General features: G+C 40.7%; 102 protein-coding genes and 4 tRNA genes (2 of these 106 cut by a window edge). 62 read left to right on the top strand and 44 right to left on the bottom strand.

All coding sequences use genetic code 11. The features are described 5' to 3' along the window. The 6 genes from ftsH to F887_RS04285 form a co-directional block, all read left to right on the top strand. A protein-coding gene (gene ftsH / locus F887_RS04260) for an ATP-dependent zinc metalloprotease FtsH (RefSeq protein ID WP_005150407.1) crosses the window boundary here: on the top strand, positions 1 to 1,505 show its 3' portion. The gene continues 391 nt to the left of window position 1, outside the view; 1,505 of the gene's 1,896 nt are visible here — the last part of the coding sequence; its start codon lies off the left edge, out of view; it ends in the stop codon at positions 1,503 to 1,505. Positions 1,506 to 1,641: 136 nt separating this feature from the next. Next, on the top strand, positions 1,642 to 2,490 hold the full coding sequence (folP, locus tag F887_RS04265; RefSeq protein WP_005296211.1) for a dihydropteroate synthase: 849 nt from the start codon (positions 1,642 to 1,644) through the stop codon (positions 2,488 to 2,490). A gap of 96 nt (positions 2,491 to 2,586) precedes the next feature. Then, positions 2,587 to 3,345, top strand: coding sequence for an SIMPL domain-containing protein (locus tag F887_RS04270; protein ID WP_005296208.1), 759 nt, complete (start codon positions 2,587 to 2,589; stop codon positions 3,343 to 3,345). Positions 3,346 to 3,480: 135 nt separating this feature from the next. Next, complete coding sequence (locus F887_RS04275) at positions 3,481 to 5,121, top strand: vWA domain-containing protein (RefSeq protein WP_005296206.1); 1,641 nt, start codon at positions 3,481 to 3,483, stop codon at positions 5,119 to 5,121. A 245-nt stretch (positions 5,122 to 5,366) separates the two neighbouring features. Next, a complete protein-coding gene (locus F887_RS04280; RefSeq protein WP_416201968.1) occupies positions 5,367 to 6,287 on the top strand; it encodes a pyridoxal-phosphate dependent enzyme in 921 nt (306 codons plus the stop codon). A 170-nt stretch (positions 6,288 to 6,457) separates the two neighbouring features. Then, entirely contained in the window at positions 6,458 to 6,772 is a 315-nt protein-coding gene (locus F887_RS04285; RefSeq protein WP_005296202.1) for a DUF5713 family protein, read from the top strand. Positions 6,773 to 6,807: 35 nt separating this feature from the next. Here F887_RS04285 and F887_RS04290 read toward each other — a convergent pair whose 3' ends face one another. After that, positions 6,808 to 8,406, bottom strand: a complete 1,599-nt coding sequence (locus F887_RS04290; protein WP_005296199.1) for an alpha/beta hydrolase family protein — start codon at positions 8,404 to 8,406, stop codon at positions 6,808 to 6,810. 123 nt (positions 8,407 to 8,529) lie between these two features. Beyond that, positions 8,530 to 9,480, bottom strand: a complete 951-nt coding sequence (locus tag F887_RS04295) for a DMT family transporter (RefSeq protein WP_005296198.1) — start codon at positions 9,478 to 9,480, stop codon at positions 8,530 to 8,532. A gap of 403 nt (positions 9,481 to 9,883) precedes the next feature. Between F887_RS04295 and pnuC the strand changes: the two genes are divergently transcribed. Further along, positions 9,884 to 10,450, top strand: coding sequence for a nicotinamide riboside transporter PnuC (gene pnuC, locus F887_RS04300; protein ID WP_171067482.1), 567 nt, complete (start codon positions 9,884 to 9,886; stop codon positions 10,448 to 10,450). 48 nt (positions 10,451 to 10,498) lie between these two features. Here the strand turns inward: pnuC and F887_RS04305 are convergent, their stop codons facing one another. Both F887_RS04305 and F887_RS04310 read right to left on the bottom strand, forming a co-directional pair. Beyond that, the gene (locus F887_RS04305) at positions 10,499 to 11,644 is read right to left on the bottom strand and encodes a glycerophosphodiester phosphodiesterase (protein ID WP_005296193.1); all 1,146 of its coding nucleotides are present in this window, start codon (positions 11,642 to 11,644) and stop codon (positions 10,499 to 10,501) included. A 174-nt stretch (positions 11,645 to 11,818) separates the two neighbouring features. Further along, positions 11,819 to 13,435, bottom strand: a complete 1,617-nt coding sequence (locus F887_RS04310; RefSeq protein WP_005296190.1) for a phosphoethanolamine transferase — start codon at positions 13,433 to 13,435, stop codon at positions 11,819 to 11,821. A 328-nt stretch (positions 13,436 to 13,763) separates the two neighbouring features. Here F887_RS04310 and F887_RS04315 point away from each other — a divergent pair, with 328 nt between their 5' ends. The 3 genes from F887_RS04315 (at position 13,764) to F887_RS04325 (ending at position 19,171) form a co-directional block, all read left to right on the top strand. Next, positions 13,764 to 16,874 carry an efflux RND transporter permease subunit gene (locus F887_RS04315; RefSeq protein WP_005296188.1) on the top strand — a complete coding sequence of 1,037 codons (3,111 nt, stop codon included), beginning with the start codon at positions 13,764 to 13,766 and terminating at the stop codon, positions 16,872 to 16,874. Between the two features lie 287 nt (positions 16,875 to 17,161). After that, positions 17,162 to 18,499 carry a magnesium transporter gene (mgtE, locus tag F887_RS04320; protein ID WP_005296185.1) on the top strand — a complete coding sequence of 446 codons (1,338 nt, stop codon included), beginning with the start codon at positions 17,162 to 17,164 and terminating at the stop codon, positions 18,497 to 18,499. Positions 18,500 to 18,577: 78 nt separating this feature from the next. Continuing rightward, complete coding sequence (locus F887_RS04325) at positions 18,578 to 19,171, top strand: DUF4112 domain-containing protein (protein ID WP_005296182.1); 594 nt, start codon at positions 18,578 to 18,580, stop codon at positions 19,169 to 19,171. A 62-nt stretch (positions 19,172 to 19,233) separates the two neighbouring features. Here F887_RS04325 and htpX read toward each other — a convergent pair whose 3' ends face one another. Further along, positions 19,234 to 20,139: a protease HtpX gene (htpX, locus tag F887_RS04330; protein ID WP_005184378.1), complete on the bottom strand. Its 906-nt coding sequence runs from the start codon at positions 20,137 to 20,139 to the stop codon at positions 19,234 to 19,236. Positions 20,140 to 20,356: 217 nt separating this feature from the next. Then, positions 20,357 to 21,217: a lytic transglycosylase domain-containing protein gene (locus F887_RS04335; protein ID WP_005296178.1), complete on the bottom strand. Its 861-nt coding sequence runs from the start codon at positions 21,215 to 21,217 to the stop codon at positions 20,357 to 20,359. Between the two features lie 497 nt (positions 21,218 to 21,714). Here F887_RS04335 and ttcA point away from each other — a divergent pair, with 497 nt between their 5' ends. Together ttcA and F887_RS04345 are read left to right on the top strand one after the other, a co-directional pair. Then, positions 21,715 to 22,620, top strand: coding sequence for a tRNA 2-thiocytidine(32) synthetase TtcA (gene ttcA, locus F887_RS04340; RefSeq protein ID WP_005208106.1), 906 nt, complete (start codon positions 21,715 to 21,717; stop codon positions 22,618 to 22,620). Positions 22,621 to 22,816: 196 nt separating this feature from the next. Continuing rightward, positions 22,817 to 23,200 (top strand): SCP2 sterol-binding domain-containing protein, encoded by a 384-nt coding sequence (locus F887_RS04345; RefSeq protein WP_004801562.1) that lies wholly within the window; start codon positions 22,817 to 22,819, stop codon positions 23,198 to 23,200. A 56-nt stretch (positions 23,201 to 23,256) separates the two neighbouring features. Here the strand turns inward: F887_RS04345 and F887_RS04350 are convergent, their stop codons facing one another. Further along, a complete protein-coding gene (locus F887_RS04350) occupies positions 23,257 to 24,366 on the bottom strand; it encodes an MltF family protein (protein WP_005296176.1) in 1,110 nt (369 codons plus the stop codon). 371 nt (positions 24,367 to 24,737) lie between these two features. On the opposite strand from F887_RS04350, the gene greB reads away from it, so the two are divergent. Together greB and F887_RS04360 are read left to right on the top strand one after the other, a co-directional pair. Further along, positions 24,738 to 25,226: a transcription elongation factor GreB gene (greB, locus tag F887_RS04355; protein ID WP_005296174.1), complete on the top strand. Its 489-nt coding sequence runs from the start codon at positions 24,738 to 24,740 to the stop codon at positions 25,224 to 25,226. Between the two features lie 96 nt (positions 25,227 to 25,322). Continuing rightward, positions 25,323 to 25,412 (top strand) — tRNA-Ser (locus F887_RS04360). Between the two features lie 50 nt (positions 25,413 to 25,462). Here F887_RS04360 and F887_RS04365 read toward each other — a convergent pair. Then, positions 25,463 to 26,059 carry a LysE/ArgO family amino acid transporter gene (locus tag F887_RS04365; RefSeq protein WP_005296172.1) on the bottom strand — a complete coding sequence of 199 codons (597 nt, stop codon included), beginning with the start codon at positions 26,057 to 26,059 and terminating at the stop codon, positions 25,463 to 25,465. Between the two features lie 447 nt (positions 26,060 to 26,506). Between F887_RS04365 and F887_RS04370 the strand changes: the two genes are divergently transcribed. Then, positions 26,507 to 27,670, top strand: coding sequence for an MFS transporter (locus F887_RS04370; RefSeq protein ID WP_005296169.1), 1,164 nt, complete (start codon positions 26,507 to 26,509; stop codon positions 27,668 to 27,670). Between the two features lie 247 nt (positions 27,671 to 27,917). Continuing rightward, positions 27,918 to 28,805, top strand: coding sequence for an ArgP/LysG family DNA-binding transcriptional regulator (locus F887_RS04375; protein WP_005296167.1), 888 nt, complete (start codon positions 27,918 to 27,920; stop codon positions 28,803 to 28,805). Positions 28,806 to 28,978: 173 nt separating this feature from the next. Here F887_RS04375 and F887_RS04380 read toward each other — a convergent pair whose 3' ends face one another. Continuing rightward, positions 28,979 to 29,314, bottom strand: coding sequence for a hypothetical protein (locus tag F887_RS04380; RefSeq protein ID WP_005296164.1), 336 nt, complete (start codon positions 29,312 to 29,314; stop codon positions 28,979 to 28,981). 299 nt (positions 29,315 to 29,613) lie between these two features. Between F887_RS04380 and F887_RS04385 the strand changes: the two genes are divergently transcribed. From F887_RS04385 to F887_RS04395, 3 genes are all read left to right on the top strand, one after another. Further along, positions 29,614 to 30,024, top strand: a complete 411-nt coding sequence (locus F887_RS04385) for a J517_1871 family lipoprotein (RefSeq protein ID WP_005296159.1) — start codon at positions 29,614 to 29,616, stop codon at positions 30,022 to 30,024. Between the two features lie 73 nt (positions 30,025 to 30,097). After that, positions 30,098 to 30,721, top strand: coding sequence for a MarC family protein (locus F887_RS04390; RefSeq protein ID WP_005208116.1), 624 nt, complete (start codon positions 30,098 to 30,100; stop codon positions 30,719 to 30,721). A gap of 217 nt (positions 30,722 to 30,938) precedes the next feature. Further along, positions 30,939 to 31,460: an acyl-CoA thioesterase gene (locus F887_RS04395; RefSeq protein ID WP_004801507.1), complete on the top strand. Its 522-nt coding sequence runs from the start codon at positions 30,939 to 30,941 to the stop codon at positions 31,458 to 31,460. Positions 31,461 to 31,596: 136 nt separating this feature from the next. Here F887_RS04395 and F887_RS04400 read toward each other — a convergent pair whose 3' ends face one another. Then, positions 31,597 to 31,791: a hypothetical protein gene (locus tag F887_RS04400; RefSeq protein ID WP_004801506.1), complete on the bottom strand. Its 195-nt coding sequence runs from the start codon at positions 31,789 to 31,791 to the stop codon at positions 31,597 to 31,599. 478 nt (positions 31,792 to 32,269) lie between these two features. On the opposite strand from F887_RS04400, the gene F887_RS04405 reads away from it, so the two are divergent. The 7 genes from F887_RS04405 (at position 32,270) to pgaD (ending at position 39,011) form a co-directional block, all read left to right on the top strand. After that, on the top strand, positions 32,270 to 33,304 hold the full coding sequence (locus F887_RS04405; protein WP_005296156.1) for a CobW family GTP-binding protein: 1,035 nt from the start codon (positions 32,270 to 32,272) through the stop codon (positions 33,302 to 33,304). A 54-nt stretch (positions 33,305 to 33,358) separates the two neighbouring features. Next, positions 33,359 to 33,889 carry a YaeQ family protein gene (locus tag F887_RS04410; RefSeq protein WP_005296151.1) on the top strand — a complete coding sequence of 177 codons (531 nt, stop codon included), beginning with the start codon at positions 33,359 to 33,361 and terminating at the stop codon, positions 33,887 to 33,889. A 29-nt stretch (positions 33,890 to 33,918) separates the two neighbouring features. Then, entirely contained in the window at positions 33,919 to 34,260 is a 342-nt protein-coding gene (locus tag F887_RS04415) for an FKBP-type peptidyl-prolyl cis-trans isomerase (RefSeq protein ID WP_005144817.1), read from the top strand. Between the two features lie 375 nt (positions 34,261 to 34,635). Further along, positions 34,636 to 35,037, top strand: coding sequence for a hypothetical protein (locus tag F887_RS04420; RefSeq protein WP_005296148.1), 402 nt, complete (start codon positions 34,636 to 34,638; stop codon positions 35,035 to 35,037). A gap of 257 nt (positions 35,038 to 35,294) precedes the next feature. After that, positions 35,295 to 37,292 carry a poly-beta-1,6-N-acetyl-D-glucosamine N-deacetylase PgaB gene (pgaB, locus tag F887_RS04425; RefSeq protein ID WP_005296146.1) on the top strand — a complete coding sequence of 666 codons (1,998 nt, stop codon included), beginning with the start codon at positions 35,295 to 35,297 and terminating at the stop codon, positions 37,290 to 37,292. Positions 37,293 to 37,304: 12 nt separating this feature from the next. Then, positions 37,305 to 38,561 (top strand): poly-beta-1,6-N-acetyl-D-glucosamine synthase, encoded by a 1,257-nt coding sequence (gene pgaC, locus F887_RS04430; protein ID WP_005184274.1) that lies wholly within the window; start codon positions 37,305 to 37,307, stop codon positions 38,559 to 38,561. Positions 38,562 to 38,594: 33 nt separating this feature from the next. Beyond that, a complete protein-coding gene (pgaD, locus tag F887_RS04435; protein WP_005296142.1) occupies positions 38,595 to 39,011 on the top strand; it encodes a poly-beta-1,6-N-acetyl-D-glucosamine biosynthesis protein PgaD in 417 nt (138 codons plus the stop codon). A gap of 143 nt (positions 39,012 to 39,154) precedes the next feature. On the opposite strand, the gene F887_RS04440 is transcribed toward pgaD, so the two are convergent. After that, a tRNA-Leu gene (locus tag F887_RS04440) sits at positions 39,155 to 39,240 on the bottom strand. Positions 39,241 to 39,452: 212 nt separating this feature from the next. Between F887_RS04440 and F887_RS04445 the strand changes: the two genes are divergently transcribed. Beyond that, the gene (locus tag F887_RS04445) at positions 39,453 to 41,228 is read left to right on the top strand and encodes an alkaline phosphatase D family protein (RefSeq protein ID WP_005296140.1); all 1,776 of its coding nucleotides are present in this window, start codon (positions 39,453 to 39,455) and stop codon (positions 41,226 to 41,228) included. 123 nt (positions 41,229 to 41,351) lie between these two features. Here the strand turns inward: F887_RS04445 and F887_RS04450 are convergent. Together F887_RS04450 and F887_RS04455 are read right to left on the bottom strand one after the other, a co-directional pair. After that, positions 41,352 to 41,437 (bottom strand) — tRNA-Leu (locus F887_RS04450). A gap of 8 nt (positions 41,438 to 41,445) precedes the next feature. Next, a tRNA-Cys gene (locus tag F887_RS04455) sits at positions 41,446 to 41,519 on the bottom strand. A gap of 152 nt (positions 41,520 to 41,671) precedes the next feature. Here F887_RS04455 and folD point away from each other — a divergent pair. The 3 genes from folD to F887_RS04470 all read left to right on the top strand — a co-directional run bounded on the left by folD (position 41,672) and on the right by F887_RS04470 (position 43,679). Next, complete coding sequence (folD, locus tag F887_RS04460) at positions 41,672 to 42,520, top strand: bifunctional methylenetetrahydrofolate dehydrogenase/methenyltetrahydrofolate cyclohydrolase FolD (protein ID WP_005184262.1); 849 nt, start codon at positions 41,672 to 41,674, stop codon at positions 42,518 to 42,520. Positions 42,521 to 42,570: 50 nt separating this feature from the next. Further along, on the top strand, positions 42,571 to 43,239 hold the full coding sequence (locus tag F887_RS04465; protein WP_005296136.1) for a class I SAM-dependent methyltransferase: 669 nt from the start codon (positions 42,571 to 42,573) through the stop codon (positions 43,237 to 43,239). Between the two features lie 155 nt (positions 43,240 to 43,394). Beyond that, complete coding sequence (locus F887_RS04470; RefSeq protein WP_005296134.1) at positions 43,395 to 43,679, top strand: GNAT family N-acetyltransferase; 285 nt, start codon at positions 43,395 to 43,397, stop codon at positions 43,677 to 43,679. Positions 43,680 to 43,740: 61 nt separating this feature from the next. Here the strand turns inward: F887_RS04470 and F887_RS04475 are convergent, their stop codons facing one another. After that, a complete protein-coding gene (locus tag F887_RS04475; protein WP_005296131.1) occupies positions 43,741 to 44,163 on the bottom strand; it encodes a hypothetical protein in 423 nt (140 codons plus the stop codon). 290 nt (positions 44,164 to 44,453) lie between these two features. On the opposite strand from F887_RS04475, the gene glpK reads away from it, so the two are divergent. The 3 genes from glpK (at position 44,454) to glpD (ending at position 48,559) form a co-directional block, all read left to right on the top strand. Next, positions 44,454 to 45,968, top strand: a complete 1,515-nt coding sequence (glpK, locus tag F887_RS04480) for a glycerol kinase GlpK (protein ID WP_005296128.1) — start codon at positions 44,454 to 44,456, stop codon at positions 45,966 to 45,968. A 50-nt stretch (positions 45,969 to 46,018) separates the two neighbouring features. After that, entirely contained in the window at positions 46,019 to 46,777 is a 759-nt protein-coding gene (locus F887_RS04485) for a DeoR family transcriptional regulator (RefSeq protein WP_005296125.1), read from the top strand. A gap of 261 nt (positions 46,778 to 47,038) precedes the next feature. Beyond that, a complete protein-coding gene (gene glpD / locus F887_RS04490; protein WP_005296123.1) occupies positions 47,039 to 48,559 on the top strand; it encodes a glycerol-3-phosphate dehydrogenase in 1,521 nt (506 codons plus the stop codon). Between the two features lie 55 nt (positions 48,560 to 48,614). Here the strand turns inward: glpD and F887_RS04495 are convergent, their stop codons facing one another. Together F887_RS04495 and F887_RS04500 are read right to left on the bottom strand one after the other, a co-directional pair. After that, the gene (locus tag F887_RS04495; protein ID WP_005296121.1) at positions 48,615 to 50,807 is read right to left on the bottom strand and encodes a TonB-dependent siderophore receptor; all 2,193 of its coding nucleotides are present in this window, start codon (positions 50,805 to 50,807) and stop codon (positions 48,615 to 48,617) included. A gap of 201 nt (positions 50,808 to 51,008) precedes the next feature. Further along, positions 51,009 to 52,838 carry a phosphoenolpyruvate carboxykinase (GTP) gene (locus F887_RS04500; RefSeq protein ID WP_005296119.1) on the bottom strand — a complete coding sequence of 610 codons (1,830 nt, stop codon included), beginning with the start codon at positions 52,836 to 52,838 and terminating at the stop codon, positions 51,009 to 51,011. Positions 52,839 to 53,235: 397 nt separating this feature from the next. Here F887_RS04500 and F887_RS04505 point away from each other — a divergent pair, with 397 nt between their 5' ends. The 5 genes from F887_RS04505 to F887_RS04525 all read left to right on the top strand — a co-directional run bounded on the left by F887_RS04505 (position 53,236) and on the right by F887_RS04525 (position 57,975). Continuing rightward, on the top strand, positions 53,236 to 54,174 hold the full coding sequence (locus F887_RS04505; RefSeq protein WP_005296117.1) for a diacylglycerol/lipid kinase family protein: 939 nt from the start codon (positions 53,236 to 53,238) through the stop codon (positions 54,172 to 54,174). Continuing rightward, positions 54,155 to 54,922: a metallophosphoesterase family protein gene (locus tag F887_RS04510; RefSeq protein ID WP_005296115.1), complete on the top strand. Its 768-nt coding sequence runs from the start codon at positions 54,155 to 54,157 to the stop codon at positions 54,920 to 54,922. The genes F887_RS04505 and F887_RS04510 overlap by 20 nt, the downstream gene beginning before the upstream one ends. Positions 54,923 to 55,097: 175 nt before the next feature. Then, positions 55,098 to 55,388 (top strand): co-chaperone GroES, encoded by a 291-nt coding sequence (locus F887_RS04515; protein ID WP_004652030.1) that lies wholly within the window; start codon positions 55,098 to 55,100, stop codon positions 55,386 to 55,388. 58 nt (positions 55,389 to 55,446) lie between these two features. Then, a complete protein-coding gene (groL, locus tag F887_RS04520) occupies positions 55,447 to 57,081 on the top strand; it encodes a chaperonin GroEL (RefSeq protein ID WP_005296113.1) in 1,635 nt (544 codons plus the stop codon). A 156-nt stretch (positions 57,082 to 57,237) separates the two neighbouring features. Then, on the top strand, positions 57,238 to 57,975 hold the full coding sequence (locus F887_RS04525; RefSeq protein WP_005296111.1) for a porin family protein: 738 nt from the start codon (positions 57,238 to 57,240) through the stop codon (positions 57,973 to 57,975). A gap of 57 nt (positions 57,976 to 58,032) precedes the next feature. Here F887_RS04525 and F887_RS04530 read toward each other — a convergent pair whose 3' ends face one another. After that, entirely contained in the window at positions 58,033 to 58,407 is a 375-nt protein-coding gene (locus F887_RS04530; RefSeq protein WP_005296109.1) for a diacylglycerol kinase, read from the bottom strand. 190 nt (positions 58,408 to 58,597) lie between these two features. On the opposite strand from F887_RS04530, the gene F887_RS04535 reads away from it, so the two are divergent. Together F887_RS04535 and epmA are read left to right on the top strand one after the other, a co-directional pair. Further along, positions 58,598 to 59,665, top strand: a complete 1,068-nt coding sequence (locus F887_RS04535) for a 4-phosphoerythronate dehydrogenase (protein WP_005296107.1) — start codon at positions 58,598 to 58,600, stop codon at positions 59,663 to 59,665. After that, positions 59,662 to 60,645 carry an EF-P lysine aminoacylase EpmA gene (gene epmA, locus F887_RS04540; RefSeq protein WP_005296105.1) on the top strand — a complete coding sequence of 328 codons (984 nt, stop codon included), beginning with the start codon at positions 59,662 to 59,664 and terminating at the stop codon, positions 60,643 to 60,645. The genes F887_RS04535 and epmA overlap by 4 nt, the downstream gene beginning before the upstream one ends. A 14-nt stretch (positions 60,646 to 60,659) precedes the next feature. Here the strand turns inward: epmA and F887_RS04545 are convergent, their stop codons facing one another. The 5 genes from F887_RS04545 to F887_RS04565 form a co-directional block, all read right to left on the bottom strand. After that, positions 60,660 to 61,787 carry a helix-turn-helix transcriptional regulator gene (locus F887_RS04545; RefSeq protein ID WP_005296103.1) on the bottom strand — a complete coding sequence of 376 codons (1,128 nt, stop codon included), beginning with the start codon at positions 61,785 to 61,787 and terminating at the stop codon, positions 60,660 to 60,662. A gap of 185 nt (positions 61,788 to 61,972) precedes the next feature. Then, positions 61,973 to 62,134 (bottom strand): hypothetical protein, encoded by a 162-nt coding sequence (locus F887_RS18685; RefSeq protein ID WP_005296101.1) that lies wholly within the window; start codon positions 62,132 to 62,134, stop codon positions 61,973 to 61,975. A gap of 95 nt (positions 62,135 to 62,229) precedes the next feature. Beyond that, positions 62,230 to 63,234 carry an SUMF1/EgtB/PvdO family nonheme iron enzyme gene (locus tag F887_RS04555; protein WP_005296099.1) on the bottom strand — a complete coding sequence of 335 codons (1,005 nt, stop codon included), beginning with the start codon at positions 63,232 to 63,234 and terminating at the stop codon, positions 62,230 to 62,232. Continuing rightward, complete coding sequence (locus F887_RS04560) at positions 63,231 to 64,913, bottom strand: arylsulfatase (protein ID WP_005296097.1); 1,683 nt, start codon at positions 64,911 to 64,913, stop codon at positions 63,231 to 63,233. Before F887_RS04560 ends, F887_RS04555 begins: the two co-directional genes overlap by 4 nt. 134 nt (positions 64,914 to 65,047) lie before the next feature. Continuing rightward, on the bottom strand, positions 65,048 to 65,665 hold the full coding sequence (locus tag F887_RS04565; protein WP_005296094.1) for a rhomboid family intramembrane serine protease: 618 nt from the start codon (positions 65,663 to 65,665) through the stop codon (positions 65,048 to 65,050). Between the two features lie 153 nt (positions 65,666 to 65,818). On the opposite strand from F887_RS04565, the gene nfuA reads away from it, so the two are divergent. Both nfuA and F887_RS04575 read left to right on the top strand, forming a co-directional pair. Beyond that, positions 65,819 to 66,457, top strand: a complete 639-nt coding sequence (gene nfuA / locus F887_RS04570) for a Fe-S biogenesis protein NfuA (protein WP_004652044.1) — start codon at positions 65,819 to 65,821, stop codon at positions 66,455 to 66,457. A gap of 225 nt (positions 66,458 to 66,682) precedes the next feature. Then, the gene (locus F887_RS04575; RefSeq protein WP_005296092.1) at positions 66,683 to 68,728 is read left to right on the top strand and encodes a TonB-dependent receptor domain-containing protein; all 2,046 of its coding nucleotides are present in this window, start codon (positions 66,683 to 66,685) and stop codon (positions 68,726 to 68,728) included. 22 nt (positions 68,729 to 68,750) lie between these two features. Here the strand turns inward: F887_RS04575 and F887_RS04580 are convergent, their stop codons facing one another. Next, positions 68,751 to 69,761, bottom strand: coding sequence for a hypothetical protein (locus F887_RS04580; protein ID WP_005296090.1), 1,011 nt, complete (start codon positions 69,759 to 69,761; stop codon positions 68,751 to 68,753). 25 nt (positions 69,762 to 69,786) lie between these two features. Beyond that, a complete protein-coding gene (locus F887_RS04585) occupies positions 69,787 to 70,803 on the bottom strand; it encodes an alpha/beta fold hydrolase (protein ID WP_005296087.1) in 1,017 nt (338 codons plus the stop codon). 233 nt (positions 70,804 to 71,036) lie between these two features. Between F887_RS04585 and F887_RS04590 the strand changes: the two genes are divergently transcribed. Beyond that, entirely contained in the window at positions 71,037 to 71,651 is a 615-nt protein-coding gene (locus tag F887_RS04590) for a carbonic anhydrase (protein ID WP_005145019.1), read from the top strand. 107 nt (positions 71,652 to 71,758) lie between these two features. Beyond that, positions 71,759 to 72,199 carry an aminoglycoside N-acetyltransferase AAC(6')-Iw gene (locus F887_RS04595; protein WP_005296085.1) on the top strand — a complete coding sequence of 147 codons (441 nt, stop codon included), beginning with the start codon at positions 71,759 to 71,761 and terminating at the stop codon, positions 72,197 to 72,199. Positions 72,200 to 72,224: 25 nt separating this feature from the next. Here the strand turns inward: F887_RS04595 and F887_RS04600 are convergent, their stop codons facing one another. Continuing rightward, positions 72,225 to 72,854, bottom strand: coding sequence for an arylesterase (locus tag F887_RS04600; protein WP_005296082.1), 630 nt, complete (start codon positions 72,852 to 72,854; stop codon positions 72,225 to 72,227). Between the two features lie 36 nt (positions 72,855 to 72,890). Between F887_RS04600 and F887_RS04605 the strand changes: the two genes are divergently transcribed. Together F887_RS04605 and F887_RS04610 are read left to right on the top strand one after the other, a co-directional pair. Continuing rightward, the gene (locus tag F887_RS04605) at positions 72,891 to 73,595 is read left to right on the top strand and encodes an ABC transporter ATP-binding protein (protein ID WP_005296080.1); all 705 of its coding nucleotides are present in this window, start codon (positions 72,891 to 72,893) and stop codon (positions 73,593 to 73,595) included. Continuing rightward, complete coding sequence (locus tag F887_RS04610) at positions 73,592 to 76,078, top strand: ABC transporter permease (protein ID WP_005296079.1); 2,487 nt, start codon at positions 73,592 to 73,594, stop codon at positions 76,076 to 76,078. The genes F887_RS04605 and F887_RS04610 overlap by 4 nt, the downstream gene beginning before the upstream one ends. Here the strand turns inward: F887_RS04610 and F887_RS04615 are convergent. Then, on the bottom strand, positions 76,075 to 76,881 hold the full coding sequence (locus F887_RS04615; protein ID WP_005296076.1) for a rhomboid family intramembrane serine protease: 807 nt from the start codon (positions 76,879 to 76,881) through the stop codon (positions 76,075 to 76,077). The genes F887_RS04610 and F887_RS04615 overlap by 4 nt on opposite strands. A gap of 72 nt (positions 76,882 to 76,953) precedes the next feature. Here F887_RS04615 and mtgA point away from each other — a divergent pair, with 72 nt between their 5' ends. Together mtgA and ppk1 are read left to right on the top strand one after the other, a co-directional pair. Then, positions 76,954 to 77,628: a monofunctional biosynthetic peptidoglycan transglycosylase gene (gene mtgA / locus F887_RS04620; RefSeq protein ID WP_005296075.1), complete on the top strand. Its 675-nt coding sequence runs from the start codon at positions 76,954 to 76,956 to the stop codon at positions 77,626 to 77,628. Positions 77,629 to 77,741: 113 nt separating this feature from the next. Continuing rightward, complete coding sequence (ppk1, locus tag F887_RS04625; RefSeq protein ID WP_005296072.1) at positions 77,742 to 79,820, top strand: polyphosphate kinase 1; 2,079 nt, start codon at positions 77,742 to 77,744, stop codon at positions 79,818 to 79,820. A 50-nt stretch (positions 79,821 to 79,870) separates the two neighbouring features. On the opposite strand, the gene F887_RS04630 is transcribed toward ppk1, so the two are convergent. Further along, positions 79,871 to 80,914 carry an NAD(P)H-dependent flavin oxidoreductase gene (locus F887_RS04630; RefSeq protein WP_005296068.1) on the bottom strand — a complete coding sequence of 348 codons (1,044 nt, stop codon included), beginning with the start codon at positions 80,912 to 80,914 and terminating at the stop codon, positions 79,871 to 79,873. A 119-nt stretch (positions 80,915 to 81,033) separates the two neighbouring features. Then, the gene (locus F887_RS04635) at positions 81,034 to 81,735 is read right to left on the bottom strand and encodes a VIT1/CCC1 transporter family protein (RefSeq protein ID WP_005296065.1); all 702 of its coding nucleotides are present in this window, start codon (positions 81,733 to 81,735) and stop codon (positions 81,034 to 81,036) included. Positions 81,736 to 81,965: 230 nt separating this feature from the next. On the opposite strand from F887_RS04635, the gene F887_RS04640 reads away from it, so the two are divergent. Next, positions 81,966 to 83,180: a tetratricopeptide repeat protein gene (locus F887_RS04640; RefSeq protein WP_005296064.1), complete on the top strand. Its 1,215-nt coding sequence runs from the start codon at positions 81,966 to 81,968 to the stop codon at positions 83,178 to 83,180. On the opposite strand, the gene F887_RS04645 is transcribed toward F887_RS04640, so the two are convergent. The 9 genes from F887_RS04645 to F887_RS04685 all read right to left on the bottom strand — a co-directional run bounded on the left by F887_RS04645 (position 83,177) and on the right by F887_RS04685 (position 93,848). Then, positions 83,177 to 84,076 (bottom strand): alpha-amylase family protein, encoded by a 900-nt coding sequence (locus F887_RS04645; RefSeq protein ID WP_005296061.1) that lies wholly within the window; start codon positions 84,074 to 84,076, stop codon positions 83,177 to 83,179. The genes F887_RS04640 and F887_RS04645 overlap by 4 nt on opposite strands. Beyond that, positions 84,054 to 85,901, bottom strand: coding sequence for a hypothetical protein (locus tag F887_RS04650; protein ID WP_005296058.1), 1,848 nt, complete (start codon positions 85,899 to 85,901; stop codon positions 84,054 to 84,056). Before F887_RS04650 ends, F887_RS04645 begins: the two co-directional genes overlap by 23 nt. Continuing rightward, positions 85,902 to 87,152: a glycosyltransferase family 2 protein gene (locus tag F887_RS04655; RefSeq protein ID WP_005296056.1), complete on the bottom strand. Its 1,251-nt coding sequence runs from the start codon at positions 87,150 to 87,152 to the stop codon at positions 85,902 to 85,904. It abuts the gene before it with no gap. Further along, positions 87,139 to 88,044, bottom strand: coding sequence for a hypothetical protein (locus F887_RS04660; RefSeq protein WP_005296053.1), 906 nt, complete (start codon positions 88,042 to 88,044; stop codon positions 87,139 to 87,141). The genes F887_RS04655 and F887_RS04660 overlap by 14 nt, the downstream gene beginning before the upstream one ends. Then, positions 88,044 to 88,793, bottom strand: a complete 750-nt coding sequence (locus F887_RS04665; RefSeq protein WP_005296051.1) for a hypothetical protein — start codon at positions 88,791 to 88,793, stop codon at positions 88,044 to 88,046. Before F887_RS04665 ends, F887_RS04660 begins: the two co-directional genes overlap by 1 nt. 186 nt (positions 88,794 to 88,979) lie before the next feature. Beyond that, on the bottom strand, positions 88,980 to 90,419 hold the full coding sequence (locus F887_RS04670) for a cryptochrome/photolyase family protein (RefSeq protein ID WP_005296048.1): 1,440 nt from the start codon (positions 90,417 to 90,419) through the stop codon (positions 88,980 to 88,982). 119 nt (positions 90,420 to 90,538) lie between these two features. Then, the gene (locus F887_RS04675) at positions 90,539 to 91,021 is read right to left on the bottom strand and encodes an FKBP-type peptidyl-prolyl cis-trans isomerase (RefSeq protein WP_004801387.1); all 483 of its coding nucleotides are present in this window, start codon (positions 91,019 to 91,021) and stop codon (positions 90,539 to 90,541) included. Positions 91,022 to 91,146: 125 nt separating this feature from the next. Further along, complete coding sequence (locus F887_RS04680; protein WP_005296046.1) at positions 91,147 to 92,433, bottom strand: NAD(P)/FAD-dependent oxidoreductase; 1,287 nt, start codon at positions 92,431 to 92,433, stop codon at positions 91,147 to 91,149. Between the two features lie 95 nt (positions 92,434 to 92,528). Then, positions 92,529 to 93,848, bottom strand: a complete 1,320-nt coding sequence (locus F887_RS04685; protein WP_005296044.1) for a D-alanyl-D-alanine carboxypeptidase PBP6B — start codon at positions 93,846 to 93,848, stop codon at positions 92,529 to 92,531. Between the two features lie 170 nt (positions 93,849 to 94,018). On the opposite strand from F887_RS04685, the gene F887_RS04690 reads away from it, so the two are divergent. Beyond that, positions 94,019 to 95,722 (top strand): M61 family metallopeptidase, encoded by a 1,704-nt coding sequence (locus F887_RS04690; RefSeq protein WP_005296040.1) that lies wholly within the window; start codon positions 94,019 to 94,021, stop codon positions 95,720 to 95,722. 36 nt (positions 95,723 to 95,758) lie between these two features. On the opposite strand, the gene uraH is transcribed toward F887_RS04690, so the two are convergent. Beyond that, complete coding sequence (uraH, locus tag F887_RS04695; RefSeq protein WP_005296037.1) at positions 95,759 to 96,160, bottom strand: hydroxyisourate hydrolase; 402 nt, start codon at positions 96,158 to 96,160, stop codon at positions 95,759 to 95,761. Between the two features lie 117 nt (positions 96,161 to 96,277). After that, a complete protein-coding gene (locus tag F887_RS04700; protein ID WP_005296035.1) occupies positions 96,278 to 96,970 on the bottom strand; it encodes an outer membrane protein in 693 nt (230 codons plus the stop codon). Positions 96,971 to 97,120: 150 nt separating this feature from the next. Between F887_RS04700 and F887_RS04705 the strand changes: the two genes are divergently transcribed. The 4 genes from F887_RS04705 to F887_RS18845 all read left to right on the top strand — a co-directional run bounded on the left by F887_RS04705 (position 97,121) and on the right by F887_RS18845 (position 102,280). Next, entirely contained in the window at positions 97,121 to 97,804 is a 684-nt protein-coding gene (locus F887_RS04705; RefSeq protein ID WP_005296033.1) for a heavy metal response regulator transcription factor, read from the top strand. Continuing rightward, entirely contained in the window at positions 97,788 to 99,164 is a 1,377-nt protein-coding gene (locus tag F887_RS04710) for a heavy metal sensor histidine kinase (protein ID WP_005296030.1), read from the top strand. Before F887_RS04705 ends, F887_RS04710 begins: the two co-directional genes overlap by 17 nt. Before the next feature lie 328 nt (positions 99,165 to 99,492). Continuing rightward, positions 99,493 to 101,724, top strand: a complete 2,232-nt coding sequence (locus tag F887_RS04715) for an NADP-dependent isocitrate dehydrogenase (protein ID WP_005296027.1) — start codon at positions 99,493 to 99,495, stop codon at positions 101,722 to 101,724. A gap of 202 nt (positions 101,725 to 101,926) precedes the next feature. Next, positions 101,927 to 102,280, top strand: coding sequence for a hypothetical protein (locus F887_RS18845; RefSeq protein ID WP_005296024.1), 354 nt, complete (start codon positions 101,927 to 101,929; stop codon positions 102,278 to 102,280). Between the two features lie 407 nt (positions 102,281 to 102,687). On the opposite strand, the gene F887_RS04720 is transcribed toward F887_RS18845, so the two are convergent. Beyond that, positions 102,688 to 103,506, bottom strand: a complete 819-nt coding sequence (locus tag F887_RS04720; RefSeq protein ID WP_005296022.1) for an rRNA large subunit pseudouridine synthase E — start codon at positions 103,504 to 103,506, stop codon at positions 102,688 to 102,690. Positions 103,507 to 103,699: 193 nt separating this feature from the next. Between F887_RS04720 and icd the strand changes: the two genes are divergently transcribed. Beyond that, positions 103,700 to 104,953 (top strand): NADP-dependent isocitrate dehydrogenase, encoded by a 1,254-nt coding sequence (gene icd / locus F887_RS04725; protein ID WP_005296019.1) that lies wholly within the window; start codon positions 103,700 to 103,702, stop codon positions 104,951 to 104,953. A gap of 142 nt (positions 104,954 to 105,095) precedes the next feature. Continuing rightward, positions 105,096 to 105,716, top strand: coding sequence for a pentapeptide repeat-containing protein (locus F887_RS04730; protein ID WP_005296018.1), 621 nt, complete (start codon positions 105,096 to 105,098; stop codon positions 105,714 to 105,716). Positions 105,717 to 105,789: 73 nt separating this feature from the next. Here the strand turns inward: F887_RS04730 and F887_RS18355 are convergent, their stop codons facing one another. Together F887_RS18355 and F887_RS04735 are read right to left on the bottom strand one after the other, a co-directional pair. Continuing rightward, a complete protein-coding gene (locus F887_RS18355) occupies positions 105,790 to 105,966 on the bottom strand; it encodes a DUF1427 family protein (protein ID WP_005296016.1) in 177 nt (58 codons plus the stop codon). A gap of 13 nt (positions 105,967 to 105,979) precedes the next feature. Then, positions 105,980 to 106,591, bottom strand: coding sequence for a DJ-1/PfpI family protein (locus tag F887_RS04735; protein ID WP_032863167.1), 612 nt, complete (start codon positions 106,589 to 106,591; stop codon positions 105,980 to 105,982). Between the two features lie 273 nt (positions 106,592 to 106,864). Between F887_RS04735 and F887_RS04740 the strand changes: the two genes are divergently transcribed. Continuing rightward, entirely contained in the window at positions 106,865 to 107,683 is an 819-nt protein-coding gene (locus F887_RS04740) for a PhzF family phenazine biosynthesis protein (RefSeq protein WP_005296012.1), read from the top strand. Positions 107,684 to 107,827: 144 nt separating this feature from the next. Next, positions 107,828 to 110,596, top strand: coding sequence for a M16 family metallopeptidase (locus F887_RS04745; RefSeq protein WP_005296010.1), 2,769 nt, complete (start codon positions 107,828 to 107,830; stop codon positions 110,594 to 110,596). 50 nt (positions 110,597 to 110,646) lie between these two features. On the opposite strand, the gene F887_RS04750 is transcribed toward F887_RS04745, so the two are convergent. Beyond that, the gene (locus F887_RS04750) at positions 110,647 to 111,030 is read right to left on the bottom strand and encodes a DUF3144 domain-containing protein (RefSeq protein WP_005145099.1); all 384 of its coding nucleotides are present in this window, start codon (positions 111,028 to 111,030) and stop codon (positions 110,647 to 110,649) included. A 105-nt stretch (positions 111,031 to 111,135) separates the two neighbouring features. On the opposite strand from F887_RS04750, the gene F887_RS04755 reads away from it, so the two are divergent. Continuing rightward, positions 111,136 to 111,768, top strand: a complete 633-nt coding sequence (locus tag F887_RS04755) for a hypothetical protein (RefSeq protein WP_005296009.1) — start codon at positions 111,136 to 111,138, stop codon at positions 111,766 to 111,768. Between the two features lie 255 nt (positions 111,769 to 112,023). On the opposite strand, the gene F887_RS04760 is transcribed toward F887_RS04755, so the two are convergent. After that, a complete protein-coding gene (locus F887_RS04760) occupies positions 112,024 to 113,478 on the bottom strand; it encodes a CYTH and CHAD domain-containing protein (RefSeq protein ID WP_005296006.1) in 1,455 nt (484 codons plus the stop codon). Positions 113,479 to 113,655: 177 nt separating this feature from the next. On the opposite strand from F887_RS04760, the gene F887_RS04765 reads away from it, so the two are divergent. From F887_RS04765 to hemL, 3 genes are all read left to right on the top strand, one after another. Then, positions 113,656 to 114,027 (top strand): Mpo1-like protein, encoded by a 372-nt coding sequence (locus F887_RS04765; RefSeq protein ID WP_005145109.1) that lies wholly within the window; start codon positions 113,656 to 113,658, stop codon positions 114,025 to 114,027. 153 nt (positions 114,028 to 114,180) lie between these two features. After that, positions 114,181 to 114,792 (top strand): thiamine phosphate synthase, encoded by a 612-nt coding sequence (thiE, locus tag F887_RS04770; RefSeq protein WP_005296003.1) that lies wholly within the window; start codon positions 114,181 to 114,183, stop codon positions 114,790 to 114,792. Between the two features lie 82 nt (positions 114,793 to 114,874). After that, positions 114,875 to 115,343, top strand: partial view of a glutamate-1-semialdehyde 2,1-aminomutase gene (hemL, locus tag F887_RS04775; RefSeq protein ID WP_005296001.1) — the beginning only. Its footprint extends 830 nt past the window's final position; the window shows 469 of its 1,299 coding nt (coding positions 1-469); it begins with the start codon at positions 114,875 to 114,877; its stop codon lies off the right edge, out of view.

The raw sequence follows: 115,343 nt of genomic DNA, 5'->3' as shown, positions 1-115,343 counted from the left end.
GCGGCAAAAACGGTCCTATGAGTTTTGGTAAGTCAAAAGCAAAAATGTTATCTGAAGATCAAATCAAGTTAACATTTAGTGATGTTGCAGGCTGTGACGAAGCAAAACAAGAAGTGGTTGAAATCGTTGATTTCTTAAAAGACCCTGCAAAATTCAAACGCCTTGGTGCAACCATTCCACGTGGTGTACTGATGGTTGGCCCTCCGGGTACAGGTAAAACATTGTTGGCAAAAGCGATTGCTGGTGAAGCTAAAGTTCCATTCTTTAGTATCTCTGGTTCTGACTTCGTTGAAATGTTTGTCGGTGTCGGTGCTTCTCGTGTCCGTGACATGTTCGAACAAGCAAAACGCCATGCGCCATGTATCATCTTTATTGATGAGATTGATGCAGTTGGTCGTCATCGTGGTTCGGGTACAGGTGGTGGTCATGATGAGCGTGAACAGACCCTGAACCAGATGCTTGTCGAAATGGATGGTTTTGAAGGCAATGAAGGCGTGATCGTTATTGCTGCAACCAACCGTGTTGATGTATTGGATAAAGCATTGCTTCGTCCAGGCCGTTTTGACCGTCAAGTGATGGTCGGTTTACCAGACATCCGTGGTCGTGAACAAATTTTAAATGTTCACTTGAAGAAACTTCCTTCTGTTACAGGTGTAGATCTTAAAGTTCTTGCACGTGGTACACCAGGATTCTCAGGTGCGCAACTTGCGAACTTAGTCAATGAAGCTGCATTGTTTGCTGCTCGCCGTAATAAAAATACGGTGGATATGCATGACTTTGAAGATGCTAAAGACAAGATCTACATGGGCCCTGAACGTAAATCGATGGTAATTCGTGAAGAAGAACGTCGTGCAACGGCTTACCATGAAGCGGGTCATGCGATTGTTGCTGAAATCTTACCGGGTACAGACCCAGTGCATAAAGTAACCATCATGCCACGCGGTTGGGCATTAGGTGTCACTTGGCAGCTTCCTGAACAAGATCAAACCAGCCATTATAAAGATAAGATGTTGAATGAACTTTCAATCTTATTTGGTGGTCGTATTGCAGAAGAAGTGTTCATTAACCAAATGTCGACAGGTGCATCTAACGACTTTGAACGTGCAACTAAAATGGCGCGTGCAATGGTGACCAAATATGGTATGTCTGATGCACTTGGTGTAATGGTTTATGAAGATGAAAACCAAAATGGTTTCTTCGGTAATGTAGGTAGTCGTACGATTTCTGAAGCGACTCAACAAAAAGTCGATGAAGAAGTTCGTCGTATCTTGGATCAACAGTATAAAGTTGCACGTGATATCTTGGAAAATAACAAAGATATCGCTCATGCAATGGTGAAAGCGTTGATGGATTGGGAAACAATCGATCGTGATCAAATCCGTGACATCATGGAAGGTCGTGAACCGCAACCACCTAAAGTTTATGTTGCTGAAAATCCAGTGGCTGCATTTGAACCACCGAAAGATGGTCCATCTACACCACCACCATTACCAGCAATGGGCTAAATCAAGATGAAATAAAAAGAGCGGCTTCGGTCGCTCTTTTTTTGTTTGGATTTTAGTCCAAACTGAAAATAAATCAGCAACGTTCTAGAGGCTGTGTTGTTAAAATAAGCCCGTTAAAGTACCAAGAGTCTTGATCATGCAGTTGATGCCATTACCACAATATCAGTTACAGTGCGGTCGTTTTAAATTAGATCTCTCTCAGCCTCATGTAATGGGCATCTTGAATGTCACGCCTGATTCATTTAGTGATGGTGGGCAGCACCATCAAAAAGATCAAGCGATCAAACATGCTTTACAGATGCTTGAAGAGGGTGCAACCATCATCGATATTGGCGGAGAATCGACACGTCCAAATGCATCACCTGTGGCGTTAGCTGAAGAAATTCGTCGAGTGATTCCTGTGGTCGAGGCTCTCTCAAATTATGATGTAATTATGTCGATTGATACCAGTCAGCCAGAAGTGATGCGTGCTGCCATACAAGCTGGCGCACATATCTGGAACGATGTTCGTGCATTAACACGTCCACAGGCCTTGGAAACAGCTGCTGAGTTGAATATTCCTGTGGTGCTGATGCATATGCGTGGTGAACCGACCAATATGAATCAGCTTGATCAATATGATGATGTGACGGAAGATGTGATTTTTGAATTGCAGCAACGCTTGGATCAAGCAATTGCAGTGGGAGTCAGAAAAGAAAATATCATTATCGATCCTGGTTTTGGCTTTGCTAAAAATGCACAGCAAAATTTTCAATTGCTGAATGAGTTTTGGAAGCTCAATCGAATGGGCTACCCAATCTTATCGGGCCTTTCACGTAAACGTTTTATCGGTGAAGCCTTAAATGGTGTACCTGCGCAAGAGCGCGCGGTTGGCAGTGTGACAGGGCATTTATTCAGTATTCAGCAGGGGGCAAGTATCGTTCGTGCCCATGACGTTAAAGCCACTCGCGATGCGATAAAAGTCTGGAACATGATGCAAGCTTAAATTTATTGCGATGTCAGTAGAGCTTGAGGGCTCTATTGACTTGCCTGAATAGATTAAATATAACAAGACTATAAAATAAGATAAGTGATATTAAAAATGGAAAATAAAACAATTACATATAAAAGTTTATGGGTGTTTGCACTCATTCTTAGCCTTGGCTTTATTATTTCTGCTGGTGTGATGGGCTATGCACTGAAACAGTTTAATAGCACCAAAAACTCGATTACAGTCAAAGGATTAGCTGAAAAACCAATTCAAGCCGATTCAGCACGCTGGGAGATTCACTTACAAACCAGCCACACGTCTGACACGATTCCACAAGCTTATCAATTGCTTGATCAACAAATGAAAGAATTACAAAGCTTTTTTGTCGAGCATGGTTTTAAAGCGGTGGATATGCAACTCGGAAATAAAAGTTCCCAACCCTATTATGAAGAAGTGAATATGGGGGAAGGGCGGATCAATCGTGAGTTTAAAGGCTATATGGCATTGCAATCCTTAGTGATTGCGAGTCGCGATATCAAGAAGATTGAACAGGCAGCCAAAGAAGCTTACGTACTGGATGAAAAGGGCATTGCCATTGAACAGAAACCTGAATATCTGGTGTCGAATTTAGAAGAAATCAAAATGTCTTTGATTGCCAATGCAACCAAGAATGCGTATAGCCGTGCCAATGAGTTTGCCAAAGTGGGTGGCGTGAAAGTGGGGATGATGCGCTCTGCTAGCCAAGGTGCATTTTATATCCTGCCTGAAAGCGGTTCGGATGACGACAGTGATTATGGTGGCGCTTATGACAAAGCCACCATTAATAAAATTGCGCGTGTGGTGGTCACCATCAATTATGCGATTGAGTAAAACTTTTGCTGTAGATCATGAATAAGCCATTCTGGAAAGATACATTCGAATACGATGTATTTTTCTTTTTTTGCATACAATTCTCTGTATATCGACTTTATTTGAAAAAACGAAATAGAATTGGGGAACTGAACAATGCATCAATCAACAAAAATATTAACATTAACTGTGCTCAGTTGTATGGTGATGGCTTGTAGCACACCTGTTAAACAATACGATCAGGCTACAATCGAAACCGCAATGCCAGTGTCACCAGCACCGATAACCATGTCAAATCAAGGCTTGGCACAAACTCGCAAGATGATTGCGCCTGCATCTTATATTGCAGTCATGCCAACCATGGAAAGACCGCGTTTAGAACAGAACACTGAAAAATACCAAAAAAATGAGGTCAATCCGGTTCATCGTGTGGCTGATCAAGCCGTTTCAACTTTTAGTATTGATGTCGATACAGGTAGTTATACCAACACACGTCGTTTCTTGAATGATGGTCGTTTACCACCCGTCGATGCAGTCCGTGCCGAGGAGATGATTAATTACTTTGACTATCAGTACCCGCAGCCGAATAGTATTCACCCATTTTCAGTCAGTACTGAAACAGTCGATTCACCGTGGAAAGAAAATGCCAAACTGATCAAAATCGGCATTCAGGCTAAAGATTTAAGTACTAAACAATTGCCACCTGCCAATCTGGTGTTTTTGGTCGATGTCTCTGGCAGTATGGATGCAGCAGACAAACTACCTTTGGTTAAACAAACTTTGCGCTTACTCACTGAGCAACTTCGAGCACAGGATAAAGTCACTATTATTACTTATGCCAGTGGTGAAAAGCTGGTGTTAGAGCCAACTGCTGGTGATCAAAAAGATAAGATATTGGCCGTGATTAATGCATTGCAGGCAAGTGGGGCAACCGCAGGTGAGCAAGCCATTCAACTGGCCTATAAGCAGGCTGAAAAGGTCTTTGTGAAAAATGGCATTAACCGAATTTTACTGGCGACGGACGGTGATTTTAATGTCGGTATTACTGATTTTAGTACCTTAAAAGGCATGGTGGCTGAGAAACGCAAAAGTGGTATTTCTTTAACAACATTGGGCTTTGGTACAGGGAACTACAATGAGCAGTTGATGGAACAACTGGCGGATGCAGGTGATGGCAATTACAGTTATATCGACAATAAAAATGAAGCGAAAAAAGTAGTACAGCGTCAGCTTTCTTCAACACTTGCAACTGTTGCTCAGGATGTCAAAATTCAGGTCGAATTTAACCCTGCGATGGTGAAAGAATATCGCTTGGTTGGCTATGAAAATCGAATGTTGAAACAGGAAGATTTTAATAACGATAAGGTGGATGCAGGAGATATTGGGGCAGGTCATAATGTCACAGCAATTTATGAAATCGTTCCAGTCGGTCAACAGGGTTGGCTCAATGAGTCACGGTATCAAGAATCTACAAAAACAGATACAGAGAAAAAATCTGAATATGCCTTTGTCAACTTGCGCTATAAATTGCCAAATCAACAAAAGAGCATCCTTTTAAACCAAGCTGTAAAAGCTGAAAGTAAGCCCCTTGCTAAAGCCAATAACGATACCCGTTTTGCGATTGCGGTTGCATCGTATGCTCAGCAGTTAAAAGGTGGGCAGTACAATGGCGCATTGGGATGGGATCAAATTATCCAATTGGCACAACAATCAGCGAAACCTGATCCTTATCAGATGCGAGAGGAGTTTGTCGAGTTGGCGAAGATTGCCAAAAGCTTAAGTGCTAAAAAAGATTAAAGTTTGGTTTTTAAAAAAGCGGTCGGAAACATTCAGGTGGCTGACCGCTTATTAGATTGATTTGTTTCATGACGAATTGATATTCATCATATCTCAGCTAAGTGAGCTAAATAATTATAATATTGGTTAAAAATTCTTGTTTAAAATGTCTAGAGAAATGAATCAAACGGTTTAAAAAGCGATTTAAAACGATGTTATATTTACTCGGAAAATCATTATATTAGGAATAAAAATTGACACTCAGTATCAAAATACCACTGATTAAATCGAGCCAATTAAGTGAATTGAATAAGTGTAATGTTTGGTTGAAAATGGAATCTTCACAACCGACAGGTTCATTTAAGCAACGTAGTATTGGCAATGCTTGTCTAAAATATATAGAAAAGGGCGCACAGAAATTCATTAGTTCTTCTGGTGGAAATGCGGGTATTTCAGTGGCGTATATGGGCAATGTGTTGAATATTCCGGTCACTGTTGTTGTACCTAAAACCACCTCGCAACAAGCGATTGATTTGATGTTACAGCAGGGTGCCGAGGTCATTGTTCATGGTGATTCATGGATGGAAGCGAATGAATTGGCACTTTCCTATGTCAATGAAAAGGCTGTTTATATTCATCCTTTCGATGATCAATATCTTTGGGATGGTGTCGCTCATATTATTGATGAAGTCCTTGAGGAAGGCATCCATCCGAATGCAGTTATTTTATCAGTAGGGGGTGGCAGCTTAATTTCTGGTATTCATCAAGGTTTGAGTCAGAATCATTTAGATATTCCAATTTATGCAATTGAAACTCACGGCACTGCTTCTTTAAATAGTTCAATGAAGATCGGTAAACATATAAAGCTAGATGAAGTGACAGGAGTCGCGACAACACTTGCAGCGAAACAAGTCTGTGAAAATGCATTTATGATTTCGCAAAACCATAATGTTCAAGGAATGACAGTATCTGATCAAGAGGCAGTGCTAGCATGTTTGAGGTTCTTGGATGACCATCGCACTTTAGTCGAGCCTGCCTGTGGTGCAACATTATCTATTTTGTACAATCAAAAAATTAACTTTATGCCGCAGGATGACGTTTTAGTGATTGTCTGTGGTGGTGCTTCGATTACCTTTGAACAGCTTTCGAAATATGCTGAGCAATTTGCTGTACCAGTAAGGGCTTAGCCTATTGGTTATGTATCTTCACTTTTCTTATAGCTAGGATTTATTAGCGCGTAGATGATCTAACTAATTTTTAAAATGCGGTCGGAAAAACCGCTTTTTTTATGTCTAAATATCGTGATTTTGGTCGGATTATGTTATAAGCATGGCGTTTTATTGGCATATTATTTTTTATGTTTGAAAATTTACTCCTCCCCATGTTTGATGATGAATATTATCCCGATATTCTCGTCGCTGAAGTGAAGCAACATATCCGTCGCTTTTCAAAAAAGGTCAGCCGTACAGACTTATCTGATACGGAAATTTATCGTTATGCAAATCAGACCCTGATCGAAATTAATGAAATGAAGCCGCAATTTGAAGACTTGGACTCAAGTTTAGATGACACTGCCGCAGATTACATTGCTGAAGCCATGATGATGGTGGTGCAAGATGTCGGTTATTTCGACATTGAAATGGAAGAACTGATTGCCAATCGAGAGTGGTAAAAATCACTCTCGTTGGTTTTTTATAATAAAAAGAACTATTTCGCAGCGGTTTCATCCCAAAGCTTAGGCAAAACAATTTGCCCTGAAATCCATGCTTCAATTTGAGGCTGTTTGATTCGTTGATAATACTGGCTTTGGCTCTTGATCAACAAACCCAAAGTATCACCCTGTTTAAGTTGCCCATAGACACTCGGTAACTCGATGGTTTGTGCTGTTCTCATTTGATCGTTTAAGCCCAATCGAATCTGATCATAACTTCTTTTTTGAGTTGGATTAAATGGTGTAGTCTGATCATTTAAAATTGCATATTTCCCTGTAACTTTTGATTTCACTGCAACTGAAATAAATAACGTCGCATTTGCATATTTAGGTGCTGTTTCCATGTTGAGGGTGAGTCGCGGGGAGCCTGTCATTGAAGTCGGTTGCAAAGCGGTATGGATTGGAACAAATACCGCTTGCGATGTGGTTGGTGCAACCCATGTTTTTTTCAGCTGATATTCAGTCACAGGGCTAAGATCAGTCAGCTGATTCACTGGACTTTGGTCAACACATAATTCAGGTAAAGATTCGGTAGCTGTTTGGTCTTTCAGTTTTTGGTTAAACCAGGTCAAAATGGTTTTTTGAAGATTATATTGCTGCTGACCACAATGGACTGATTTACCGATATACCAAAATGGCGTGTTTCCGAGCGGAGAATGTTGGGTAAAAGGCTGTAAATGCCCCCCTTGTACGCCAATCAAATGTACTTCTCGCTGAGCCTGTTGTAGGCATTGTGCAGCTTTGACACCCTCATTAAAAGGGAATAATACATCCCTGAATCCTTGAATGATCAGTGCATCTGCTTGAGGGGCCTGATGATGGCTACAAAACCAGCTGGCTTGGTGTGTTTTAAGAAAATCGTAGGTGGATTGCCTTAATTGTCCATGTTGCGTATCAAGATAAGCCTGCTTGAGTTCAGGATCAAATTTATTCCAGTTCCACCAATCCCCAATCAGATTGAGGAAACCGATCCAGTTACTTTTAGGAATGCCATTCGGCGCTAGGCTATGCACGATGTCATACCATGTGGTAATTGGTACGATGGCCTGTAAACGTGGATCTAAAGCAGAAGCAAGATATTGCACTCCGCCTGCATAAGATTCACCAATCATACCTGTACGAACACCATGCTGATTTTTTGCCAGTTGAGGCAAATTTTTTTCAGCCCAGTTCATGATGGTGATGACATCTTGTGCTTCCTTTGCAGGATCTGTCAGCCGAATTTTGCCCTGACTGTCACCATGCCCCCGTTGATCATAGCTGATCACCCAGTAGCCATTTTGCCAAGCTGTTTTTGCTATCTGTCCTGTGGGCAACAGAAATCCATACAAGCTGAGCTCAGGTCGTTTCATACGAGAAAGACCAAAGCCATGGGTATGTAAAAGTAATGGGGCAGTCTGATCTGATCTTAAATGAGGTTGATAGACGGTAAAGGCGAGTACAGTCCCATCAGACGCTGTTGTCTTCGCTTGATAATAGCGTTGTTTTAGCTCGGCTGTTTTGCCTGTAACTGAGATCGGTTGTGTTGTTGCGTGGACACAACCCTGCAAAACAAAGATCAGATTGAGGCAAAGCCATAAGACGTAAGAACGCATAGATTATTTCATCCTTGAACAAATCTTTGAGAAGTCACGCGGTGCGTAGACACAGTGTACTTGAGCCAGTGCCTCGATACTATCACTGATAGGTCATGTTGTTTGACCTATCAGTTTTCATGGTTATAACAGACGTGGTTTTTTGCGATAGGCATATAAAAATAAACCTAGACACAGGAACATTAAACCAAATACAAGATGTGAGCTTAAAGGTTCTTGGTTGAGCCATACACCCCAAAAAGTGGCCAATACTGGCGTTAGAATAGTAATTAACATCACCGTTGTTGGGTTTAATTTTTGAATGAGGTGAAAATAAAAAATCATGGCCAATACTGAAGAAAATAATGCGCTATAGAGCAGTGCTAAACTGGTTTGCAGGCTGGGTAACTGATTAGGCATTTCAGACAAGAAAAAAGGCAACAAACACAGATAACCGAACCATGAAACGATAGTTGAACCTGTGGTTTGAATGATTGGGTGAATTTCTGCACCTACTTTTGCAACAACAAACATTGACAGCACGTAAAGTAAAACAGCCATGATTTCATAACACACACCTAGCAAATCGAGTTGAATATGCTCCGCTCCTATACCAAGTGTGAGTGATAAACCAAAAATTGCGAGACTAAGTCCATACCATTGGCGTTTTAAAAAATGTTCCCGTTTTAGGATAAATACTGCAATCAGGCCAGACCATAGCGGAGCAGTGCCATAAATAATCGAGATCATGCCTGATGAAACACGAGTCGCTCCCATATAACAAAAAGTCATTGAACCAAATAAGCCAATCGCACCTGCCGCATAGCTGATGAAGGCTGTATAAGTGAAGTCGAGTTTGAGTCGAAAATAAAGCAAGCACATACAGGCCAAAGGAATGGCCAAACTGAACCGAAAAAATAATCCCCACGCCCAATGAATTTCATGCACCGTCAAGACTGCGGCCAATGGAGTCAATGACCAAATCAGCACGACTGCAATGAATTGACCGACTGTAGCAAGGCGAGGGTTGATAGGGGCTACAGTCGGTTGGATCTGTGTGCTTGGTATAAAATTCTTTTCTGGCAACTGTGTCATGGTCATGTTCCTGTGATAACAACGGTAGGTTGAGTGGTCGTAAATTTAGGCAATAAAAAAGGTCGCTGTTGAGGCGACCTTTGTTTTCATATGATGTTTTTTTAACTTGTTATCGGATGAATATGTTTAAAGTCTCCTCGCATGAACATGCAGACACGTCGCCATGCGGCATTGACAGAAATGCAATGCGAAATGGCAATAAGACGTGCAGAAGAAACCTTGTGGATCAACATATAAAAAATTCTAAATTGGATCAGTTTTTTATAGCACAAGGTTTGGGTAAAAAATAGTCGTTTTCTCAAATAAAGATAAAAATATCAGTAAAGAAAATAAGTCATTTAGCATTGCTTAAATTGCGGATTTTTCCATAATGTTGCTATCAAATCTTGAAAGAAGTCTGCTCTTGTCTGCTTTAGAAATCGTTGCGGTGATTATTAGCCTTATTGGTGTGACATTGACCATCCGACGCAATATGTGGTGCTGGTGGTTTAATTTTCTGGCCTGTGGGTTGTATGCCTATTTTTTCTTTACCATCAAACTGTATGGTGAAACGATTCTGCAATTTTTCTTTATCGTGATGAATGTCTATGGATTCTATTATTGGTTGAAAGGCAAGCGTCAGGATCATGATATTCGGATTGAGCCCATTGCCAAGACTGTTGTGCTGTTCCAAATGTGTTTGTCGGTGGTGTTTGGTCTAATCTTTGGACTGATTCTTAAACACTTTACCGATGCTGCTGTACCCATGCTGGATTCACAGTTGGTGGCGTTTAGTTTACTTGCGACTTATTGGACTAGCCGTAAGCATATTGCAACATGGATCCTCTGGATTTTTGTCAACATTATCTACGTGGGGATGTTTAGTTATAAAGAAGTTTTCCTTACAGCAGGCTTATATGCTGCTTTTGTGGGATTGGCAGCATATGGCTGGTGGCAATGGGAACAGGTCAAGCAGAAACAAATAGCATAATCATAAACAAGGGCAGCTGAGCTGCCCTTGTTTGTTACTGCTCAATGATTATTTAGTTGTGGCTTGATAGTTTTGTACTGCTTGACGACCTAAAGCGGGATCATCGGTAAACAGACCATCAATTCCAGCTTTGAGATAGAGCTGCATTTCTTTGAGCGATCCTGTAGGGCAACGTTCAGCTGCTTTAGCTGGATCAATGCTACATTTAAAGTTGGTTGGTAGATGGTTATTTTCAGGGCGGAAAGTATAAGGGTGTACTTTTAAGTTGAACTTATGTGCATCAGCAACAAAAGTCGTTTTCTTACCGGATGCTACATCTTTGAAAATATAAGCCTTTGATGGACCAACACCATTGGCATAGGCAGCAACATCTTTCAGACCCTGTGCAGTTGCTAGATCAGCATAGGTTTTAGGATTGTTTTGATCGACATAGTCTGCTGGTCTTGCACCTGGAGCATCATAGAGCTGAATTAACTGCGCGTGTTTAACACTCTTATGTAAATCCAGTTGGTTTTTCAAATATTTTAAATTGCCAACTTCGAAAGATTGTAGATAAATTGGTGCAATATCGCGAGTGTATTGATATTTAGACAGCGTTTTAAGTAGCGTGTCTTCCATCGCCAAATTTTGTTTTTGGAAATAGGTTGGATGTTTGGTTTCAATATAAAGACCAATGATTTTGCCAGTTTTTTTATAATGCGCATCAGCAAGTTCAATGATCTGCTCTAAAGTCGGAACAGGATAGAGATCATTGTATTTTTGATTGTCTGGTCGAAACTGCGGAATACGTTCACGTGCTTTCAGTTGTTGTAATTCGTTTAAAGTAAAGTCTTCCGTAAACCAACCGTTATCAAAACGTGTCCCATCAATCACTTTGTTTTTTTTACGATCCGCAAATTGAGGTAGGGTCGAAACATTGGTGGTGCCGCCAATTTCATTTTCATGACGGGCAACTAAGACACCATCACTGGTTGAAACAAGATCAGGTTCAATAAAATCAGCACCATCATCAATCGCTTTTTGGTAAGAGGCAAGTGTATGTTCTGGGCGCAACGCACTTGCACCGCGATGTCCAACCACTAAAATTTTTGGAAGTTGATATTCTGGTTGGGTGGTATTGTTTTGATGATCATTGTCATCATTACAACCTGCTAGGCTAATGAGACCGAGACAAAGAACTGCTTTTTTAAACATGGATAAGCTCATTGGTTTTTATATTCAAACAGCAAGTTTGAAAGCCAAAGTTATCAAATCAATGACAGTTGTATGATGGTTTGATGAAAATATGAAGAATTCTAAAGTTGAGACCTGACCATAAAAAAACGCCAGTTTAGATTAAGGACTAAACTGGCGTTTTTTTATTCGCCATTATGAAGACTTATGCTTCCAATATGGCCAATTGATTTCTGGTGTAAATTGATAGTTTTCATCTTGCCAATAAGACTGTCGTGGTGATGATTTATCTTTAAGTCCCATGATCTGCATGAGGTTATTATCCAGTTCAGCAGTATTTAAGGTCTTGTCTTTATCCACCCCTGTACTTTGTAATTTATCAGACCACATAATCACAGGCACTTGATAACCAGCCTTGGTATTTGGACTATGCCCTGCATAATCAATTTCATGTCCAACTTCATTGCCATGATCGGATACAACCGTGAACGATCTAAAGTCTGGCACAGCATCTGCTCTCAGATCATCTAGAAATTTTGCTAACAGAAAGTCTTCGTATAACACTGCATTATCGTAATCATTACGCAGTGAGCGAATCCATGGATCAATATCTCGATTTTTAAGTTCCATTTCAACTTGATCATTACTGGTGCTGGTAAATTTATTAAATGTAGCTGGATAACGCTCTTTATAATTTGGATGAGCACCAATCAGATGAAGAATAATTAACTTTTTCGGCTCGGGGTCTGCCAGAGCTTGTTGATAATCTGGGATTAAGTTTTCATCCAAAGAGGTACTACTACGTCCTGAACGGTTATTTTTATATACGGCTTTATCCGCATAGGAGCCAAACAGAGAGGATAAATAGGTATCGTCTTGATTGCTGAGCCAGTAAATCTTATAACCAGCAGCTCGCGCATAGGCCAGTACACTTTCCGATGAATATTTATCATGTTCTGCGGCTGGGCTTTCGGTCAATAAAACACGTAGCGCATTGATGGTAGACGGTGCTGGAGAAAAGGCATTACAAAACACTTTAATCTCAGCGAGCCGCTTTGCTAGTTCAGGCGTAGTATCCCGTGGATAATCACAGACACCTAAGTTTAGACTGGTAAGACTTTCTGACAGGACCAAGACATGAGTTTGTTTGCCTTTGGCTTGGTCAGTCAAGACTAAATTACTTTTTGCACTCATGTCCCATTGATGATGCACATCTTTATGCTGCTTAATTCTATCTTTAAAATCCTGAATTTTAGTTTGGAACTCAGACCAAAATATAACAGGATGCACCTTGCGAGAAGGTTTCATTAAATAGCTGGTGATGGTGAGTAGAATCAGTAGGATAAGGCAACTACGATAAACACGACTCTGCCAAAGGCGGCTGAAATGAATCGGTTTAACCAGTTTGAATACAGCAAAGCTATACAGTGTGAGCACACTGAGTAAACCAAACACCACAGCAGCAATGGTGACCAGATGAAGCTGGATAAATCCCCAAGTTTCGTGTTGATTGGTATTGGCAATTGCTTCGATAATAAAATAGGCTTCATTATCACTATTGAATAAAAACCATGTACTGGAACGCAGAAGGGCATCGAGCCATGCGATGAACCACCAGGCAATGGTCAGGACATACCAATATATTTTTTGTCGCGTAATCGCAAGATAGATAAAAATAATGCCAGGTAAAGATAAAAAGCCAAGCCTTAAACCATCAGACAAATTACCTACGCTGATCAGCAAGCCTCCAGTAATGAACGCTGGAAGCAGAACAAGCAGCAAGATATTAAAGTTTTTTAAGCTGGCCTTCATATATGCCTAATAAAATGGGGGAGAGTAATCAAGCGTGCTAATATCGTTTTAAGTCGGGGATGTGTCAATTCCAAATTAAGAAGTATTTGATTGCACAGCAAATAAAATTGATTAAACAGCTTAACTGTTTACTTGGTAACAAGGGGTAATTCTTGGTTTATGCAAGCATCGCAAAATCCATTATTTCTCCTCAATTCTTGCTTTTTGAAATGATATGTTAATAGGGATGGTGTTTGCGCTAAAGCTCGGTAATGATCGTAGACTGAAAGCACCAAAATTTATCTATCTTTTTGAAAAATTGACTGTTTCACGAATGGAATGAACAGCCATGTTATCTAAGTTTTTTATTCATCGTCCCATTTTTGCTGGTGTACTGGCAATCATTGTCATGGCTGTTGGCCTCTTCTCCATTTTAAATTTACCCGTTGAGCGTTATCCCGATATTGCACCGCCGCGAATTACGGTGGCAGCAAATTATAGTGGTGCAGACGCCCAAGCGGTTGAAGATAGCGTTACCCAAGTTTTAGAACAACAGATTAAAGGGATCGACCACCTGCTGTATTTCAGCTCTAGCAGTGATGCCAGCGGCAATAGCCGAATTAGTTTGTTCTTTGACCAAGGGACGGATCCTGATCAAGCACAGGTTCAGGTTCAAAATGCCGTCAATGGTGCAATCAATCGTCTCCCAGAAGATGTACAGCGTCAAGGTGTCAATGTCCGTAAGTCTTTGAGCGATTCCTTTATGGTGATCGGTCTTGGAGATAAATCAGGACGTTCAAGCAATCTCGATATTTCAGACTATTTAACCAATAATTTTGAATTGAACCTGAGCCGAATTGAAGGTGTGGGTGAGGTCAGTGTATTCGGATCACAATATGCCATGCGGATATGGCTAGATCCTCAACGTTTGGAACGTTATCAATTACAAGTCAGCGATGTACGTTCCGCGATTGAAAATCAAAATACCCAAGTTGCAGCGGGTGCAATTGGTGATTTACCCGCAGCTGATAACCAATATTTAAATGCCAAGGTCACTTCAGGTTCACTTTTGCGTACGCCTGAACAGTTTGAAAATATTATTGTCAAAGCCAACAATGATGGCAACTTCGTTTATTTAAAAGATGTGGCACGGGTTGAGGTGGGGGCGGAAAACTATCAGGTGTTTAACCGTCTGAATGGTTATCCAGCTTCAGGGCTTTCATTGTCATTAACTGTCGGTGCCAACGTCATGCAGGTGGCCGATGCTGTTTATAAAGAAGTTGCACGTTTAGAAAAAACCTTACCAGATGGTTATTTTGTGGTTTACCCACGCGATGATACGCCGTTTGTAAAAGAGTCGATGTCACAAGTGGTCTCAACGCTAATTGAAGCGATTGGACTGGTCGTGTTGGTGATGTTTATCTTCCTGCAAAACTGGCGTGCGACCCTCATTCCTGCGGTCACGGTTCCTGTGGTGATTTTAGGGACTTTTGCCGTTTTGGCTGTTCTTGGAATGAGCATTAACACACTGACCTTATTCGCGATGGTATTGGCGATTGGTCTGCTGGTGGATGATGCGATTGTCGTGGTTGAAAACGTTGAACGACTGATGCATGAGCAGCAACTCAGTGCCAAGGAGGCTTCAATCCAATCCATGCAGGAGATCAGTGGGGCTTTGGTCGGGATTACCTTGGTCCTGACCGCGGTCTTCATTCCCATGTCTTTCTTTAGTGGCGCGACTGGGATTATTTATCGACAGTTTTCGATTACGCTCGTGGTTGCAATGGGACTGTCTTTATTGGTGGCATTGATTTTGACACCCGCCTTATGCGCAATTTTATTGAAACCTCAGCAGAAGCAAGCACGTTGGGCCGTCTGGTTCAATCAATGTTTAGATGCCATTAAAACGCGTTATTTGAATGTTTCCAAAAAAGTCATTGCTGTGAAAGCGCTGTCTTTGATTGGCATTGTGGTACTGATTGCGAGTTTTATCTGGGTCTATCGTGATTTGCCGACCAGCTTCTTGCCGCAAGAAGATCAGGGCTTGTTAAACGTACAATTCCGTTTACCTGAAGGTACCCCGATGAGCAAGACGGAGGACGTTGGCAAACAGATCTCAGATTACTTCCTTGAACGTGAAAAGGCCAATTTGAATGGTGTGATGGTTATTCATGGACGTAACTTTTCAGGGACAGGACAAAATCTTGGTCAGGCCTTTGTTTCGTTAAAACATTGGAATGATCGTAAAGGGACAGAAAACAGTGCACAAGAAATTCGTGCACGTGCAATGAAGTATTTTTCAAAAAATAATCAGGCACGCATTATGGTGTTGATGCCTTCGGTGATTCGTGGCTTAGGCAACTCCGATAAAATGGAGTTTTGGCTGCAAGATACCCAAGGCTTGGGCAGACAAAGCTTGGTGAATTCTTTCCAACAGTTACAGCAACAAGGGAATGCACTTGATTCTGTCGAAAATGTCGATAAAAAAAGCAATGATGATCAAGCGGTATTAAATATCAAAATTGACCATAAGGCGGCCATGATCCACGGGCTGAATGTGAGTGAAATTAATCGCACCTTATCGACAGCGTGGAGCGGAAGTTATATCAATGACTTTATTGACCGTGGGCGAATTAAGCGAGTGTATTTACAAGGCGATGCGCCGTATCGTTCCAAACCTGAAGATTTAAACTATTGGTATGTAAAAAATGCCAATGGACAAATGGTGCCATTTTCTCAGTTTAGCCAGATTGCTTGGCAAGGTGCGCCACCTATGCTCGAGCGCTTTATGGGCTATCCTTCCATGAGTATGGAGGCGGATGCATCGAAAGGCTTTAGTAGTGGACAAGGTATGCAAGCCATTGCTGGTTTGGTTGATCAAATGCCAAACGTGGGTCTTGCGTGGAGTGGTTTGTCCTACCAAGAACAACAATCCAGTAATCAGGCGATTTGGCTCTATCTGATTTCTGTCGCCTTTATTTTCCTCTGTCTTGCGGCACTCTATGAAAGTTGGTCAATTCCAACCGTGGTGATGGCTGCAATTCCGCTCGGCATTGGTGGAACTATTTTATTTAGTTATTGGTTTGGTTTCGCCAATGATATTTATTTCCAGATTGCACTACTGACCACCATAGGTCTGTCCTGTAAGAACGCCATTCTGATGGTTGAGTTCGCCGCAAGTTTGCAGCAACAAGGCCGTAACGCACTGGACGCTGCTTTAGAGGCAGCTGGGCTTCGTCTCAGACCGATTTTGATGACCTCAATCGCATTTGGTGCGGGCGTGATTCCGCTGATGTTCTCAAGTGGTGCAGGGGCTTTAAGCCGACAGGCGATTGGTTATAGCGTATTTGGTGGTGTAGTTTTTGGCACGATTCTGGTCCTGATCTTTATTCCATTTATGTATGTACTGGTCAGAACTCTGTTTAAGCCGAAAGGCAATCCAGTTGAAGTGTTAAAATAAACTTTAGATAAGCAACTGAAATGAACAATTTGTTGAACAGAATAGGACTCGAATTGTTCATTTTTGTTGTCTAAGTTGAGAATATAAAAAAATATTTGTAGTATTGCCGTGCCGTATAAGCGGCTTAATGAGGATTGATTCCCCAAATGGACACGCAGAGTTGTAGTTTATTCCAAATTACACATTTTTATATTCATCAAAATCTGAATGAAGTTTTCTATTCGATCGTAAAATAATACGCTGCGTTTAGTCCTTCATTGCAGATACTTTGTAGTGAAGAGGCGAACATGAGCTACAACAACTTTTTATATTTATTAAGCGACGCACTTAAAAATAATCATATTGAACTTGCACTTGCATCAGTTGAAACATTTCAAGCAGTCGATATTGCGGATGTATTGACACAGCTCTCACCTGAACAAAGTCAATTGCTACTCACGCATCTACCTGATCGTGCCTATGTATTTTCATATCTTCCACCCAATGAACAGGTCAAACTGGCGCAAGCCATGCCCAGAAATATTTTGGCAGAGATTATTGGCGAAATGTCATCGGACAAACGTGCTGATGTCTTTAAATGTTTGGATGAAGAACAACAAAATGCATTATTACCCGCCCTTGCACAGGCTGAGAGAGAAGATATTCGTCAACTGTCATCCTATTTAGAGGGAACAGCGGGCGCCATCATGAGCTCTGAGTATGCGACTTTAAAACCCAATATGATGGTCATGGATGCGATCAGAATGTTGCGCCTTGAAGCGCCTGATACTGAAATGATTTACTTTGCTTATGTTCTAGATGAAGCACGCAAAATTCTTGGGGTTTTGTCTTTAAAGCAGCTGATACTTGCACCTGAAGATCAGAATATCAATGAGCTCATGGAAACCAATGTCTTAACCGCTTTTGTGGATACAGACCAGGATGAAGTGGCAAAAATCATTGCACGGTATGATTTATTAGCGCTGCCAATTATCGATCATCAAAACATGATGGTCGGGATTGTGACCTATGATGATGCGATGGATGTTGCCAGCGAAGAAGCCACGGAAGACTTTTTAAAAGTCGGTGCGGTCAATGCATCATCTAAACTCAGTATTAAGTCTGCACCCATTTTGCAACTGTATCAGAAACGGGTTTTCTGGCTGGTGTTTTTGGTGTTTGGCAGCTTGTTGTCAGGAATCGGGATTGCTCACTATGAAGATGTGATTGCCAAAAATCTTGTCTTGGTTTTCTTTTTGCCGTTATTGGTGGGAAGTGGCGGCAATGCCGGTTCTCAGTCTTCAACACTGATGGTTCGTGCCTTAGCTACGGGTGATGTGCAATTTAAAGACTGGTTTTATTTACTCGGGCGTGAAAGCTTAGTTGCTTTGTGTCTTGGTGGAACTATGGCTGTTGCAGTGTCATTACTGGGGTATTTCCGTGGTGATGAAATGGTGGCTTTGGTGCTGGCGCTGAGCATGATGGGGATTGTGTTGATGGGCTGTTTGATTGGAATGAGCTTACCTTTCATTTTAAATAAAGCTGGGCTTGATCCTGCCAGTGCTTCTGCACCTTTGGTGACCTCGATTTGTGATGCCACTGGGGTATTGGTATATCTATTTATCGCTTCGATGATTTTATTCTGATTGGTAATAATAATTGTACCGACAAACAGTAAAATCTGCTTTATTCTCAAGCATAAACATGGTTTTTAGGTTGAGTGAATGACTGCTCTAACAGAACAAAAAAAATTAACCCAGCAGCAAGCGATTGCTGTCGAACGTGATTTAGCAAAATTTGCCAATACCATGGACAGTTTGGTTCGAATTCCCTTTACCAAACAGGGCGTCGGGGCCGATGCTGCACTGAGTACCATTCCATTTGCAGGTGATATTGCAGGTTTTATTTTGACGCTGTATGCCTTTAAAAAGGCAAGAGAAGTCGGTGTACCACAGCACAAGCTCAAGGGCGTGGTCAAACTGGCGATTATGGACATGTTGGTGGGTTTTGTACCGATAGTCGGCACATTATTTGACATATTTATTCGTCCGAGCCGCAAGACGCTTGAAATTGTGCATGCGCATATCCGTGATGAATATCAGGTATACAGTGATATCCATGTGGTACATCCATTCCTGCATGAGTCGCTTGAGCAGAAGCAAAAAACTTCAGCATTTTGGCGTAATCCAATCGTGAGCTGGATTTGGTTACGTATCCCAGATTTATTGGGAATCGCGGTACTGATTTTATTGGTGGTGGCAGTTTGGGCTGGTTTCAGTTATCTGTGGCAGTTTTATCAATCTTTCCAAGCACACTAAATGATTATCTTGCAAAAGATAAAGCCTCCGTGATGGAGGCTTTATTGTTTATCTGATACTGATTATTGAACATTTAATTGCTGTAATGCAGCAACACGTTGTTCAATGGTTGGGTGAGTTTGGAATAAAGCAGCTAAGCTAAAGCCTTGTTCCTTACCTTCCGCAATCGCAAATGCTTTCATTTCTTTCGGCATTTGATCTGGCATTTCTGATTCTGCTTGTAAGCGAAGCAAAGCAGAGATCATCGCTTGTTTACCTGCTAAACGTGCACCGGCTTCGTCTGCGCGATATTCACGTTGACGAGAGAACCACATCACGATGGCAGAGGCCATAATACCGAATACGATGTCGAGTACGATCGTAATGGCAAAATAAGCAAGACCAGGTGCCTCACCTTCTTCACGACCAAACACATTACGGTCGATGAAGTCACCGGCAATACGTGCAAAGAACATGACAAAGGCGTTCACGACACCTTGAATCAGCGCAAGGGTAACCATGTCACCATTCGCTACGTGACCGATTTCGTGCGCGAGTACTGCACGAAGTTCATCTTTGTTCATACGCTCCAATAGACCTGTTGAAACAGCTACTAATGCGTCATTTTTATTCCAACCTGTCGCAAATGCATTGGATTGGTAAGAAGGGAAAATACCCACTTCAGGCATGTTAATACCTGCACGTTGAGATAATTGCGCTACTTCTTGTAATAACCAAGCTTCTGCTTGACTACGGGGTGCATTTGGGTCAATTAATTCAGTCCCAGTGGTTTTTTTAGCCATCCACTTCGACATGAACAGGGAAATAATAGAACCCACCATACCAAAGACAAAACAGACGACTAAAAGGTTGCCTAGATTCAAGCCCCCTGCGCCATGGTAACTACCGACACCGAAGAGTGACAAGATAATGCCAGCTACAACCAGTACCGCGAGGTTGGTTAGCAAGAACAAACCAATCCGCATCATTGAGAAAACCCTCTTATAGAGAAAAAGTGATCTGATTTATAAATTATAAATCATAACGCTAATATGCAGGGCGAATTGTAAAAATTCAAGCAAAAAATAGGCGTAGATACATTTAGCCTATAAAACGATGAACTGGCTGATAAACAGTGACTTAAAACAATTTCTGTATGAAAACAATCCGCTAAAATCACACCGTGAGAATCGTATTCTTGAATTGTTAATCACTGAGGCGGATTCGCGCAGATGCGGTGGCATTGGTGGTGGTATAGGTACCTGTAGGGGCATCTGTAAAGGTGCCATCTGCAAGGGTAATAATCTGACGGTTATATGGTTTAGGAGTAGGTGCAACTTCTGCAGCTTCACTCGATGGCGGGGTGTAATTGCTAGATTGAGCAATCACTTGGGTATTTGAGCTAGATGATGAGCCGATGCTCGATGCATATAGATTTTGATAGCGACTGGTGACACGACGGACATAATCTTGGGTTTCACGGAAAGGGGGAATGCCACCATACTTGTCGACATTACCTTCACCTGCGTTATAGGCAGCGATCGCGAGTTGGGTATTGCCGTTAAAGCGTTTCAGTAGCCAACTTAAATATTTTGCGCCACCAAAAATGTTCTGCTGTGGGTCATAGGCATTATTGACATTGAAGCGGCGTGCTGTTGCTGGCATCAGTTGCATTAAACCTTGAGCACCGACAGGAGAGCGGGCATTGATATTAAAGCCTGATTCAGTATGCATGACTGCTTTAATTAGCCCTTCAGAGATGCCGTGTTGCTGTGCTGCTTGGCGAATCAATGAGTCGAATGCATTTTTATTACGACTATAGCTTGGAAGTACTGATGCCTCACTTGCACCCCAGTTACTATAGCTATGAATATTACTGTCTGGATAATAGGTCGCTTTAACCACTTTTAAATGGCTATATTCTGCTTTCTTTTTATTGGTCAGCAGCGTTGTACCATTACTGTCTTTAAATTGATAAATCGTCTGACCAGCATAGCTTGTGGCTACACCATTAAAAAAACCGATTGTCCCCAAGCAAAGGGTAAAAAAATATGTTGTTTTGTTCATCGTTATAATATTCACGAAAGGATGAGCATAAGTTCTTCACAGCAGTGTAACAAAAAAAAGTAAAAAAAGAACTTTCGCTACAATTTTTTTATTTTCGGCTGTCAGACAAAAATCAAGTCATTTTGTTCGAATGTTCAGCAAAAAAAATTAAAAAAAATTTTTTAAAAACTAAGTCTTGACTTATGTAAGTCATTGATTTTATTTTTATAAAATCATTGGTTAAAAAATGATCAATCTAATCGGAAGCCTTATTTTAAGACAAAAAGAGTTTGTCAATAGCGAAGAAATCCACAAATTTATCCACAGCTTTTGTGGACAACTGTGGAAAAGTTTGAAATATAAGCAATCCAGCCGAATCTGAATTATTTTGGTCAGAATTTTACCAGTATGAAACTCAAATATGACGATTGGAAGAAATTGAAAAATTCTTTAGATGCGCATCTTTTCGGAATGAGATAAAATCTTGCGGTATTTTTGTTTATGAGTAAATCACGTCTATGTACGCGCCAGTGGAATCCAACCAAGGATTTAATTTCAAGCCAGAACTTCCGACAAGTTCAGCGTATTATCGCCTGTTGAAAAAGCTTCGTCGTCAGGTTGGGCATGCAATTCGTGATTACAACATGATCGAAGAGGGTGATAAGGTCATGGTTTGCGTGTCTGGCGGTAAAGACAGCTATACCTTGCTGGACATCTTGTTACAGTTTAAACGCATTGCACCGATCAATTTTGATGTTGTGGCTGTGAATCTGGATCAAAAGCAACCTGGCTTTCCAGAGGATATCTTGCCGCGCTATATGGAAGAAAACAACATTCCATATTACATCCTTGAAAAAGATACTTATACCATTACCAAGCGTTTAACGCCTGAAGGGAAGACCTACTGCGCAGTATGTTCTCGTTTGCGTCGTGGTTCACTGTATGGCTTTGCACAAGAAATTGGTGCAACCAAGGTTGCATTGGGTCATCACCGTGATGACATTATGGCGACTTTCTTCTTGAACTTGTTCCATGGTGGTAGTTTGAAAGCCATGCCGCCAAAATTACTTTCATCGGATAAAAAGAATATCTTGATTCGTCCTTTGGCTTATGTCGAAGAGAAAGACATTATCAAATATGCGGATTTACGTCAGTTCCCGATCATTCCGTGTAATTTATGTGGTTCACAAGAAAATTTACAACGTGCCATTATCAATGACATGTTACGTGAGTGGGATAAGCAGCACCCAAAACGTTTACACAGTATTTTTGGTGCTTTACAAAATGTCTCGCCATCGCAATTGGCGGATCGTGAGCTGTTCGATTTTGAAGCGTTGGATGCTCAGCGTGAGTTTGATATGAAAGATCCAGAAGAGCTGAAAAATCGTTTAGATGTAGTCAATCTCAGTTTTGCTGCTGAGTAAAGTGTAAAAATTTTTGAAAGGGTACTTGTTAAGTACCTTTTTTTTATAAAAATTTTAAAAATTGAATCCCGCGTACAAAAAATCATAGCCTAAAATAAAAATTACATGCTATAACAGGGCACGAGCAAATTGCTTCATGAGATGTCGTCTGGATAGATGGCACAAGAAATTGAACAAATACATTTGAGGAATAATCATGGCTGCATTTTTAACTGATGATTGGTTTGCAACTGTTGAAAAACTTACTGCTGAAGCAGGTGATTTAAACTTGCCACCAGCACTTGCGAATTTAGCGATTAACTTGGTTGTAACAGATGCAGCTGGTAATACAGAGTTGGCTTTAGATGCAGGTAAAATCCAAAAGGGTTTATCTTCAAATGCTAAAACAACTTTGAACATGGATGCTGAAACTTTACGTAAAGTATTCTTGGAATTTGATATGGCTGCTGCAATGCAAGCATTCATGACGGGCAAAATCAAAGTACAAGGTGATATGTCTCAGCTTATGGCTTTACAAACAGCGAAGCCAAGCCAAGAGCAAAAAGATTTATTCAAGAAAGTACTTGAGCTGACTGCTTAATTCTTTCCAAATAAAAAAGCTTACCCTGAGGTAAGCTTTTTTTTATATCTATTCAGTTAGACATCAATACGGCTATTGGTTTTAAGATGCTCTAAATAGGTACGAATACGCGTCACATATTGTACGGCTTGTTTATATCGACCATTTCTTGCTTGATTACGCTGTAAATAGTCATATAAATTGACCCATTGATTCGGATCTTTGCCTTGAGCACGGATACGTTTCTGAATCTGGCTGACTGCACCCGGACCCATATTGTAGGCCACTAAGGCATACCAGTTACGATCTGGATAAGGCACATTACCAAATTGATCTAACATCAGGTCAAAGTACTTTGCACCACCTTGGATGCTTTGCAATGGATCTGAACGATTGCTCACGCCCATTGCCTTGGCTGTACTGTTGGTCAACATCATTAAACCACGGACACCAGTGGGAGAAACTGAGCTCGGTTTAAGATATGACTCTTGATAGCCAATCGCCGCGAGTAAGTGCCAATCTAAATTGTATTTAGATGCGCTTTGTTTAAAGCTCGCTTTGTAAATAGGTAAACGCTGATTCAAATCTTTTTGAATGGTTGACCAAGATTCAGGCTTAACTACATTACGATTATAAAATGAAGCTAACTGCTGTGTGGTCCCAGCTTGCTGACTCTGGCAAATAAAACCACTCGCGGTCAACGTAAGTGGATCATCTGCTTGTTTGAATACCCAGTTTAACTGAGGATTTAAACCATTTTTACTTAAACTTGTTTGATCGCCACAGCTTGCCGAAAAAGAAACCAGTTGCTTGCTTTCGATTGCTGCCAAATTGGCTGTGGTCATAGCAATGTTGGCTTTGCCTTGGGCAACCCATTTCAATGCTGTGGCATTGTCTGGAACGGTTTTAAAATCAAGTTTTACATTTAAGCTTTGTGCATAATTGCGTGCTAAATCATAGCCAAAACCATGTAAAAACTGACCGTCTTTAAAGACTGTGGTAGGACTTTCAACTGCAACGATAGTTAACACATTGGTGTTCACGACCGTATTGTACTGATGTGATTTTTCAGCATTCAAGCTATTAAAAGGAAGGATTACAACCCCTAACGCTAAAGCCTGAAAAGGAAGTTTGGAAGATAAAGAGTTAAGGCTAGGCCTCGACCCTGAACTTGAATTACTGTGCATGTTGTCTCCGCTACAGATAATTTATGCCCAAAAAGTTCAGCAAAACACTGCCTTAACTTTTAAAAGTTGATAAATTCAATAAGGGGTGGGCAATTCATGAACGTCATTCAAAATGACATTGAGTTAAAAGAAATGCTGTAAATGTTTCACAACGTTTACAAAGTGTATAAAAATTGAACAAAAATAAACTTAGGGGCGCATATTAAGCGCCAAAACACAGAATGTCAAATTTTGCACAATAAAAAATTGAGAATTACATCACAAACGCATGATTTGAAAAAGAATAAAATTTATACACTTTAGTCGTGGGGAAATAAGGAATACAATGCAAAAACATGTAAATGGAATGTTGTATTAACGTATTTGGGCTTATGAAATCGAATTTAATCACACGTACTGGACATGACCTTTTGGTCGCTGAACTAAAAAAGCTTTGGCACGATGAACGCCCAGAAATAACCAAGAAAGTAAATTGGGCTGCAAGTTTGGGTGATCGCTCAGAAAATGCTGATTATCAATACAATAAACAAATACTTAGAAAGATAGATCGTCGGGTACGCTATCTAGGGAAGCGCCTAGAAGAGTTAAAGATTGTTGATTATGTCCCTGAGCAAGAAGGGAAAGTCTATTTTGGGGCTTGGGTTGAAATTGAAAATGATGCAGGCGAGAAAAAAAGTTTACGTATAGTGGGAGTGGATGAAATTTATGATCATCACCCTCAACATATCTCCATTGAGTCACCCATGGCCCATGCACTCCTGAGTAAGCAGGTCGATGACGAAGTTGAAGTGCAGACGCCATTGGGAAAAAAGTTGTGGTATATCAACTCAATTCGCTATGAAAAACCTGAAAATGCTTAAAATTACAGAGTGTTGTTTTTATTTTGAGCATTTGATGCATTATTTTAAATAAAAGATTTGCCAAGTCGAACTTTTATTTATATGATAGCCGCCATTGGAAGCGTGGCAGAGCGGTTTAATGCACCGGTCTTGAAAACCGACGAGGGTGTGAGTCCTCCGTGAGTTCGAATCTCACCGCTTCCGCCAAATACGAAAAAGCCCTTATGTAAATAAGGGCTTTTTTATTTCTTTATTTTTTAGATAACTAATTTGGTGGCAATTGCCCACATCATGATTCCAACCAAAACATCCAAAACTCTCCAAGAGCTCGCTTTTTTGAACAAAGGCAATAAAACTCTTGCGCCATAGCCTAAAGCGAAAAAGAACAGCCAAGATGCAAGGATGGTTCCAGCAGCAAATAAATAAAGGTCATCTGCAAATTGAACTGAAATCGAACCAACAAGAATGACAGTGTCTAAATAGACGTGTGGATTCAGCCAAGTAAAGGCGAGACACATGCCAATAATTTTAAGTAAGGAATCTTTTTCAATTTCACTTGGATTGAGTGCGGAGCTATTGTTTATGGCTGAGTAAAAGTTTCGAAGTCCATAAAAAAATAAAAATGCTGCACCAAAATATTTAGCAATGGTCACGATCAAAGGAAAGTCGACCACGATTTTTGAAAAGCCCGTGACACCAAGATAAATCAAAATAGAATCTGAAAGCGCACAGATCAAACAGACCCAAAAAACATGTTGCTGCTTTAACCCTTGTTTCAGGACAAAAGCATTCTGTGCACCAATGGCTAAAATTAAAGAAAAGCCGATACCCAGTCCATAGAAAAATGCAGTCATGTTTGAGTTCCTCAATTGTATAGGATGGTCTATGTTGGCTTTGGATGGAAAAAGAATTTACAGCTGATTAGACAAAGGCTGTCTGTCTAACACTTGAATGAAGTGTTAGATGCTTTTTCCACTAAAAATTTACTGTTTGCTATTATCTTTCTTTATTTATAAAAGTCAGTAAAATTAAGATTGTTTTGGTTTGGCTAAATTTTTTTAAGGTTTTAAGAAGGAGAATAAGTAATGTGAAGTATTCTTTGCTGTGTTGAATCAGTGTTTAGAGGTCAGTTTCTGCAACAAAGCTGCTTAAAATATTGTTGTCCGAATTACCCCCCTTATTTTTAAATTATTGCCCTTATTTTTAGCATCGTTTTAGATAAAAATTAAAAACAATCGACACAGGAAGTGTTCGAGGCAATATCCAAGCAAATATTTGAAAAATAACGAAGCGAGTCAGGCATGGATCCAAATCATAATATTCAAACTATAAACAATCTAATGCTCAGTAAAATACGGAAAGTGATTGCGCTTGGTTTTGCGACACAAGGTCTTGGCTACGCGACGGTGATGACCGCACTCCCGACAATAAAAGGCCGATTTAGACTCTCTGATGATCGGTTATCACTGATTATTCTTGGTGTATGCATTGCAGCGGCGCTGGGTTCAATTTTAGCCGATCGTATAGCGGTTAAACTTGGATCACGACTTGCTGTTGTGACGGGGTTTATTTTTGAAGCCATCGGAATAGCAATTGCTGCATTTAGTCCAAATGTGATTCTGATGATTGCTAGTTTTTTACTTTATGGACTTGGACTAGGCTGCTTAGATGCAGCATTGAATATGCAAGCGGTTGTGATGGAACAACGGCTTGGTAAAAGTGTATTTGGTGGTTTCTTTGCTTGTTACACAGCAGCTGCATTTTTAGGGGCACTCATTATGTCTGCGACGGTTTCAACTACGCTTGGAGCAACGACAGCATTATGCATTGCGGTGGTGATTGCATTGCTTAGCTCGCAACTTTCTAGAAACTGGTTATTTCAGCAAAAACAATGCGCGGAAATACATCCGCAAGATAAACCAGCGATTCCATATCGACAGCTTCTGATTTTTGGGCTGATTATTCTGATTGTGTTTACGGTCGATTCTGCAATCAGTACATGGAGTTCCATTTATCTCAAAGATGTTTTAGCAAGTTCTGCAACTGTTGCTCCTTTAGGCTATGCAGCCTATCAAATTGGAATTTTACTAACACGGTTAAGTCTTGATTATTTGCTGCAATTTAAAACAGCAACATGGATTGCTTTGGTCACTCTCCTGATTGGAGCATTCGGATGTGTATTATCTGGAGTAAACCATTCATTAATAACAGTTATTTTGGGTTTTGCATTGGCGGGTGTCGCTGTAGGGGCCTTGGTTCCACTTACATATTCTGCTGTAGGCCGTTTAGATGAAAGTCGACGAGATGAAATTATTGCTCGTGTTAATATTTTTAATTATGGTGGCGCAGTCGCAGGTGCGGTCATCGTTGGGCTATTAGCAACGCCTTTTGGTTACGCTCCATCCTTTATTGGTTTGGCATTTGCCTTGCTCAGTCTTATTTATCTGAGAAAAAGGCTGGTTTAATCGACATCAATCAGGACAAAGGCTTTTTGCGATGCTCAGGATCAGAGGGAAAACAACAACGAACGTGGAGAAATTAGTGACGCTAAGATCAATCAGAATCCTAGCTGAAAGTACGCAGATCCATTGCTTAAAAGAACGAGAGGATTTTTCAGCGAGAAAACCTGATGGCTTCTATCATCTTTCTTTATCCATAAAAGTCAGTAAAATTAAGATTATTTAGATTTTGCTAAATTTTTTTAAGGTTTATATGCTGGATAACAAACAATGCGAAGCATTCTTTGCTGTCGCTGAAAATGGAAGCTTTGAACAAGCGGGTACCCAGCTATGTATTACTGCATCCGCTGTGACGTTGAGGGTACAAGCACTTGAAAAAGAATTAGGGCAACTGCTGCTGATTCGGGGTCGTCCCTGTGTGTTAACACAAGCAGGTCAGCAGATATTCGAACATATACAGCACATCCGACGTTTAGAACAAAACTTGCTGCATGGTTTGACCGGTGGAGGGGAGTCACACTTTTTTAAGACCGTCATTGGTTCAAATGAAGATTCTCTAGCGACATGGTTACTTCCTGCCTTAAAGGAGGTGTTGCTGAAAGAGAAGATTGTGATTGAGTTGAGAACCGATGATCAGTCTCATACCTATTCATTATTAGAAAAGGGGAGGGTGAGTGCCTGTATTTCGATTGAAGATCAGCCTATGCGTGGTTGCAATGCAGAATATTTAGGCATGATGCGTTATCAAATGATGGCAACGGATGCGTTTAGAAAAAAATGGTTTGCAGAGGGCGTCCATCGAGAAAGCTTACGTGCTGCACCAGCCATTATCTTTAATGAGAAAGATCGGATGCATTTTGATATTCTTGAAAAAAACTATGGATTGATGAAAGGTACATATCCTTGCCACTTAATTCCATCGTCGGAGTCTTTTGTCACCGCAATTAAATTGGGACTCGGCTACGGCATGGTGCCAGAGTTGCAGCTGAATACTGAAAATCAGGCAGAAGTATTGGTTGAATTATTAGCTGATATTCGAATTGATATTCCACTATATTGGCATCATTGGAATCAACAATCAAAGCCATTACAGCTTTTGACTGAGCATATTGTAAATCAAGCTCGGTTAATCTTGGCTTAAGATAACAGAATAAAATCAAAATAATTTTATTATAGTGTGCATACATCTAATATTTTAAATGTATGTGCTAACGCAGCTTCTAAATTATTTTGTGAGAATAATGAAACCTGAAAACTATTTAGAAGCTGCGTTTAAACTAAACTCAGCCCGAATTTTTTATCTTGCTTAAATGACTAAAAAATTCTAGAACTTTCAAAATATTGTTTAGAGACATTATTCAAGGCCGTTAATACATGACTTGTATCTTTCGTGCTTAATGCTTCATTGAGTTCATGCATATAAGCTACGATTTGTGCTTTTACTTTGTCTGCAAAAACCGGGGTAACCTCTTGGTCTTCGTAGAGTAGAACATAGTTTTTGGCAAAACCATAAATGAGAAATAAAGCGTTGGGTTCGAGAGGGTACTCTGCGGCAACAATGGCTTGTTCGCATTGATGTTTTAATTGTTTGTAGGCATCCGTTCCATTCGGAAGAGTTTGAAACGTTTCAAATATAGATTGGAAATTCATTTGAATTACTCGCTCAAAAAGAAAATCTACAGATGATTGAATTAAAAATCAAGAAAAATTTATTATTTTTCTCATGCATTGTTTATGTCATGATTCGTATGAAGTTATCTTAAAAGGATTAAATATTTTATGGGGAGTTGGATTTATCCTTACGCAGATCAAGAATATAAATATATGCTCATAGATTTATTAAACTATTTTTACATTTCCGATACTAGTCATATACAGGCTGTACAAATTAAAAAATGCGCCAATATGGGAAAATGGTAACAATTATTTGATTTTGATCGTTTTAGGTGATGGTTGTGAAGAAGATTTTATTACCCGCTATTTTGGTATTTGGTTTGGTTGGCTGTACTTCGATTACCACCATGTCTTCTGCTCAATTTAACCAATTGAACACAACACAGATTCCATTCTCAGGACTTTGGACAGGTGAGGCGAGTGCAGCCTTAGTCGCATTAAGTTTAAACCGTCAAGGCAGTGGGATGCTGTGCATGGATGACCGCAAGGAAGTCATGACGTATAAGGTTAAATTGGTTGATAACACCTTATACAGTGACAAAGGGGTTAAATTTAAAGTCAAAGAGCTGAATAACAGTAAGGCCAATATTCATATGAGCTTATTGGGCTTAGGCGTTAACATTGACCTGAATAAAGATGATTCTTTCAAGAATGCCACAGTGGGATGTAAGCAAGTCCTGAACTAAGGCTGTATTGCTATTCCAGACTTTGCCTGTGATTGCAGGCATTTAAAATTTTCCGCAGATTAAAGAGACTGTTATGTTTTCTCCTTATATTCATGCGTTTGCATTATTTTTCTCATTGCTCAATCCCTTTCTGATGAGTGTTTACATGGTCGGGATGATCCGTAACACCGATGCAAAGGTATTTAGTAAAGCTTTGATACAGGGTAGTTTGATTGCCTTTGGGGTGTTTATTCTTTTTGCCTGGGGTGGTGAGAATATTTTTAGTCGATATTTGAATGTACGGTTTGAATCTTTTCAAATTTTTGGCGGCTTCATTTTCTTGGTGATTGGTTACCGTTATGTATTTCAAGGCGCGGAGACGATCGGAGAAATGCGTGGTGCACCTGAGCATCTGGCAGGCACCATCGCGATGCCATTTATGATCGGCCCAGGGACGATTAGTGCTGCGGTGGTCACAGGGGTGAGTGTACCTTTTACAGGCGCAATGGCCGTGATTGCGATTACCTTGATTTTAACCTGTAGTATTTTGATCTTGATGAAATTTGGTCACGATCATTTACGTTATAAGCATGCAAAGTATATCGATCGCTATTTTGATATTGTTGGTCGTTTATCCGCTTTGCTGATTGGTACGATTGCAATTGATATGATTGTAAACGGTATCATTGGGCTGATTCGTTCAGCCAATCTGAGTTGAATTGTATAAAGCCTCGATTTCACAGCTCAAGTATTTTATTCAAATATTCTCTTTCTTTGAAGAACGGACTGAATAAAAATACTTGAGATGTCATTATTTTGAATTAAACAGCAACAAGATCATAAAAAGAATTGATGATGTTTTATGGTTTTGCGCATATGTTTATGCTCATGAATAAACGATAATAATCATGTTGTATTCTCTATGAGCTCTTCCCATGTATCAATTAGATCAAGCAAACCAAGCACCTGATGACCAATCAGAGCTGACAATGACCGTTTTGATGACACCTGATATGGCCAATTTTTCAGGTAATGTTCATGGTGGAACCATTCTAAAGCTACTTGATCAAGTTGCTTATGCTTGTGCAAGCCGATACTCAGGCAGCTATGTTGTGACTTTATCTGTGGATCGCGTTAATTTCAAAGAACCCATTTATGTGGGTGAGCTGGTGACATTTTTGGCGAGCGTGAATCATGTTGGGCGGACGTCTATGGAAATTGGCATTCGTGTTGAAGCGCAAAATATTCAGAAGCGCACGATTCGCCATACCAATACCTGTTATTTCACCATGGTTGCAGTCGATGAGCAGCGTAAGCCAAAAGAAGTACCACAATTAAATTTAGATACTGAATGGAAACGTTGCCGCTTTGAAGCTGCAGAGCAGCGTAAGGCAACGCGCTTGCAAGAGGTTCATCAACCTTCATGCAGTATGTTTAAAAAAACAACGCAGTGTTAATTCTTTTATAAATTCTTTCTCCAAAAAATAAAAGATCGAACCGCAGCATGGTTCGATCTTTTTACATTTGTAATGAAGTAAATTTTAAATCATTACAAATGTTGGTCTAAAGGTCTGGAGGAACCTTAAGATCTGATTAGTTTGTTGGCGCAGGTGTAGATGCAGGTGCTTCAGTTGCTGTTGCATCAGTTGCAGCTTGACCTTGAGTTTCAGGTTGCTCTTGAGTTGAAACAACAACCTTTTCTTCAGTTTGTTGTTCTACTGGTGCTGCAAATGTAGAAGCTGCTGCAAGAGTAAGTGTAGTTGCAAGAACAGTTTTGATAAATTTCATGTTAGGCATCCTTATTTCATTTAAAATAACAACCTCAATAGGAGGATTGGTTAATTCCAATCTCTCAATTTCGGCATGAGGTCCATGCTATGTGCCAAACGTATTTGCGGCAATGTTCTTAACAATCTATTACGCCTATCTTAACAATATGAAATATTGAATCGTGTTATGTAGTTTCTATGTAAAACATCATGAAGAAATTAAGGATTAAAATGTATGGAAATATGTTTTTATGGTCAAAAAACAATCTAATATTTTACGTGTTTTAAACACTAGCTTTGCTTTTATAAAAAATGCTTAATTGAATAAACCATTCATATCTTATTTCTAAATAAGATTTTTAGATTTAATATGTGATTAAAATCCCATAATTATTACTTAATAGGCCTTAATTCCAATTATTCGGAAAAATCATTCTTTATTTTATTTCATCGGTTTTTCTATTTAGAATGAAATAAATTCCGAATAAGAGTGTGTCGTGAAACTTCTTGCCCCAAAAACTGTTGCTACACATATTATTTCTGGCTTTTTAGGCGCAGGTAAGACCACATTATTACAGCATTTGCTGACTCAGAAGCCTGAACATGAAGTATGGGCCGTTTTGATGAATGAGTTTGGGCAGATTGGGGTTGACCAACAACTTATTAGTCAGCAGCAAGGCTATGCGGTGAAAGAGCTATTGGGAGGTTGTTTGTGTTGTAGCAGTCAGTTGCCGATGCAGATTGCACTTTCTCGCTTGCTTAGTGAAAGCAAACCTGATCGTTTATTTATCGAACCCACAGGTTTGGGACATCCAGCGCAATTATTGGAACAACTGACTGAACCGCATTGGCAGAGTAGTTTGGCAATGCGCGCTTTGGTGATTGTTGTGGATGGGAGTCGCCTACATGATCAGGATTGGGTGAAACAGAATCTATATACCGATCAACTAAAAGCAGCACAAATTGTCGTGTTGTCGCATATCGACTGTATGACAGCCGCAGATCATCAAGCTTATGCCGATTTGAAACAAGAGTATGAAACTTATGTCCAGTATTGGATTGAAGTGGAAAATGGGCAAGTGGATATTCAACAATTAGACATTCAACAACAACCTGTACAACGTAAGATTCAACCTTTACTAAGATTGCAACAAACGCAAGTTGCTGAACACATACCAGAGATAAAGCAACTTCCTTATCATTATGTTGAAACAGCGCAGGGCTATACGGTTGCGGGCTGGAAATTGCCGAAACGCTGGCAGTTTAATTTTCATGATTTATTGGATCTGTTGTGTGAGCAACAAGACTGGGTGAGAATCAAGGGTATCTTTAATACTGATCAAGGTTGGAAAAGTTTTAATTTTAATCCGCAGCAGTTTAACTATAAGTCGGCTGAAGAAAGCATTGATAATCGAATTGAAGTGATTTGTCAGTCAGCACATGACTGGCTCGCTTTTGAAACACAATTATTGCAATGCCGTATTGATCCGATTGATGATCAACATGATCAAATCGCACATGCTTCTCGCTAAAATAGAGTATGCTTAGCGCCAAATTTGAGAACACTGTATTTAAGAGTTTAGTTTATGGCGTTAAAAGCAACAATATATAAGGCAGACCTCAATATTGCCAATATGGATGAGCATATCTATGCAGATTATCAGCTCACCCTTGCTCAGCATCCCTCTGAAACCATTGAACGTTTAATGGTTCGTATTCTGGCGTATGCACGTTTTGCCGATGAACGTTTAGAGTTTACCAAAGACTTATTTGAAACAGATGAACCTGCGTTATGGCAAAAAGACCTGACAGGGCTGTTAGAGAAATGGATCGAAGTCGGTTGTCCATCAGAAGATAAAGTGAAAAAGGCGAGTGCGCGTTGTAAGAGTGTTGCAGTTGTGACTTATGGCTCTCAATCGGATGATTGGTGGCAGAAGAATACCAAAATTAAAACCTTAAGCAATGTGCAAGTGTGGCAATTGGCCCCACAAACCACGCAAGAACTTGAGGGTTTATGCGAACGTACTATGCAATTGCAGCTGAATATTATGGATGGCGAATGGACATTGTTAAGCGACAAAGGTCAGGTCGACATTCAATGGCAACAATTGCAATAATTTAGCTTGAGTGATTTGGAGAGATAAAGATGAGTACAGAATTAGAAATTATTGATTTAAAAGTAGGTGAAGGTAAAGAAGCAGTTCGTGGTGCTTTGATCACGACCCATTACACGGGTTGGTTAGAAGATGGAACCAAGTTTGATTCGTCACTTGATCGCGGTAATTACTTTGAAACGGTGATTGGTACTGGACGTGTGATTAAGGGCTGGGATCAAGGCATTATGGGAATGCGTGTGGGTGGAAAGCGTAAATTGATTGTCCCTGCACATTTGGCGTATGGCTCACGTAAAATGGGTAAGATTATTCCAGCCAATGCCAATCTGACCTTTGAAATTGAATTGTTCGATGTAAAAACACGCGACGAATAACCATTTTTGGTACTCAAAAAGAAAGCGATTTGGTCGATTTTTAGACTAAATCGCTTTAAAATCATAAGCATAAAATAATATCAATAAACCTATAATAAAGTTTTGATTTTTAAAACTATTTCTTTCATCTGAATTTTATTGCAGCCCAAGAAAAAAATATTGATTCTCTATATACAGTCCTGTATATCTTTGAGTTAAAAGAGCAATTTTTCTGAAAGCCTTAATTTTTTGAATAACACGTGTTGATTCTAAGGTCATGAAAGTTTGCTTTTTTAGGTCACTATAAGGCAATCGGGGAAGATGTCACTTATAGTTTATCCATTATAAAAATGCGGCAATAAGCAACGATAAAAATTTGAGTGTATAGAGGTCGATATGAATGATTATTTGGATATCACGGCATCGGAATTGTTAAGAGAGTTAGATCATTTTTTTCTGATCGATACTCATGATGGCGCACAAACGGGTTTTTGGGTGAATGAAAAAGCGTTGATCGATAAGCATTACTGGATTGATGGTGACTATAAAATTGAAATTCTCAGGTCATTACAGCCTTCACATCAGTATGCACCGCATGACTATAAAATAACGCGTTTAGCGGCAGGTGAGGATGATAGTAATGTTGTGCTGCTGGAATATGATGGAGTGCATAAAAAGATACTGACTTTCCGCCGTGGTGAGTGGGTGAATCGCCTGAATAAATATTTTTATCAAAAAGAGCGTCACTATTTACAGCAACTTGCAGATGACCCTAACTTTCAGTTAATTCAGTACTAATCATTTAAAAAAATTGTTCAAAGCTCCTGATCTAGAGCGTAGATCAGGAGCTTATTATTTTTGTCAAAAAATATTCAGTTAAAATGTGATTGATATCATAAAAAATGCATTTAAGTTTATTTTCAGTTTTTAAAATTATAAATACAATCCGTACTTCCCGCTGACCATTCAAAAACATCTTATTTATCCATAAAACTGTAAGATGGTGCAGGCATGATCTGCGATCAGCGAATTTCTAATCTTGAGACGATATCTCTATGACAACACGTTTAGTGTCCCCGACGTTAAAAACTTTTTTAGGTCTTGTGTTTGGGGTGGTTGCCAGTACCACAACTTTTGCGGCAAATCCAAAAATCGATGCAACCACATTGACCGTCATTGGGTATCACGAAATTACAGATCGCAAAGATGCACTGATTCCAAGCTATGCAGTGACTGCCAAGCAGTTTGGTGAGCATATCGACTGGTTGAAAAAGAATGGCTATCACTTTATTAATGTCGATCAGCTGATCAAAGCACATCAAGGTAAATATAAATTACCAACTAAACCTATTTTGCTGACGGTCGATGATGGCTATCAATCTTTTTATCAAAATGCCTATCCGATTATTCGTGCCAAAAAGATTCCAGTCGTGTTAGCTGTTGTGGGTTCGTGGTTAGAGCCTAAAGCAGGACAAAAAGTTGATTTTGGTGGTGAGCCGATTGAGCGTAATAAAATCTTGAGTTGGGATGAACTTAAGGAAATGCAAAACAGTGGTTTGGTTGAAATCGCCAGTCACAGTTATCATTTACATCAAGGGGTTAATGGTAATCCACAAGGAAATTCAGAACCTGCAGCCATCACCCGTATTTATGATCCGAAAACCAAGAGCTATGAAAATGATGCGGTCTACCAAGCACGGGTTTATCAAGATTTAAAAACCAATAATGATTTATTAAAAGCACATGGTTTACGTTCGCCACGTGTGATGGTCTGGCCTTATGGTCGCTATAACATGCAACTGGTGCAAACAGCTAAGCAGTTGGGTATGCCGATTACCATTACCTTGGATGATGGGGCAGATCACGCTAAACAATCGCTGCAAAATATGAGCCGTATTTTGATTCAGGGTAATATGTCGACCAGCGCATTGGCGCAAGAAATCAAGAACCGTGAATTGAATTTGAATGATAACAATCGACCGCAAAAAATTATGCATGTCGATTTAGACTATATTTATGATCCAGATACCAAACAGCAAGAACGTAATCTCGATCATTTGATTGACCGTATTAATGGCATGGGTGTAAATACCGTCTATTTACAGGCCTTTTCTGATCCTGATGCCAATGGTTCAGCCGATATGGTGTATTTCCCAAATCGTCATATTCCGATGCGTGCAGATTTATTTAACCGTGTCGCTTGGCAGATTCAAACGCGTACGCCTGTACAACGTTTATATGCGTGGATGCCATTATTGGCTTGGGAATTACCTAAGAATGATCCAGTGTCGAAAGATTTAGTTGAAACGCAACAGGCAAAAGCGGGTGAGCATTTAAATATGGGCTATATCCGTCTCAGCCCATTCTCAGCACCAGCACGACAAACCATTAAAGAAATCTATCAAGATTTGGCGAAGTCGACACCGTTTGATGGCTTGTTGTTCCATGATGATGTGACATTGTCTGACTATGAAGATGCCAGTCCCGATGCTTTGGCTGCCTATGCGAAACAAGGTTTACCAACGGATTTGGCTAAAATCCGAGACAATGATGCAGCGTTGCAAAAATGGACAGCATATAAAACCCGTTATCTTGATGATTTTGCCATGGAGCTTGCAGGGGAGGTTCGCCAATATCAACCATTCCTTGTGACTGCACGTAATCTTTATGCGCAGGTGGCTTTAAATGCCTATGCAGAAAACTGGTACGCGCAATCTTTGGAGCAATCACTGAATCGTTATGACTTTACTGCGATTATGGCGATGCCTTATATGGAGCAGTCTGATAATCCTGCAAAATTCTATTCAGATATCATGAATCGCGTGAAGCAATATCCAAATGGAATTAAAAAGACCGTGATGGAGTTGCAGGCGGTGAATTGGCGTAATGACCAAAAAGTTCCATCTGAAGAAATGGCGGCAACCATCAAGTCATTATATGAGCAAGGTGCAATGCACGTGGCCTATTATCCTGATGATCCGATCAAAGGACACCCAGATGTCGAAACAATGCATAAGGCTTTTAGTCTAAAATCATCTCAGTTAGTACCATAGTGGAGTAATGAGATGAGTTGGATTGCTTTATTGTGGTCATATGCCATAAAGTTTGTTTTTTACTATCCCTTGTTTATGTCATACCTGTGGATGGTTGGGGCAATCATTTTTTACTGGAAAGAACGTCAGGATCCTCCCTATCAGCAACCTGCTGCTTTGCCAGAATATCCCAAAGTCGCGGTATTGGTGCCTTGTTTTAATGAAGGGGACAATGCCGAAGAAACCATTAGCCATGCGCTCAAATTGGATTATCCGAATTTTGAGGTGATTGCGATTAATGATGGTAGCTCTGATAATACGGGTGAAGTACTGGATCGATTGGCGACACAGTATGAAAAATTACGTGTGGTGCATTTGGCACAAAACCAAGGCAAGGCCATGGGGCTACAAGCCGGTAGCTTAATGACCGATGCTGAATTCCTGATCGGGATTGATGGTGATGCTCTGCTTGATCCACATGCTGCCAAATGGATGATGCGACACTTTCTAGAAGATCCAACAGTAGCAGCTGTAACGGGCAACCCACGTATTCGTACACGTTCAACTTTGCTTGGACGAATTCAAGTGGGAGAGTTCTCTTCGATTGTCGGCATGATCAAGCGCGCACAACGTACTTTTGGCCGTTTATTTACCGTATCGGGTGTGATTACTGCCTTCCGTAAAAGCGCGGTTCATCAAGTGGATTATTGGTCACCGAATATGTTGACTGAAGACATTGATATCACATGGAAATTACAACGTGCAGGTTGGGATGTCCGCTTTGAGCCAAATGCGCTGGTCTGGATTTTGATGCCTGAAACCTTGAATGGATTATGGAAGCAACGTTTACGTTGGGCCATGGGTGGGGCACAGGTTTTGGTTAAAAATATTGATGTGTTTTTAAAACCTAAACTTAATTTTTTATGGCCTTTGATGTTTGAGCTGTGTTTGACACTCATTTGGTCATATTTGATGCTTATTATGGCGGTGATCTGGTTATTGCACTTTATCTTTGCAATTCCAGCGCTTGCTGTGGTGAGTTCACCATTTTTACCATACGGTAGTGGAATTTTATTAGGTGCGACCTGTTTAATTCAGTTTGCTTTAAGCAAATGGATGGATAGTCGTTATGAACCAAGCCTAGGGAAAAATTATTATTGGATGATTTGGTACCCGTTTGTGTTTTGGTTGATCACGATTACTGCTACAATCGTCGCCTTTCCAAAGGTGCTGTTGCGTAATGATGAGAAACGTGCCCGTTGGATTAGCCCAGATCGTGGAATTCGTTGAATCGGAAAGATTCATTTTGCTGAGTAAAAAGCAATGAAAGCTGACAGTTTAATTATTGATGTACGTCGCCAACTCCCATGGCACAAACGTTATTTTTCAACCACAACCACCGCAATGATGTGGGCAGGTTGGTTATTATTATGGCGTCCATTTATTTTAGTGTGGGTATTGGTTGAGCTACAAAAGACCCATATCGCACAACGATTAATGTCTGCATTTAGCGATGGCATTGAGCATGGGGTGACTGCATTATTTATGTGTGCGGTTGCATTGTTGTTGTGGGGTTTCTTGCCTGCAAAACGTGTACATAAAAAGCATGCTGTTGAAAAGACCTTGCCTGATTATGCGCGTTATTTCGAATTACCTGAGCAAGAGATTCAGGTAGGACGTCAGCAGAAAGTGAGCATCGTGCATCATGATGAGAATGGTAAAATTATTCGCGTAGAATAATTACGTATTGTTCTAAATCACGAATATAAAATGCCTTAATTTTTTAATTAAGGCATTTTTTTATGCTGGGTCTTAAATTTCAGACATAAAAAAACCAGCTGACGCTGGATTTTTATTTGCACCATATTTCATTTGTTGAAACATGGTGCCCGAGGCCAGACTCGAACTGGCACGCTTTGTGGGCGGGGGATTTTAAATCCCCTGTGTCTACCGATTTCACCACTCGGGCATGTGCGCAATAATAGAGGACACTTTAAAACTTGGCAAGAGTAAAACTTGCTATTTGCTTTCTTTTCAATCAATTCATGTGCTTATCTGATGAAAATTAAGCATTGTCATCATATTTTCATGATTCTTTCATCAAATTGAGATCAAAGCTTCATCTAAGCCCATTAATTTCAATCATTTACATATAGTGATAAAATTAAGGTAGCTATCCAAATGACAGCAAAAATTTCACGACGGGAACTCATTCAAAAAAGTCTATTCGGTTTCGGGGCGTTGTCTTTATCTGCGGGATTTACAGGCTGTAATGACAGTTCAGATCAAGAGACAGCAACATTACAGGTGAACTTTGAACATGGGGTGGCCAGTGGCGATCCATTGCAAGATCGGGTGATCTTATGGACGCGTTTGACACCCAACGATAGTAGTGCACGTTTGCAAGTGACTTGGGAAATCGCGTTAGATCAGCAATTCAAACAAATCATTAAAACCGATAAAGTCACCACTGCGGCTGCACAAGATTTTACTGTAAAAGTCGATGCCACAGGTTTAAAACCGAATCAGTCTTATTTCTATCGCTTTATCTTTGGTGATAAGGTTTCACCTGTCGGGCAAACCAAGACATTGCCAAACAGCGCCACGCAAGTCAGTTTTGCCGTATGTTCATGTTCTTATTATCCAGTGGGCTATTTCCATGTGTATCGTGAAATGGCCAAGCAAAATGTCGATGTGGTAATTCATCTCGGGGACTATATTTATGAATATGGTGAAGATGGTTATGCAAAAGATGAAGCTGTTCGTAAGCTTGAGGCAGACAACAATACAGAAATTATCAAATTAAATGATTATCGCAAACGTTATGCGCTCTATCGTAAAGACAAAGATTTGCAAGCTTTGCATCATCGTCATCCATTTATCGTGATTTGGGATGACCATGAGTTAGCTAATGACGCATGGCGAGAAGGGGCTGAAAATCATCAGTCAAATGAAGGGTCTTTCCTGGATCGTAAATTGGCGGCCCTACAAGCTTATTTTGAATGGATGCCAATTCGTCCTGTCGATGATCAGCACACCAAGATTTATCGTCAGTTTGATTTTGGAGGGCTAGTCAATTTAATGATGTTAGATACCCGAATTATTGCGCGTGATGAGCAATTGGATTATGCCAAGTATATGACAGCGAATGGTTTGGATATTGCAAAATTCCAAGCAGATCTCACTGATCCAGTACGGACCTTAATGGGAGATACCCAACGTGATTGGTTATTGGGGAATAAAGAAAAAAATATAGTAGGTGTCTTACAAAGTTCAACCGCAACTTGGGATGTTCTGGGACAACAGATTCTGATGATCAAAATGTTGGTTCCTGCTGAGCTGCTACTTGCTTTGGCAGAAATTACTTCGGGGAATCCGAGTGATGAAACTTTAGAAAAAATGAATGCTCAAATCACTGAATTGGTGGCTCTCAAGATTCGTTTATTACAAGGCGACCCTCGTTTAACCGCACAAGAAAAAGCACGTGTTCTAACCGTTGCACCCTATAACTTGGACGCATGGGATGGTTATCCTGTTGAGCGTGAGATTGTGTATGGCGCTTTGGCACAATTAAAGAAAAAAGTGGTGGTGTTGGCAGGGGATACTCATAATGCATGGTCTTCTAATCTATATAACAAAGATGGTGCATTTGTTGGGGTTGAGCTGGCAACCAGTTCAGTATCTTCACCAGGCTTAGAAAAATATTTAGATATTCCGCTGGCACTGTTGCAACAGTTTGAGTTTGCATTCACCACATTGATTGATGAGTTGAATTACTGCAATTTGAATCAAAGAGGTTATTTGGTGGTGCAGTTTGATGAAGCTCAAGTGCAATCACAATGGATTTATCTGGATTCAGTCAAAAAGCCTGAATATACACTTGATAAAACACGTGGCTATCAATTGAGTTTGGATAAAAATCTATTACCAGTGAAAACAGGACAGCAAGTGGCTTAAGTTCAAAAGTGGTAGGAAGCCAAGTCAATGAACTTGGCTTTTTTATTGTGATCCAAATTCTAGACATAAAAAAACCAGCTTGCGCTGGATTTTTATTTGCACCATATTTCATTTGCTGAAAAATGGTGCCCGAGGCCAGACTCGAACTGGCACGCTTTGTGGGCGGGGGATTTTAAATCCCCTGTGTCTACCGATTTCACCACTCGGGCTTTACCAATGGAGGCGGAGGTCGGAATCGAACCGGCGTACACGGAGTTGCAGTCCGCTGCATGACCACTCTGCCACCCCGCCATCTCTTGGTGATGCACATATTAGCAATCTTAAAAAAAAAAACAATAGTGTTTATAGCGAATATGCACATAAAAACAACATCTAAAAGAATATTGCTCAAATTATCATGTATTATTTACGCAATTGATTCATACCCACTTTGGAGATGCGCTGTGGCATTGGTTTTAGACGGTCGTGCATTGGCAAAACAAATTGAAACGGATTTGTTGGTACGTGTAGAAGCATTAAAAGCAAAATCGGGGCGTACCCCAATCTTGGCAACGATATTGGTTGGTGATGATGGTGCATCTGCAACTTATGTGCGTATGAAAGGCAATGCTTGTCGCCGTGTGGGCATGGATTCACTTAAAGTTGAACTTCCAAAAGAAACCACAACTGAACAATTATTGGCTGAAATTGAAAAATTAAATGCCAATCCAGATGTACATGGAATCTTGTTACAACATCCAGTACCTGAACAGATTGATGAAAGAGCATGTTTTGATGCAATCTCATTGGCAAAAGATGTCGATGGCGTGACTTGCTTAGGTTTTGGCCGTATGGCAATGGGTGAAGCGGCATATGGTTCTGCAACACCTGCTGGTATCATGACCATTTTGCAAGAAAACAAGATTGAAATCGCGGGTAAACATGCAGTTGTCGTGGGTCGCTCTGCGATTTTGGGTAAGCCAATGGCGATGATGCTATTACAAGCCAATGCAACAGTGACGATTTGCCACTCACGTACGCAAAATCTTCCAGAACTGGTGAAGCAAGCTGATATTATTGTGGGTGCAGTGGGTAAAGCTGAATTGATCCAAAAAGACTGGATCAAGCAAGGTGCAGTTGTTGTAGATGCAGGCTTCCACCCGCGTGATGGTGGTGGTGTTGGTGATATCCAATTGGCCGGTATCGAAGAGATCGCTTCTGCTTATACACCCGTACCTGGTGGCGTAGGCCCAATGACGATCACCACCTTGATTCGTCAAACTGTAGAAGCTGCTGAAAAAGCATTAGCGTAAAGATGATTAATAACCCCTCGCGAAGAGGGGTTTTTTAGAACTAAACACATATGAGCTGCACTTTTCAATTTGCCAAAGCACCCGAGCAATTGCTTAAAGCCTTGCATGAGGTGATTCCAAACACGGATTTGTTGGCACAACAGTTACCCGAAACACCAATTTCCCTTTGGTTGATTCCACCTGTGTTCCCCACAGATCGGTTAGACGATGAAGTGATTCGACGGATTTGGAATGAAACGCCGTATTGGATTTTTTGCTGGGCTTCTGGTTTGGCGATGGCACAATGGCTATTGGCCGAGCCTCATCATGTTAAAGATAAAGTGGTCTTAGACTTTGGTGCGGGTTCAGGCGTGGTCGCGATTGCGGCAAAAATGGCAGGCGCAAAGCGGGTGATTTGTTGTGATATTGATCCAATTAGTCTTGCATCATGTCGTGAAAATGCTTTATTGAATGATGTTGAGCTGGAGTATCTGGACGATTTGTATCAGTCCGAGCAAGTCGATGTGTTACTGGCAGCCGATGTATTGTATGACCAATCCAATCGTTTCTTCTTGGATGAATTCTTAAAGTTTGCGTCTGAAGTGTGGGTTGCGGACAGTCGAGTCAAAAATTTCAGCCATCCTCGATATCTGAAAATTGATGAGCGCAGCGCAACGACTTGGCCAGACTTAGATGAAGCCAAAGAGTTTAGAAACGTCAGTTTTTATCGCACCAAATAAAATAAACAATTTCTATTAAAAATACATTGTGTTGAGGTTAGCAAATCTCAACACAATCTCCTCATTGCACATGCTAAAACATTCAAATGAACTAAATAGATGGTCTTTGGTGGCTATTCTTAAAGATATTGTTTTGATGGAAAAAGGGAACGTGTATGGGTATTCAGCAGGTTGATGATGGCAAACATGGCGCATTTCAGCTTTTAGAGGGTGATGTACTCGCAGGTGAAATGGCGTACACCTGGGCAGGAGATAGTATGCTCATTATTGATCATACTGATGTAAATGATCAATTTCGCGGGCAAGGCGTGGGGCGTAAATTATTGAATGAGCTGATTACGTTTGTACGCGAACGTAACGTCAAAGTGATTCCTTTGTGTCCGTTTGCAAAATCCGTGTTTGATAAAGATTTATCTATTCACGATGTTTTAAAGGGATAAAATAAAGTGGATGTATTCCTGATGATGGGATACATCCATTTTTAGTCGTCAATCTATTCGATTAAGAGCAGGTGTAACGAACCACTTTCAGTGTGGTTGGGCGAGTTTCAAGTGCTTGACGTGTCGCATAGCCTTCACTGTTGTTTAAGTCAGGTGAGTTGGACAGACCGAAAGTGGCACGACTATTACCCAATTTGACGCCGTATTGTTCTTGTTGGGCTGGATTCATAATTTCATTGACACTGAGCACAGCAAGTTTATATGTTTTTTCTGCACCTAAAATTTGCTTACATGCATGTTGTAATTTTTTCTCATCCAAATCGCTATTACTGCGTGCGGCGAGAGTATAAGCGACGGTTGCTGAAGAGGCTGTTTTATTTTCGATTTGATAACCAGTCACGCCATTGTACTGATGTGGACTGCTTTGACATGCTGCAATAAGAAGTGTACCGCTCATAATTAACAATAAATTGGTTTTTTTCATATCAATGGTCCTGTTATTTCTGGTTTCAGTATCGCATAAAATAAGTTTTTTATTGTGAGGAATCTTTAAAACACAGGCTATTCATCGATTTTTAGCTTCAATTTTAAAGAAAGAATTTTCGTTTTCGAACAATTTTGCATATAATCTGCCAAGTTTTTTATTTAATACAGAAGTCATTGCTTTTTTGCAGTATTTGAGCCCGTTTTTTAACGGGCATTTAATTTATTGCAGCACAGGGTTTATTGGAGTGTCCTTAGACCCTTAATTAAGCAAGTCTGGATAGGTATGTCATGATCTCTACAGATAGTCAAAAAAAATACGTGGTTGCATTTGACCAAGGTACAACGAGTTCACGTGCGATCGTATTGGATCACGATGCGAATGTCATCAGTATTGCTCAGCGTGAATTTACGCAAATTTACCCACAACCAGGTTGGGTCGAGCATGATCCAATGGAAATCTGGGCGACTCAAAGCGCGGTATGGGTTGAAGCTTTGGCACAAGCCAGTATTTCCAGCGAGCAAATTGCGGCAATTGGGATCACCAACCAACGTGAAACCACGGTTATCTGGGATAAAAAGACAGGAAAACCTATTTACAATGCAATTGTGTGGCAAAGCCGCCAAAGCAATGAAATTTGTAATCAACTGCGCCAAGACGGTTGGCAAGATTACGTGCATAAAGTGACAGGTTTGGTACTTGATCCGTATTTCTCTGCGACTAAAATTAAGTGGATTTTGGACCGTGTTGAAGGTAGTCGTGAACGTGCGGAACGTGGCGAGCTTTTGTTTGGGACGATCGATACTTGGTTGTTGTGGAAATTGACCAATGGTCAAGTCCATGTGACTGACTATACCAATGCTTCTCGCACTATGTTGTTTAATATTGAGACTTTGGAATGGGACGATAAACTGCTTGAAGCATTGAACATTCCTAAAGCGATGTTACCTGAGGTTCGTGGTTCTTCTGAAGTTTACGGTTATACACATACCATTAGCGGTCAGGAAATTGGTATTCCAATTGCGGGTATCGCAGGGGATCAACAAGCTGCATTGTTTGGACAAATGTGTGTTGAAGCGGGTCAAGCCAAAAATACTTATGGTACAGGCTGTTTCTTGCTCATGAATACGGGCAAGCGCATTGTTCAATCTGATCATGGTTTATTAACCACGATTGCATGTGGTCCACGTGGTGAAGTGAACTATGCATTGGAAGGTGCAGTGTTCAATGGTGGTTCATGTGTGCAGTGGCTACGCGATGAACTGAAAGCGATTAATGATTCGCATGATTCTGAATATTACGCAACCAAAGTGAAAGACAGTAATGGGGTCTATGTTGTACCTGCTTTTACTGGCTTGGGTGCGCCATATTGGGATCCGACAGCACGTGGTGCGATCTTGGGGATTACGCGTGGTGTGAGCATTGAACACATCATTCGTGCAACGCTTGAGTCGATTGCCTATCAAACTCGTGATGTGCTGGATGCCATGCAGCAAGATTCTGGTGAGAAGTTGCGGACCTTACGTGTCGATGGTGGTGTGACTGCAAATAACTTCTTGATGCAGTTCCAGGCAGATATCATGGGCACTTCGGTAGAACGTCCTGCGATGAAAGAAACTACGGGGATGGGGGCAGCATTCTTGGCTGGTTTGGCTGTCGGTTTCTGGTCGGATTTAAACGAATTGAAGAGTAGAATGACCATCGAAAATACCTTTACCCCAGAGTGCAGTCAGGATGTGACTGAAAAACTCTATAAAGGTTGGTTAAAAGCAGTCGGACGTACTCGTGATTGGGCGGAAGACTAAGCTAAAATACCCTTTATTGCATGATCTAAAATAACACAGGATGGATGAGCATGAGCTTGATACTACGCCAACAAAAAACCCTCGAATTAGTGCGAGAGCGTGGCTATATTAGTATTGAAGAACTTGCTCAACATTTTGATGTGACGCCTCAAACCATCCGTCGTGATATTAATCAATTGGCGGATGAGGGGTTGTTACGACGTTACCATGGTGGTGCCGCGCATGATTCAAGTGTAGAAAACACTGAATATACGATGCGTGTGGGGCATATGTTAGAAGAAAAGAGACGAATTGCTGCCGCTGTTGCAGCAGCCGTTCCAGATCATGCCTCTTTATTTATCAATATCGGGACCACAACCGAAGCAATTGCACATGCATTGTTGAACCATACTGGTTTAAGAATCATCACCAATAATCTTAATGTCGCCAAAATCCTCAGTACCAAAGAAGACTTTGAAGTATTGATTGCCAGTGGGCGCGTTCGTCCAGATGGTGGTGTGATTGGTCAGGCTACAGCGGACTTCTTTAAGCAGTTTAAAGCAGATTATGCTTTGGTCGGGATTAGTGGGATTGAAGAAGACGGCACTTTGCTGGATTTTGATTTCCAAGAAGTGTGCGTATCTCAAGAGATTGTATCCAGTGCACGTCAGGTATTTTTGGCTGCGGATAGTAGTAAATTTGGTCGTAATGCCATGATTCGTTTAGGTTCACTTAAGCAAGTTGACTGTATTTTTACCGATCAACAGCCCAGCGATGAATTTATAAAAACCATCCGAGATTTGGATGTTGGGCTGATTGTTGCGACATAAATCTTCATTTTCGAAAAATTGTTACTTTTCTTGAGCTAGGTACTTTTAGCTCAAGAATCATTAAATAAAAATAATGCTATAAGCTTGAGCAGCCTTTGTGTTGCTAGACGATCATCTTTTTAATCCCTTTATTTTTAATTTTGACCATTTATCTAAAAACGTCTATAAATTGGCATTTTTTTGACAGCTTTTTATTGTTTATTTTCATTTTATATGTTCAAATGTTCGTTATTGAACAATAATGAAAATTTGCGGTGCCTTATGCAAACTTCTCCTCAGTCAAATGACAAAATATATGACCTTGCTGTGATCGGTGGTGGTATCAATGGTGTTGGTATCGCAGCAGATGCTTCGGGTCGTGGCTTATCGGTATTCCTGTGTGAAAAAGATGACTTGGCCAGCCATACATCTTCTGCAAGCAGTAAATTGATTCATGGTGGTTTACGCTACCTTGAACATAAAGAGTTTCGCTTGGTACGTGAAGCCTTGGCTGAACGCGAAGTATTGTTGGCAAAAGCACCCCACATTATCCGTCCAATGCGTTTTATCATGCCGCATCGTCCACATTTGCGCCCAGCATGGTTGATTCGTACAGGTTTGTTCTTTTACGATCACTTGGGTAAACGTGAAAAGTTATTGGGTTCGAATAACGTTTATTTTAAAGAAGACAGTCCATTAAATACTGCAATTACTCGCGGTTTTGAATATTCAGATTGTGCGGTAGATGATTCACGTCTGGTTGTCTTAAATGCAATGCATGCCCGTGAAAAGGGTGCTGATATTGTAACGCGTACTCGCTGTTTATCAGCGCAACGTGAAGGTCAATACTGGGTCGTTGATCTGGAAAATGCACAGGGTCAATTCCAGATTAAAGCCAAGGCTTTAGTGAATGCTGCGGGCCCTTGGGTTGCGCAATTCATCAAGCAGGATTTACAGCTTAAATCACCCTATGGCATCCGTTTGATTCAGGGTAGCCATATCATTGTGCCGAAGCTGTATGAAGGTGATAAAGCGTTTATCATGCAGAATGATGACCGTCGTATTGTGTTCGCCATTCCGTACTTGGATCAATATACAATGATTGGAACCACGGATCGCGAATATCAAGGTGATCCTGCACAAGTTAAAATTACTCAAGAAGAGATCGATTATTTAATTGAAGTGAGCAATGCACACTTTAAAAATCAATTAACGCAAGCCGATATTATTTCGACTTTTGCGGGCGTACGTCCATTATGTGATGATGAATCAGATAATCCATCGGCCATCACCCGTGATTACACCTTGGCTTTATCTCAAGAGTCTGCTGATCAAGCGCCATTGCTTTCAGTGTTTGGGGGTAAATTGACGACTTATCGTAAGTTGGCTGAGTCTGCAATGCAGCAGCTGAAAGCATTCTTCCCTGAAATGAAAGACAGTTGGACCGCAACAGAAGCTCTGCCGGGTGGTGAGAATATGGAGTCTGTTGAGCAGTTGATGCGAGAAATTCATGCACAAATCACAGATGCGCCTGAGTTCTTAACAAAACGTTGGGCATCTGCTTATGGTTCACGTGTGTGGAATATCTTGGGCGAAGCAACATCAGTTGAACAGCTTGGACAGCATTTTGGTCAAAGTCTGTATGCAAAAGAAGTGGACTATTTGTGCCGCGTTGAATGGGTAAGCAACAGTCAAGATATTTTGTGGAGGCGGTCTAAATTGGGTCTAAACTTTGCAACGAGTGAAATTGAAAGTTTAGATGCTTATTTAGCCAATAAACCGCATACAACCGTTGCGGCTTAATCGTTTGCAATAAAAAAAGCCCCTTCGAATAAGGGGCTTTTTTTATGGGTATTGATTAGTACTTGAAGCGGAATGCAACGGTGTAATTTGCAGGTGCTCCGTAGAATGCCTGCCCATCGGTAAAGCTGTTTAAATACTTTTTATCAGTCACGTTATTGGCATTGGCTTGAATAGAAAGATTTGGACTAATGTCATAGCTTGCCATCAAGTTCAACAATGCATAATCACTTTGTTTGAGGTAGGTGCTAAAGCTTGGGTCAAAACGGGTGATTTTACTTTGCCATTTCACCCCAGCACCAACTTTCAGTTTTGGCAATTGAGCTGGGGAATAGGTGGTTAATAGATTAAAACTTTGCGTTGGGTTGTAGGTTCTTGCTGCGCCGCCATTTTTCAGATCTTGCAGGCTAAATTGGGTATAGCCGAGAGAAACATTGACTTGATCGGTGAGTTGTCCCGCCAGACCCACTTCTACACCTTGAGAACGAAGATCACTAACTTCAACTCTACGATCGAGAGAAGGGTTGTCAGTTGAGCGAAGCGGGTAGCTATTTTCCTCAGTTCTAAACACAGCCAGTGTTCCAGTAAGCTTGTTATCTAACCAAGAACTCTTAAATCCAACTTCATAGCTTTTACCTTCAATTGGATCTGCAATTTTGCCCGTTGCTTTGTCAACTGAGGTTTGTGGGCGGAAAATCGAGGTATAACTCATATAACCCGTATATTCAGGGGTGAAGTTATAGGTTATACCCGCATATGGCGATACTTTGCTCTCGTCATAACTCATTGGGTCGCCGTAACTTGTACCTTCACTCTTGGCTTGGACGTAGTTTGCACCTAGGGTTAATTTTAAATCATCATTGAGGTGTAGGCGGGTTGCTGCATAAACAGATTGATTACGTTGAGTATAATCTGCTGTTTTTGTGAATGGGCTCCAGATCACACTATTTGGGGTCCAGCTTGCCCAATCAGTAGTACATTGAGCTTTGTATTCATTGTCGCCTGTGCCACGAACACATATTCCAACATTACTGTCTTGGATGTCGCCCACAGTTTGAGCGTCATTTTGTTTGCTCTGGGTGAAGCTGTAACCAACAATCGCTTCATGTTGCTGGTCTAATAGTTCAAATTTTCCATTTAGGTTGAGGTCTACACTATGTTGTTTATTTTTTTCACTAAAGCCTTTAGCAGTAAAATCGACATCAGCACCGTTCGCCATTGGATAACCGTAATAGTATAACAGTCGGCTGTCGCGATTCTTTTCATTGTAGTTGTAGTTTAGGTTGGCTGACCAATTCTCAGAGAGTTTCTGTTTAAGCTCAAAAAATGCATTTCGAGAGGTATTGTCCCAATACGCCCAATCTGGATTTGGATTATAAAAGCGATCATAACTGATTTGTTTACCCGAAGAATCCATCAGAGGTAAAGCACCCCAATTATTGGCATTGGGTTTGTTTTTTTCTTGGCTTGCACCAATGGTAAGTAGGGTGCTATCGGTCAGGTCGGCTTCTAAGATGCCTGCAATACCATTTTTCTCGGACGTGTAGCGGTCTAAGTGTGAGTCTCCAGTCTGCTGAAAACCTGAAAGACGACCGCGGACACTGCCATCGGATAACAGGCTGCCTGAAGCATCTGCTTCATAACGTTGCGTATCCCATGAGCCATAGCTCAGACCCGCATTGGCTTGGAACTGTTTAGTTGGGCGTTTACGGATATAGTTGATGGTTGCACTTGGATCACCAAATGCATTGGTCAGTGCATCTGCGCCTTTAATGACTTCAATTCGATCATAAAAGTAGCTGTCAGGATTGGTGTCATTATAATTCCACCCACCTGATGGGAAGCCAACACCATCGACTAGAATATTTGAGATTTCAAAGCCACGCGCCATATATACCGAGCGCTCAGTTTCTAGCGAATTTACGGTGACGCCTGGGGTGTTATTTAAAACATCTCTTGAACTGGTCAGGCCGAAATCTTCAATTTGCTGACGTGTCACCACATTGATGGTTTGTGGAATTTCTTTGGCTTCAATATTAAGTTTGGTTGCACTTGAACTATTTTTAATACTGTAAGCTTTAGTTTTCTCACTGATGTCACTGTCCTGAATTGCTTGGACTTTGATGGTTGGAAGTTGTTGCGATTCCCCATCAAGTGCATAACTATAAGAACTGATACTGACTAATGTTGAGATAGCCAAAAACAGTGGAGTGCGTTTAAACAGTGGGGAAGAACTCATAGCTACAACCATGTAAATGAGAAATATTATTATTACAATTATTGTTAATATTCGTTAATTTTGCAATTTATTTTAGCTAAAGCTTAATGGGAATACCTAGAGTGGGGCGGCGGGGTGATAGGAATTTTCGAAATTTGGGTAATAAAAAAGGCCACCGAAGCGACCTTTTCTAATCTCCTTAATCCTCTTTAATAAAGAGGGAAACAAAGGTGATTAAGCAGATTTAACAGCTGCTAATAATTCATTTTGACGATCTTTAAGTGCTTGAGGTAAGCGGGCACCAAGTTTAGTGAATAACTCAGTGTGGCTTTCAAGTTCTTTGATCCATTGATCTTTATCTTGTGCTGTTACTGTATTGAATTGCTCTTTAGAGAAGTCAATACCAGTCCAGTTCAGCTGTTCGTAAGTCGGAACATAACCGATTGGTGTTTCAGTCGCTTCAGCACGACCTTCACAACGATCAATAATCCACTCAAGAACACGCATGTTTTGTCCGAAACCAGGCCATACGAAGTTGCCTTCAGCATCACGACGGAACCAGTTTACGTTGAAGATTTTTGGTAATTTATTACCAGCAGCTTCAGCTTTTGCACCAACTTCTTGACCAAGTTGTAACCAGTGGCCGAAGTAGTCAGCCATGTTATAACCTGCAAATGGAAGCATTGCGAATGGGTCACGACGAACAATACCTTGTTGACCAACAGCTGCAGCAGTTGTTTCAGAACCCATGGTTGCTGCTTTATAAACGCCATCAACCCAGTCAAATGCTTCAGATACTAAAGGCACTGTGTCTGCACGACGACCACCGAAGATGAATGCAGAGATTGGTACGCCCGCTGGATTTTCCCAGTCAGCATCAATCGAAGGGCATTGACCCGCAGAAACAGTAAAACGTGAGTTTGGATGTGCTGCTTTTTCGCCTTCAACATAAGGCTGGCCTTTCCAAGTGATCAGGTCAGCTGGAACTTCTTTAGTTAGGCCTTCCCACCATACTTCGCCGTCTTTGGTGACTGCAACGTTGGTGTAGATCACATCTTTATGCATGGTTGCAATACAGTTCGGGTTGGTTTTGGTATTTGTACCAGGCGCAACACCAAAGAAACCTGCTTCTGGATTGATTGCATATAAGCGACCGTCTTCACCTGGTTTGATCCAAGCAATATCGTCACCTACAGTTTCAATCTTCCAGCCTTCGTAACCTGCTGGTGGAATCAACATTGCAAAGTTTGTTTTACCACATGCAGAAGGGAATGCCGCTGCGATGTAGTGTTTTTCACCTTGTGGATTGGTCACACCTAAAATGAGCATGTGTTCAGCTAACCAGCCTTGCTCACGACCCATTGCAGATGCAATACGTAATGCTAGGCATTTTTTACCAAGCAATGCGTTGCCGCCGTAACCAGAACCATAAGACCAGATTTCACGAGTTTCTGGATAGTGAACGATATATTTTTCGTTGTTACATGGCCAAGCAACATCTTTTTGACCATCTTTAAGCGGTGCAGCAACAGTGTGTACACATGGGATAAACTCACCATCAGTACCTAACACGTCATAAACTGCTTTACCCATACGTGCCATTTTAGTCATGCTGACTGCAACGTAAGGTGAATCTGTTAACTCGATACCGATGTGAGCAATGTGGCTTCCTAAAGGACCCATCGAGAAGGGAACCACATACATGGTACGGCCTTCCATTGCACCGTCAAATAATCCATTTAATTTTTCGCGCATTTCTGCAGGAGCAACCCAGTTGTTTGTTGCGCCAGCATCTTCTTCATTTTGCGAGCAGATATAAGTACGGTCTTCAACACGAGCAACGTCAGAAGGATCAGAATTTGCAAGATAAGAACCAGGATGTTTTTCTTGGTTAAGTTTTTGCATGGTGCCGTTAGCGATCATCAAGTCCATAAGACGTTGATATTCTTCTTCGCTTCCGTCACACCATTCGATTTTTGCTGGTTTGGTCAATTTTGCAATTTCTTCCACCCACGCAATTAGCTTAGGGTGACGAACGAATTCTGGTGCGTTCACTTGGGTCATGGTGATGCCTTTTTAAAGTGTGTACGACGTACAAATTCTATCCACTGGATGGCAGTGAGACAGATGAAGTAAAAAAAGTGGCTGTATTAAAGCATAAAATCATAAAAAATATAAGACTAAAGAATAGGTGGGTGTAGAAGGGTGGAAATGTTGATTTTGGTTTATGCATTTGTTTTTTAATAATTTTATTATTCTATATTTTGTTATTTTGTTTTTTTATATGTAATATTTTTTTTATAAATTTTATTAATAATCAGTTATTTAATTTATTTTTAATTTTTTGAGAATTGTTATTGATTATATGAATAATGTTCATTCAAAATTTACATAAACTTGCTTTTATTTGTTGATTTTGTAAACAAAAATAAGCTTATCTAAAGCCTTGAGGTTGATGCGAATGAGTCAAAATTTACAGCCTTTATCTATTATTTATAATCAAAAATCAGGCTTTCATGCTGCGCAGCAAGATGAAGAATATGAACGCCTCATGACCTATTGGACGCAATATGGATTTGAAATTCAGGTTTTTGAGTTAAATCAACAGGTTAATTTTGATGAAATGATGCAGGCTGTATTTGCTAGACATCAGCAGGCAGATTCACGTGGTGTGGTGGTTGCGGCTGGGGGTGATGGAACGTTGAATGCCGTTGCAAAAAAACTTATCCATACTGATATTCCGATGGGAATTATACCGCTAGGGACGTTTAATTATGTCGCACGAGCATTAAATATCCCGATTGATGTTGCTCAAGCGGCAGAGGTGATTGCAACGGGCGTGATACAAGCGGTGCATGTTGCTGCGATCAATGACCAAATTTATCTCAATAATGCAAGTTTGGGGCTGTATCCTTTATTTATAAAAAAACGTGAATTGTATAATCAACGGCTTGGGCGTTTTCCGTTGAATGCCTATACATCGGGTTTGGACGTGCTGCTGCGTGAATCTAAGTCTTTAAAGTTGGCGGTTATTGTGGATGGTCAAAAATACCCAGTTGCCACACCTTTGATTTTTTTTGGCAATAATCAATTACAGCTCAGTGATATGAAATTAAGAATTGCCGAGTGTGCTGCCAATGGCAAGCTTGCAGGGGTGGTGGTTGCTAAAAGTGATCGTCTCAGTTTATTAAAAATGTTATGGAAATTGATTCAGGGCAAAATTGATCAGGCTTCAGATGTGTATTCATTTTGTGCTGAACATATACAGGTCGATTGTAAAAAGCCAAAATTAACGGTTGCCGTAGATGGAGAACTTATGGAGATGCAAACTCCATTAAAATTTTCAGTGAAGAAGTCAGCGTTAAAAGTGATGGTTCCGCATGTTATTACACCTGTCTGATCTGCATTTTGGAACGGAACGTGAAGTTTGTATTGAAGCGATCAAGCAGTTTTGTCAGCAGCACCGCCCTGAAGCGGTGATTGTGAGTGGTGATCTTACCCAACGTGCACGCTTGAAGCAGTTTTATGCATGTCGACAATTTTTAGATTCCCTCAATCTTCCTTATCTGGTGGTGCCTGGCAATCATGATATTCCGCTTTATCATGTCTGGAACCGTTTCTTTTCTCCTTTTGTGCGTTATCAGGCCTTCTTTGGTCGTTTGGAGACAACGCTGGAAACGGCGCATTTTTATATTGTTGGGATGAATAGTATCCGTCGGCGCTATCATACTAGAGGACATATTTCTCTTGAGCAAATTCATGAGGCTTATGAGCAGTTAAAAAAAGCGCCAGCCAATAAAATCAAACTGGTGGTTTTCCACCAACCCTTTTATACCTTTCCAAATGAGCATGGTGATAAGGATTGCCCTGTGCTAGGAAAAATTGCTTTAGAGCGTTGGGGGGAAACAGGGTTATTTGGTTTATTACATGGACATTTACACAAAGTGGCTGTCCATGATTTAAATCAAATTTTTCACTTGGGTTTTGATCATCCGATCTTTGATATTCATGCTGGAACAGCAACTTCAAATCGATTGCGTTTTGGATTTTCGAATAGTTTTAACGTGATTTTGGAGGATGGTGCGATCGAACATTATTGGTTTGATGAGTCGCTTAAAATATTTGTGAAATCCCAAACTGTTGTTTAATTCGGCATCTATAGATTTCGATGTTTAAAAAATCATCTATAAGTAGAATTTTTTTTCATTCTCCCCTTGAAGCTATTTTTTTTAACCCCACAAAAGTGGCATATCAAAATTTTATGTATTGCCATGAATTGGCGATACGCATTAATCAAAAAGACTAAGTCTGATGGAGTTAACTATGAGCAACATTCGTCCATTACATGATCGTGTTGTGATTCGTCGCGTAGAAGAAGAAACTAAAACGGCTGGTGGTATTTTACTTCCAGGTTCTGCTGCTGAAAAACCATCTCAAGGTGAAGTTATCGCAGTAGGTAATGGTCAAATCACTGACAATGGCGTTCGCGCTTTAGACGTTAAAGTTGGTGATAAAGTATTGTTCGGTACTTATGCAGGTACAACAGTAAAAGTAAGCGGTGAAGAACTCTTGATCATGAAAGAGTCAGATATCTTAGCTGTACTTGAAGGCTAATCGATACATAACTCACAAATTAATCAGATACAGTATTTAAAAAGATTCGGAGTTAAACATGTCAGCTAAAGACGTAAAATTTGGTGATTCAGCTCGCTCAAAAATGATTGCAGGCGTAAATACACTTGCAGATGCAGTAAAAGTTACTTTAGGTCCTAAAGGCCGTAACGTTGTCATCGACCGTTCTTTCGGTGCGCCACACATCACTAAAGATGGTGTAACAGTTGCAAAAGAAATTTCTTTAAAAGACAAGTTTGAAAACATGGGTGCTCAACTTGTTCGCGAAGTTTCTTCTAAAACAAATGACATCGCAGGTGACGGTACAACAACTGCAACTGTACTTGCGCAAGCAATCTTAAATGAAGGGATCAAATCAGTGACTGCTGGTATGAACCCAATGGATTTAAAACGTGGTATCGACATCGCAGTTAAAACTGTTGTTGAAAATATCCGTACCAATGCAAAACCAGCTGATGATTTCAAAGCAATTGAACAAGTAGGTTCAATCTCTGCGAACTCTGATACCACTGTTGGTAAACTGATCGCTCAAGCGATGGAAAAAGTAGGTAAAGAAGGTGTTATCACTGTAGAAGAAGGTTCTGGCTTCGAAGACGCTTTAGACGTTGTAGAAGGGATGCAGTTCGACCGTGGTTATATCTCTCCATACTTCGCGAACAAACAAGATACTTTAACGGCTGAACTTGAAAATCCATTCATTCTTCTTGTTGACAAAAAAATTGGCAACATCCGTGAGTTGATTACTGTATTAGAAGCTGTTGCTAAAACAGGTAAACCTCTTCTTATCATCGCTGAAGATGTTGAAGGTGAAGCGCTTGCTACACTTGTTGTGAACAACATGCGCGGTATTATCAAAGTATGTGCGGTTAAAGCACCTGGTTTTGGTGACCGTCGTAAAGCAATGCTTCAAGACATCGCGATCTTAACTGGCGCGACTGTCATTTCTGAAGAAGTAGGTATGTCTTTAGAGCAAGCTTCTCTTCAAGATTTGGGTACTGCGCACAAAATCACGGTATCTAAAGAAAACACTGTGATCGTTGATGGTGCTGGTAATGCAGCGCAGATCGCTGAGCGTGTTCAACAGATCCGTGCGCAAATCGAAGAATCAACTTCTGAATACGACAAAGAAAAACTTCAAGAACGCGTTGCTAAATTAGCAGGCGGTGTTGCAGTCATCAAAATTGGTGCAGCAACTGAAGTTGAAATGAAAGAGAAGAAAGACCGTGTAGACGATGCACTTCACGCAACTCGCGCAGCGGTTGAAGAAGGTGTTGTTGCAGGTGGTGGTGTTGCACTGGTACGTGCTGTTAACGTATTGGATGGCTTAAAAGGCGCAAACGAAGATCAAACTGCCGGTATCAACATTTTACGTCGTGCGATCGAAGCACCACTTCGTCAAATCGTTTCAAATGCTGGTGATGAGCCATCAGTTGTCATCAATGCTGTTAAAGCGGGCGAAGGTAACTTCGGTTATAACGCTGCAACTGGTGAATATGGCGATATGTTAGAAATGGGTATTCTTGACCCTGCTAAAGTAACGCGTTCAGCACTTGAACACGCAGCTTCTGTTGCTGGTTTAATGTTGACAACTGAATGTATGATCACTGATATCCCAGAAGATAAAGTTGCTGCTCCAGATATGGGCGGTATGGGTGGAATGGGCGGCATGATGTAATTACATCTGCGTCTAGATAAGAAAAATCCCTGCTTAGGCAGGGATTTTTTACGTTTGTAGAATGGTAAAAGCCAAGATAAAACGCTATTAATACGCTAATTCATATTTATAACTTTAAAAATTTAATAGAACATAACTCGGTTGGAGCGTATATACATGTATAAATCTTGCTGTTTCATCTTGGCATGTAGCCTATTGGGGCTTCAAGCTCATGCAGAAAGCATTAAAGAATCTTTTACTGGGGAAACCAAAGTCTTTTTGAATATCTATGGATTTGCTGCCGATATTGATGGAGGGATTGGCTATCAAGGTTTGAACTATCAACTGGATCAACCCTTCAAAGATACAGTTGATGCACTTGATCAGGCACTCATGGGACATTTAGAAATAAATAAAGGCAAGTGGGGGATTTTCTCTGATATTCAATATGTAAAAACTGAAGAGAAAAAACAAGTTTATGCATTTCCTGCGGTTTTATCGACTAAAGTTAATCTGAGTAATTTAGGTATTTATTATCGAGCCTATGAACAATTTCCTCATGGTCAGGGTTTGGTCATTGAGCCTAGTTTAGGTGTGAATTATACCGATTTAGAAGGTGTGTTAGGGGCGTTGGGCAAGCAAGTTTCTGTTGGAGAGGATTGGTATGAATATTTTGGTGGAGTAAGGCTTCGCTATAATAATGATTCACCTTGGAATCTTGCCGCTCAATATACCTACGGTACGGAACAGACCCAAATCGCACAGGCATATTTAGGTTATCGTCAAAAAATATTTACAGCACCTGTAAACTTTAGAGTGGGCTACCGTTATGTATCGCAAGACTATAAAAATGGTAGTTTTAAATGGGATACGGTACAACAAGGTCCTGTCATTGGCATCGGGGTTGGATTCTAAGCTGATCAAATAAATGACGAGAAGAAAGAGTCATCCTGTTTCTTCTCGATATCAAAATTATTTCAATAAAATAATCATCCACGTAAAGAAGATAATTGCTAAAGAAACAAATTGCGCAGCACTACCCATGTCTTTGGCATTTTTAGACAATGGATTTCTTTCCAAAGATACACGATCTACAACAGCTTCAATGGCTGAGTTAAAAAGCTCGACAATAATCGCCAATAAACAGACAGCAACCATCAGGGCCTGTTCAACCGCTGAGACATGTACGAAAAAGCTAATCGGGATCAATATTACATTGAGCAACAGGATTTGTCGGAAGGCTGCTTCATGGTGAAAGGCAGCTTTAAAGCCAGCAATGGAATAGCCTGTGGCATTTAAAATCCGCTTAATGCCACTTTTGCCTTTATAGGGAGAGTATTGCGTCATTAGGATGAAGGAATTGCAGAAAGTATTATTATAAGAGCAAAGATGTTGCAGTAAATTGGCAATATGTCGCATGCGTGTACGAATCAAGACGGTTTTCTGCCAGCTAATCTTATCAGCGTTGCATTTATGAATTGTCAATTCGGATAAGGCTAAGGATAATAAGCACAGGTCTATTGAGGGAAAGTTCTGCATGAAAATTATCGCAGATGAAAATTTGGCATTTACCGATTATTTCTTTGCGGAATTTGCAGAAATACAGCATCGAGCAGGGCGGACACTGACACATCACGATGTGCAGGATGCCGATGCACTTTTAGTTCGCTCCGTCACCAAAGTGAGTCATGCCTTAATTGATCAGACTAAGATTAAATTTGTGGGTAGTGCCACCATTGGAACTGATCATCTTGATATTCAAGCCTTAGAACAACAGCATATTGCGTGGAGCAATGCGGCGGGTTGTAATGCGCAAGCGGTTGCTGAATATGTGATTACCGCTTTATTACATTTAGATATCGATTTATTAGAGCAAAATAGCGCATTTACGCTGGCTATTGTCGGTTTGGGTAATGTGGGTAAACGATTGGCGGCCATGGCCCAAATTCTCGGTTGGAATGTAATTGGCTATGATCCTTATGTGCAATTAGCAGGTATTGAAAATGTCTCTTTTGCTGAGCTGTTAGAACGTGCCGATGCAATTTCAATTCATGTGCCTTTAACCTTATCGGGTGATTTTCCCACACAGCATTTATTTGATGCAGCTGCTTTAGCTGCAATGAAACCATCCGCTATTTTAATCAACAGTGCGCGTGGTCCAGTGATTCAACAGTCTGCATTAATGGCTGATATTGTTGCGACGCAGCGTCAAGTCGTTCTCGATGTCTTTGAGTTCGAGCCTGAAATTTCTGAGCAATTGTTAGATTTACTGGCTTTGGCAACACCGCATATTGCGGGTTATAGTCTGGAAGGTAAGGCCAGAGGGACGCAGATGATCTATGAGGCTTTTTGCCAGGTATTTGCCTATGAGGTGACAAAGCGATTCGAGAGCCAGTTGCCAAGTGTTGAACAGTATTTCGGGCAGCAAGATGTAAAAGCAGCGCTTAAACAGCATCTGACTCAGATTTATGATATTGCTGTCGATGATCAACAACTTCGTGCCTGTATCCAAGATGGTAAAGTAGAACAAACAGCATTTGATTTACTCCGAAAAAATTATCCTTTGCGCCGTGAATGGGCTGCACACGGTGGACCACAAGCATGAACCAAGTAATGAAAACCTACCAACCGACCTGTTCACTTGAAGCGCTGAAAGTACGTGCGGAGATGTATAGCAAAATTCGCCAGTTTTTTGCTGCGCGTGAAGTGCTTGAAGTGGAAACACCCATTCTGTCGCAGGCGGGTGTGACGGACGTACATTTGGCCTCGGTTCAGGTGCAGCGTCATATTCATGGCAAACTAAATACCCAGTATTTACAGACTTCACCAGAGTTTCCAATGAAACGGTTATTGGCAAGTGGCAGTGGGGCAATCTATCAAATCTGTAAAGTATTTCGTGACGATGAACATGGTCGTAAACACAATAGTGAATTTACTATGCTGGAATGGTACCGACCGGGATTAGATTTAAAAGGATTGATGCATGAAACTGCGGATCTGTTAGAAACATGCTTGGCACAGCGCTTTGGTGAAATTCGTCCAGTTGTTCTCAGTTATAAGCATGCTTTTCAGGATCGTTTGGATATTAATCCTTTACAGGCGACCGTTAAGCAGCTTAAAGATACAGCGAATCGTGTGGGTTTGAATCTTGATTTAGGTGATGATCGCTTGGCCTATATGGACTTGTTGTTTTCGCATTTCGTTGAGCCAAGTTTAGGCTTTGATGCACCTGTATTTTTAACGGATTTTCCACCTGAAATGGCTTCATTGGCAAAAGTAAAACAGGATGAAGATGGAGAACTGGTTGCAGCACGTTTTGAGGTTTATATCGAAGGTTTAGAACTGGCAAATGCCTATGATGAACTTTTGGATGCGTCTGTGCTGGCTTCACGTTTTGAAGCGGATAATGCAGAACGAACCCAGCAAGGTTTGCCTGTAATTCCAACCGATCAGTATTTGTTGGCTGCTTTGCCGAATATGCCAGAGTGTTCAGGTATCGCTTTGGGAATTGATCGTTTACTGATGGTTGCCATGAATCAAGTCAAAATTGATCAGGTCATTGCATTCCCAGCAGAGATTGCCTAAGGCTTTCTTTATATTTATAGAAGTTGCATCAAGAGTTGCATCAATTCACTTTGGCGATGCGTTCGGGTTTTTTTGAAAATTGATTGTAGATGCTTCTTTACCGTATCGGCTTGAATTTGATGTGACAGGGCAATTTCTTTGGTGGTTTTACCTTCTAGAAGTTGCTCACATATTTTATGTTCAACAGGCGTAAACATAAACAGTTGCGTACAAATGTCTTTTTGATATTTAGGTTTCTGTTTTAATCCAGAGAATGTTGCAAGCAAGACGGGACGAAGGCCAAAAATCTTATGGGCTTTTTCTGGGCTGAGCAGGTCAAGGGTTAAGAATAAATGCGGGTCGAGTACGATGATTTTGCTACGCTCATGATCTGCTTGTTGTTGATGATTTTTATAATTACGTTCCAGTTCAATCAGATTCTGGTCAAATTGTTGCTGATGTTTTTCATTTAAAATAAAACGACGCTGTTTAATTTGAATCTGTTGATGATCTTGCAATAATTGCTGAGCTTCGGAATTGATCTCTAAAATATCGCCATTTAGGTTAATAATCGCAATTGGTTGATTCATTTTTTGGATCAGCTGTGATCCGAGCAAGGTCATGGTGGAATATTCAAAATGATGGCGATATTGCTGAATTTTCTGTTGTACGATGGGTAAGATTTCATGAATTGGCTGAAGTTCACTACAGCTTAATGCACCACGTTCAGGGCTGGTCAGAAAAGCCAGTAAGACACAGACTTTATGGTCATAAATGATTTGTATGGCTGAACAGAAGCGTAAATCCAGAGGCTGTAGCACCCGTTGGTAAACTTGAGTCTGTGTGATTTCGTGCTCTTGGAAATGTTGAGAGCAATGCATCCATCCCGTCATGGGGGCCAAAAGCATTTTCTTTAAACGCGGGTCATCATCTATGGCCAAACGGATTTGGGTTAGTGCGGCTTGTTCGAGTTGATTGGAATCAAAATTTACGCCGTGATGAACACTGAAAGAAAGTGCCTGTACTTCTAGGTCAACAGCCAACAGTTGCGATGCTTGGACATCAAAATAGTGATTCAGTTGCTCTAAGAAAATCATCCAATCATCTGCATGTTGAACTTTATTCAAGATGTCCATGACTGGGCTGTGCTGGCTTAGAGTCATCTAAAATCCCATCAAAAAATAGAATATATTCCATATAGTTTATATGGATTTTAAGTAAATGAAATTATTAAATTAAAAAAAACGTGACTGCTGATGCAATTATCTGATGAAATGTGTGTTTTAAGTTAAATGCGCTTTAAGTGCAATATACCTAAACCCGATAGCAGGTTTAGGTATATGAGGATTTAGCAACGTCCTTTTTTGGCTTGTCCTGGAGGACAGAAATCACCACGACCATCATGATGATTGTCAGGGTCAACAATGACGCTACCATGAGGTGTATGTACGGCACAGGCAGATAGGCTTAAAGTCAGTAGGGTACAGAGATAGAGCAGTGTTATTTTCATGGTTCCATCCTATTTTTATTGCTTTCCTATCTACTTTAAATTGGCTGTTACTTTTCGGCTAGCGGCCCGATGGATGTTTTTAATGCAGATTTGTATCATTCCAGTGTGCGGAAAACGGTTCTAAATCCAACATGTGTTGCGGCTAAATCAAATTCTTGTGGATAACGGCTACTATTGCGGTAACGAGCGCAAAAGTTTGATGCACATAAAAAAGACCCACCTTTAAGGACATACTGGGTTGCCGTGGTATTTTGTTGACGTAATTCTGCGTAATTACCCATGTGCTGATCATGAGCACCATGGTAAACAGAAGAGGTCCATTCCCAGACATTGCCGATCATATCGTATAACTTAAAGGCATTGGCGGCATAACAGCCCACAGGTGCCACCCCTGCAAAATGATCTTCAGCGGTATTTTTCTGTGGAAATTCACCTTGCCAATAATTGGCTTGCGGATGTTGATGTGCATCCTGTGGCGCTTGATGTAAGGGGGTATCTGTTTTTGAGCCTGCTTTGGCGGCATATTCCCATTCTTGTTCTGTGGGTAAATCGCGACCTAACCAAACTGCATAATGTTCTGCATCATTCTTGGTGACATAACGAACTGGCTCAGAGGGAAGAGGGGCTTGACCTGCGCTACCGTTGGGATTTTTCCAGGTGTAATCTGCTTTCAGTTGCCACCATTGATTTGGGTTATTCACATCAGGAGAAAATACTGCAGCCTGCTTCTGTTTTTCTGCATCAGTGATATAGCCCGTCGCTTTGACGAAACTGGAAAACTGGGCCACAGTGACTTCAGTTTGATCGATCCAAAACCCTTTTACCTGACGTTGTGATTTTCCAAAATTCAGCTCATCTGGGTAGGCAAGATTTGATCCCAATTGAAATGAACCTTCAGGAATCCACACCATGCCTGCAGTTTTATTGTCTTGCCATGCGTCGGGTACACCCAAATATTTTTTGCATTGTTGCAATGAACCCAACTGAGCTAGCGAACTGCTTTGCGTACGAGTATGGCTTGTATGATCAGGCTTAACTTTGCTACAGCCCGCCACAAGCGACAGGCTGCTGAGAGAAACTAAAAAGGTCATCCACTTCATTTAAGGAAATATTCCTTAACGCCATTTTTCTGCGTGTATTGATTGTATACATCTACCAGTTCTTGCAGTTTTGCAGGATTGTTCTGAGCGAGATTTTGTGTTTCGCCCCGATCATTTTTGAGGTTGTACAGTTCCCAAGTGCCAGTTCCTAGTTCTGGCTTACCTTGTAATGCAATTTTCCAATCTCCTTGGCGGGCGTATTTACTGCCATGTAATTCATCTGCAAAACTAAAGTTGACTGGACGAATAGCTTGGGCTTTATTTTCGAGCACAGCTTTCCATGAATAGCCACTTGGGGTATTAATCTGACGACCTTTATATTGCCCTTGTGGTACTGCGATATTGGCGTAATCTAAAACCGTCGGGAAAACATCTAGAACAGAGGCAAAACCATGATGGGTGGTTTGAGTTTTGGTTTGATATGGGAGTTTTACAATTGCAGGTGCAGTGGTTGCACCTTCACCTGCAGTGTCTTTCCATAGGTGGAAAGGTGCAGCGCTGACTTCTGCCCAGCGTGGCCCCACATAGTGGTAGGAACTCGAGGTGCCGACATTATTGACACTATTATCAAAACCAGATTCAGCACCATAATTGCCACGAATAAAGCCTTCTGCGCCGTTATCTGAAACGAAGAAAATTAAAGTATTGTCATATAAGCCATTGGCTTTGAGGTATTGAATGACACGACCGATATTGGCATCCAGATTTTCGACCATACCTGCATAGATTTCCATTCTGCGGGCTTCCAGTGCTTTTTGTTCACTTGAAAGTTCATTCCATTTGCCATATTTTTCTGGTGCATTTTGTGTGGCGATTGGTTCAGCCGCAGTAAAATTCGCTGGAATTAAGCCAAGCTGTTTTTGACGGGCAATACGTGCATCTCGAATCACATCATAGCCTACGTCGTAAACACCACGATAACGGTCACGATATTCGGCAGGGGCTTGTAAAGGCCAATGCGGTGCGGTGTAAGCGGCATAGGCAAAGAACGGTTTACCTGAGTTTTTCCCTGATTCTAGATAACTGATCAGTTTGTCGGTGAAGTAGTTGGTAGAGAAGAAATCATCAGGCAAGGATGAGATTGGTACTTGCTTGCCATCCTCAGTATAAGTGGCGTTACGGTTATATGCTGCTGGCGCCTGTTTGAAATGTAGATCCAGACCTTGTAAGAGTGTAAATGAATGATCGAATCCTTTGGCATGCGCGTTGGTTGCATCCGTCAAGCCTAAGTGCCATTTGCCGCTGATATAGGTTCGGTAGCCATTATCTTTCAGCACTTCTGCAATGGAAAGCGAACGTTCATTTAAATAACCTTCATAACCAGGTTGATTTTTTAAATGAGGTTTATTAAGTTCCGCCATCGCCCCAATTCCTGCTAAATGGTGGTCAGTACCTGAAATCAATTGTGAACGTGTTGGCGAGCAGGTTGGTGCGGTATGATAATCCGTTAAAATACGACCTGCTCGGGTCAATTCATCGATATTCGGAGTATGGATTTCTCCACCAAACGCCCCTAAATCTGAATAACCCAAATCATCGGCCATGATGAATAAAACATTGGGTTGTTTCTTGGTTTCAACTACAGTATTTGAATTATCAGAATCATTATTACTGCACGCTGAAATTGAAAGGCTAAAAAGTGCAATCGAGAGTGTGCTCAGGAGGCTGTTACGAGACATTAGAATCAGCTGAATTTTATAAAAGAATTATGGCGAGTTTAGAGAGATGATTTTTATGATAAAAATAATTAAAATTTGATTGTTAATCTAAAAAAAAGAAAAGCCCCGATATTGGGGCTCATGCTTAAAATGATTTAGAACGGCAGTTTGGCCAATTGGTTCAGAAAATGAGGAATGACTCTAGGTTCCAGAATAATGGTCACCACCACACCATAGGCAGCACCCCATAGATGAGCGCTGTGGTTGATGTTGCTATTGCCGCGTTTGCCAGACCAGATGCTATAGGCCACATACAAAATGGCAAAAATAATCGCAGGAACAGGGATAAAGAATACGAAAATCAAGTTCCAAGGCTGGAACAGGATGTAAGCAAACAAGACCGCAGAAACTGCACCAGAAGCACCTAAGCTTGCCCAGCGTGCATCATGACGATGTTTTATGTAACTCGGTAGAATCGCAACAATCAATCCACCGAGGTAAAATAAGACAAAGCCCATGTCGTAGAAAAACTGACGATAAAAGCTTTCAATGATATTGCCAAAGAAAAACAGCGTGATCATGTTAAACAATAAATGCGTGCCATCGGCATGAATGAAACCATGCGTGATAAAACGGTCGTATTGCCCACGTTGCATTGCAGGTGGCCAAAAGATCAAACGATTCATTACTGCCTGATTGGAGAATGCCAGCAAGGAAATTGCCACAGTAAGAATGATCAGTGTCACAGTGTGACCAAAGGGTAGATGTAACATAAATATTTTAAATTGATCAGAGTCTAAGCAATAATGCCATTAAAAACTTAATAAACAATGTTCTTGCATAGAATTCCTACAAAAATGGTTGATTTTTTTTAATTACCCTCCATCTTCGGTTAATATAACGACATCAGCTTGAGGATTATTGTTATGTCGACTGAGAACACCAACACTGCTGTCGCAGAAGAAATTCCAAACCTTTTAATTACTCCCTCTGCACAAGAGTATTTAGGTGATTTATTAGCAAAGCAGAATACCCCGGGAATTGGCGTTCGTGTTTTTGTAGAACATCCAGGTACTCCACGTGCTGAATGTTGTATGGCATATAGCGCGCCTGAAGAAGTCGTGCCGACAGACTATAAGCAGGATTATCCTAACTTTCCTGCGTATGTTGACGCGCCATCAATTCCGTATTTGGTTGATGCTGTAATTGACTACAACAAAGATCGTTTTGGTGGTCAATTAACATTCCGTGCACCAAACTCAAAAGTGCCACGCGTAGGCCCAGATGCTTCAATTGAAGAGCGCATTACTTATGTATTGCAATCTGAAATTAATCCAGGTCTTGAAGGGCATGGCGGTAATTGTAGTTTGGTAGAAGTCAATAATGATCCAGAACACGGTCTTACTGCTGTATTGAAATTCGGTGGTGGTTGCCAAGGTTGTTCTGCGATTGATGTCACCTTAAAACAGGGTGTGGAAACGACATTGAGACAGCATGTGCCTGAACTACAGCGTGTGGTTGACCAAACGGATCATACACAAGCAGAAGGCGCTTATTTCAAATAATTGCTAGAAATTTACTGTATTTTTAAAAGCCCTTTCGAGGGCTTTTTTTATTGGTTAATCAAAAAATAAGATATTTTTCTTTATTTCATAACAAGATGTATGCAAAATAAAATGAATATATAAATAATAATAATTATCATTTTTATTGAGTTTTATTTGTTTTTTGTTAGAATTCTCGTGAATTTTTTAAGTAATTTTTGAGATTTCTTTGAATTAGGTGGGAATATGTCTAACAAAATAGCACGTCAATCACTACTCGCAGTTTCCGTAGTCAGTAGTATGATGGCTGTTGCATATGCAGCAGAAACTCAAACGACTAAAGATGCAGTTCAATTAGAAAAGATCGTTGTGACAGCAAGTAGTCAAGCTGTAGACGTAAAGGATGCACCAGCCAGTATTAGTGTTATTACGCGTGAAGACATAGAAAAACAACCAGTTAGCAGTATTGGTGAATTATTGAATAAAGTTCCTGGTGTTACAGGTGGAACGAGTCCTAATGGTGATGGTTCAAAAATTAAATTACGCGGTTTACCTGACAATTACACTCTTATTTTAATTGATGGAAAACGTATTGGCTCTTCTCGTGATACAAACTATCGCCCAGATTTAGGTCGTCAGGATTTAAACTGGATTACACCTGAAATGATTGAACGAATTGAAGTGGTACGAGGCCCAATGTCTTCACTTTATGGTTCAGATGCGATGGGTGGGGTAATCAACATCATTACCCGTAAGATTCCAACCAAATGGGGCGGGAGCTTAACTCGTAATTATACTGTTCCGACGACTTCAGGGGATTTAGGCCATACTGACCAAATGGGTGTTATGGTGACAGGTCCATTAACTGATAGTTTAGGCTTGCGTTTAACTGCTGGTCGTACAGAGCGTGAAGCTGATCAGAATATTAAAGCTGGTAAAGGGACTTCTGGATACATTGATGAAAACTATAATGCATTATTGAATTATAAAATTAATGATAAACATCAAGTTGCTGTTGAAGCAGGAATTTCAACTCAAAAAAATAAAGCAGGATTTGGTGAGGTCGTTGGGCGTGGTGGTGCGATTAGTGAGGGGGAGATCTCTTGGGGGCCAGACAATTTAGAACATCACACTTATAGTATTTCCCATGATGGGGATTGGGGTTTTGGTAAATCTAAACTATCTGCATATTACAATGATTACGATAGTAGTAATGAGAGTGGTATTGCCAAATCAAATGAAACAATTGTTGAAGGTAATTTGAATATTCCATTCAATGTATTGTTTGAACAATCGTTAACGGTTGGTGGGCAGTGGAAGAAAAATGAGTTGACCAATACTCAAACGATTGGAACATCGCCAGATGGGAGTTGGGATGGGCAGAAATATTCAGACCCAACTGTTGATAATAAGACTTGGGCAGTTTTCTTGGAAAATAATATAAGTTTATTAGACAACTTAAATTTAACGATTGGTGATCGCTTAGACCATGATGATAAATACGGTTCACATCATAGTCCACGAGCTTATCTTGTTTTTCATCCAGTGACAGATTTCACCATCAAAGGTGGAGTTGCAAAAGGTTTCCGAGCACCATCATTAAAAGAAACAACTGCAGGTGCAGCGACCTTTTCTAGAGGGGGCGGTTGTAGTTCTCTAATCCCATTGGGATATACCACAGGTGGTTGTTACATGGCTGGTAATCCAAATCTGCAACCTGAAGAAAGTACCAACTATGAAATTAGCTTCAATTATACGGGCTTTAACGCTGATCTTGGTGTGACGTATTTCCATACTGATTTCAAAGATAAAATTGATTATGCTGCATTAGATAAGATTAACGGTCGTTGGTATACTCGTTATGAAAATATAGGTAAAGCACGGACGAAAGGTTTAGAGGTCGTTGCAAACTTCCCACTCACAGATACGTTGTATTGGAACAATAATATGACTTATTTCTTTGAGGCAAAAAACTTAGATACAGGTGAAGAGCTAATTACGACACCTAAAATTACAGTGAACTCAGCTTTAAATTGGAAACCAACAGATGCTTTTGCTTTTGAATTCAATGCAAAACATTCAGGAAAACAATATTTTGGCAATAATGTAACAACCAGTAGCCTGCAAAAACCTCATACCATTTTTGGGGTGTCTGCAAACTATAACTACAATCATAATCTGACGTTTAGAACTGGTTTGAGCAATCTATTTGATAAGAACTTATCAAATGGCGATGATTCATATTTAGTAGAACGTCAACGTGCATTTGTCGGCGTAACTGTTAAATACTAAGTGAATAAGTCAGAAAGATCGTTTAACGATCTTTCTGACTTAGAATGTTTTGGATTTTTTCAGAATAATAAAATTTTTCTAAATGCGCGCGTGCACGTTGTCTTAAATAACCTGTTGCAATGACGTGTTGTAAAACAGAGCTGAGTAAATGATTCAATTCATTTTCAATCAATTCTTCATCGATATTCAGATCACGCAATAACAGGTCAAAAGTGCGTTCCTGATTACGTGCATACCATGCATATACACCATCGTGTACTTGCTGTTTGAGATAAGGGGTCTGACGAATGTGATCCCAAATCTCGTGCCCCATGCCCACTGTTTTAGGCAAATCTTGCACTTCGACATAATGACGCAATACCGATAAAGGCATGACTTTAATTTTATGCCAAAGGTTGGCTTGGAAATGGTAGAGCTTATCGTCATTAAAATGTTGATTTAAGACTTTTTCACTCATCTGGCTAATTTTTAAAATATTCTTTTGGAGGTAATGTCCAATCGTGTCATTCAGGTTGGAATCAGTCACAGATTCTAAAACCGATTTTCCCATTTTCATAAAATGTCCAACACCAGGAACTCGTTTAGACACCATGGAGTTATCTAAATAGTCTTGAATGGAATGCTGAATCAGTTGCGTAATCAGTGCTGAAAAAGCAGGATTATTGACAATGGTTTTGATCAAACGTTGGCGATGACCACTTTTACTCGCCACATACTGGGCGATTGAGTCGATGGTAAGCACAGGAATGACATCCTCAATGCTGGTTTGATCGTTGGCAGGATGGATCAAGGCAAAGCGGATATGTTCTGCAATCTGTTCAACTAAAAATGAGCTGGCAGGTGTAGCTAAAATTTGTGTTTCGATCAATTTAAAAATTTGTTCAAACGACCAAATATGTTGTAGCTGTTGTAGACGCAACCAATGATAGAACTGTTTAAACTCAAGTTGAATGGTTTCTGCTTGTGCAAACTCTGCATCAAGGAAATCAAGTTGTGCATCAATCAGTTGTTCTATCATTGGATGTTTAGACATAAAATCTCAAATTATTACTTCAAAGTTATGGTGATGGCGCAGTTGCAGGTTTTTGTGCCTGAATTTTGCTTAAAAACGGTAAATATTGCTGAACCACCAATTGATCTGCTTCCAAGATTGGCATATGTCCAACATTGTCCAAGATCACTGGTGCTTGCGCATTTTTCATAAGTGATTTTAACTCAGGTGCAACCTCGACATTGATAATTTTATCTTGCTTGCCCCATAAAATGAGTGTTGGTGCATCAATTGAACGTGCAAGTAAGGCAAATGAATCGGGTGTATATAATTTATTGAGTGCAATGATTTGATCGACCATTTTCTGGGTTTGCTCAATCTGACCAATCATCATTTTTTCTTGCGCTTGGGCAATTTCCTTAGGAATAAAAGGCGGGCTATACATGGCTTGTTGCATTAAGAAATTAAAGTCGCCTTTCTTGCTCACAATCATGTTTTTCAACTGATTTGGGTCTTTTAAGTAAGGGGTGGTGGCAGACTTATAAACACCTGCAGCATCTATCAAGAACAAACTTTTGGTTTCAAACGGATATTGACCTGCATAGAGCATCGCAATTGAGCCACCCAATGAATGACCAGCGACATGGGCAGGTCCTGTGAGGTTGGCTGCTTCGACAAAACGACGTAATTTTTCAGTCACATTTGGAACCGAATAATCAAAGTCTTTCGGAACCTGTGTTTCACCGCTGGCTGGCAAATCTGGAATCACCACATGATAATTTGCAGTGAGCGCACGTGCGACACGGTTCCAGTTATCACGGCTTCCTGCTAAACCATGAATCAAAATCACAATCGGTTTTCCGGCTTGTCCGCCTTCACTATACGACCATGTAATATCACCGACTTTTAAAGTCTTGGTTTGTAGACCAGCCCATGCACGTTCTTGTTGTAGAACATTTTGAAAGCTCATCTCAATTTCTGCTGCTTGTGTTGTACTGATTGCAGCTGTTGTGAAACTACAGGCAAGCACAGCAGCGGTTAAGGTGTTACGAAAGGGGAAGGAAAATCGATTTCTCATGTTCATTGTTCTGTCCTTGATTTATTTTTAAACATATTGATTATTAGGGAAGACGCTACAGGAGTCATTTGCATAATTTACAGATGTCTGGAAATTCTTGCCAATGAAATCATCAATTTTCTACGATTTTCGCAATGAAAAGATTGTGAGTTCGATTGAGAGTTTCTGTTTTTGTCAGTGACTTTCAAACAGGCGCACATTAAACTGTTTGGCTAGCTCAATCACAAATGGATACACGCATGCTCACCGCACAAGAAGCATTAGAACGTTTAAAAGCTGGTAATGCCCGTTTTGTAAAAGGGGAAGCAGTTCAACAAAAGTTGTTATCTCACCAAGAACGTGCCGAGATGGCAAGTGATCAAAATCCTTTTGCAATTGTTCTAGGCTGTTCTGATTCACGTGTACCCGCAGAAATGGTGTTTGACCAAGGCTTAGGTGACTTGTTCGTGATTCGTGTTGCAGGAAATATCGTTGCACCATCACAAGTCGGAAGTGTTGAGTTTGCTGCAGAGCGCTATGATTGTGCAGTTGTGGTGGTACTTGGTCATAGCCACTGTGGTGCGATTCAGGCCACGATTGATACCTTGATGCATCCTGATCACCCGCCTTCATCAAATTTAATGTCGATTGTGAACCGTGTTCGCCCTTCGGTTGAAATTTTGATGCAAACTGAATTGAAAAACGATTTGAAAAAGCTGTCTGCGCATGCGGTACGTTCTAATGTATTTGCTTCGGTAAATCAACTTCGTCATGGTTCTGCCGTGTTAGAAAGCCTGATTGAAAAAGGTAAAATGATTGTTGTCGGTGCAGAATATTCGCTTGAAACAGGTGAAGTAACTTTTTTTGATTTTTAATACTGATGGCGGGTGAATAAGCTCGCCATCATTTTAGTTGATTCAGCAAATCGAAATTTCTTTTTTTTGGTTTCATGCAGTAATGGATAGAGAAGGGTCATAAGGCTATGAAAATTATGCCTATATCTGAAGCATTATTGGCAGATTGGTTACAATTAAGAATTTTGCTGTGGCCTGATCATGAAGATGCGCATTTATTGGAAATGCGTCAGTTACTTACACGAACAGATAGTTTGCAGTTATTGGCATATTCAGAAACGCAACAGCCGATTGCGATGTTAGAAGCATCCATTCGACATGAATATGTGAACGGTACACAAACCTCACCTGTGGCGTTTCTGGAAGGGATTTATGTCCTGCCTGAGCACCGACGTTCAGGTATTGCCACTCAATTGGTTCAACAAGTAGAACAATGGGCAAAACAATATGCATGTACTGAATTTGCTTCAGATGCAGCAATTGATAATACCATCAGTCATGCAATGCATCAGGCTTTAGGTTTTCATGAAACTGAACGCGTGGTTTATTTCAAGAAAAATATCAGTTAAAAGATTCTAGTTATTAAAGAGGCGCTTATAAGGCGCCTTTAATATAGGGATAAGCTACATTCAGCATGATTGGCTGTGCTTTGGCATTGGGATGGATTTGATCATTCTGGATCAAATTTTTCTGCCCAGCCACACCATCAAGGAAGAAAGGCAGTAATTTCACTTTATATTGCTGACTTACAATTTTGTAATTATTTTCAAAAGCCGCACTATAGGCTGTCCCATAATTCGGTGGTATTTTCATACCAAACAGTAAAACATTGGCTTTCTGTTTTTGGCTAAGTTGTACCAATTGAGCAAGGTTCTTTTGAATCATTTGTGGCGGTTGACCACGTAATCCATCATTGCCGCCAAGTTCAATGACAACCACTTCAGGTTTATAGGTTTGTAATAACTTTGGCAGCCTTGCTAGTGCACCACTGGTAGTTTCACCACTGACACTTGCATTGACCACTTTATGCTGTTTCGGATACTGTTGGTCTAAACGCTGTTGTAATAAATGAACCCAACCTTGCTTTACATCTATGCCATAACCAGCACTCAGGCTATCACCCAAAATCAAAATAGTCTTTGCTGAAACCCATGTTGGGATCAAACACATGCTGATGATCGCAACTGCTTTTGATACTGACCAGATAACTTTAGATTTTTGCATCGTATTTCAAATTTGTCCTAAAGGATACGTGACATCATGCCACAACCGATTATCTCTGCCCAAAAAGTTACACAACATATTCAAATTAATCAGCAAAGTCTTACGATTTTAAAAGACATTGATTTAGATATTTATCAAGGTGAACAAATCGCGATTACGGGACGTTCAGGCTCAGGAAAATCAACTTTACTCGGTATTCTCGCGACACTGGATCGACCGAGTTTGGGTGAGTTATGGGTCTGTGGTGAGGCAGTACATAGTTTAACCGAAGAGCAACGGGCTCGTGTTCGGCTAGAAAATATTGGCTTTGTATTTCAGTCTTTTCAGCTGTTACCGCAGTTGAGTGCTTTGGAAAATGTGATGTTGCCATTGCGTTTGCAGCCTGATTTTAATTTCAAGCAAGCTGAGCAAAAAGCATTGGCGTGGCTGGAACGGGTAGGATTAATTCGACAGGCTCAGCAAACACCGAAGGTCCTTTCTGGTGGAGAGCAACAACGTGTCGCCATTGCACGTGCCTTGATTGCTGAACCGAAAATTATTTTTGCCGATGAACCTACAGGCAATCTCGATGGGCAAACGGCAGAAGAGGTTGAGCAACTTTTATTTGATTTAAATCAAGAACTCGGTACAACTTTAGTGTTGGTGACGCATGATCAGAGCTTGGCTGCCTTATGCCAACGTCATGTCAAACTTGCCGATGGCCAGATCCAGGAAATCGTGAAGCTGAAGGAGGGGGTATGAGTTCAGTACTTAAACCCTTACTGCTACAAAGCTTTCGGACAGGTGGATTATATCTGCTGATTATTGCACTTTCGTTGGCAATCAGTGCCACCACGGCACTCAAGTTTAGTAATACCCAAGTCCAAAATGCAGTCGCATTGCAAGCAGCTGAGATGTTGGGGGCCGACTTGGTGCTATCGGATAAAGATCCGATTCAAGCCAACTGGCGGCAACAGGCAGACCAGTTGAAGTTGAAACAAGCGCCTGTCACCCTATTTAGTTCTATGGCGCATACACAAGATCAGTTTGTGATGGTCAATGTCAAAGCGGTAGATGCAAATTTTCCTTTACGTGGTCAGTTAGAGATTCAACCTAAAGCACAAGCGATACAGCCTGGGCAGGTTTGGTTAAGTCAGCGAGCCATGGATTTATTGCAGGCAAAAATGGGAGAGCCGCTTGCGATTGCTGATGGCCAATTTACAGTCACAGGCATTATCGAGCGTGATTCTAACCAAGAGACTGGATTTTCAGGTTTCTCTCCAACAGTGATGATTCACCAAGCAGATATTGCGAAAACCAATGCTGTTCAGGTGGGCAGTCGAATTGAATATCGACTGTTAATCGCGGGAGAGCCAGATGCAATCAAGCGCTATAAACAGATTTTTAAGCAATCGCAGCATCCTGAACAGGATGTTGATCCGCAGGCAGATCAACAATTAGAGGAGAATGAACAGAGTTCGCTTAAACTCCGAGATGCCAGCCAATCCAATACTCGCTTAATGAAGCCGATTGAAAATCTGGATACTTTCTTACAGCTTGCCAATTTATTAACCATATTGCTGTGTGGTATTGCGATTGCTTTAACCAGTCAGCGCTATGTGCAGCAGAATCAAGATCATATTGCATTGATGCGTTGTTTAGGAGCGAGTAAGCGACAAATTTTATGGGCTTATATTACCTTGCTTGGCATCGTCAGTGCCTTGTCGATTGTACTAGGCAGTTTGATTGGGATTGCTTTGGGCTATGGGTTGTTGCAGTTGATGCTGCAACTGATTCCACAACTGCAATTGAGCTTCGCAATCGCAGATCTGCTTTATGCCTTGCCGATTGCGATTTTTACCAGTGTGATGGTGTTGGTTGGCTTTATTGTGCCAAGCATTTGGGAATTATTAAATACACCACCGATTCGAGTGATCCGCCAACAAGAACGTTCGCGTAAGTCATATTTCGCTATGTTTGCGATTGGTATCGCCAGTTTGATTATGTTCAGTTTGGTGTTGAGTGATAACTTGCAGTTGAGCATGTTGGTGCTCACTGCAATTTTGTTGCTTTGCGCTATTCTTTATGCGGTGATTTGGTTGTTACTGAAAGCTATTAAACAGCTTAAGCATCCTATTTCTGCATATGTCCGGATTCCTCATCAGACCGCCTTACAGATTACTGCTTTGGCGTTGGGGTTAAGCTTGATTACGGTATTGAGTGTATTAAGAACGGACCTACTGCAACGTTGGCAACAACAATTACCTGTGGGTACGCCCAATCAATTTGTTTACGGTTTACCGCCATTTGATATGCCGCAGTTTAAACAACAAATTGAACAAAATGGTTGGCAATCGACACCGCTATATCCAAATATTCGCGGGCGACTGGTCGCTAAAAATGGCCATGCCTTTGCGCCAGAGTTAGTCAAACAAAACAATTCATTGCGCCGTGAATTGAATTTGACTCAAGCAGATTCCTATCCCAAAGACAATGTGATTACTCAAGGTGTGGCTCATTTTACTCAAGTCGGGCAAGTGTCTGTGGAGGAAAAAACAGCGCAGGAGTTAGGGATTCAAATTGGTGATCAACTTAGTTTTAGCTTGCCTGAAGGGACATTAGAGGCAACAGTGATTAACCTGCGTACAGTGGAGTGGGAAAGCTTTAGTCCGAATTTCTTCTTTATCTTCTCACCTAAAACCATGGATGAAAACGCGGGTAGTTATTTAGGTAGCTTCTATTTACCCTCAGCGGATCAGCCAAAAATGGTGCAACTGATTCAGCAGTTTTCCAATACGGTTTTTATTGATGTTGGACGTATCTTGGAAGAAGTGAAGCGCTTGATGAATGTATTGGTTCAGATCGTCACCGTACTGGCCGTATTGGTCGGGCTATCTGGTGTGTTGGTACTGATCGCTTGCTTGAATGTATTGATGGATGAGCGTCGCAAAGAGGTTGCTTTATTGCGTTCATTTGGTATTGCTAAAAATAAACTCAAACGTATGCTCAGTCTTGAGATTGGTTTCATTGGATTGTTAGCGGGTATTGTTGCCTGTTTATTTGCTGAAGTCATTAGTGCGATTGCAAGTCACAGGATGCAAATGGCAGTGCAATGGCACCCTGAGATTTGGTTGATTTTACCGCTGAGCATGATGATCATTTGTACGTTGATCGGCCGTTATCGCCTCAGCTATTTATGCGATATTCCACCGCTACAAAGTTTAAGAGAAATGAATCAGTCTTAAAATGTAGATTGGTTTTGGCGCAGGATTTCATGCCATAACGGATTGAGTCCTGTGCTTAACGCGGTGCAATACCAATAAAACGCAGCAAGTAATAGCGTACCCAAAATTAAAGCAAGGGTTTGAAAGAGGGCTTTATTTTGCATTTTTTGGCTGAAATACCATGTTGCTGCGAGTAGAGCACCCATGATCATGCCGCCGATATGTGCAGCATTATTAATACCTGAAACTGTAAAACCAAATACAAGGTTAATCCCCATAATCATCAACAAGGATTTTTTATCTAGCCAAAAACGTTGCTGCGGTAATGCAGGAAACAGAGAGATGACCGTCAGTGCAGCACCCAGTCCCATGACTGCTCCTGATGCGCCCGCACTGATACGTGGTAAGAGATTCGGATCAAAGTGCTGCAACAGTTCATAGCCATCACGAATGCTTAAATAACTTGAAAGTACACTTCCCATCAAACCCGCAAGAAAATACAGACCGATGTAGTAGCTTCGTCCAAATAGTTGCTCGGCAACGCTGCCAAAGATATACAGTGCCCACATGTTGAGCATTAAATGAATCATGCCAAAATGGAAAAACATACTGCTGAACAATCGTTCTGGTTCACCTGTGAAGGTGAGTGGCGTAAAATCTGCACCCCAAGCAATTGCATCTACTGGGGCAGGGTCGGTAATATTCACACCTGAAAGAATTTGCCAGCCAAATAATCCGACATTGACTGCAATCAGTAGCGCAGTAAACCACCATGTTTGTATTTGCAATTTTTGATTGATTTGTGGTGGAGTCGTTTCAGTCATGTGTTTACGCTAGTTATTGATATAAAAAATAGCTTAGCATGAATTTGTTGCACGATGGAGTGATGCACTTTAATGAAAGCCTTTTTAGCACGCGCAGTAATGTTGATTATCGGGGTTATTCTACTGATCCAACTATGGATCTTCAGTAGTTTGGTCTGGTGGCGGACACATCCTGTTGAAACCACAATGTTTATGCGTTGGGACTATTTGACCGACTTCAAACCGATTAAGCAAGAATGGCGTGACTATGACAATATTAGTGATAATTTCAAACGCGCCATTTTAGCGGGTGAAGATGCCAAATTTATTCATCACCATGGTTTTGATTGGGCTGGGATTCAATTTGCGTTGGAACGAAATAGTGAAAAAGGCGAGCTCGTTGCAGGCGGTTCAACGGTTTCACAACAGTTGGCAAAAAACCTGTTTTTATATAATAAACGTTCATTCATTCGTAAGGGACAAGAAGCGGTTGCAACTTGGATGATGGAACGGATGTGGTCGAAACGCCGTATTTTAGAAGTGTATATGAACTCGGTTGAGTTTGGTCAAAACATTTATGGGGTTGAAGCTGCAGCTCAATTTTATTATGGCAAAAGTGCGAAAAGTCTGACTCGGGAGCAGGCTGCTTTCTTAGCTGCATTATTGCCAAATCCTAAATATTATCAAGACAATCGCAATGACCGTAAGCTGCAATACCGTAAACGCGTGATCTTGAAATATATGAATGGTATACAACTTCCGCAATAATTCGAGAATTTTTAAAAAAAGCCCAATAATTTTGGGCTTTTTTACCAAATTGACATAATTTTGCAGCATACTTAAATCATCACTTGATGAATGATAAAGCGACAAGGTTCGGTATGAATACTGCAGTGACGACAACAGCGCCCATAGAATATAGTTACAACGATCGTTATATTAATCGTGAACTTTCAATTCTCGATTTCCACCTTCGAGTACTGGAACAGGCTGTCGATCCACTTCACCCATTGTTAGAACGGATGAATTTCCTGCTGATTTTTTCACGCAATTTAGATGAATTTTTTGAAATTCGTGTTGCCGGCGTGATGGAGCAACTGACCTTAGACAATGAAAGTCGTACCCCAGATGGTTTAACGCCTAAACAAGTTTTAGATCAAATCTCAAAAACCACACATGCTGCAATTGAGCGTCAATACCGTATTCTAAATGAACAAATCTTGCCGAAGCTGCGCGAAGAAGATATCTGTTTCTTACGTCGTGGAGAATTAACCCCTGCACAATCGGCTTGGATTAAAAAATATTTCCAAGAGCAAGTCGCACCTGTACTTACTCCAATTAGCCTTGATCCTGCACATCCATTCCCACGCCTAGTCAACAAAAGCTTAAACTTTATTGTGACTTTAGAAGGGAAGGATGCGTTTGGCCGTCAGATTGATCTTGCGGTTGTGCCTGCACCACGCTCTTTACCGCGTGTAGTACGTTTGCCTGATGAGCTCACTGATGGTAAAGAACATCATGTGATGCTCTCCGCGATTATTCATGAACATGTGTCTGATCTGTTCCCAGGAATGACCGCAACGGGTTGTTATCAATTCCGTGTCACACGCAATGCCGATTTGGCTCTGAATGAAGATGTAGAGGATCTGGCCAAAGCACTCAAAGGTGAATTAAGTTCACGTCGTTTTGGTCGTGCAGTCCGTTTGGAAGTAACGCATAACTGTCCAAAGCATATCTATGAATATTTGTTAGATGAGTTTGATCTGAACGAAGAGCAACTTTATCGTGTTGATGGTCCTGTCAATTTGGCTCGCTTACTCTCGAATTTTAAGCGTCCGCATTTGCGTTATGACTCACATACACCTGTCATTCCAAAAGCATTTAAAAAGTCTGAAAGTATTTTTGCGGCGATGCAGAAACAGGACATTTTATTGCACCATCCATTTGAATCCTTCGCACCTGTGATTCAGTTGTTGCGTGAAGCTGCGCGTGATCCACAAGTGTTGGCAATTAAGCAAACGCTTTACCGTAGTGGGGCAGATTCGGAAATCGTACAGGTACTTGCCGAAGCTGCTCGTAATGGTAAAGAGGTGACGGCTGTTATTGAGCTTCGTGCACGTTTTGATGAAGAGTCCAATATCGAAGTGGCGAATGTGTTGCAAGAAGCGGGTGCTGTGGTGGTATATGGCATCGTGGGTTATAAGACACATGCCAAAATGATTCTGGTGGTTCGCCGTGAAAACAATAAACTGGTGCGTTATGTGCATTTGGGAACAGGGAACTATCATGCAACCAATGCGCGTATTTATACCGATTATGGTCTGATGACCACAGATAAAGATCTCTGTGAAGACGTACACCGTATTTTCCAAGAATTAACGGGTATGGGGAAAATGGCCAAGCCGAAAAAGCTACTCCATGCACCATTCACTTTGCATGCACAACTCATTAACTATATTGATGATGAAATTGCCAATGCCAAAGAAGGTAAACCTGCGCAAATTATCATTAAGGTAAATGCGCTAACTGAAGTGCAGTTAATCAATAAATTGTATGAAGCATCGCAAGCAGGTGTGCAGGTTGACCTGATTATTCGTTCGATTTGCTGTTTACGTCCAGGTTTGCCACATCTATCTGAAAATATCCGCGTGCGTTCGATTGTTGGGCGTTTCTTGGAACATACACGGGTTTATTATTTCAGCAATAATGGTAATCCACGTATTTATGGTTCAAGTGCAGACTGGATGGATCGTAATCTATTCAACCGTGTTGAAGCCTGTTTCCCGATTGAAGACCCTGCTTTGAAAAAGCGTATCTATCAACAAGGTTTATTAAATTATCTCAAAGATAATCAACAAGCGTGGTTGTTACAGGGAGACGGTGTGTGGGATCGTGTGCGACCTGTAGCAGGCGAGGCTCCGCACAATGCACAACATACTTTGCTTGAAGCAATTAAATAAGATCAATCAAAAAACCGACCTGCATAGGTCGGTTTTTTGATTTAAAATATTTAATAACTTTTGATTTCTAACACCAGTTGGTTTACGAGATCGGCTGCTTCCAGTTCTCTGATTTGTCCGACATTGCTGCCTGCCCAAAATGCTCCATAACTAAAATCTTGCTTTGCGCTTGCAACAGCCATGAGTTGTTTAGCCAAATCATAGGTATAAGGGTAAGCAGGGACCTTAGGACGATTCGGTGAGTCAATCTGTGTATGCCATGTCCCAAGCAAACCACGTGCTGGTCGGCCGGACAGACTGGCGCTGATTTGAGTAATGTTTTGGCTAAATAACGCTTTACGGTATGCGGCATTTACACTTGAACTTTTACATTGGACAAAGGCGGTACCCAGTTGTACTGCGGCAGCTCCTAACTTGAGTACGGCTTTGGCTTGATCGCCATTCATGATGCCACCAGCTGCAATCACGGGCAGTGTGCAATGTTGGGTGATAAGCTGGACGAGATCAAAGGTTTTAATTGCAGCATCAAAATGTTGATTGAAAATACCACGATGTCCACCTGCTTCAATTCCTTGGGCAATAATGATGTCTATACCTGCTGCTTCAATTGCTTGGGCTTCAAGCAGATTGGTCGCAGATACCATGGTGATAATACCTGCATCTTTTAGCGCTTGAATTTGATGCGGATGTGGAATTCCAAAATGAAAACTGACCGCTTTGGGAGCTGTTTCAAGAACCACATTCAGAAAGTCATCATTGTCTAAAAAACTTGGATAAATGCAGTTCAGTTGAGTCGGTACTGCTGCACCAAATTTCTCAAATTGGGGGCGAATATAATCAATCCAGTGTTGTGCTGTTCCAGGGTCAAGTTGTTCAGATTGATGGCAAAAAAAGTTAACTTGAAATGGTTTGTCGGTGAGTTCTTGAGTTTTTAGGATTTGGACTTTAGCTGCTTCTGGTGTATTTGCGCCGAGACCCAAAGAGCCCAAGCCACCTTGATTAGAAACTTCAGCGGCAAGTTCTGGCGTTGAAACGCCTGCCATCGGTGCAAGTAAAATCGGATGTTTTATTTCTAATAATTCTAAAATTGACATGATGCTTTACTCATTCCATTTTTAATCACCTTAACGTAAAAACAAAAAGGCTTGCAAATAATAATCGCTATTTACTTATTGAATATAGAGGTTATTTTTAAATCAAAAAAATTAGCTTTCTATAATGGCGTGACATTAAATAGAGAGCCGACCCAACTCGAAAATGCCATCGCAAGCATGCCCCATAAGGTAATGCGTAAACTGCCTTTGAGCATGGAGGTGCGCGCAAAGTAGCTGGATAATGCACCAAGCAGAGCCAGTGAAATGACTCCAGTAATGAGTACTGAACGTGCGACCCAAGAATCTGGAGTGAGTAAAATTGCCAGCATCGGCAAGGCTGCACCACAAGAGAAGGAGGCTGCTGAGGATAAAGCGGCTTGAACTGGATTGGCTGCGGTATTTTCATGAATCCCAATCTCATCTCGTGCATGTGCGCCGAGTGCATCGTGTTCGGTTAGTTGTTTGGCAACTTCATGCGCCAGTTCAGGGTTTAAACCCCGTGAAATATAAATTTGTGTCAGCTCTTTCAGCTCTGCATGTGGATTTTTTTCCAGTTCTCTGGCTTCAAATCGAAGATCAGACTTTTCGATGTCTTCTTGAGATTTGACCGAAATGTATTCGCCAGCCGCCATGGATGTGGCACCAGAAATAAGTCCTGCAATACAGGTAATCAACAGGGTATGAGAGCTTGCACCGCTTGCAGCCATCCCCATAATCAGACTGGTGACAGAAATAATGCCATCATTGGCACCCAAAACAGCCGCACGCAGCCAGCCTGAACGTTGTATGACATGCGGTTCTGCATGTTGGGAATAGGACATAATGTACTCTTTAAAATCGGTTGAATTTAATTATTTATAACGTAGTGAATCATGGGTTATTTGTAAAATTCTATTGATGATTCATAAACTTAATCTATTATAAAATAACTTATTTTAACGATAGCATAACGATGATTTGGTTATAATATGTGAATAATTTAACACTTTAACTTTGGGTTACATTGGCGTTTTATGGCCCATATTGTTGATATTTTTAGTTGAGATCTGCGATGAACAATTCGAACAATAAGCTGCTGAGTCATACACTATTAATGTTGGGTCTTATCTTACCTGTACAACATGCCTTCAGTGCTGAAGCTGATTTTGTCAAAGAAGGGGATGCCGCGTATAAACCAGGTAATCCAATTTATGATCGTTGGGACAAGTTTTATAAAATTGAACAAAGCCAACCTGAACAGGCCGAGAAAATTTTGATTGAGTTAGGCCAACTCTCGCCCCAAGATATTAAGGTCTGGAAAAGTCTGACTTATTTGCAGATTCGGTTAAATAAACAAAATGATGCGCTCCAAAGCGTACGCAAGGCTGAACAGCTTGCTCCACAAGACGATCAATTGAAATTACAAGAAGCCTATTTGCTAAATCAGCAGAAAAGGAATAAAGAAGCCTTAGTTATTTTTAAAGGATTATCGACATCATCGGATGCTGATATTGCTGAAAAAGCGCAACAAGCCGTGCAAAACCTGAGTGGTCCAACTGTTCCATCCACCTTTAAGGATGTTTATTTTGCGCCGTCATATGAGTCACGTTATGACGATTTCATTTTTCCATTGAAGATGCGTTATGGGAAAAATTTGGATAACGGACGGGCGCAAGTCTATGGCTTTGTAAATCTAAACCGTGATACCAAATCTAAAGGTGGCGTTCGTCCCGAAATCATTGATGAAAATGCAGTCACTGTCGGCATTGGGGCAAACTATCAGCCATGGCAATCGATCCCTGTTCGAGCCTATTTGGAAGTGGGTGGAAGTTATGATTTGATCGATCGTAATCGTGATAAATTCCGTGAAAGTGTGGTGGGCGGGGTCACTGGCTATCAAGAGTGGTATGCCAATCCTGCTGTAGAACAACGCACAGTATGGAATGATTACTTTACTGATTTGTATGGCAATGTCGCCAGTTATTCGCGTGAAGATTATAATGTGATTGCCGATTTGAGATTGCGTTCTGGTTTTAATGTTTATCGTGGTGAAGTAGGTACAGTACAAGCCTATGGCAAACTGCACACCTTAGCGGATTCAGAAGGCGAAAATTACAATAATTTATTTGAATATGGTGCTGGTGTTGCCTGGCAGCCATTTAACTATATTCCAGTGAAATTGCGAGTTGAGCGTCTATATGGGCATTATTTCAAAGATGCTTTAGCCGATGGAACTGAAAACTATAATAACACCCGTACTGAACTGGTTTTTTATAAGAGCTTCTAACTAGCTTTAATGGTATGTGCTCCATACCTCAGCTTGTACCACAACGCGACAGTGTAAACAGTCATACGGTTCATATAGTGTGGGCCGTCAAAGATATACACTTTTTGCCCTTCATAGGCTTTAAGCTGTTCAATGACTTCCCATGGATAGGCGGAGCGGAACTTACCGCCTTTCACTGGGCGGAATGCTTCTAATACAATGATAATATTATCTTTTCCAAATTCTTTTTGAAGATATTCAAGTACAATACGTGCTTGTTGTGGGGAGCGCGTTCCGACACCTACACCATCCTGAAAGAATACGCCTGTACGACTAGGTAACCAGCTTTTTAACCAAGTATCTAAATGTTCTGGTGCTTGTTCACCGCTATAGATACTGATCCAAAGTGGTTTGGGTAAAGTTCGAATGGCTTTGGCGAGATCATTTACACAGATCCATGTTGGGTCTGCCTCGACAGGAAAATAATAACCTTTGAGTGGAATGAGTTTAGTATTGTCGATGATTTTTTTAGAATTTTCAGCCAGTTGCAACACTTTGGAACGGGCTAATTTTTCATCATATTCTCCAGCCAAGCCTAAAAGAATATGTTGGGCCCATGGTTTTTGCTGAAGCTGCTGAAGGTTGATGTTTTTATCCCATTTTTGTAATCCGATCTCATGGTCGAACCATGATTTGGACTGCACCACAGACCATTGCGGAACAAAAGTAGAAACACCGAGTAGATCCCAATTTCCAGAAGGGGGAGTAGTGGCTAAATCAGGTTGCCAAAACATACCTTCAATTTGTGGAGGTTGTACATCTGCTTTAAGCCGATGAATACAACCTCCTAAAAATAAGAGAGTTGATAGGGCGAGCGTAATAAATATTGTTGATTTATTCAGCCTTATTTTTAGCATTAGGTCGTTTACGCCAGTACCAGAGCAAAATTGCAAGAATCATGATAGCAGAGATCGTAACAACCAAGATAAAGAATGATGATTGCTTAACCAGAGGTGCTTTTTGATTGCCGACTAGAATCTTCTGTAAAATAAAGACTTGCCCGCTTTCTGTGACCAAAATCTTACTGGCATTGTTTGGGATATTTTGTTGAATTTTCTCCCAAAGTTTGGTGAAATTTTGCGCGCCTTGCATTGAGTCCGTAATAACATCAAAACGTTGATCATGGAAGCTGACCAAAAAGCCATTGGTAGCAGCAGGTGCATAAAGGGTATTTTGATGCATTAAAACCTGTTGGCGATAAATATTAGGATTCACTTGTACATTGAGAAGTTCAGGTTTATTTGGATCTAATTTCACCAGATTTAAGGGAATTGGATCATTGGTCATTAGCATTTTCTTGGCCACTTGACTCATGACCATCGCAATTTCCAAACTACCAGCATTGCTGTCAATAGCAATGGTTGGATGTGTTGCAAAGGTCATTGATAAAGACGCAACACCATTTTTCAATTTATGTGGCAATTTCACTGTCGATTTTTGCGTATCGATCCAGAGAGAACCTTTCGCAGTAGGCAAACACTGCGAATTTACGATCACTGAATTTTCAAGTTTCAGGTTAAAGGTCGTATTATTGGAAATAGTCTTGCCAAAGTAGTTAAACTGGCGGTTAACAGGATCTGAATCGAGATTGGCTGTTTTTAAGCTGCCTGCAAAACCACCATCAATCCACGTGGTAATGTTGGAACCTTCCAATAAACCACTTTGTACGCGAAGTGCGATTTGCCCCTGTAAAATATCAGTGGGTTGCCAAACCGCAGGGAAATTTAAGAATAGATTTTTCTCAGCTTGGTTCAAACGGAAATCACTAATGCCTAAGTCGGCAAGGGTATGAATTTGCTTGATCTTCGCCCAGTTTGGTGTTGCAAGTTTATTTGGAAGAAAGGTCGCAGAGGTATTTAATTGTTGTAAATAATTGGGATTGAGCAATCCATTGATCGCAGAAACGAGTTTCTCAGGCTGATCATATTGGATTTGTAAGGTCGGAATATCATTTGCCGTACTGATTTGGACTAAAGTGCCCTTGGGTAAGGGTGCTGCTGATTTTGTAATTTCAATATAGAAGTTTGGTGTTTGCTCTGTTGGCGCATTTTGTTCATACCATTGGATAGGTGTGACTGAACCCCATGCACTGATCAAACGTCCTAACATGCTTGCTTCGTTTACGTTTGCTGGGTTGTATTTTAAGACACCGACAAAAGGCGTCGGACGGACAACCTGTGGATTAAATAAAGCATCAGGCAAATCTTTTAAACGATAAATCGGTCTATATCGAACGTAGTCAATTTTAGAATTGCTTAAATAGGTGACTTGATCGACATCCTCACTACAGAAGGTGGTTCGGTCAGCGGCAGGTGAGGTATTGGGTGAGTACTGCTGCAAAATAAAGTCTAGGCGATGGAAACCACTTTGGGTGGCTGGAATATCAAAGCTTAACGAACCATCCCCGTTTAAAGTGGTGTTGTAAATCAGCTTGTCATCAAATTTGACCAATAAAGTCGTGAAATGCTCGGTGGAATAATCACTGGTAAAGCGGATATTCTGCCATTCAGAACCTTTACCCACATAAAAGAAGTGCGGTTCAATGGTATATTTATTGGAGGTATTGATGTTGTCAAACGTCCACGTATTGAGTGTGTCTGCCACAGAAAAGACGGGCAAGGAAAGAGCGACACTTGCAACTACTGCTTTTAGAAAATGATGATGTAATGGGTTATTTTTCATTTATTTTTTCTCCTTGCTACGCTCAGTTTTATACCACTGCAATGAATTTCCTTGGATCTTATTTTTGAGCATGTCATATGCAGCTTTAAACACGATAAATAAGAACACTTGTGAATACGTTACGTAAGATAAGACCGCGAAGAAATATAGTTGAGGTTTGGCTCTTTCTAAAGATAAGGTGAACCACATTTGTGCGACATATAAACAGAAGGATAGGCCCCAGAGTAGGGTAAATGGACCAGGAACGGTAATCCCTGCAATACCCAGTAAGCCTAAAGTTAAGGTGACATGACTCCAAATCAGTGCAGGCACAAACAATACATAGCACATGATGTTGTTAAAAATTTCAATTCCGATCGGGAAAGGTTTCCGAAGTGCGATTGGCAAGTATTTACTGGTGACGTAGAAATTCCCTTGTGTCCAGCGTGAGCGTTGTTTTACAAATACACTGAGAGAGGGTGGATCTTGTTGCCAACCAACTGCGTAGGGCACCCATTTAATCCGTCTTTGGCCCAAGAAAATGCGAAAGCTCATCTCGGTATCATCAACCAAAGACTTTTCATCAAAACCCCCCAGTGTTTCTAAGGCATCGCGCCAGATCACATAATTTGTGCCCATTAAGGTCGATAATTCAAAACGTTGCCAGCGGCCACCTTGGAAAATCCACTGGAAGAAAATAAATTCAATCGCAATAAAACGGGTCAAAATACTGTCACGCCAGTTACGGGTACGAACTTTACCGTTTACCGCGACGAGTTTTTTATCCGCCAACAAGGTCTGTGCCAATAGGCGGACACAGTCGGGTTCAGGGGTACTGTCAGCATCATAGACGACAATCAATTCTCCCGTGGCGTGCGGTAAACCATTATTCAGAGTACGTGATTTACCTTTCCCGCCCATGCCTTTGGGTACATTGACAATTTTGATGCAGGGATAAATGGCAGCCATGCGTTCTGCAATTTCTAAAGTATTGTCTTTAGAGCCGTCATTAATCAGTAGAACTTCATAGGCATGTGCAGGATAGTCCTGCTGAGCAATGGCATGTAAGGTATCTTCAATCACTACACCTTCGTTATAGGCGGGAATCAAGACACTGAGAACAGGCCATTGTTCAGGAACAGGCATATTTTCCAGTTCTTTGGCTGCATTTTTAGAATACTTCCATGCCTGAAAACTCAACCACGCCCAAAAGGCTTGTGGAATCCAGATTCCCAGAAAACCAAATAAGAAAAGAATATCAATTGCGGGCATTTATTCTTCTCCTGCGAATGATAGAAATGATCAAAATTAGGAGTAATCCGCCGCCAAGTAATAATGAAATCCAAGAAATTGAACTGCCAAAAGTACTGAGTAAACTTGGATAATGTGCTGAATAAATATAGTCGAGTGGGATCACCACGGTGCTTAGCACAATTAAAATATAGCCGAATAAACTGGTTTTAACACCATCTGTGGTGCTGGTAAATTGGGTGCGATTCAGATCCCATGAGATACCGAGTTTTGGATACTCAATGGTATTTAAGGGCATACCGACAGGTGGGTTAATTACCACTTGATAACCTGAAGTTTGTGATGGATCGGTAATCGCTTGATAGAAATAATGTTGATGGTGCTGAATTTGACGGGCAGGGATACGCAGCTCATTGGGGCTGTCAGATTGAATAATATAGCTGCCAGCAGGTTGAGCAATCAGGTTTTCATCCCAGCCTGTTTCAATCAATGCGGCTAAGGGACGTAAGCCAATGGCGGTGGAAAAAGTTGCTTTGGCCGCAAAATATTTTGCATGAGCCATTTGATAGAAGGCGACAGGAATAGCCCCCTCATTGACGGCTTTTTTAATTTTATAATATTTAACTGCACTGAAATATTCATTCGGCAGAATCACGCCAGGTTTGATTCCTTGTGCAATCAATTGCTTAAAGCTGTCGGAGTCCAGTTGATCGGAGGTAAACACTGGCCACCAAGTCGCAGGCTGTGGAAAAAGTTGAGCTACGGTTTGCGGCGTTTGGGTTTGAGCAGCAGCCTCTATACGTGCGGTTTCAATCTTGCAGTGATAGTACTGCTGATAAAATTGCTGCATGGTGGTATCTGGAATGTTACTTGTCGCGACTAGAACACCACAGATATTGAGTAGAACAGACATTAGCGTACCTCTCTGCTTGGAGAGGTTAAGTATTCGGTGTGTTGTTCAATCTGCAGTTTGAGTACGGTGAGTTCTTGTAAGTCTTGAATGAAGCGTGGATAGATTTGATTTTCTTCACTGCTGGGTTCATGAATCACAATACTTTTAATTTCACTAAGTTCTTCATTAATAAAGTGGTAAATCACGCTGTCTCTTTCAGTAGAGAGAATCGTCATAATTTTATTTTGAGTTTCTTTCCAGATATCTTCACCCAGCATTTCACGAATCAGCACGGTATTATTGATATGCGTGGTAATGATTTTATAGTGATCTTTGTGGGTGAGCTGCAATAGCTTTTTTAATTCGCCTTGGAAATGTGCCAAGGCAGTGAGTGGCAGAATATCGTGCTGATAGTTACGATCATAACTTTGAATGGCACGGAAGCTTTTTAAGGCATTTTGAATATTATGACGTATTGCACTTAAAAAAATTGGAGTAATTGGCAGCACAAACAATAACAGCAGTTGTCGTTCGACATAGGTTTGATTGGCCAAATCGAGAAAGAAATAGACTGCAACGCCGACAAATGTAACCAAGCCAAGCAGCAAGGCCATGCCGACATTTAAAAAAGCGCCAGAAATTAACAGAATGAGCAGAAATACCCAACTACCGCGATAACTGGCTGGCAGCCATTCATACGCGACAATGCCCATAAAAACTTGAGCGGAAATAATCCACAAGACGAGTGCTGGTGCTGGATTTTTTTGCATAATAATTTTAGTTTTAATAAATGTCTTTTGTGATCAAGGTAGCATTATTTTACGATTATTACGATAGCTTTTCTGTTTGTTACTTTGTAAAATAATTTTATAAACAGTAACATACAGTATAGTCTGTATTTCAAAAGAATAAAAAGTAGCTTATTTCAGACGTTTATTTAATTTTTGTAAGCTTGTTTAGTTCGATTTGAATGCTTCAATGGCACGTAGGCGACTGGCCTTTAGATCAATCATTGGCTCAGGATAATCCAGTGCTAAAGGTTGATTTTTGGCATAAGGTTCATGAATCATTTTATTATCAAGATGGGCCAGTTCAGGCACCCATTTACGGATATATTCACCTTCGGGATCAAACTTTTGTGATTGCGTTGTCGGATTAAACACACGGAAATACGGTACAGCATCCGTGCCAGTCGATGCACACCATTGCCAACCACCATTATTGGCAGCCAAGTCACCATCAATCAGGTTTTGCATAAACCACTGTTCACCTTTTCGCCAGTCAATAAGCAGATTTTTACTTAAAAACATGGCACAGATCATACGTACCCGATTGTGCATCCAACCAGTGGCCAAGAGTTGGCGCATACCCGCATCAATGATTGGAATGCCCGTTTGTCCTTGTTGCCATTGGTGTAATGCGATTGGGTCATCGCGCCAACAGATGTTTTCGGTGGTAGTTTGGAAAGGTTGATGTTTTGAAACCTTGGGGAAGTCAAACAGGATATGTTGATAAAATTCACGCCAAAGAAGCTCATCCAACCAAGTTTGTTGGCCTTCGGATTGAATCTCAAAATGTCCTTGTTGTTGCCTAAATAGTGCTTGCAGACATTGACGGACTGAAATAATACCAATATTTAAATAGGCGGAAAGGTGACTGGTCCCAGATACAGCAGGTAAGTCCCGTGCTGTTTTATAGTCAGTCAACCGTTCATCAATAAATTGGTCCAAAAGCGCGAGTGCATATGCTTCTCCAACGTGCCATTCGGAAAAATTGGTCTGTTGGATTTGTTTTATATAGTCGCGTTGTAATTCTTGAATGTCATTTTGTTGAAAGCAGGGCAGATCGAGTAAGAGTGGTTGTTGCTTTGAGGGAGAGGGGTAACATTGCGGTAAAGCATGCTGTAAGCGTTGATAGCAGGTTTTCTTAAATGCACCAAAAACTCGATAGGGTGAGTTGGATTGATTGCGGATAGAGGCCACAGGAAATAACGTTCGATCATGCAAAAGAATTAATTGTTTTTTATGCTGATTGAGTTGCTGCTGTACGGTCTGATCGCGTTTTAGTTCATTGATGCCAAGTTCAATATTGGCATACACATTTTCAATATTAAGTTGTTGGATTAAATGTGAAAAAAAATCAGGGATATCTTTCCATAGTGGAATCGTTTGAATCAGTAAGGGAATATTCAGGTCTGCAAGTTGCTGTTTGAGCTGTTGTAATTGACGTAGATAAAATTCGATTTTAATCGCTGCATCGTCGTGTTGCTGCCACTGTGCAGGAGACAAAATGACAAGTGCGATGGTGGGCCCAGCCTGAGTCGCATGCCAAAGTGCTGCATGATCATGGATTCTTAGATCTTGGCGAAACCAAATCAGTTGAGAGGGGTGAGACATAGCTGAGGATTATAATCGAGAGTTAGACAACGTTAAGCGATTTTCTGAGTTTGGAAAAGTACTTGGCAATAAAAAAGCAAAGCCGAAGCTTTGCTTTTTTCATCTAATTCAAAAGTGAATTAGTGGTGGTGACCACCTGCACCATGAACGTGACCGTGATCTAATTCTTCTTGAGAAGCATCACGGATTTCAACGATTTCTACTTCAAAAGTAAGATCTTGGCCAGCAAGTGGGAAGTTTGCATCAACGATGATGTTGTCACCTTCAATCGCTTTAACAGTAACGATTTGAACACCGTCATCAGTTTGAGCTTGGAATTGCATACCAGGTTGGATGTTGTCCACACCTTGGAACATTTGAGCTGGAACTTCTTGAACGAGGTCTGGGTTGTATTCGCCATAACCTTCAGCAGCTGGAACGTTTACAGTGAATTTTTCACCAACAGTTTTACCTGTAAGTGCATTTTCTAAACCAGGAATGATGTTGCCTGCGCCGTGCAAATATGCAAGTGGTTCACCTTGAGATTGATCAAGTGTTTCACCCTCAGCGTTTGTTAAAGTGTAGTGGAATGAAACCACGTGGTTAAGTGCAATAGCAGTCATGTTTTGAATCCATGTCATCAATAGTTTTAGCTGTATATCATAAAGTGAAAAATAGATTTTGTTGACTATTTTCCACTTTTTGAAACGATTTAGTTAAATATTGAGACGAAATATCAAATTTCAACTCAATACAGTTTAATTTTTGGACGGACACGACGTGTCAGAAAATCTTTCATGGTCAGCATACCGGCTTGGGTATAACCGTGAATATTGGCTTGATGCAATCGGTATAACGATACATACATGGTTTTTGCAATAAAGCCTTGTACGCTAACATCGCCCAACAACTCTCCCACAGCTTGATTATGGCTTAATGACACCAGTGAGCCTTTCTCACTAAAGCTGAACATTGGTTGAGGAGAGCCCGACAAACGAGCTGCCATTGCATCAACCAGAAATGTTGCTTGCTGACTCGCGACTTGTGCACGTGGGCCTAGAGGCGGCTGACGCGCATCTAATTGGCAATTGGCACAGTCACCAAAGGCAAAGACATTTGGGTCAGAGTAGGTTTGTAGTGTTGCATACACCATTAATCGATTGATCTTGTCACGTTTAAAATCAGTGAATGATTCTAAAACTTTCGGTGCTTTTACACCTGCTGCCCAAACGGTAATATCGGAGTGCAAGACACTGCCATTACTAAAATAGACATTTGATTCATCGACTTTTTGTACTTTGTGCTGAGTCAGAATCTCAATCCCCATTTTCTTGAGTTGTTTAGCACTGTGTGCAGCCGTTTTTTCTGTCAGCGCAGGGAGAATGCGATCAGAGGCTTCAATGAGGGTGATTTTGACCTGCTTCGGATCAATTTTCTTTAAACCATAACGATAAAAGTTTTTCGTGGTTTCAATTAGTTCTGCCGCCAGCTCAACACCTGTTGCACCCGCACCTACGATACCAATATTTAACGCACGTTCGGTTGGCTGGTTTTGTGCTTCGATATAAAGATGGAACAAATCTTGTTGGAAGATGTCAGCCTGTTTGCGGCTATCAAGGAAATGGCAATGTTCGCGTACACCTTCTGTACCAAAGTCATTGGAGACTGAACCGACCGCCAGCACAAGTGTGTCGTAGTTGAGACTTTGGGTCAGTGGGGTGTGTTCTTTTGAAAGTTGTGGGGGAGAAAGTATGATTTGTTTTTGATCTTTATTGACATCGATTAAGGTGCCAAGCACGAACTCAAAATGATGTTTTTCTGCGTGAGCAAAATAATTGGTTTGTTCTTCGTGAGGATTGAGTGAGCCTGCAGCGATTTCATGCAGGAGAGGTTTCCATATGTGCGTGAGGTTTTGATCGACTAGGGTTATTCGGGCTTTCTTTCGTCTACCAAAATTTTCACCTAGTTGTGTCGCAAGTTCTAAACCACCTGCGCCACCGCCCACAATCACGATATGATGTAAGGTGTTGCTCATGATTAACCTAATTATTTTTGTGAAAGGATGGCAGGATTATGCCATCCTTTTTTCGATCATGTATGGTTAATCTTTATAAAAAAAGTAGGTTTTTTTTATCCTTGATTTAAAGGGTAAAGTTTTGGGTTCTTTGTGTCATTGGTGGAGAAGAATGAAAATAGGTTGGAAAACCAAATCATAATTTTCTGGAAAATATTGGCTTCTTCAATTTGCACATCGTTTTCGATCTGCAAGCTACGAATCAATTGATTGTTTTGATAGATTGACACTGTTGCCAAGTTCATCACTTGGGTTAAAGGGGCAGTCAAATGCTGTTCATTGAGCTCAATATTGATACGTGTATTGGTGGTTTGAAGCGGCTCAACCGTGCTGACTTGTTGGTTTGCATCAATCAGATGAATACGTTGAGACAGTAAGTCAAAAGTATTCAAATCAATCGGTGCAGTTTGACCATATAAGGAAGTGGTTACAATGGTTGGCTGCTGTGTTTCAACTTTAAACATTTTCAATGTCGATTTAACCACAGGAAGTTCTGCAATCAATCGTTGCTTAGGAATCACTTCTTCGTCGCGGGTATAGGTATAAGCCAAGTTCATTAACTTATGCGCCACTTCAGCACGTTTTACCGCGCTTGGTGTACCTAACACCACCACAATTAAACGGCGTTTTTCAACATGCGGGTTAAACGTCGGACGCTCTGCTGTTAACGCAAGATTATAACCTGCTGCTTTGGTATAACCCGTTTTTAGACCATCCGCTGTTGGGTCCATTTTTAATGCAAGGTTAGTGGCGTGATGGAAGCGTTGGTTATAACTAAAGCTTGGCATTTTTGAATAATACAAATATTCAGGTGTTTCTTTCACGATTGCTTTGGCAAGTAAGCTGAGATCTGCTGCGGTTGAGTAGTGATCTGTCATGGTGATACCAGCAGGGTTGCTGAAATGCGTATCTTTCATGCCAAGTGCTTGTGCTTCTTGGTTCATACGTGCAACGAACTGCGGCACACTGCCTGAGATTTTTTCAGCAAGAGTGACTGCTGCATCATTGGCAGACATGACGATCAGACCTGCTAACAGCTGATCAACAGAAATCTGCTCACCTGCTTTTAGGTACATCTGTGACTCATCCCACATCACTGTGCTGACCACTGGTGTTGCGGTCAGTACGTCTGCTTTATGCAATTTACCCGCTTCAATTTCTTTTAAGGCGATATAAGCCACCATCATTTTGGTTAAAGAGGCTGGCGCGCGTTGAACATGACTGTTGTGTTCTGCAATGATTTGTCCTGATTGGGCATCAATCACCGACCATGCTTGAGCTTCAACTGTTTCGGGTGCAATGTTGAGTAAATTTGCATGTGCAAGGTTTGCACAAACGAGACTAAACAACGTAAAGAGGGAGAGGAGAAATTTCACGTGAATACCTTGTATTGCCGATCCGATGGCCTAGAATGCGAGACAAGAATGCTATGACTTTTTTGTTGAAGAATCCAGCAACTTTTGCCGACAATTACGACATCTACGCATGACTTTGTAAAAAAATGCTAAGCTGTGTGAAATTGTTCCTATTTTCATGATTAAAAATTATGTTGCACTACCAAATTGAGTTCGACGATTATCGCCAGCATCTGATTCATGTCACACTTCGTTTTCTTGCAAATCCCAATCAAGAACTTTGGTTGCCTACTTGGATTCCAGGTAGTTATTTGATTCGAGAGTTCTCAAAGCATATCGAGTCGGTGAAAGCATCTGATGAAGCAGGGCGATTACTGACTATTAAAAAAACAGAAAAAAATCGTTGGCGTTTATTCAATACCGATCATGAACTGATTACGGTTGAATATGATGTGTATGCCTATGATTTGTCCGTACGGGGTGCCTATGTCGATCAGACACGTTTATATGTTAACCCTGCCTGTGTGTGTTTAGGACTGGTAGATCAAGAACAAGCCGCATGTGAACTTGAACTATTCCTACCTGATGAATTAAAACATTTCCAAATAGCGACAGGTTTGCCATCAAAAAGCTTAGTGAAGGGGCGTTTTACCTTAAAAGCAGAAAACTATGACCAACTGATTGATAGTCCGTTTGAATTGGCAGATCAAAGTCGTTTTAGTTTTGAAGCCAATCGGATTGCGCATGAGTTTGTGATTTCTGGCAAGCACACCACCAATTTAGCTCGTTTAGAGGCAGACATTAAAAAGATTTGCCAAACTGAAATTGACATGTTTGGTTCAGCACCATTTCAAAACTATACCTTTATGACTATGGCAACTGGCAATAGTTATGGTGGTTTAGAGCACTGTAATAGCACCAGTTTAATTACACCGCGTGATGATTTACCGCAAGCCAATGAAGCAGAAGAACCATCTAAAGACTATCAACGTTTCTTGGGTCTATGCAGCCATGAATATTTTCACTCATGGTTGGTGAAATTTATTCGTCCTGAAAATTTTGCCAATTATGATTTGCATAAAGAAGCCTACACCAGCTTACTGTGGATTTTTGAAGGCTTTACGTCTTATTACGATGATTTGATTTTATTGCGTAGTGGCGTGATTTCACAGAAGTCTTATTTGGATCTCCTAAAAGCGCAAATTGATCGTTATCTACAAAATCCAGGACGTTTGATTCAATCTGTTTCTGAGTCTAGTTTTGATGCATGGATTAAATTCTATCGTCAGGATGAAAACTCAAATAATGCGGGAACGAGTTACTATAACAAAGGCAGTTTGGTGGCACTCTGTCTAGACTTGGGCTTGCGCTTACGTGGTTCTAATTTAGATGCATTAATGCGCCGTTTATATGAAAATACCCAAAATGGTATTCAGGTCAACGATCGGACTATTTTTGAATTATGTAATGAATTGACAGGTGATAACTGGATTGAGCAAATCAATCATTTGATCAACACTACAGATGAGTTACCACTGGATCAATTATTCCCTGAGTTTGGTTTAAGTTATAGCAGCAAAGATGACAAGGCTTTACCATTCGGCTTAAAAGTGGTTGATAAAGCTGAAGGTGTGGTAGTACAGCAGCTTCGTCGTGACAGTGCTGCAGCTCAAGCAGGCTTATCGGCCAATGATGTGATTGTCGCGATTGATGGCATCAAAGCATCAGAAAAACTTTTAGCGAAGTATGCAAAGCAACAAGGCAGCTTTACGGTTTATGCTTTCCGCCGCGATGAGTTTTTACAATTTGAACTGCAAGCGGGTGAGAACTCACTCACAACAGTTGAACTCAAAGTTGAAGATCAACATAAAGTTGACCGCTGGTTGAAGGGTTAGAACTTGATAAAAAGGACGCTATGAGCGTCCTTTTTATTAGCTGCCTCGATAAGTCGAATAACCATAGGGACTGAGCAGTAAGGGAATGTGATAGTGTGGCAAGGTTCCATCAACTTCAAAAATAACCGGAACTTCAGGAAAAAAACTACTTTGCTTTCGGGCTTTATACCAATCACCTGTTTTAAAAGTCACTTTATAAACACCCGACTTTAATTGTTGTTGCGTCGGATAAAGTGCAGTAATTCTTCCATTCTGATCAGTTTTGGCCTGATTAATTTCTATCCATTGGTTTTTTTGTTGCGCCTCGAGAACAACGGTGACATCAGCAGCAGGTAGACCATTTTGCTGGTTGAGAACATGCACACTTAATGGGTTTGTTGCTGCAAATAAGCTGCTTGAAGCCGATAGTGCGGCGATGGCGAATAGATTTTTATACATAGCAATATTCTATCTTTGTTGATCAATGTTTTCGTCTGTATTGCCGTCAGTTGTTGTGAGGACAATACATGGGCATGGGATAAGAGTGAAAAAAATGCTAATCAGTGCTTTAAAATTTTAAAATGAATATCTTGCACCGAGATAGAACTCGCTTGAGTAGAGATGTGCTTTCATTTGCTCATCTTGTAAGTTACGTGCATTGGTGAAGTTATTTAACCCGCTATCTGCTTTACCCAAGTCTACATAACGGTAGCCCAAATCAAGGTTAAGGTTGTCGATTGCTTTATAACTGGCCCCTGCACCAATGCTATACACCAGTTGGGTTTCGGTGTTTGAAATGTATTGGCGAGAGGAATTACCTTGCCAGCCAGAAGATTCGGTGCGGGCAATACCTAAACCGACATTGCCATATACCGCTACATTGTTGATGACTTCAAAATCACGATAAGCATTCAACATTAAACGCTGTGTATCGACTTTATGATGGTTGAGGCTGGTTGGAAAATTGGTTGAACCGCTGGTAAATTCAGCGTTATTTTTAAAGGTATACTCACCTTCAGTACGCCAGCCATTACCAAAATCATAGCCAAAACCGAGTGAAGCGTTGGTTCGATCTTTTTGATCTTTACCTGCAACAAATTGGCCAATACCAGGACGTAAGCTGGTTTCCATATTGTCAGCTTTGAGTTGAGCAGCAGCAACTTTTGCAGAGATATAATAACCTGCATCATTTACGTCCTGAGCATAACTTAGGGATACAGTAGTCAGTAAAACAGATGAAACCACGAAACGGGTGAGGAGCTTGTCCATATTCAATTTTCCAAAAACAGTAGATGAATGTTTAGTGATAAAAATCTTTATTTCCTCAGAACATGGTAGAAAGAAAAAAATCTTGGCGTGATGACAATTGGATTACCGATTTGTAATCTTGGCAATGGATAAACAGGGTTAAAATGTGGGATGCATATTTTAATTGTTGAAGATGAATCCAAAATCGCACAGTTTCTAGCGAAAGGATTACACGAGTCAGGCTATACCTGTGCCGTTGCAAAAGATGGCATAGAAGCATTGTCATGCTTGCAACGAGAGGCATTTGATTTACTGATTTTGGATGTCATGCTGCCGCAACTGGATGGTTGGCAAGTCTTACAAACGCTACGGACTTTTTCAAAAATCCCTGTGCTGATGCTGACGGCAAAGGATCATGTGCTGGATCGGGTGAAAGGATTAGAGCTTGGTGCAGATGACTATCTGGTTAAGCCCTTTTCATATGTCGAATTATTGGCACGAATTAAAAGTTTATTACGTCGTGTGCCAACGGTTGAAAAAGAGATTTATCAAATCGCGAATTTGCGCTTGAATCGGCTGAGTCGGGAAGTTCATCGAGCCGAAATCAAGATTGATTTAACAGCCAAAGAGTTTGTGCTGTTGCAATTATTGATTCAGCATCGTGGAGAAGTACTGACTCGCACTCAAATTGCTTCAATGGTTTGGAATATTAATTTTGATACGGATACCAATGTGGTCGATGTGGCGATACGCCGTTTGAGAGCAAAAATTGATGATCACTTTGTTCCCAAGTTGATATATACCGTGCGTGGTATTGGCTATAAGGTCGATTTAAAAGATGAACATCATGGGTAAATTGTCTTTGGCTTCGCGCCTGAGTTTGGCTTTTAGTCTGATTTCTTGTGTTGTTTTTATCAGTATTGGCGGTTTGTCCTATCAAAATTTTCGTGAAATGGTCTATACCCAGCAAGATAAAGCCTTAGCTGCTCGGATCAAACGAATGGAAGTTTTTTTGACCGATGCACATACTGTTCAGATATTAGGGAAATACCCAAAGCTTTATGAAAATATGGTGGGGCATGAAGACAGTATTTTTATTGTCAAAGAGTCAACACAAGATCTCATCAGGATTAATCCATTACAAATCAAAATTCCTGAGCTAAATTATTCAAATAAAATTCAATATCGTAATAATACTATTGAGCATCCGACCACACGCTTCGCATTCCAATCCATTTCATATGATCATAAACAATATCAATTGATTGCAGGGCAACAATGGGACGGAGCGAATCAAATACTGAGTCAATATTTTTGGAAAGTCTTATTTTATAGTGGTCTAGGTATTTTGTTGTCTAGTCTTCTAGGGTTTATGGTAGGGCATTATTTGTTCCGTTCCATGCGCACTTTGATTGTAGAGACCAGTAAAATCAACGTGCAAAAACTGAATCATCGTATTGAAGTTGAATCTAGTAATATTGAGGTTCAGCAGTTGAGCCATGCGATGAATGAAATGCTAGATAAAATTCAGCAGGATTATCAGAAGCTGGCGCAGTTTTCAGAAGATATCGCACATGAATTAAGGACACCGCTGAATAACTTAATGGGACAAACGCAGATTTTACTGTCCCAACCGCGTACAACAGAAGAACTCGAGAATTTACTCTATTCGCATTTAGAAGAGTATGAACGACTGACCAAAATGATCGAGAGTATGTTGTTTATTGCACGTACCGAGCATGCGCATCAGGGAGTTGATAAAAACGCATTCAATCTCAAACATCTGATTATAAATATTGGTGACTATTTTGATTGTTTGGTTGAAGAACGTCAGATGACACTCAAACTTGATGTAGTTGATGATCTGAATATCATGGCGAATGAAGCATTAATCCAACGTGCGATTGCGAATTTAATCAGTAATGCCATTTTGCATGGTCAAACAGGTGGCGTGATTAGAGTAGATGCTGGTCGATGTGATTCAAATTGTGTGATTACGATTGTGACAGCAGGTGTGTATATTGATGAAAAGCATTTGCCTTACTTATTTGACCGATTTTATCAGGTCGATGAAAGTCGACATCAAAAAGCACAAACAGGTGGTTTAGGCTTAGCTATTGTGAACTCGATTATGCAGTTACATGCTGGTTTCGCTAAGGTTGAAAATCGAACTGACGGTGTGGCGTTTAAATTGATCTTACCACTAAAGAATTAACGAATTCTTCATCAAGCTCTGTCAAAATAGGACGCGATATTTAGCAATTTGTGTATTTGTTTGCTAAATGATCAATTCAGTGGGTTCATTTAAAGATGGTAACGGTTTGTATTTGAAAAGACGAAACTTGGCCGCATATATACACAACTGAATGTTACTATTATATCATTTTGTAGTATTTTTTAGCGAAATGTCGTTATCACCGGATATTGCGTTGACTAGCATGTGATGAACACTGATACTCTCAAGTTTATTCAAGCAAATCGGTTCTAGGAGCTGGGCCACAAGCGCAGTTTTCCATAACTCAATCCAACACAAGGGGCTATATATGGCTGGTGGAAAGTCAAAAATCATTTATACACTGACTGATGAGGCGCCGTTATTAGCGACCTATTCATTGCTACCGATCATTGAGACCTTTACAAAACCTGCTGGCATTGAGATCGTTAAAAGCGATATCTCAGTTGCAGTTCGTGTACTCGCAGAATTTTCAGATTATCTGAAAGATGAACAAAAGGTAACTAATAACCTTGCCGAGTTAGGTCGTCTTACTCAAGACCCAGATACCAATATCATTAAACTGCCAAACATCAGTGCGTCTGTTGCTCAGTTAGTTTCATGCATTAAAGAGCTTCAGTCTAAGGGCTATGCACTTCCTGATTACCCAGAAAATCCAACCACTGAAGAAGAAAAAGAGATCAAGGCGCGTTATGGTAAATGCCTTGGTTCAGCAGTAAACCCAGTATTGCGTGAAGGTAACTCTGACCGTCGCGCACCAGCTGCGGTAAAAAATTATGCGAAAAAACACCCGCATTCAATGAGCGAGTGGAAGCAATGGTCACAGACTCACGTTTCTCACATGGATGAAGGCGACTTCTACCATGGCGAAAAATCAATGACTTTAGACCGTGCACGTAATGTGAAAATGGAACTCATCACCAAGTCTGGTGAAACTATCGTACTTAAGCCAAAAGTTGCGCTTCAAGATGGTGAAATCATCGACTCAATGTTTATGAGCAAAAAAGCATTGTGTGACTTCTATGAGAAAGAACTCGAAGACTGTCGTGAAGCAGGCATTTTGTTCTCATTGCACGTTAAAGCAACCATGATGAAAGTGTCACACCCGATCGTATTCGGTCACTGTGTGAAAATTTACTACAAAGATGCTTTTGAAAAACACGGTAAATTGTTTGACGAATTAGGCATCAACGTCAATAACGGTATGGCGGGTCTTTACGAGAAGATCGCAACCTTACCAACTTCACTTCGTGAAGAAATCATCGAAGATTTACATGCTTGCCAAGAACACCGTCCTGCACTTGCAATGGTTGATTCTGCTAAAGGCATCACTAACTTCCATTCACCAAATGACGTGATTGTAGATGCTTCTATGCCTGCAATGATCCGTGGTGGCGGTAAAATGTGGGGTGCTGACGGTAAACCTTACGATTGTAAAGCAGTCATGCCTGAATCTACATTCGCACGTATTTATCAAGAAATGATTAATTTCTGTAAGTGGAACGGTAACTTCGACCCACGTACTATGGGTACTGTGCCAAACGTTGGTTTAATGGCGCAAAAAGCAGAAGAGTACGGTTCACACGACAAAACTTTTGAAATTTCTGAAGCTGGTATTGCCAACATTACTGATCTCGACACAGGTGAAGTGTTGATGTCACAAAATGTAGAAGAAGGTGATATCTGGCGTATGTGTCAGGTGAAAGATGCACCAATCCGTGACTGGGTAAAACTTGCAGTAACACGTGCACGTAACTCTGGTATGCCTGCAATCTTCTGGCTTGACCCGTACCGTCCACACGAAAATGAATTGATCAAGAAAGTTGAAAAGTATCTCGAAGATCATGATACAACTGGTCTTGATATCCAAATCATGTCACAAGTACGTGCAATGCGTTATACGCTTGAACGCGTAGCGCGTGGTTTAGATACGATTTCTGTGACTGGTAACATCTTACGTGACTACTTAACGGATTTGTTCCCGATTATGGAATTGGGTACTTCTGCGAAAATGTTGTCGATCGTGCCGTTAATGGCAGGTGGCGGCATGTACGAAACAGGTGCGGGTGGTTCAGCGCCGAAACATGTTCAGCAATTAGTTGAAGAAAACCACTTACGTTGGGATTCACTTGGTGAGTTCCTTGCGTTAGCCGTTTCTTTAGAAGAACTTGGTATTAAAGAAGACAATAATCGTGCGAAATTGCTTGCGAAAACGCTTGACCAAGCAACAGGCAAACTTCTGGATAACGACAAGTCTCCATCACGTCGTACAGGTGAATTGGATAACCGTGGTAGTCACTTCTATTTGGCATCGTACTGGGCTGAAGCATTGGCTGCTCAAGATGAAGATGCTGAGTTAAAAGCGAAGTTTGCTCCACTTGCAAAAGCACTTGCTGAAAACGAACAGAAGATTGTTGCTGAGCTTGCTCAAGTTCAAGGTCAAGCTGCGGACATCGGTGGTTACTATGCAATTGATCCAGCGAAAGTAAATGCGGTCATGCGTCCAAGTGAAACTTTTAATACGACACTTGCGTCACTTTAAGTTTTACTTTTAAAACATGACTGATGATTAAGTTGGTCATGTAAAAAAGCCGATGTGAAAACATCGGCTTTTTTCATTTTTATATGGACGAATTGACTTAATAAAATTCAAGATTATTATGTTAGCTAATTTCATTCCTATTATTTTTAGTTAGGATAGCTTGATTCTGAAATGCTTATTAAAATTAAGAAGACTAAATTTAATGAAAAGAATATTTAAAGATGAAAGTTGGAATGAGCTTTTGATAAGTTGTGGCCTTATTGCAGTCACCTATGTAATTTTGATAGGACAAATAAGTACGTATAATAAAGAGTTTAATTATAAATGGCAGGAGAAATATATTTTCGAAGATCCATCTTTTAAAGTATATAGTTCTTATAAAATAAAGAGGAAAAGTTTTTTTAAGAGTTATTACTTAGAAATATATAAGGGGGATCAGCTTTTTTATAGAGATGAATGTGCTTTATCTCTAGAAAACTATTGCAAATCTTTACTCGAGAGTGAAGGGTTGCCGATTAAAAATTTAAGATATAAAGAAGGGGGAAAGTACATCTGATCAAAAGATTTCTTATTTAGTTCAATCATTTGAAATAATAAACAATAGAAAAATTAAAAAAATTGATTATTCTTCAGTTGAGGTCACTCCTAAGAAGCAAAATAATATTATTTTTATAATATGTGCCAGCTTACTTTGTCTTGTCGTCCATATTTGGGTTATACGAAAATGGATTTTGACTAAAGAAAGGGACTTTGATGAATCTCGACAATGGAGTTATTGGCTTCTGAAAATTGGATTACCACTTAGTGTGATTTTGGAATTTGTGTTTTTTATTCAAGAAGTTAGCCTAATGATTTAAAAATCTTATATTAATACAGAGTAATGTTATTTAAATCTAAAGGGGCAAATGATATAGCCCCTTTAAATTAATCTGTAGGTATTGGTATCAATTTAAACGGATTGGCTTAACGACCATTACGGCTACGACCGCGTGGTGCTTTAGTATTTGGGCGGGTTGTTCCATTAGTTTTACGACGTGGTTTATCTGCATCGTCAGTTTGCCAGATACGGGTTGTACCGCCACCAGCTTTTTTCTTGCCTTTAAATGGTTTTTCACCTCGTTCTTCACGTGCTTTATCTTTGGCACGAGAGAAATGTGGTTTATTATTCGATTTTTTCGCGAAAGAACGGCCTTCATAAGGCTTGTCAGCTGGAACGTCTTTAAAATCTGGATAAAGCAAAGGTTCGATTTCGAGTTGTTCACCTGGTTGTAAACCCAGTTTGACCAGATCAATACTGCCAATTTGAGTACGAATCAGACGTAAAGTTGGGAAACCCACAGCAGCGGTCATACGGCGCACTTGACGGTTACGACCTTCGCAGATTTGTAGCTCAATCCATGTCGTTGGAATATTGGCACGATAACGTACAGGTGGATTACGTTCCCATAGCCATTCAGGTTGATCGACTTTACGTGCTTTGGCAGGTAAGGTCATACCATCTGCAAGTTCAACACCCGTTTGCAGTTTTTCGATTGCTTCTTCTGTGACATCACCATCAACTTGAGCAAGATAAGTTTTATATTTCTTATTATCTGGATGAGTGATGAACTGGTTTAAACCACCATGATCAGTAAGAAACATTAAACCTTCAGAGTCTAGATCTAAACGTCCTGCAATACGAAGTTCAGGATCTTTAATAAAACTTGAAACTGTTAAATGTTTTTCATCTTCGCGAAACTGTGACAAAACGTCAAAAGGTTTATTAAATACGACTACTTTCATATGGATATACTACTTTGGCTATGGGCGGCATCATAACAATAAAGGTTTCTATTTAATGGAGAAATGTTGTTATTTCCCGTATAAATCTCAAAAAAACCTGTTTTGAACTAAACTGTTTCATGCAATAAAAAACGAAAGTATGCCATAGAAGGCATAGAGATAATCGCTAAATACATGAGGGAGAACCTACAAAATGGGTTATCAGAAGATTGTGGTTCCTGCTGATGGAGACAAAATCACAGTAAATGCAGACCTGTCATTGAATGTTCCAAATCGTCCAATCATCCCTTTTATTGAAGGTGATGGTATTGGTGTGGATATTACACCAGCAATGAAGGCAGTAGTAGATGCCGCCGTGCTAAAAGCTTACGGTGGCAAACGTTCGATCGAATGGATGGAAGTCTACTGCGGCGAAAAAGCAGATAAAATCTATGGCAATTATATGCCAGAAGAAACTTTTGATGCTTTACGTGAGTTTATTATATCAATAAAAGGCCCATTGACTACACCTGTAGGTGGTGGTATTCGTTCTTTGAATGTTGCATTACGCCAAGAACTCGATTTATATGTCTGTGTGCGTCCAGTCCGATGGTTTGAAGGCGTACCTTCACCGGTGCAACATCCAGAACTTACAGATATGGTCATCTTCCGTGAAAACTCAGAAGATATCTATGCTGGGATTGAGTGGAAGGCTGATTCGGCAGAAGCAAAAAAAGTCATTAAATTTTTGCAAGAAGAAATGGGGGTGACCAAAATCCGATTCCCTAAAGATTGTGGGATTGGGATTAAACCTGTTTCGAAAGAAGGTACACAGCGTTTGGTACGTAAAGCCATTCAGTTTGCGATTGATAATGACAAGCCTTCGGTGACTTTGGTGCATAAAGGCAACATCATGAAGTACACCGAAGGTGCGTTCAAAGAGTGGGGCTATGAACTTGCGATGGAACGTTTTGGTGGTCAATTGCTGGATGGCGGCCCATGGGTGAAAATCAAAAATCCGAAAACGGGTAAAGACATTATCATTAAAGATGTGATTGCCGATGCGTTCTTACAGCAAATTTTAATGCGTCCAGCAGATTATTCCGTGATTGCGACACTAAACTTAAATGGTGACTATATTTCGGATGCACTTGCAGCAGAAGTGGGCGGCATTGGGATTGCACCGGGTGCGAATATTGGCGGTGCAATTGCAGTGTATGAAGCCACACATGGCACTGCACCGAAGTATGCAGGGCAAGATAAAGTCAATCCAGGGTCAATTATTCTATCTGCTGAAATGATGTTGCGTGATATGGGATGGGTTGAGGCTGCAGATCTGATTATTCAAGGTGTTTCGGGTGCAATTTCTGCCAAGACCGTGACGTATGACTTTGAGCGTTTAATGCCAAATGCAACCTTATTACGTTGTTCTGAATTTGGACGAGCCATTATTGAACATATGGAATGAGTAAGCTTCATGTCCTTATTAAAAGAGTAGCAAAGCTGCTCTTTTTTTATTTTAAAATGAGATTAATAAGACTGAATAAAAGCATGTACAAAGTGAATGCCATGTAATAATTTTATGCTTTATAAAATAAAACTTGAGCGCAATGGCTGAAAGAAAATATGGTGAGGCTGCACCAAAAACAACAGAAACCATCACCAGCTTGGATTGGTATGAACACGTGCTCAGCAATCAAAAATATGAACGTACTTTATTTGTCGATTTAGATATGTCTGAGGCAAAAAACACAGCTGCTATTTTTAATGAATGTACGTTTCGCCGTGCACGATTTAATGGATCAACTCATCAAAGCAGTGCTTTTATAAATTGTACTTTTATTTCCTGTAATTTCTTCGACAGTAAATTCACCGACTGTAAGTTTGTCGGCAGCATGTTTAATGATTGCCAGTTTCACCATATGCGGGTGGAGGACAGTGATTGGGCTTTTGTTGGATTACCGGGCGCTGATTTAGAAAAAGCCTCTTTTCTTAGAACGCGGTTAAGAGAGGCAGATTTGACAGGCGCACGTTGTCATGGAAGTTCGGTTCGAGACAGTGATTTATCTGGTGTATGGCTACATAGCGCAGATTTTACTGAGTGTGATCTAAGAGGCAGTGATTTGAGTGCATTAGATCCGAAAGAAACGCAGATTAAAGAGGCGATTATCAACCTTGATCAAACCTTAATGATTGCAGAAAATTTAGGCTTCGATGTCAGAATCGATTGAGTAAAAGGCTTCGACTAAAATGAGTGGTTTTAGACCACTCATTTTCATGGGAGATACAATAAAGTCTATCTTATTAAGAAAGATAGATTCGAATAAAAGGGATGAATTGCTCACCAATGACGATGCCTAATAGACCTAATAAAGCCACAATAGGTGGTGCAGGTGCTTTGACATCTAATAGGTAATACAACACACCAACCAATATACCAACCAATATACCAACTGCAAGTGATAATAAATAAATCTTCATATTTAACCGTTGATCAGTTTGCTTTTACTTTACAGAAAGGGTCAATGGTTGGATTACGATTCCAAATATATTCTGCTTCTTCAGCACAAAGTTGGACAACTTCTTCACCTTGTGTGTCATGAATAAAGGCGAGGGTCATATCCATACCTGCACTCACACCCGATGAGGTATAGAATTTTCCATCAATTACCCAACGGGCTTGGGCTTGCCATAACACTTGGTCATTAAGTTTTTGCACAAACTCAAATGCCATTTTATTCGACGTTGCTTTAACGCCATTTAAAAGACCCGTTGCTGCAAGTAATGAACTTCCTGTACAAATTGTAAGTACGTGTGCACTCTGGGTTGCTAAAGTTTTGAGCTGATCGAGAAATTGCTGATTATTCATCAGTTCAAACGTCACGATCCCACCAGGGACGAGCAGAATACTTTCTGCAGTTGTTTCCATTTCATGAAATGATTTAGTTTGGATACAAACACCATGCTTATTTGAAACCAGTCCACCATTCAGACTATAAAACTGCACTTGATACTGTTCTTGCAGTAAGCCAAATAATTCGACTGGACCCATAATGTCAAGGGTTTCAAAGTCTTCAAATACGATGGCATTAACAGGAATACGCATTGCTTTTCTCGCTTGTTTAATCTGCGTCATACCATAAAGAGCTTGCATTTTTTGTGTGTGAATATTCTGTATGGCTTATTTTTAATTATGCTAAATCATTGGACTTTTGGCCTGATCTGTTAGCAAGCGGAAGATAGATTTTGTTTTATTTTTAAGCAGTTAATCTCTCTATATCTAAAAAGATGCGGTGTATCGTAAATTTAGAAAAATCTGTATCTATCATTTATAGACCAAATGTTCAAAATAACTGAACAATAGCGAGAGGACTATGTCATGAAGATGTATCAAGTGGATGCCTTTACCAAAGAATTATTTAAAGGCAATCCAGCGGCTGTGATCGTGGGCGATGAATGGTTAGATGAACCTTTGATGCAAAATATTGCCATGGAAAATAATCTTTCTGAGACAGCCTTTGTCAAAACACTTGATCAGAGTAATTTTGAGATTCGCTGGTTTTCACCTGTAGATGAAGTTGCTTTTTGTGGACATGCGACTTTAGCCAGTGCTTTTGTTTTATTTAAAGATTTTACTAAGGCAAAAACCATTCAATTTCATGTACGTGATCTTGGTATTTTTATCGTCAGCCAAGATACAGATGGCAAAATTAAAATGAATTTCCCGATTCGTAAAGCAGAGTTGGTGTCTGAATATCCTCAAGTACTTCGAGAAGGTTTAACCAAACCATTTAAAGCGGTCTATCGTAATGCTCAGGCCTATATTGTGGAGTATGAGAGCGTACAGGATGTATTGGATGAGCAGCCTGATCTTGAAAAGTTAAAGCAGCTTGGGCAAGTACGTACTGCAATTACAGCATCTCAGCCAGACGTGGCGATAACAGCCAGAGGAGAGGGGCAGTTTGATTGTGTATCACGTTATTTTGCACCTGCAATTGGAATTCCAGAAGATCCAGTAACGGGTTCAATTCATACAGCGATTGTGCCACTTTGGGCGGAAAAGTTGAATCAAACTAGGCTGGTTGCATTTCAGGCATCTGCACGTGGGGGAATTTTGGATTGCGTAATTGAATCTGAACAGCGCATTGAAATCTCAGGTTATGCAAAATTGTATATGCAAGGCGAACTGACAATCTGATTTGTAACTTAAATTGTGTAAAAACAAAGATAAAAGCTGTTTAAATAAACAGCTTTTTTCAAAACATAACTATTAAAAATGCGAATCATTCTCTACCATAGCTTGTCTCTATTATTTAAATCACCATAAATACTTGGATAAATTATGTTAATGCGGTTTAAGCAGCTTACTCTCTCGCTTTGTTTGATTGGGTTGAGTGCGACGTCTTGGTCTCAGACAGTGCTCGTAAAAAGTGAAAAAAATATCGAAGAATATAAATTAGATAACGGTTTCAGAGTTATTCTTGCACCAAACGATAAAGAAAATAAAGTCTATGTAAATACGGTTTATTTGACTGGCTCGCTGAATGATCCGAAAGGTAAAGGCGGACTTGCGCATTTATTAGAACATTTGGCATTTAAAGGTACGCAAAATGTGAAGGGTGACGAGTTTCAACGTCGTCTGGATCAATATACGTTGATGACCAATGCCAGTACCGATTATTACGCGACCAAATACTTGAACATTGTTCGTCCTGAAAAAAATGCACTGAATGAAATTCTGTACCTTGAATCAGAACGTATGGATAAATTGGTGCTGCAAGAAAAATTTGTACCTTCTGAAATTGAAATCGTAAAACGTGAACGTGAAATCCGTATGGATCAGCCGTTTGCGGTATTGATGGATCAGATGTGGAAAGCCGCTTATGGCAACCAATATTTAGGTCGTTTGCCGATTGGTGATTTACCTGAACTAAAGTCGATTCAGTTAAATGAGTTAAATCAGTTCTATAGAACTTGGTATGCACCAAACAATGCAGTCATGGTGATCTCAGGTAAATTTGATAAGACCGAAGTATTGAGCAAGATTGATCAGTATTTCAGTCCAATTCCAGCACGTCCAGTGCCTGCACAAGTTCAAGTGCCAGTGCTAGATTCAAGCAAAATTGAACAGCGTCAGTTTACGGTGCAGAAGGGTAGCGATTTGGCTAAATTCCATGTCTATATGAATGGAAAAAATACCCCGTTACAGCCGACTTTAGCGCTCGCGCCAGCGTTATACACCATGCAGCCAAGCGGTACCTTATATAAAAGTATGGTGGAAACGGGAATCAGTACTGCAGTGCAATCGACCACATGGTTAGATCAAGACTTCAATGTGGTTTTCATGGGGGCAATTTATGCACCGAATCACGATGCGAAAAAGGTCGATGAGGCACTCAAAACCGGTGTTGAAAACAGCCAGCCATTTACGGAAGCTGAATTACAGCGCATCAAAAATATTACGCAAAATACCGCAGATACCATTGCCAATGATGCAGTCGCTCTAGGCTCACGCCTAAGTGATTATGCAGTTTCATCGCATGGTCAATGGGATCAATATTTTAAGGACTTACAAGCCGTTCAAGACTTAAAGCTGAATGATGCAAATAAAACTTTAAAAGAATTTTTAGTCTCTTCACATCGTATTTCTGGCGATATTTTACCAACGCCCGAAGATCAAAAGAAAGCGATGACCATGAAAGCTGAAGAGAAGCCAAAAACTTTAGATCAAAGCGATGAAAAGCCTGAGCCATTAAAAGATGCAAATGTTTATAAGCAGGAAGTGACCCAATTCATGGCTCAGTCTGCTCAGCAATTGCAAAAAAATGAACAGAAAATTCAGCGTGGTGAATTAAAGAATGGCATTCGTTACGCGCTGTTCCCAACCCCAACACGTGACGATAAAACTTATGCCACGATTAGCTTGGATTTTGGTGATGAAAAAACATTATTTGGCAAAGGGGTCACTTTAGATTTAGCCAGCTATTTAATGCTGCGTGGTTCTGAGAAACATACCTTGCAGGAAATTACCGATAAGGCGATTGCGGCGAGTGGTGGTGCATCGGTCAGTTCAAATGGCAATGGTTTTACCATCGTTGTTCAAGCGAAAAAAGACAAGTTCGAAGACTTCTTTAACTTTATTGTCGATGTCCTGAAACAGCCAAAATTCTCGCAAACTGAGTTTGATCTGGCAAAAAATCAAAGCTTGTCTGTACTGGATCGTCCATATACAGAACCAGCCGTTGTGTCATCGATGACCTTATCTAAGATTCTGGAAATCTATCAACCGGGTGATATACGTTATCACTTTGAACCTGAGCTTGCGAAGAAACAGATTAGTGAAGCAACTCAGCCGCAAGTGAAACAATTCTATGATCAATTCTTTGTGACAGATCATGCACAAATTGCAGTGACGGGTGATTTTGATGCCAAGAAAATGCAGAAGACTTTACAGAAAGCTTTTGGTTCTTGGAAAGCAAAACAGCCATTCACCAAAGTGACTGGGCAATATACGGTTTATAAAGCACAAAAAGTGCATGCATTATCTGAACAACGTGAGTTTGGTAGCTACCAAAGTGTTTTAGCATTACCCGTCGGTTCGTACCATAAAGATGCGCCTGCTTTAATTATTCTCAGTCATGTTTTAGGTAACTCACAGCTTTCATCTCGTTTGGCGCAAGAGTTACGTGAGAAAAATGCTCTGGTCTATGGTTTTGGCAGTAGCTTAGATCTTGATCCAGACATTGATGATGGTACCTTAAGCATCACAGCAAACTACACGTCAGGTCGCTCTGCACAAGTATCGCAATCTGTACATAAAGTTCTAAATGAGCTGTTAAGTAAAGGCGTGACCGAGCAGGAAGTAGAAGCAGCCAAAGCGGATATCATGAAGAAGCGAGTGACTGCTTTAGAAGATGAGCGCAATATTCATGGCATGTTGACAGGTCAGTTAGAGCGTAACAAAACGCTGTTGGATCGTGCCGAGCGTGATCAGGAGCTTGCGAAACTAAGCAAAGAAGATGTGAATGCTGCAATTAAAAAATACATCAAACTTGATCAGTTTGTAGAAGTGATGGCTGACCAATATGGTCAAGCACAAGACTTGAAATAAGCAATAAAAGAAAGCCACCGATCAGGTGGCTTTCTTTTAACAATCAACGATTAATGATCGTGTTTATGTGCATGAAAATCTTCATTCTTACGAAAGCGTAAGTAGTTTTCAAACTGTTCACAATATTCGTCAAAATTATCTTCCAGCATCATTTGGAATTGTTGCAGCAGATAAGACATCACTTGCTCTTTGGCCTCACGCATTTCATTGCCATCTTTAAAGTTATTGGCTGCGACCCATGTATTAAAGCGAGCAGTGGCAAATAGCATGGCTGCGCTGACTTGGCCACGTAATTCTTCTGGCTTTGGTTGCTGACCTTTGGGTGGTCGGCAGAAATCATTGGCAAGTTTAATAAATTCATCTGCACGCTCAAAAAACACCGCATTTAAAGCTTCTTCATCCGTCACATCGGTGGCGTTAATTTTTTGAGACATGATATTTTCCAGCGACAAGTAAAGACACCTTATTATAGACAAAGCCTTGTCGAAACTAAACCTTTGCCTTAATCTAAAATAGCCTAAGCAATTAGAATAATCACTATGCAAGATGCAATCGCGATTCAAAGCTTAAAAACAGATATAGCCTTACTACGCCAACATATCCATCCGCCTCAATATTTAGAAAATGTCGAGGGCTTGCCTATTTATTATGGTCTAAAGGATGAGGTTGATGAATATTATCGACAATGGCAACCGCTGATCGAAAGAGCACAGCAGTTATGCCAGTCGTTTATGCAAGATGAGGTGATGGATGCGATTCATTTACCAAGTCATTTAAATTTGCCGTTGTTTTTCTTTCATGTTGATCGAATTCGTATTAATAAAACACCTGCCAAAGAGTCTAAAACTTTCCGAGGTGTGGCTGCTTTGCTAGAAAAATGCGGACAGTTTGAGACCGATCAGATCTTTGCAATGCAAGAATGGTTGGGCAGTGATGATACCGCTGCTTTGGTGGCACATCGTGAGTTTATTGATTTAAGGACTTACGTGTTTCAGCATGGGCAAAGTGAATATACGCGGACTCGTTTTTATATGAATGGCATGATTTTGAGTGTTGAACCGCATTTTAAATTGGTGGATGCAAGGGATAAGCCACGTAAGCAGCGAAATGATCGTTATAGTGATCCGATTGCAGATAATGGTACATGGAAGATTTTTGGCAAATATCGGTAAATGATCTAAGCTCAATACGAAGATATTATCTGCCTGCTAAAGAACTAATTTTCATTTTCCGTTAAGGTGAGCAAGACCTCAAAAATTATGAATAACCTAATACCTTTTGTATAGATGGTGCCTTACTTTTGACTGGGCAAAAGTAACAAAACCCTTCTGTTAAGCTGATGGCACATCCTTGATGCCACAGCTTAACGGCGGCATCCATGCCGCCAGCACGATAGGGATGTAAGGTGGTTTTTTCTCGCGGAGTTATCACTCTTCACCCCAAAAAATATCTTTAGCAGATAAACCCTGTAGCTTTTTATTCGCTTTCTTTGCCACATGTGGTTGTTGAGCCTTAACCCAACCTAAAGCAAATAAAAATTGTGAATGCTTCGCAGCCTGTTGTCCAAAGATCTGCTCAGCGACAAACAGGTCATTATAAAAACCTAAATATTCCTGAATGGGTTGCAGTTTGTTCAAAAATTGCTGAACTTGTTTCTCAGGGTAAATCCCGGCAATAAAGTCGATGCAATAACGCAGCTGTTTAACGCGTTTACGAGTACGATGTTGTTGTTCAACTTCTAAGCTTGAAAATTGGGCCGCATCTTTTAGGATATTTTGGTAGAGCTTGCTTAAGCTTTTCGCTGCTTGTTTTGAAAGTTTAGGCTTAGACTCATGCTCACTATAAGTAAAGCTGAATAACGCTAAAAATAGCTGTGTGGTTTTAGGGTGGCTTAATAACTGAGAAATACTACTGTCAACACTTTCAGGGAATGGGAAATCAAAATCACAAACCTCTTTTACTAAGGGAATGATGGAATCTTGAATTGCATCATTATCACGTGATTGCCCCAAAGCTCTAAAAATATCAGCCAACTGATTTTCCCAAGTCGGATCAATATGTGCCGACCAATTAGAAAAATGTTTTAAAGCTGAACGTAAACGACGTAAACCAACACGGGCTTGGTGAATATGGTCAGCTTCTGCTACACCATCAGCGATTGCAGCTGCATTTGGCAGGATATGATTTAGGGTATTTTCGATAATCAGTTTAAGGGCTTGTTCAGCACGGACATCTGTATCTAAATTCAGTGATTTCGCCTTGGTGGCAGGGGATACCGCTTTGCCAACGGCCAGTAAATTGCCACGTTCGGCCTTACTGCGCACATCCAGCCAAAGTTGGTATTTATCTACCCACGTTTTGGCAAAATTAATCAAGCCTTGTGCTGAACCTTGTTTCAACTCAAATTCGACTTCGCTGATTTTGGCACGATCAGTTGGGGTTCGGATTTCACCATCATCCAAACAGACCTCAATTTGAGAACCCTCAAACTCAAATACATGAAAGGTACGCTGTACGTCAGTTTGGAACTGCAACTGTAGTTCAGCAGCTTGCTCACCTAAAACATCACGAAGTACAGTTTGAACGGTTTGATTATGTTTGTAGAGAGACAGATCAAGTTCAGGTTCTTGGGCACATTTACCTAAATAGATATCTTCTTCGATGCGTTGTAAATGGTTTTTACTGGCGGCTTTAAAGGTCTGCACCCAATGTTCGCCCTCTTGGCGCAGACGAATGGCCACATAATTTTTAGCAAGCAAACGGTCAGCGGTGTCATAGTATTTTGCTTGCAATCGAATTTTCTGTGCTTTTTGTTTGCTTAAGGCCTGTAAAACACTTTTTTTCTTAGATTCAGGGAGTTGAAATTTTAGCTCTATTTCCATGATGTTATGACTCCTGATCATCGAGAATGCTAGATACAAAACTTAGTATAACTTGTTGATCTCAAAAATCATTGTAAAGTTGTTTTAAGCAAGCAAAGGATGGCACGCAATGACTTTATTTTGTACAAAAAATGCATTAACGTGTGGAGAGTCTTGCACGATTAGGATGATCCAAAAATGAATGCACCAGCGAATATTACCAAGCCAGTGGAATTTTCATTACCTATTAAAAACTATGATGAATTTTATCACTTTTATTTAACAGAACATCGCAGTATTGCCAGCCGTCGTTTACATGTCGCAGGCAGCTCGATTGGTTTATATTTCTTTAGTAAAGCCATTCGTAAACGTCAGGCAAAATATGCTGTATATGGTTTGGTATCAGGCTATGCCTGTGCTTGGGTGGGGCATTTTTTCTTTGAACATAATAAGCCTGCTAGCTTTAAACAGCCGCTTTATAGCTTCATTTCAGATTGGCGTATGCTGTCTGATGTTGCGCGTGGTCGTTTAAGTTTGATCGATCGCCAGTTTGATAAAATTGATTCTTAAAGTTCGTTTGATATTTTAAAAGCTGCTTTGGCAGCTTTTTTATTTGTTCTGACTTATAGCAATTAATGATGTAAATACATTGTCTCCCTTTAAATTTTAAGCAAGAAAATATACTCTGAAGCTAATGTAATTATAGTGAATAGTGAAACGTTCATGCGCGGTCTTTACCTCATTACCAACGATGATCCAATCCAGCTCTTGCTCGAAAAACTAGATGTTGCCTTGGCAACAGGACATATTGCTATTTTGCAGTATCGCCGTAAGAAAGTGGCAAAAGCAGATCAGCCAAGTGAAGTAGAGCAGATCAAAATACTTTGTGAAAAACATCAAGTTCCGTTTGTGATTAATGATGATTTGGCACTGGCTGAACAATTTGGTCTAGGCGTGCATCTGGGGCAATCTGATGGTGAAATAAGTGATGCAGCCGCGTGTTTGCCTCAAGGTGTGATCATTGGCCGTACATGTCTAAATTCACTAGATTTGGCTGAAAAAGCGATTGCTGATGGGGCAACCTATGTGGCGTTTGGTGCAGTCTATGCGACCTCAACCAAACCCGAAGCGGGGAATGTCGGGATCGAAGTGATCAAACAAGCCAAGCAAAAATTTGATCTGCCGATTTGTGCCATTGGTGGGTTGACCGTTGAAAACTCTCAAGTGGTGATTGAGGCTGGGGCGAGCCTTTGTGCGGTAATTAGTGATATATTAGGGCGATCAACAGCCGAAATTCCTGCTCGTGTACATGCATGGGCAACGTTATTTGACTAATTATATGCATCCGCTTTGCGGAGCTTTCATTGTTTCTCGGAACGACAGCGTTCCTCGTCCTTGATTCTAGGTTGAGTCTTTTATGAGTTTATCTCCAAAGCAAGAACAGTTATTTAAACAAGCAAGTAAACATATTCCAGGTGGGGTTAACTCACCGGTACGAGCATTTAACGGTGTTGGTGGTACGCCTGTCTTTATTGAAAAGGCCAAAGGTGCGTATTTGTGGGATGTCGATGGCAAGCGTTACGTGGACTATGTCGGTTCATGGGGCCCAATGATCTTAGGTCATGCACATCCAGATATTATTCAAGCGGTACAAACCGCAGCAGAAGACGGTTTGAGTTTTGGTGCACCAACCGTGCACGAAACCACGCTGGCAGATACGATTTGCGAAATCATGCCATCCATTGAATTGGTTCGTATGACCAGCTCAGGCACAGAAGCGACCATGACGGCAATTCGTTTGGCACGTGGTTATACAGGCCGTGACAAGATTGTAAAATTTGAAGGCTGTTACCACGGTCATTCAGATTCATTATTGGTCAAAGCGG

The sequence above is a fragment of the Acinetobacter sp. NIPH 2100 genome, from assembly GCF_000369805.1.
In the GTDB taxonomy this organism is placed as follows: domain Bacteria; phylum Pseudomonadota; class Gammaproteobacteria; order Pseudomonadales; family Moraxellaceae; genus Acinetobacter.
Note: the sequence above shows the minus strand (reverse complement) of the source record. Positions and strands in the feature narration are given on the sequence as shown.

Bases quoted from the DNA above. Each gene is read 5' to 3' on its own strand.
- folP (WP_005296211.1), top strand. From the start codon at position 1,642: ATGCAGTTGATGCCATTACCACAATATCAGTTACAGTGCGGTCGTTTT.
- F887_RS04270 (WP_005296208.1), top strand. From the start codon at position 2,587: ATGGAAAATAAAACAATTACATATAAAAGTTTATGGGTGTTTGCACTC.
- F887_RS04275 (WP_005296206.1), top strand. From the start codon at position 3,481: ATGCATCAATCAACAAAAATATTAACATTAACTGTGCTCAGTTGTATG.
- F887_RS04285 (WP_005296202.1), top strand. From the start codon at position 6,458: ATGTTTGAAAATTTACTCCTCCCCATGTTTGATGATGAATATTATCCC.
- F887_RS04290 (WP_005296199.1), bottom strand. From the start codon at position 8,406: ATGCGTTCTTACGTCTTATGGCTTTGCCTCAATCTGATCTTTGTTTTG.
- F887_RS04295 (WP_005296198.1), bottom strand. From the start codon at position 9,480: ATGACACAGTTGCCAGAAAAGAATTTTATACCAAGCACACAGATCCAA.
- F887_RS04305 (WP_005296193.1), bottom strand. From the start codon at position 11,644: ATGTTTAAAAAAGCAGTTCTTTGTCTCGGTCTCATTAGCCTAGCAGGT.
- F887_RS04310 (WP_005296190.1), bottom strand. From the start codon at position 13,435: ATGAAGGCCAGCTTAAAAAACTTTAATATCTTGCTGCTTGTTCTGCTT.
- F887_RS04315 (WP_005296188.1), top strand. From the start codon at position 13,764: ATGTTATCTAAGTTTTTTATTCATCGTCCCATTTTTGCTGGTGTACTG.
- mgtE (WP_005296185.1), top strand. From the start codon at position 17,162: ATGAGCTACAACAACTTTTTATATTTATTAAGCGACGCACTTAAAAAT.
- F887_RS04325 (WP_005296182.1), top strand. From the start codon at position 18,578: ATGACTGCTCTAACAGAACAAAAAAAATTAACCCAGCAGCAAGCGATT.
- htpX (WP_005184378.1), bottom strand. From the start codon at position 20,139: ATGATGCGGATTGGTTTGTTCTTGCTAACCAACCTCGCGGTACTGGTT.
- F887_RS04335 (WP_005296178.1), bottom strand. From the start codon at position 21,217: ATGAACAAAACAACATATTTTTTTACCCTTTGCTTGGGGACAATCGGT.
- ttcA (WP_005208106.1), top strand. From the start codon at position 21,715: ATGTACGCGCCAGTGGAATCCAACCAAGGATTTAATTTCAAGCCAGAA.
- F887_RS04345 (WP_004801562.1), top strand. From the start codon at position 22,817: ATGGCTGCATTTTTAACTGATGATTGGTTTGCAACTGTTGAAAAACTT.
- F887_RS04350 (WP_005296176.1), bottom strand. From the start codon at position 24,366: ATGCACAGTAATTCAAGTTCAGGGTCGAGGCCTAGCCTTAACTCTTTA.
- greB (WP_005296174.1), top strand. From the start codon at position 24,738: ATGAAATCGAATTTAATCACACGTACTGGACATGACCTTTTGGTCGCT.
- F887_RS04365 (WP_005296172.1), bottom strand. From the start codon at position 26,059: ATGACTGCATTTTTCTATGGACTGGGTATCGGCTTTTCTTTAATTTTA.
- F887_RS04370 (WP_005296169.1), top strand. From the start codon at position 26,507: ATGGATCCAAATCATAATATTCAAACTATAAACAATCTAATGCTCAGT.
- F887_RS04375 (WP_005296167.1), top strand. From the start codon at position 27,918: ATGCTGGATAACAAACAATGCGAAGCATTCTTTGCTGTCGCTGAAAAT.
- F887_RS04380 (WP_005296164.1), bottom strand. From the start codon at position 29,314: ATGAATTTCCAATCTATATTTGAAACGTTTCAAACTCTTCCGAATGGA.
- F887_RS04385 (WP_005296159.1), top strand. From the start codon at position 29,614: ATGGTTGTGAAGAAGATTTTATTACCCGCTATTTTGGTATTTGGTTTG.
- F887_RS04390 (WP_005208116.1), top strand. From the start codon at position 30,098: ATGTTTTCTCCTTATATTCATGCGTTTGCATTATTTTTCTCATTGCTC.
- F887_RS04395 (WP_004801507.1), top strand. From the start codon at position 30,939: ATGTATCAATTAGATCAAGCAAACCAAGCACCTGATGACCAATCAGAG.
- F887_RS04400 (WP_004801506.1), bottom strand. From the start codon at position 31,791: ATGAAATTTATCAAAACTGTTCTTGCAACTACACTTACTCTTGCAGCA.
- F887_RS04410 (WP_005296151.1), top strand. From the start codon at position 33,359: ATGGCGTTAAAAGCAACAATATATAAGGCAGACCTCAATATTGCCAAT.
- F887_RS04415 (WP_005144817.1), top strand. From the start codon at position 33,919: ATGAGTACAGAATTAGAAATTATTGATTTAAAAGTAGGTGAAGGTAAA.
- F887_RS04420 (WP_005296148.1), top strand. From the start codon at position 34,636: ATGAATGATTATTTGGATATCACGGCATCGGAATTGTTAAGAGAGTTA.
- pgaB (WP_005296146.1), top strand. From the start codon at position 35,295: ATGACAACACGTTTAGTGTCCCCGACGTTAAAAACTTTTTTAGGTCTT.
- pgaC (WP_005184274.1), top strand. From the start codon at position 37,305: ATGAGTTGGATTGCTTTATTGTGGTCATATGCCATAAAGTTTGTTTTT.
- pgaD (WP_005296142.1), top strand. From the start codon at position 38,595: ATGAAAGCTGACAGTTTAATTATTGATGTACGTCGCCAACTCCCATGG.
- F887_RS04445 (WP_005296140.1), top strand. From the start codon at position 39,453: ATGACAGCAAAAATTTCACGACGGGAACTCATTCAAAAAAGTCTATTC.
- F887_RS04465 (WP_005296136.1), top strand. From the start codon at position 42,571: ATGAGCTGCACTTTTCAATTTGCCAAAGCACCCGAGCAATTGCTTAAA.
- F887_RS04470 (WP_005296134.1), top strand. From the start codon at position 43,395: ATGGGTATTCAGCAGGTTGATGATGGCAAACATGGCGCATTTCAGCTT.
- F887_RS04475 (WP_005296131.1), bottom strand. From the start codon at position 44,163: ATGAAAAAAACCAATTTATTGTTAATTATGAGCGGTACACTTCTTATT.
- glpK (WP_005296128.1), top strand. From the start codon at position 44,454: ATGATCTCTACAGATAGTCAAAAAAAATACGTGGTTGCATTTGACCAA.
- F887_RS04485 (WP_005296125.1), top strand. From the start codon at position 46,019: ATGAGCTTGATACTACGCCAACAAAAAACCCTCGAATTAGTGCGAGAG.
- glpD (WP_005296123.1), top strand. From the start codon at position 47,039: ATGCAAACTTCTCCTCAGTCAAATGACAAAATATATGACCTTGCTGTG.
- F887_RS04495 (WP_005296121.1), bottom strand. From the start codon at position 50,807: ATGGTTGTAGCTATGAGTTCTTCCCCACTGTTTAAACGCACTCCACTG.
- F887_RS04500 (WP_005296119.1), bottom strand. From the start codon at position 52,838: ATGACCCAAGTGAACGCACCAGAATTCGTTCGTCACCCTAAGCTAATT.
- F887_RS04505 (WP_005296117.1), top strand. From the start codon at position 53,236: ATGAGTCAAAATTTACAGCCTTTATCTATTATTTATAATCAAAAATCA.
- F887_RS04510 (WP_005296115.1), top strand. From the start codon at position 54,155: ATGTTATTACACCTGTCTGATCTGCATTTTGGAACGGAACGTGAAGTT.
- F887_RS04515 (WP_004652030.1), top strand. From the start codon at position 55,098: ATGAGCAACATTCGTCCATTACATGATCGTGTTGTGATTCGTCGCGTA.
- groL (WP_005296113.1), top strand. From the start codon at position 55,447: ATGTCAGCTAAAGACGTAAAATTTGGTGATTCAGCTCGCTCAAAAATG.
- F887_RS04525 (WP_005296111.1), top strand. From the start codon at position 57,238: ATGTATAAATCTTGCTGTTTCATCTTGGCATGTAGCCTATTGGGGCTT.
- F887_RS04530 (WP_005296109.1), bottom strand. From the start codon at position 58,407: ATGACGCAATACTCTCCCTATAAAGGCAAAAGTGGCATTAAGCGGATT.
- F887_RS04535 (WP_005296107.1), top strand. From the start codon at position 58,598: ATGAAAATTATCGCAGATGAAAATTTGGCATTTACCGATTATTTCTTT.
- epmA (WP_005296105.1), top strand. From the start codon at position 59,662: ATGAACCAAGTAATGAAAACCTACCAACCGACCTGTTCACTTGAAGCG.
- F887_RS04545 (WP_005296103.1), bottom strand. From the start codon at position 61,787: ATGACTCTAAGCCAGCACAGCCCAGTCATGGACATCTTGAATAAAGTT.
- F887_RS18685 (WP_005296101.1), bottom strand. From the start codon at position 62,134: ATGAAAATAACACTGCTCTATCTCTGTACCCTACTGACTTTAAGCCTA.
- F887_RS04555 (WP_005296099.1), bottom strand. From the start codon at position 63,234: ATGAAGTGGATGACCTTTTTAGTTTCTCTCAGCAGCCTGTCGCTTGTG.
- F887_RS04560 (WP_005296097.1), bottom strand. From the start codon at position 64,913: ATGTCTCGTAACAGCCTCCTGAGCACACTCTCGATTGCACTTTTTAGC.
- F887_RS04565 (WP_005296094.1), bottom strand. From the start codon at position 65,665: ATGTTACATCTACCCTTTGGTCACACTGTGACACTGATCATTCTTACT.
- nfuA (WP_004652044.1), top strand. From the start codon at position 65,819: ATGTCGACTGAGAACACCAACACTGCTGTCGCAGAAGAAATTCCAAAC.
- F887_RS04575 (WP_005296092.1), top strand. From the start codon at position 66,683: ATGTCTAACAAAATAGCACGTCAATCACTACTCGCAGTTTCCGTAGTC.
- F887_RS04580 (WP_005296090.1), bottom strand. From the start codon at position 69,761: ATGTCTAAACATCCAATGATAGAACAACTGATTGATGCACAACTTGAT.
- F887_RS04585 (WP_005296087.1), bottom strand. From the start codon at position 70,803: ATGAACATGAGAAATCGATTTTCCTTCCCCTTTCGTAACACCTTAACC.
- F887_RS04590 (WP_005145019.1), top strand. From the start codon at position 71,037: ATGCTCACCGCACAAGAAGCATTAGAACGTTTAAAAGCTGGTAATGCC.
- F887_RS04595 (WP_005296085.1), top strand. From the start codon at position 71,759: ATGAAAATTATGCCTATATCTGAAGCATTATTGGCAGATTGGTTACAA.
- F887_RS04600 (WP_005296082.1), bottom strand. From the start codon at position 72,854: ATGCAAAAATCTAAAGTTATCTGGTCAGTATCAAAAGCAGTTGCGATC.
- F887_RS04605 (WP_005296080.1), top strand. From the start codon at position 72,891: ATGCCACAACCGATTATCTCTGCCCAAAAAGTTACACAACATATTCAA.
- F887_RS04610 (WP_005296079.1), top strand. From the start codon at position 73,592: ATGAGTTCAGTACTTAAACCCTTACTGCTACAAAGCTTTCGGACAGGT.
- F887_RS04615 (WP_005296076.1), bottom strand. From the start codon at position 76,881: ATGACTGAAACGACTCCACCACAAATCAATCAAAAATTGCAAATACAA.
- mtgA (WP_005296075.1), top strand. From the start codon at position 76,954: ATGAAAGCCTTTTTAGCACGCGCAGTAATGTTGATTATCGGGGTTATT.
- ppk1 (WP_005296072.1), top strand. From the start codon at position 77,742: ATGAATACTGCAGTGACGACAACAGCGCCCATAGAATATAGTTACAAC.
- F887_RS04630 (WP_005296068.1), bottom strand. From the start codon at position 80,914: ATGTCAATTTTAGAATTATTAGAAATAAAACATCCGATTTTACTTGCA.
- F887_RS04635 (WP_005296065.1), bottom strand. From the start codon at position 81,735: ATGTCCTATTCCCAACATGCAGAACCGCATGTCATACAACGTTCAGGC.
- F887_RS04640 (WP_005296064.1), top strand. From the start codon at position 81,966: ATGAACAATTCGAACAATAAGCTGCTGAGTCATACACTATTAATGTTG.
- F887_RS04645 (WP_005296061.1), bottom strand. From the start codon at position 84,076: ATGCTAAAAATAAGGCTGAATAAATCAACAATATTTATTACGCTCGCC.
- F887_RS04650 (WP_005296058.1), bottom strand. From the start codon at position 85,901: ATGAAAAATAACCCATTACATCATCATTTTCTAAAAGCAGTAGTTGCA.
- F887_RS04655 (WP_005296056.1), bottom strand. From the start codon at position 87,152: ATGCCCGCAATTGATATTCTTTTCTTATTTGGTTTTCTGGGAATCTGG.
- F887_RS04660 (WP_005296053.1), bottom strand. From the start codon at position 88,044: ATGTCTGTTCTACTCAATATCTGTGGTGTTCTAGTCGCGACAAGTAAC.
- F887_RS04665 (WP_005296051.1), bottom strand. From the start codon at position 88,793: ATGCAAAAAAATCCAGCACCAGCACTCGTCTTGTGGATTATTTCCGCT.
- F887_RS04670 (WP_005296048.1), bottom strand. From the start codon at position 90,419: ATGTCTCACCCCTCTCAACTGATTTGGTTTCGCCAAGATCTAAGAATC.
- F887_RS04675 (WP_004801387.1), bottom strand. From the start codon at position 91,021: ATGACTGCTATTGCACTTAACCACGTGGTTTCATTCCACTACACTTTA.
- F887_RS04680 (WP_005296046.1), bottom strand. From the start codon at position 92,433: ATGAGCAACACCTTACATCATATCGTGATTGTGGGCGGTGGCGCAGGT.
- F887_RS04690 (WP_005296040.1), top strand. From the start codon at position 94,019: ATGTTGCACTACCAAATTGAGTTCGACGATTATCGCCAGCATCTGATT.
- uraH (WP_005296037.1), bottom strand. From the start codon at position 96,160: ATGTATAAAAATCTATTCGCCATCGCCGCACTATCGGCTTCAAGCAGC.
- F887_RS04700 (WP_005296035.1), bottom strand. From the start codon at position 96,970: ATGGACAAGCTCCTCACCCGTTTCGTGGTTTCATCTGTTTTACTGACT.
- F887_RS04705 (WP_005296033.1), top strand. From the start codon at position 97,121: ATGCATATTTTAATTGTTGAAGATGAATCCAAAATCGCACAGTTTCTA.
- F887_RS04710 (WP_005296030.1), top strand. From the start codon at position 97,788: ATGAACATCATGGGTAAATTGTCTTTGGCTTCGCGCCTGAGTTTGGCT.
- F887_RS04715 (WP_005296027.1), top strand. From the start codon at position 99,493: ATGGCTGGTGGAAAGTCAAAAATCATTTATACACTGACTGATGAGGCG.
- F887_RS18845 (WP_005296024.1), top strand. From the start codon at position 101,927: ATGAAAAGAATATTTAAAGATGAAAGTTGGAATGAGCTTTTGATAAGT.
- F887_RS04720 (WP_005296022.1), bottom strand. From the start codon at position 103,506: ATGAAAGTAGTCGTATTTAATAAACCTTTTGACGTTTTGTCACAGTTT.
- icd (WP_005296019.1), top strand. From the start codon at position 103,700: ATGGGTTATCAGAAGATTGTGGTTCCTGCTGATGGAGACAAAATCACA.
- F887_RS04730 (WP_005296018.1), top strand. From the start codon at position 105,096: ATGGCTGAAAGAAAATATGGTGAGGCTGCACCAAAAACAACAGAAACC.
- F887_RS18355 (WP_005296016.1), bottom strand. From the start codon at position 105,966: ATGAAGATTTATTTATTATCACTTGCAGTTGGTATATTGGTTGGTATA.
- F887_RS04735 (WP_032863167.1), bottom strand. From the start codon at position 106,591: ATGCGTATTCCTGTTAATGCCATCGTATTTGAAGACTTTGAAACCCTT.
- F887_RS04740 (WP_005296012.1), top strand. From the start codon at position 106,865: ATGAAGATGTATCAAGTGGATGCCTTTACCAAAGAATTATTTAAAGGC.
- F887_RS04745 (WP_005296010.1), top strand. From the start codon at position 107,828: ATGTTAATGCGGTTTAAGCAGCTTACTCTCTCGCTTTGTTTGATTGGG.
- F887_RS04750 (WP_005145099.1), bottom strand. From the start codon at position 111,030: ATGTCTCAAAAAATTAACGCCACCGATGTGACGGATGAAGAAGCTTTA.
- F887_RS04755 (WP_005296009.1), top strand. From the start codon at position 111,136: ATGCAAGATGCAATCGCGATTCAAAGCTTAAAAACAGATATAGCCTTA.
- F887_RS04760 (WP_005296006.1), bottom strand. From the start codon at position 113,478: ATGGAAATAGAGCTAAAATTTCAACTCCCTGAATCTAAGAAAAAAAGT.
- F887_RS04765 (WP_005145109.1), top strand. From the start codon at position 113,656: ATGAATGCACCAGCGAATATTACCAAGCCAGTGGAATTTTCATTACCT.
- thiE (WP_005296003.1), top strand. From the start codon at position 114,181: ATGCGCGGTCTTTACCTCATTACCAACGATGATCCAATCCAGCTCTTG.